The organism is Streptomyces sp. NPDC058683 (genome assembly GCF_042716195.1).
Classification (GTDB): domain Bacteria; phylum Actinomycetota; class Actinomycetes; order Streptomycetales; family Streptomycetaceae; genus Streptomyces.
The window spans coordinates 57,672-145,571 of the sequence record NZ_JBHXSK010000031.1 but is presented as its reverse complement, the minus strand read 5'-3'; the positions used below and the strand labels follow the sequence as shown (position 1 = coordinate 145,571).

82 protein-coding genes, 7 pseudogenes and 3 CRISPR repeat arrays (1 of these 92 cut by a window edge) are annotated in these 87,900 nt (G+C 68.0%); of the genes and pseudogenes, 47 read left to right on the top strand and 42 right to left on the bottom strand.

Annotated features, from left to right (window positions below):
* Positions 1–206 precede the first annotated feature (206 nt).
* The 10 genes from ACFWXC_RS31285 to ACFWXC_RS31240 all read right to left on the bottom strand — a co-directional run bounded on the left by ACFWXC_RS31285 (position 207) and on the right by ACFWXC_RS31240 (position 17,845).
* The gene (locus ACFWXC_RS31285; protein WP_384483675.1) at positions 207–1,103 is read right to left on the bottom strand and encodes a DUF5655 domain-containing protein; all 897 of its coding nucleotides are present in this window, start codon (positions 1,101–1,103) and stop codon (positions 207–209) included.
* An 845-nt stretch (positions 1,104–1,948) separates the two neighbouring features.
* Positions 1,949–3,746: direct repeats of the CRISPR family, unit length 29 nt; unit sequence GTCCTTCCCGCCGACGCGGGGGTGTTCCG.
* 548 nt (positions 3,747–4,294) lie between these two features.
* Complete coding sequence (gene cas6e, locus ACFWXC_RS31280) at positions 4,295–4,951, bottom strand: type I-E CRISPR-associated protein Cas6/Cse3/CasE (protein WP_384483673.1); 657 nt, start codon at positions 4,949–4,951, stop codon at positions 4,295–4,297.
* 42 nt (positions 4,952–4,993) lie between these two features.
* On the bottom strand, positions 4,994–5,728 hold the full coding sequence (gene cas5e / locus ACFWXC_RS31275; RefSeq protein WP_384483671.1) for a type I-E CRISPR-associated protein Cas5/CasD: 735 nt from the start codon (positions 5,726–5,728) through the stop codon (positions 4,994–4,996).
* 5 nt (positions 5,729–5,733) lie between these two features.
* On the bottom strand, positions 5,734–6,897 hold the full coding sequence (gene cas7e / locus ACFWXC_RS31270; protein ID WP_384483669.1) for a type I-E CRISPR-associated protein Cas7/Cse4/CasC: 1,164 nt from the start codon (positions 6,895–6,897) through the stop codon (positions 5,734–5,736).
* A 14-nt stretch (positions 6,898–6,911) separates the two neighbouring features.
* Positions 6,912–7,544: a type I-E CRISPR-associated protein Cse2/CasB gene (gene casB / locus ACFWXC_RS31265; protein WP_384483667.1), complete on the bottom strand. Its 633-nt coding sequence runs from the start codon at positions 7,542–7,544 to the stop codon at positions 6,912–6,914.
* Positions 7,541–9,202 carry a type I-E CRISPR-associated protein Cse1/CasA gene (gene casA, locus ACFWXC_RS31260; protein ID WP_384483665.1) on the bottom strand — a complete coding sequence of 554 codons (1,662 nt, stop codon included), beginning with the start codon at positions 9,200–9,202 and terminating at the stop codon, positions 7,541–7,543. The genes casB and casA overlap by 4 nt, the downstream gene beginning before the upstream one ends.
* Positions 9,203–9,289: 87 nt before the next feature.
* A complete protein-coding gene (locus tag ACFWXC_RS31255) occupies positions 9,290–9,694 on the bottom strand; it encodes a hypothetical protein (RefSeq protein ID WP_384483663.1) in 405 nt (134 codons plus the stop codon).
* Between the two features lies 1 nt (position 9,695).
* Positions 9,696–12,128: a CRISPR-associated helicase Cas3' gene (gene cas3, locus ACFWXC_RS31250; RefSeq protein WP_384483661.1), complete on the bottom strand. Its 2,433-nt coding sequence runs from the start codon at positions 12,126–12,128 to the stop codon at positions 9,696–9,698.
* A gap of 250 nt (positions 12,129–12,378) precedes the next feature.
* A CRISPR array of direct repeats spans positions 12,379–13,019; the repeat unit is 29 nt; unit sequence GTCCTTCCCGCCGACGCGGGGGTGTTCCG.
* 75 nt (positions 13,020–13,094) lie between these two features.
* Positions 13,095–14,959: direct repeats of the CRISPR family, unit length 24 nt; unit sequence GTCCTTCCCGCCGACGCGGGGGTG.
* Between the two features lie 930 nt (positions 14,960–15,889).
* Complete coding sequence (locus ACFWXC_RS31245; RefSeq protein WP_384483659.1) at positions 15,890–16,255, bottom strand: DUF6308 family protein; 366 nt, start codon at positions 16,253–16,255, stop codon at positions 15,890–15,892.
* Positions 16,256–17,227: 972 nt separating this feature from the next.
* Positions 17,228–17,845 (bottom strand): hypothetical protein, encoded by a 618-nt coding sequence (locus ACFWXC_RS31240; protein ID WP_384483657.1) that lies wholly within the window; start codon positions 17,843–17,845, stop codon positions 17,228–17,230.
* A 177-nt stretch (positions 17,846–18,022) separates the two neighbouring features.
* Between ACFWXC_RS31240 and ACFWXC_RS31235 the strand changes: the two genes are divergently transcribed.
* Positions 18,023–18,322 (top strand): helix-turn-helix domain-containing protein, encoded by a 300-nt coding sequence (locus ACFWXC_RS31235; protein WP_384483689.1) that lies wholly within the window; start codon positions 18,023–18,025, stop codon positions 18,320–18,322.
* Between the two features lie 156 nt (positions 18,323–18,478).
* On the opposite strand, the gene ACFWXC_RS31230 is transcribed toward ACFWXC_RS31235, so the two are convergent.
* Entirely contained in the window at positions 18,479–18,955 is a 477-nt protein-coding gene (locus ACFWXC_RS31230; protein ID WP_384483655.1) for a DUF5994 family protein, read from the bottom strand.
* A gap of 292 nt (positions 18,956–19,247) precedes the next feature.
* Between ACFWXC_RS31230 and ACFWXC_RS31225 the strand changes: the two genes are divergently transcribed.
* From ACFWXC_RS31225 to ACFWXC_RS31205, 5 genes are all read left to right on the top strand, one after another.
* The gene (locus ACFWXC_RS31225; protein WP_384483653.1) at positions 19,248–19,823 is read left to right on the top strand and encodes a DUF5994 family protein; all 576 of its coding nucleotides are present in this window, start codon (positions 19,248–19,250) and stop codon (positions 19,821–19,823) included.
* Positions 19,824–19,828: 5 nt separating this feature from the next.
* On the top strand, positions 19,829–20,014 hold the full coding sequence (locus tag ACFWXC_RS31220; protein WP_384483651.1) for a hypothetical protein: 186 nt from the start codon (positions 19,829–19,831) through the stop codon (positions 20,012–20,014).
* Positions 20,015–20,110: 96 nt separating this feature from the next.
* Positions 20,111–20,377: a hypothetical protein gene (locus ACFWXC_RS31215; protein ID WP_384483649.1), complete on the top strand. Its 267-nt coding sequence runs from the start codon at positions 20,111–20,113 to the stop codon at positions 20,375–20,377.
* Positions 20,378–20,427: 50 nt separating this feature from the next.
* The gene (locus ACFWXC_RS31210) at positions 20,428–20,700 is read left to right on the top strand and encodes a hypothetical protein (protein ID WP_384483647.1); all 273 of its coding nucleotides are present in this window, start codon (positions 20,428–20,430) and stop codon (positions 20,698–20,700) included.
* Positions 20,701–20,816: 116 nt separating this feature from the next.
* Complete coding sequence (locus tag ACFWXC_RS31205) at positions 20,817–21,293, top strand: 4-oxalocrotonate tautomerase family protein (protein WP_384483645.1); 477 nt, start codon at positions 20,817–20,819, stop codon at positions 21,291–21,293.
* A gap of 19 nt (positions 21,294–21,312) precedes the next feature.
* On the opposite strand, the gene ACFWXC_RS31200 is transcribed toward ACFWXC_RS31205, so the two are convergent.
* Positions 21,313–21,903 (bottom strand): TetR/AcrR family transcriptional regulator, encoded by a 591-nt coding sequence (locus tag ACFWXC_RS31200; RefSeq protein WP_384483643.1) that lies wholly within the window; start codon positions 21,901–21,903, stop codon positions 21,313–21,315.
* A 102-nt stretch (positions 21,904–22,005) separates the two neighbouring features.
* Here ACFWXC_RS31200 and ACFWXC_RS31195 point away from each other — a divergent pair, with 102 nt between their 5' ends.
* The 3 genes and pseudogenes from ACFWXC_RS31195 to ACFWXC_RS31185 form a co-directional block, all read left to right on the top strand.
* Positions 22,006–22,437: a 4-oxalocrotonate tautomerase family protein gene (locus ACFWXC_RS31195; RefSeq protein WP_384483641.1), complete on the top strand. Its 432-nt coding sequence runs from the start codon at positions 22,006–22,008 to the stop codon at positions 22,435–22,437.
* Positions 22,430–23,440, top strand: coding sequence for a zinc-binding dehydrogenase (locus tag ACFWXC_RS31190; RefSeq protein ID WP_384483639.1), 1,011 nt, complete (start codon positions 22,430–22,432; stop codon positions 23,438–23,440). Before ACFWXC_RS31195 ends, ACFWXC_RS31190 begins: the two co-directional genes overlap by 8 nt.
* A gap of 45 nt (positions 23,441–23,485) precedes the next feature.
* Positions 23,486–24,037, top strand: a pseudogene (locus ACFWXC_RS31185) (PaaI family thioesterase); the annotation flags it as partial.
* A gap of 97 nt (positions 24,038–24,134) precedes the next feature.
* Here the strand turns inward: ACFWXC_RS31185 and ACFWXC_RS31180 are convergent.
* The gene (locus tag ACFWXC_RS31180) at positions 24,135–25,061 is read right to left on the bottom strand and encodes a LacI family DNA-binding transcriptional regulator (RefSeq protein WP_384483637.1); all 927 of its coding nucleotides are present in this window, start codon (positions 25,059–25,061) and stop codon (positions 24,135–24,137) included.
* Here ACFWXC_RS31180 and ACFWXC_RS31175 point away from each other — a divergent pair.
* Positions 24,944–25,606, top strand: coding sequence for an IS5 family transposase (locus ACFWXC_RS31175; RefSeq protein ID WP_384483635.1), 663 nt, complete (start codon positions 24,944–24,946; stop codon positions 25,604–25,606). The genes ACFWXC_RS31180 and ACFWXC_RS31175 overlap by 118 nt on opposite strands.
* 110 nt (positions 25,607–25,716) lie before the next feature.
* The gene (locus ACFWXC_RS31170; protein ID WP_384483633.1) at positions 25,717–26,439 is read left to right on the top strand and encodes an SMI1/KNR4 family protein; all 723 of its coding nucleotides are present in this window, start codon (positions 25,717–25,719) and stop codon (positions 26,437–26,439) included.
* Between the two features lie 52 nt (positions 26,440–26,491).
* On the opposite strand, the gene ACFWXC_RS31165 is transcribed toward ACFWXC_RS31170, so the two are convergent.
* Positions 26,492–27,001, bottom strand: coding sequence for a transposase (locus tag ACFWXC_RS31165; RefSeq protein ID WP_384483631.1), 510 nt, complete (start codon positions 26,999–27,001; stop codon positions 26,492–26,494).
* A gap of 145 nt (positions 27,002–27,146) precedes the next feature.
* On the opposite strand from ACFWXC_RS31165, the pseudogene ACFWXC_RS31160 reads away from it, so the two are divergent.
* Positions 27,147–27,590: pseudogene (locus tag ACFWXC_RS31160) on the top strand (IS5 family transposase); the annotation flags it as partial.
* A gap of 11 nt (positions 27,591–27,601) precedes the next feature.
* Here ACFWXC_RS31160 and ACFWXC_RS31155 read toward each other — a convergent pair.
* A complete protein-coding gene (locus ACFWXC_RS31155; protein WP_384483629.1) occupies positions 27,602–28,018 on the bottom strand; it encodes a hypothetical protein in 417 nt (138 codons plus the stop codon).
* 237 nt (positions 28,019–28,255) lie between these two features.
* On the opposite strand from ACFWXC_RS31155, the gene ACFWXC_RS31150 reads away from it, so the two are divergent.
* Together ACFWXC_RS31150 and ACFWXC_RS31145 are read left to right on the top strand one after the other, a co-directional pair.
* Positions 28,256–28,810: a helix-turn-helix domain-containing protein gene (locus tag ACFWXC_RS31150; RefSeq protein WP_384483627.1), complete on the top strand. Its 555-nt coding sequence runs from the start codon at positions 28,256–28,258 to the stop codon at positions 28,808–28,810.
* Positions 28,807–29,334 (top strand): transposase, encoded by a 528-nt coding sequence (locus ACFWXC_RS31145; RefSeq protein ID WP_384483625.1) that lies wholly within the window; start codon positions 28,807–28,809, stop codon positions 29,332–29,334. Before ACFWXC_RS31150 ends, ACFWXC_RS31145 begins: the two co-directional genes overlap by 4 nt.
* A 670-nt stretch (positions 29,335–30,004) precedes the next feature.
* On the opposite strand, the gene ACFWXC_RS31140 is transcribed toward ACFWXC_RS31145, so the two are convergent.
* From ACFWXC_RS31140 to ACFWXC_RS31105, 8 genes are all read right to left on the bottom strand, one after another.
* On the bottom strand, positions 30,005–31,045 hold the full coding sequence (locus tag ACFWXC_RS31140) for a chorismate-binding protein (protein ID WP_384483623.1): 1,041 nt from the start codon (positions 31,043–31,045) through the stop codon (positions 30,005–30,007).
* A gap of 130 nt (positions 31,046–31,175) precedes the next feature.
* Positions 31,176–32,039: a bifunctional 5,10-methylenetetrahydrofolate dehydrogenase/5,10-methenyltetrahydrofolate cyclohydrolase gene (locus tag ACFWXC_RS31135; protein ID WP_384483621.1), complete on the bottom strand. Its 864-nt coding sequence runs from the start codon at positions 32,037–32,039 to the stop codon at positions 31,176–31,178.
* A 208-nt stretch (positions 32,040–32,247) separates the two neighbouring features.
* A complete protein-coding gene (gene purU / locus ACFWXC_RS31130) occupies positions 32,248–33,153 on the bottom strand; it encodes a formyltetrahydrofolate deformylase (RefSeq protein ID WP_384483619.1) in 906 nt (301 codons plus the stop codon).
* Positions 33,150–34,022, bottom strand: a complete 873-nt coding sequence (locus tag ACFWXC_RS31125; protein ID WP_384483617.1) for a methylenetetrahydrofolate reductase — start codon at positions 34,020–34,022, stop codon at positions 33,150–33,152. Before ACFWXC_RS31125 ends, purU begins: the two co-directional genes overlap by 4 nt.
* 140 nt (positions 34,023–34,162) lie before the next feature.
* Entirely contained in the window at positions 34,163–35,506 is a 1,344-nt protein-coding gene (locus tag ACFWXC_RS31120) for an aminomethyl transferase family protein (RefSeq protein ID WP_384483615.1), read from the bottom strand.
* A gap of 168 nt (positions 35,507–35,674) precedes the next feature.
* A complete protein-coding gene (gene folP, locus ACFWXC_RS31115) occupies positions 35,675–36,559 on the bottom strand; it encodes a dihydropteroate synthase (RefSeq protein WP_384483687.1) in 885 nt (294 codons plus the stop codon).
* A gap of 90 nt (positions 36,560–36,649) precedes the next feature.
* Positions 36,650–37,198: an NAD-binding protein gene (locus tag ACFWXC_RS31110; RefSeq protein ID WP_384483685.1), complete on the bottom strand. Its 549-nt coding sequence runs from the start codon at positions 37,196–37,198 to the stop codon at positions 36,650–36,652.
* 71 nt (positions 37,199–37,269) lie between these two features.
* Positions 37,270–37,611, bottom strand: coding sequence for a substrate-binding domain-containing protein (locus tag ACFWXC_RS31105; RefSeq protein ID WP_384483613.1), 342 nt, complete (start codon positions 37,609–37,611; stop codon positions 37,270–37,272).
* Positions 37,612–37,742: 131 nt separating this feature from the next.
* Here ACFWXC_RS31105 and ACFWXC_RS31100 point away from each other — a divergent pair, with 131 nt between their 5' ends.
* Positions 37,743–37,907, top strand: coding sequence for a hypothetical protein (locus ACFWXC_RS31100; RefSeq protein ID WP_384483611.1), 165 nt, complete (start codon positions 37,743–37,745; stop codon positions 37,905–37,907).
* 418 nt (positions 37,908–38,325) lie between these two features.
* Entirely contained in the window at positions 38,326–39,390 is a 1,065-nt protein-coding gene (locus ACFWXC_RS31095) for an MBL fold metallo-hydrolase (RefSeq protein ID WP_384483609.1), read from the top strand.
* Positions 39,391–39,754: 364 nt separating this feature from the next.
* Here the strand turns inward: ACFWXC_RS31095 and ACFWXC_RS31090 are convergent, their stop codons facing one another.
* Positions 39,755–40,786, bottom strand: a complete 1,032-nt coding sequence (locus ACFWXC_RS31090; protein ID WP_384483607.1) for a LacI family DNA-binding transcriptional regulator — start codon at positions 40,784–40,786, stop codon at positions 39,755–39,757.
* A 319-nt stretch (positions 40,787–41,105) separates the two neighbouring features.
* Between ACFWXC_RS31090 and ACFWXC_RS31085 the strand changes: the two genes are divergently transcribed.
* The 14 genes and pseudogenes from ACFWXC_RS31085 to ACFWXC_RS31020 all read left to right on the top strand — a co-directional run bounded on the left by ACFWXC_RS31085 (position 41,106) and on the right by ACFWXC_RS31020 (position 52,177).
* On the top strand, positions 41,106–42,125 hold the full coding sequence (locus ACFWXC_RS31085) for a sugar ABC transporter substrate-binding protein (RefSeq protein WP_384483605.1): 1,020 nt from the start codon (positions 41,106–41,108) through the stop codon (positions 42,123–42,125).
* On the top strand, positions 42,125–43,201 hold the full coding sequence (locus ACFWXC_RS31080) for an ABC transporter permease (RefSeq protein ID WP_384483603.1): 1,077 nt from the start codon (positions 42,125–42,127) through the stop codon (positions 43,199–43,201). The genes ACFWXC_RS31085 and ACFWXC_RS31080 overlap by 1 nt, the downstream gene beginning before the upstream one ends.
* A 5-nt stretch (positions 43,202–43,206) precedes the next feature.
* On the top strand, positions 43,207–44,094 hold the full coding sequence (locus ACFWXC_RS31075) for an ATP-binding cassette domain-containing protein (protein WP_384483601.1): 888 nt from the start codon (positions 43,207–43,209) through the stop codon (positions 44,092–44,094).
* An 89-nt stretch (positions 44,095–44,183) separates the two neighbouring features.
* Positions 44,184–45,041, top strand: a complete 858-nt coding sequence (locus ACFWXC_RS31070) for a sugar phosphate isomerase/epimerase family protein (RefSeq protein WP_384483599.1) — start codon at positions 44,184–44,186, stop codon at positions 45,039–45,041.
* Between the two features lie 208 nt (positions 45,042–45,249).
* Positions 45,250–45,492 (top strand): annotated as a pseudogene (locus tag ACFWXC_RS31065) (aldolase); the annotation flags it as partial.
* Positions 45,393–45,734, top strand: a pseudogene (locus tag ACFWXC_RS31060) (5-deoxy-glucuronate isomerase); the annotation flags it as partial. The pseudogenes ACFWXC_RS31065 and ACFWXC_RS31060, both read left to right, overlap by 100 nt.
* A gap of 232 nt (positions 45,735–45,966) precedes the next feature.
* Positions 45,967–46,287: pseudogene (locus ACFWXC_RS31055) on the top strand (aldehyde dehydrogenase family protein); the annotation flags it as partial.
* A 23-nt stretch (positions 46,288–46,310) separates the two neighbouring features.
* Entirely contained in the window at positions 46,311–47,507 is a 1,197-nt protein-coding gene (locus ACFWXC_RS31050) for a Gfo/Idh/MocA family protein (RefSeq protein ID WP_384483683.1), read from the top strand.
* A 29-nt stretch (positions 47,508–47,536) separates the two neighbouring features.
* Positions 47,537–48,535, top strand: a complete 999-nt coding sequence (locus tag ACFWXC_RS31045; RefSeq protein WP_384483597.1) for a sugar phosphate isomerase/epimerase family protein — start codon at positions 47,537–47,539, stop codon at positions 48,533–48,535.
* Between the two features lie 380 nt (positions 48,536–48,915).
* On the top strand, positions 48,916–49,152 hold the full coding sequence (locus tag ACFWXC_RS31040) for a TetR family transcriptional regulator (protein WP_384483681.1): 237 nt from the start codon (positions 48,916–48,918) through the stop codon (positions 49,150–49,152).
* 709 nt (positions 49,153–49,861) lie between these two features.
* Positions 49,862–50,365, top strand: coding sequence for a GNAT family N-acetyltransferase (locus ACFWXC_RS31035; RefSeq protein WP_075026644.1), 504 nt, complete (start codon positions 49,862–49,864; stop codon positions 50,363–50,365).
* A gap of 242 nt (positions 50,366–50,607) precedes the next feature.
* A complete protein-coding gene (locus ACFWXC_RS31030; protein ID WP_384483595.1) occupies positions 50,608–51,153 on the top strand; it encodes a transposase in 546 nt (181 codons plus the stop codon).
* Positions 51,154–51,354: 201 nt separating this feature from the next.
* Entirely contained in the window at positions 51,355–51,708 is a 354-nt protein-coding gene (locus tag ACFWXC_RS31025) for a hypothetical protein (RefSeq protein WP_384483593.1), read from the top strand.
* Positions 51,709–51,748: 40 nt separating this feature from the next.
* Entirely contained in the window at positions 51,749–52,177 is a 429-nt protein-coding gene (locus tag ACFWXC_RS31020) for a hypothetical protein (protein ID WP_384483591.1), read from the top strand.
* A 23-nt stretch (positions 52,178–52,200) separates the two neighbouring features.
* Here ACFWXC_RS31020 and ACFWXC_RS31015 read toward each other — a convergent pair whose 3' ends face one another.
* The 3 genes from ACFWXC_RS31015 to ACFWXC_RS31005 form a co-directional block, all read right to left on the bottom strand.
* Positions 52,201–52,413 carry a hypothetical protein gene (locus tag ACFWXC_RS31015; protein WP_217554672.1) on the bottom strand — a complete coding sequence of 71 codons (213 nt, stop codon included), beginning with the start codon at positions 52,411–52,413 and terminating at the stop codon, positions 52,201–52,203.
* 174 nt (positions 52,414–52,587) lie between these two features.
* On the bottom strand, positions 52,588–52,935 hold the full coding sequence (locus tag ACFWXC_RS31010) for a DUF5133 domain-containing protein (protein ID WP_384483589.1): 348 nt from the start codon (positions 52,933–52,935) through the stop codon (positions 52,588–52,590).
* Positions 52,889–53,128: an Hsp20/alpha crystallin family protein gene (locus ACFWXC_RS31005; RefSeq protein ID WP_384483587.1), complete on the bottom strand. Its 240-nt coding sequence runs from the start codon at positions 53,126–53,128 to the stop codon at positions 52,889–52,891. The genes ACFWXC_RS31010 and ACFWXC_RS31005 overlap by 47 nt, the downstream gene beginning before the upstream one ends.
* Positions 53,129–53,601: 473 nt before the next feature.
* On the opposite strand from ACFWXC_RS31005, the gene ACFWXC_RS31000 reads away from it, so the two are divergent.
* A complete protein-coding gene (locus ACFWXC_RS31000; RefSeq protein ID WP_384483679.1) occupies positions 53,602–54,441 on the top strand; it encodes a VOC family protein in 840 nt (279 codons plus the stop codon).
* Positions 54,442–54,747: 306 nt separating this feature from the next.
* Here ACFWXC_RS31000 and ACFWXC_RS30995 read toward each other — a convergent pair whose 3' ends face one another.
* A complete protein-coding gene (locus tag ACFWXC_RS30995) occupies positions 54,748–54,927 on the bottom strand; it encodes a hypothetical protein (RefSeq protein WP_384483585.1) in 180 nt (59 codons plus the stop codon).
* Between the two features lie 1,022 nt (positions 54,928–55,949).
* Entirely contained in the window at positions 55,950–57,302 is a 1,353-nt protein-coding gene (locus ACFWXC_RS30990; RefSeq protein WP_384483583.1) for a serine hydrolase domain-containing protein, read from the bottom strand.
* Positions 57,303–57,461: 159 nt separating this feature from the next.
* On the opposite strand from ACFWXC_RS30990, the gene ACFWXC_RS30985 reads away from it, so the two are divergent.
* Complete coding sequence (locus ACFWXC_RS30985) at positions 57,462–58,145, top strand: TetR/AcrR family transcriptional regulator (RefSeq protein WP_384483581.1); 684 nt, start codon at positions 57,462–57,464, stop codon at positions 58,143–58,145.
* 199 nt (positions 58,146–58,344) lie between these two features.
* The gene (locus tag ACFWXC_RS30980) at positions 58,345–58,929 is read left to right on the top strand and encodes a GNAT family N-acetyltransferase (protein WP_384483579.1); all 585 of its coding nucleotides are present in this window, start codon (positions 58,345–58,347) and stop codon (positions 58,927–58,929) included.
* Here ACFWXC_RS30980 and ACFWXC_RS30975 read toward each other — a convergent pair.
* The 3 genes from ACFWXC_RS30975 to ACFWXC_RS30965 form a co-directional block, all read right to left on the bottom strand.
* Positions 58,884–59,759, bottom strand: coding sequence for an IS5 family transposase (locus ACFWXC_RS30975; protein ID WP_384483577.1), 876 nt, complete (start codon positions 59,757–59,759; stop codon positions 58,884–58,886). The genes ACFWXC_RS30980 and ACFWXC_RS30975 overlap by 46 nt on opposite strands.
* A gap of 176 nt (positions 59,760–59,935) precedes the next feature.
* Positions 59,936–60,517, bottom strand: a complete 582-nt coding sequence (locus ACFWXC_RS30970) for a transposase family protein (protein WP_384483575.1) — start codon at positions 60,515–60,517, stop codon at positions 59,936–59,938.
* Complete coding sequence (locus ACFWXC_RS30965) at positions 60,411–60,800, bottom strand: transposase family protein (RefSeq protein ID WP_384483573.1); 390 nt, start codon at positions 60,798–60,800, stop codon at positions 60,411–60,413. Before ACFWXC_RS30965 ends, ACFWXC_RS30970 begins: the two co-directional genes overlap by 107 nt.
* A 53-nt stretch (positions 60,801–60,853) precedes the next feature.
* On the opposite strand from ACFWXC_RS30965, the pseudogene ACFWXC_RS30960 reads away from it, so the two are divergent.
* A pseudogene (locus ACFWXC_RS30960) lies at positions 60,854–60,973 on the top strand (transposase); the annotation flags it as partial.
* Between the two features lie 48 nt (positions 60,974–61,021).
* Here ACFWXC_RS30960 and ACFWXC_RS30955 read toward each other — a convergent pair.
* From ACFWXC_RS30955 to ACFWXC_RS30940, 4 genes and pseudogenes are all read right to left on the bottom strand, one after another.
* A pseudogene (locus ACFWXC_RS30955) lies at positions 61,022–61,255 on the bottom strand (LLM class flavin-dependent oxidoreductase); the annotation flags it as partial.
* 353 nt (positions 61,256–61,608) lie between these two features.
* Positions 61,609–62,160, bottom strand: coding sequence for an OsmC family protein (locus tag ACFWXC_RS30950; RefSeq protein ID WP_384483571.1), 552 nt, complete (start codon positions 62,158–62,160; stop codon positions 61,609–61,611).
* A 145-nt stretch (positions 62,161–62,305) separates the two neighbouring features.
* Positions 62,306–62,653 carry a carboxymuconolactone decarboxylase family protein gene (locus tag ACFWXC_RS30945; protein ID WP_384483569.1) on the bottom strand — a complete coding sequence of 116 codons (348 nt, stop codon included), beginning with the start codon at positions 62,651–62,653 and terminating at the stop codon, positions 62,306–62,308.
* 88 nt (positions 62,654–62,741) lie between these two features.
* A complete protein-coding gene (locus ACFWXC_RS30940; protein WP_384483568.1) occupies positions 62,742–63,530 on the bottom strand; it encodes an SDR family NAD(P)-dependent oxidoreductase in 789 nt (262 codons plus the stop codon).
* 352 nt (positions 63,531–63,882) lie between these two features.
* On the opposite strand from ACFWXC_RS30940, the gene ACFWXC_RS30935 reads away from it, so the two are divergent.
* Entirely contained in the window at positions 63,883–64,794 is a 912-nt protein-coding gene (locus tag ACFWXC_RS30935) for a LysR family transcriptional regulator (RefSeq protein ID WP_384483567.1), read from the top strand.
* A gap of 616 nt (positions 64,795–65,410) precedes the next feature.
* On the opposite strand, the gene ACFWXC_RS30930 is transcribed toward ACFWXC_RS30935, so the two are convergent.
* Entirely contained in the window at positions 65,411–65,884 is a 474-nt protein-coding gene (locus ACFWXC_RS30930; protein WP_384483566.1) for a VOC family protein, read from the bottom strand.
* A gap of 508 nt (positions 65,885–66,392) precedes the next feature.
* Here ACFWXC_RS30930 and ACFWXC_RS30925 point away from each other — a divergent pair.
* The 4 genes from ACFWXC_RS30925 to ACFWXC_RS30910 all read left to right on the top strand — a co-directional run bounded on the left by ACFWXC_RS30925 (position 66,393) and on the right by ACFWXC_RS30910 (position 72,322).
* Positions 66,393–67,163 carry a transposase family protein gene (locus ACFWXC_RS30925; RefSeq protein WP_384483565.1) on the top strand — a complete coding sequence of 257 codons (771 nt, stop codon included), beginning with the start codon at positions 66,393–66,395 and terminating at the stop codon, positions 67,161–67,163.
* Positions 67,164–68,095: 932 nt separating this feature from the next.
* Entirely contained in the window at positions 68,096–70,036 is a 1,941-nt protein-coding gene (locus ACFWXC_RS30920) for an ATP-binding cassette domain-containing protein (protein ID WP_384483564.1), read from the top strand.
* A gap of 114 nt (positions 70,037–70,150) precedes the next feature.
* Positions 70,151–71,233, top strand: coding sequence for an NUDIX domain-containing protein (locus ACFWXC_RS30915; protein ID WP_384483563.1), 1,083 nt, complete (start codon positions 70,151–70,153; stop codon positions 71,231–71,233).
* 57 nt (positions 71,234–71,290) lie between these two features.
* On the top strand, positions 71,291–72,322 hold the full coding sequence (locus ACFWXC_RS30910; RefSeq protein WP_384483562.1) for an NUDIX domain-containing protein: 1,032 nt from the start codon (positions 71,291–71,293) through the stop codon (positions 72,320–72,322).
* Here the strand turns inward: ACFWXC_RS30910 and ACFWXC_RS30905 are convergent.
* From ACFWXC_RS30905 to ACFWXC_RS30895, 3 genes are all read right to left on the bottom strand, one after another.
* Complete coding sequence (locus ACFWXC_RS30905; RefSeq protein ID WP_384483561.1) at positions 72,300–73,664, bottom strand: glutamate decarboxylase; 1,365 nt, start codon at positions 73,662–73,664, stop codon at positions 72,300–72,302. The two genes, ACFWXC_RS30910 and ACFWXC_RS30905, sit on opposite strands and share 23 nt — an antisense overlap.
* A gap of 8 nt (positions 73,665–73,672) precedes the next feature.
* Positions 73,673–74,023: a ribose-5-phosphate isomerase A gene (locus ACFWXC_RS30900; RefSeq protein WP_384483560.1), complete on the bottom strand. Its 351-nt coding sequence runs from the start codon at positions 74,021–74,023 to the stop codon at positions 73,673–73,675.
* A 210-nt stretch (positions 74,024–74,233) separates the two neighbouring features.
* Positions 74,234–75,037 carry a Cof-type HAD-IIB family hydrolase gene (locus ACFWXC_RS30895; RefSeq protein ID WP_384483559.1) on the bottom strand — a complete coding sequence of 268 codons (804 nt, stop codon included), beginning with the start codon at positions 75,035–75,037 and terminating at the stop codon, positions 74,234–74,236.
* Between the two features lie 303 nt (positions 75,038–75,340).
* Here ACFWXC_RS30895 and ppgK point away from each other — a divergent pair, with 303 nt between their 5' ends.
* From ppgK to ACFWXC_RS30855, 8 genes are all read left to right on the top strand, one after another.
* Complete coding sequence (gene ppgK / locus ACFWXC_RS30890) at positions 75,341–76,114, top strand: polyphosphate--glucose phosphotransferase (protein WP_384483558.1); 774 nt, start codon at positions 75,341–75,343, stop codon at positions 76,112–76,114.
* A gap of 51 nt (positions 76,115–76,165) precedes the next feature.
* The gene (gene tkt, locus ACFWXC_RS30885) at positions 76,166–78,232 is read left to right on the top strand and encodes a transketolase (protein ID WP_384483557.1); all 2,067 of its coding nucleotides are present in this window, start codon (positions 76,166–76,168) and stop codon (positions 78,230–78,232) included.
* Positions 78,229–79,254, top strand: coding sequence for a transaldolase (tal, locus tag ACFWXC_RS30880; RefSeq protein ID WP_384483556.1), 1,026 nt, complete (start codon positions 78,229–78,231; stop codon positions 79,252–79,254). The genes tkt and tal overlap by 4 nt, the downstream gene beginning before the upstream one ends.
* A gap of 93 nt (positions 79,255–79,347) precedes the next feature.
* Positions 79,348–80,976, top strand: coding sequence for a glucose-6-phosphate isomerase (gene pgi, locus ACFWXC_RS30875; RefSeq protein WP_384483555.1), 1,629 nt, complete (start codon positions 79,348–79,350; stop codon positions 80,974–80,976).
* A gap of 10 nt (positions 80,977–80,986) precedes the next feature.
* Positions 80,987–82,018 (top strand): phosphogluconate dehydrogenase (NAD(+)-dependent, decarboxylating), encoded by a 1,032-nt coding sequence (gnd, locus tag ACFWXC_RS30870; RefSeq protein WP_384483554.1) that lies wholly within the window; start codon positions 80,987–80,989, stop codon positions 82,016–82,018.
* 5 nt (positions 82,019–82,023) lie between these two features.
* The gene (locus ACFWXC_RS30865; RefSeq protein ID WP_384483553.1) at positions 82,024–82,410 is read left to right on the top strand and encodes a 6-phosphogluconolactonase; all 387 of its coding nucleotides are present in this window, start codon (positions 82,024–82,026) and stop codon (positions 82,408–82,410) included.
* Between the two features lie 18 nt (positions 82,411–82,428).
* Complete coding sequence (gene zwf / locus ACFWXC_RS30860; RefSeq protein ID WP_384483552.1) at positions 82,429–83,868, top strand: glucose-6-phosphate dehydrogenase; 1,440 nt, start codon at positions 82,429–82,431, stop codon at positions 83,866–83,868.
* A 277-nt stretch (positions 83,869–84,145) separates the two neighbouring features.
* On the top strand, positions 84,146–85,738 hold the full coding sequence (locus ACFWXC_RS30855; RefSeq protein WP_384483551.1) for an ISAs1 family transposase: 1,593 nt from the start codon (positions 84,146–84,148) through the stop codon (positions 85,736–85,738).
* A gap of 917 nt (positions 85,739–86,655) precedes the next feature.
* Here the strand turns inward: ACFWXC_RS30855 and ACFWXC_RS30850 are convergent.
* Together ACFWXC_RS30850 and ACFWXC_RS30845 are read right to left on the bottom strand one after the other, a co-directional pair.
* Positions 86,656–86,985: a DUF5132 domain-containing protein gene (locus ACFWXC_RS30850; protein ID WP_384483550.1), complete on the bottom strand. Its 330-nt coding sequence runs from the start codon at positions 86,983–86,985 to the stop codon at positions 86,656–86,658.
* Positions 86,986–87,091: 106 nt separating this feature from the next.
* Positions 87,092–87,900, bottom strand: the 3' portion of a protein-coding gene (locus ACFWXC_RS30845; protein WP_384483549.1) for an alpha/beta fold hydrolase. Its footprint extends 334 nt past the window's final position; the window shows 809 of its 1,143 coding nt (coding positions 335–1,143); the start codon falls outside the window, past its right edge; it ends in the stop codon at positions 87,092–87,094.

Here is an 87,900-nt window from a genome sequence, read left to right as displayed (position 1 = left end):
CCGGCCGCCCAGCCAGCCGTACACGCTGATCACCGACCCACGCGAGCGGGGCAACACAGCGCGGGATCGCCGGTTGGCCAAACCGGCGATCCCCCGCACCATGGACAGTCCACCGCCACCCCCTGCCCGACCATCGAAAGGCCCCCGCCCACGACCGCAGACACAGCACGAAGCACCGCCCGCCGGTGACAGGCGGCGGCATCGATTCACGCTGCCGCGTAGCTCGCCCGGAACAGATCCTGCGCCCGATCCACGTCCCTCGGCGTACGGAGCTGGACCTCCAGGTCGCCCGTTCCGTGGTGACCGAGCCCGGACACGTCCCGGGTGAAGCCCGGAACGAGGTCGACGTCCTTCGGGTTGACCTTGAGGTAGACCAGCAGCTTGCTGCGCTGCGGCGGGCACAGGCAGGCGAAATTCCGCAGCCGCTGATACGCCCGGTAGGTCTTGCGCTCAACCCGGTTCACACCGTCACCGAGCCCGAGCAGAACCTCGTCGACCGCGCCCGCCAACTCCGTCATCACCGCACCCTGGACGTCGGCCGCCGCCCGGGCAACCGGCTGGCGCCGTCCCCGGCGGGCCACCTGCGTGCCGCCGCTCACGGAAGCCACGGTCTCAAGCCCGACCAGGTCACTGCCGAAGAGCCGGTAGCGGACCAGATCGATCGAGCGCCGGTGCTCACGCACGGCATGCACGTCGTAGCGGGTGAAGTCGCCGGCGACGCAGATCAGACGCGGACCGCTCCACAGGACCTGGGACGCGGCCGTCACCCCGAGCCGGTCGCGGACCAGGTGCTCGAACTCGGCACGGTGATCCACCAGCCAGGCCAGATAGAACAGACCCTGGTTGATGACGCCGGCGTCGACACCACGCTTGTACTCCACGATGACCGGCGAGCCGTTCTCATCCAACCCGAGCGAGTCGATCCGGCCACCGTGCACCGGCCCGGTGCTGTACTCGCTCGCCAGGAACCGGACGCCCAGCAGCGTCTCCATGTGCGCCTCGACTAGACAGTGCACTTCGGCCTCGACCTCAGCAAGACGCGGCATGACCTCGGTCACGCCGCTTTTCGTTGTGTCCGTACGAAACAACTTCAAGTTGACCACCCCCCGCCATCGCGTAGGAGATCAACAACGTCGAGCGGGTCAAGATTTGTTTCCGCAACGGTCGCCAACCCTGTGAACAACGTGTGCCGAACGGTTAGGCGGCGGGTCAGTGCACCGCCATGCGGGGACGCAGCCCCTGCATGCCAGCGTGCCGCATAGGCATCCACACGAATCCAGCACCCATCCAGCACGGTAAAAGTTAAGGGGTCTGACCCCGAAGAGTCAGACCCCTTTTGACCTGTGTGTTTGCTAGATCAGCGACGTGATGCCACGTGACCGGCTAGATATTGAACCGGAACTCGCTCACATGCCCAGCCCCGCACCATGGGCTGGTCGGCCTCCATGCGAGCCTTCTCATCAGCGAGACAAACCCTCTGGCGCGACCGCTCGCAGTGGCCGAGCCGATGGTTGGTCGCATGACCAACGCGTGACCAACAGCGTTCAGGAACAGCCAGAAACACCCAGATGAGGCCCGATCCAGGCGGTAGACGGAGCCCTGCACTGGGACAGCAAAGTGCCTGTTCAGAGGCACATTGGAGCTCGATCCGGCCAGGGGTGGCGGCCCCCGCCAGTTTGCCCCGAGCGGGACGTCGCAAAGTGCGGATGACTCCCGCGTCGGCGGGAAGCACTGGGCTATGAGGTCCGCAGACAGACCCTTTTTCGGATCACCCCCGCGTCGGCGGGAAGCACGTGGCCGTGCCCGGGGCCGACGTCACCTTCGTCGGATCACCCCCGCGTCGGCGGGAAGCACCTGCCCTTGAAGATGTCGTTGACGTACACCGCCGGATCACCCCCGCGTCGGCGGGAAGCACTGCATCCGTCGCACATCCAGCATGCAGCACAGCGTCCTTCCCGCCGACGCGGGGGTGTTCCGTCCGTCACGATCACCACCAACCGGGTCACCAAGTCCTTCCCGCCGACGCGGGGGTGTTCCGCTCGCCGGCGAGGTGGAGGCGGCCACATGACGGTCCTTCCCGCCGACGCGGGGGTGTTCCGCAGTTCGACAAGCTCTACACCGAGCGAACCGGGTCCTTCCCGCCGACGCGGGGGTGTTCCGTGGGCGGGGAGTTGATGCCGGATGAGCCAGAGGTCCTTCCCGCCGACGCGGGGGTGTTCCGTCGTCAACGGGCGTGTACTGGTAGGTGTTGCCGTCCTTCCCGCCGACGCGGGGGTGTTCCGGTGTCCATCGACCAGTCCTGGCCGTTGGCTTCGTGTCCTTCCCGCCGACGCGGGGGTGTTCCGCTCATCTGGACGGGCAGGGAGACGATGCCGCAGTCCTTCCTGCCGACGCGGGGGTGTTCCGGTGGTGGTAGGGACGGCTTCCACCCGCACACGGTCCTTCCCGCCGACGCGGGGGTGTTCCGCCGTCGCCGTTGAGCCACTGCCCGATTTTGATGTCCTTCCCGCCGACGCGGGGGTGTTCCGATGATCGGCCCGATCACTACCGACCTGTTCGCGTCCTTCCCGCCGACGCGGGGGTGTTCCGTGCGAGGTGTACCCGTGCACGTGCGGCGAGCCGTCCTTCCCGCCGACGCGGGGGTGTTCCGCGACGCACGGCGGGTGGATCTGCCCGGCCCCGGTCCTTCCCGCCGACGCGGGGGTGTTCCGTCGACGATCGGCTCAACCCCGTCCAGTGACACGTCCTTCCCGCCGACGCGGAGGTGTTCCGTTGATGCCGAACTCGGTGAGCGGCCCGAGGACGTCCTTCCCGCCGACGCGGGGGTGTTCCGTGCTGGAGCAGCCATCCGGCGGCCCCGGCGTGGTCCTTCCCGCCGACGCGGGGGTGTTCCGTACCGGTCCTGGCCGACCCGGTCGCCGAACAGGTCCTTCCCGCCGACGCGGGGGTGTTCCGTCGGTGTCGGCCATGGCGGTCGTCTCGACGACGTCCTTCCCGCCGACGCGGGGGCGTCCCGTCCTCGTACTCCAGGCCCGTGTGGTGGGCAAGGTCCTTCCCGCCGACGTGGGGGGTGTTCCGTCCACCACGATTCCGTCCACGCCTCTGGCGGCGTCCTTCCCGCCGACGCGGGGGTGTTCCGGTGTCGGAGGCGCCCTTCACGCGGGCGCAGAAGTCCTTCCCGCCGACGCGGGGTGTTCCGCCCTGGACGATGCGCTTACCGGCGTTGATGCCGTGGTCCCCGACCACGCGGGGGTGTTCCGGTGTGGTCGAAGTCGGCCGGAACGGGCGTACGGTGCTCCCCGCCGACGCGGGGGTGTTCCGTCGGCGGCGCGATGGAGCCCGTCCCGGTGCACGTCCTTCCCGCCGACGCGGGGGTGTTCCGTTCGCCGAGCTGCTGCTGAAACTGGCGCTCCCGTCCTTCCCGCCGACGCGGGGGTGTTCCGTACTCGGCGGCGGCCGGAGCGGACCTCGGGGTGTCCTTCCCGCCGACGCGAGGGTGTTCCGGTCTGGTAGACGCCGAGGGGCTGCCCGCACAGGCCATTCCCGCCGACGCGGAGGTGTTCCGTCCTTCCGAACGATGACGTTGGTCCGGGGCGCGTCCTTCCCCCCGACGCGGGGGTTCCGGCGGCGGGGTGCCCGGTGCTCGGCCCTTCGCCGTCCTTCCCGCCGACGCGGGGGTGTTCCGTCCTCCTGGGTCACCGGCCGCGCGCGGCCCTCGTGGTCCTCGCCGATGCGGCGGTGCTCCTGCCACGTAGAGTTCAGCGCTGCGCCGGTCGGCGTCGTCCCCACCGACGTGCGGGTGTCCCGTCGACGACCGGGTGCCACAGCTGGCGGCTCAGGCCGTCCCCACCGATGTGGGGGTGTTCCGACCACAAAGGGCGCGTCTTGCAACCAGCGGGCCCTCGGGATTAATCGTGCCTATTGGCACCTCTTCGACGCATGAAGCCAGGGGCCATAGCACGGGTTCGCCGGTTAGCGAAACCGGCGGTCCTGGTCCTGCAGTGGGCGGAGTACACGGTGGCGCCTGGCGGGCCACCGGACGTGGAGCGACGGTTGGCGCGAGCGCTACTCGATACTCAGCCATGGCGTTGCTCACCGGCCCAGTATCCCGACGCGACGCGGTTCCCCGCTGCGTGGTTTTTCGGCATGACGCCTGACGCACTCACCAGCAGAACTATGACCTCACCACTTGATCGCGGCCGTCATTCGATAGGAACCGCACCCTTCCGAGTATCAACGCCGGTTGCATAGTGTCGATGCTCGCATGACCCCGACGATATTCCCATAATTACCCTTATTGGGCTGGCCTTGCGGGGGCGAGACTGAGTAGTCCGCAGCCGTAGGCTTTACCCCTGCCAATCCCTTCCGCCATTCGCTGGCGCAGCAGGTCGGGGTCTTCGATGAGAGCGTTTCCTTCGAATCGGGTTCGGGGGTTATGGACGCGCTCTTTGTTCTGGGCTTTGAGTCCTGATACAGGGTCCATGCGGGTGGCGTGGGTCGTGTTCAGTTTGAGGCCGGCTTGTTCGGCTTGGCGTTCCCACCATTCGATGGCCGCGGGGCCGGTGAGTGCCACGATGGGCTTGAGGTTGTACAGCTGCTGCATTGATTTGCGGGGTTTGCGTACGGCGCTGGCATCGATGCGGTAACGGACGGGGAGTCCGGGGCGGAGCGCATCAAGGAGAGCATCCAACGGTCGGCTATCTGCGCTTCCGTATGCGGCGGGAAGCGCGTCGAGGTTGGGGCGGGTGCGGCTCTGGAGAAGGAGGTAGGTGCCCTGGGGGGTGGTTTCTGCCCGGAAGAGGATGCCGAGTTGTTTGCGTGCTTCGTCGCCGATGTTGTCCGGGAAGAGTTTCATGATGCTGTAGTGGAGGTCGACGGCGTTGCGGAAGTCGCGTCGGGCCTGCTGGTTTTGGGGGTTGGGGATGATGCGGGTGAGCCAGAGGGGGGTCATGGTCTGTTCCGGGTTGGTTTCTCGGCGGGGTGGACTGTGCGCTCAGGCGGCTGGGTCGCTGATCATTTCGGGTGTGAGGGGGACGTGGCTGATCTGTACGGCCCGGGGCGCGTAGGTGCGTTGTTGGGGGCGGAAGGAAAGTGGGTGGTCGTGGCGTAGTTCGACGTCGAGGGCGAAGGGGTCGGCGTCGGTGATGGTGCGCAGCCACATCGCGGCCGGCTCATCAGGGACGGGGCGGTAGCGTGCGCGGGTGTGGGGCTGGTTCTCCAGCCACGGGTGGAGGGTCAGCGCCTCCTCGATGGGCCGCTCGGTGATGGCCTGGTGCTCGCCGGGCACACCACGGCTGGGGATGGGCCGGGCTGGCACGAAGGCTTTGCGTCCGAAGTAGAGCGGCCAGTGCGGCCGGTGGAGAGCGTCTTCAAGACGCTGGAGGAGTGCGGCGTCGTCGGACTCCAAGGCGACGAGGAAGAGGGCGTCGGCCAGGTAGAAGCGTTTGGTGACGGCGGTGCGGTGGTTTTTGCCTTCGGTGTTGGGCACGTTCTGGACGGTGTGGAAGTCGCTTTCGACGACGCCTTCCCGGTCGACGCGTACGCCCATGCGCAGGGTGGCCAGGTGCTGGATGTCCTCGTCGGCGTCCTGGGGGATGCCGAGGGCGGCGGCGAGGAGGCCGATGACACCGGATTTGGTGGGTTCGGTGGCGGTGTCGCGGCTGTTGAACTGGGATCTGATGCCCCAGGACTGTAGGGGGGCGTCGAAGCACATCAGCAAGGTGGGCATGGCGGTCAGTTCTTGGTCGCGGTCAGCAGCCGGGCGGTGAAGGTGTCGAGGGTGGGAGCGATCTCGTCGTCGGGCACGCCGGTGACGGGGGATCCGATAGAGGCGATGCTGGTGTGGCGCAGCTGGGTGTCGCCGTAGAAGCCGCGCAGTTGCTGGAAGTGGTCGACGAGGCGCTGGGCGGATGCGGCCATGAGGTCGGGGACGTCGGTGACGGGGCTGAGGAAGGCGTTGGCCAGGTTCCAGGCGCCGGTTTCGCGGACGACGCCGAGGAGGGCCTGGGGCATGGTGCGTGCGGCCATGGAGTTCTGCTTGCCGCCGGGCACGGCGTGGATGAAGGAGTACAGCCAGGCGCGGGCCGCGCGGGCGACGAGGTCGGGGTCGGCGGGCAGGTTGGTGGCGAGCTGGTCCAGGTCGAGGTTGGCGTAGCGGTAGAAGCAGGCGGTGTTGAAGTCGACGGTGCCGATCATGTCCGCAGCGGGTTCGGCGTCGGGCCTGAGGTCGTCGAGGGCGGTGTAGTAGTCGAATTCGTTGACGACGGCGTGGGTGGACAGGGCGTGGGCGACCTGTGAGGCGGCGTTGACGTTGAAGTCGGTGTTGTCGGCGATCATGCGTCCGAACAGGGCGATGTCGGCGGCCCGGGTGCCGTCCAGGATGCGCTGGGTGTGTTCCTGGGCCTGCTTGGTGGGTTTGGCCGCGGCCGTCTTCGCGGTCTTCTTCTGCGGCGTTTTCTCGGTCTTCTCCTTGCGCTGTTTCGCGTCGGCCACGGTCTTGGCGAGGGTGTCCCACCGTTCGTCGCAGTAGTCGGCGAGGTGTTCCTGGGCGGGCTGACCGACGTAGAGGAGGTATTTGGTCAGGCCGGTCGCGGGGTGTGCGGCGAAGCCGATCTCCTCCAGGCCGGCCTGGCAGACGCCCAGGGCTTCGTCCCTGTTCCGGCCGCGGTCGGCCAGGATGCTGGCTGCGGCGTCGCGGAGGCGTTTGGTGCGTACGCCGAGCTCGGAGGTGTCCAAGCCGTGCTGGGCGAGGAGTTGGCGTGCGGCGCGTTTGAGGGACTGGCTGGAGATGCGGGCGCGGGTGTGGCCGCCGAAGCGGGCGGTTTTGGGCTGGCCGAGGTCGTCCCGGTTGAGGTTGCTGACGGGGAAGGACTGCAGGAGGTGGAGCTCGATGAGCATGGCGGGTCTCCGGGTCAGGCGGTGGTGTCGGCGGGGGCTGGGGCTGGCTCGGCCGTGGCGGCGGGGGTGGGGCGGCTGGCGCGGTGGTAGTCGCGGGCCCAGGTCAGGCGGATGCGTTGGCGGCGTTCCGCGTTGCGTCCGTTGGGGTCGTCGGTTAGGAGGTCGACGAGTTCGTTGAGGAGGCGGTAGTAGTCGACCGGGATGTCGGCGGTCGCCAGGAGCTGTACGCATTGGCGCAGGTAGTGGGGCAGGGCTGCGGTTTCGACGGAGACCAGCTGGGTGAAGCGTCGTTGTACGGAGTCACCGCGGTCCTGGGCGAGTTGGCCCATGGCGGTGCCGATGGAGGGTTTGCTGCGCTCGCCGTGGTGGGGCTGGGGGTGAAGGGCGAACAGGCCCGCGGCCAGCAGCCAGATGTGCTGTTCGGATTCGGGCGGGTCGAAGTCGAAGACGGTGGTGTAGGCGTCGGCTTCCTGGCGGGGGCCGGCGAAGCAGCGGCGCAGGCGTGCCATGGCGCGACGGGCGTCTCCGGCGGCGTGCCGGTTGTCAGAGGACATCGATCGCTGCAGGCCGTAGAGGTGGGTGACGAAGTCGCCGCGACGCTGCTGGACGCCGTCCGGTTGAGGGGCCGGGGGCCGGGGGGCGGTCATGCGTCCTCCAGGGGTGGCGCGCTGTAGCGGGCGAGGCCGCCGCGGAAAATGTTCTGCAGCTTGTGGCGGGCGAGTTGGAAGTCGTCGAAGTGGGCGCTCGCGGTCAGCAGCAAGCGGTCGCGGCGCGGGGCCCCGTGCAGCCACTGCCAGGCGGTTTTGTCGGCGAGGTCGGAGACGGCCTGGCCCCAGCGTTCAGCAGGCTCGGTCTCGCTGGTGCCGTGCAGGAGGGCCTGGCTCAGCTCACGCAGGAACGCGGCGAACGGCTGCGCCAGCCGCGGCCAGTACAGGATCTCCAGCTCGCTGGACTTCTTCTCCTGCTCCTTGCTCAGTTCCCGGTGGAAGTCGGCCGCGTACTGGCGTTCCATCAGCTTCAGCTGCTCACCGAGGTCGTTGGCCAGGGACACCGCGTACCCGATGATGTAGCCGATGCGGGCGCTGTCGGCCCGCATCAGTGCCACCGGCGCGGGAACGGCTTCCTCGTACCAGGCGTAGGTGTCCCCGCCCTGATCACCGAGCTGCTGGCCGAAGACACGCAGGGTGTAGACGGTGTCCTCGGGGATGTAGCCGTCCTCGACGAGTTCGGCGATGTGATCCAGCGCAGCCGGACGCCGCCGCTCCGGCTCCTGGGCAGGCAGCGGCCCCTTGGCGTAGCGACTGGCACGCCAGCTGTTCCACCAGCGCTTGTCCGACGACAGCAGCAGCTCCTGGCTGTGGCGCCACACACCGCGCAGTTCGTTCAGGGTGACCGCCCTCAGATCGCCCTGCTTGCCGCCTTTGAGCCATGGGCGCCGGTAGGCCGCCATGGCCTCCCATTCGACGAGGTCACCCTCCAGCCGCGTCCCCGGGGTGAGCACCACCCCGTCCACCTCGGTGGTCCCGGAGGAGGTCGTGCTGGACAACAGGATGCGCCTCGACGGCCAGGTGAGCAGGTCCGTCCATCCCAGCGGAACACGCGCGTCAGGCTCGGGATCGGGAGGTTGCTCGGCTTCCCACACCGGCCGGTCCCGTCCCGTGGTGCGCGCGGGCAGTTCGTCATCCGGCTGGTAGCGCTGCATGTTCAGCAGCAGCGTCTCGTGCAGACTCCCGCCCTCGACCAGCACGCAGCCGAAGCGGTTGCCCAGACCGCCCTCTGCGGTGCGCTCCCGCCGGTAGGGCTGTTTCGTGCCTGAGGTGTCGTACGCCTGGACCGTCACCAGCCAGCGGGCCGCCTGCGCCGCCGAAAGGACCGGGCGCTGGTCGGCCGTGGTGTGATCGAACAGGGTCCGGTTGCTGCCCGTGGCCCAGCCAGCGACGAGTTTCGCTGTGCTGCCCGGAGTGTTGTCCAGGGCCGGGCACTGGAAGAACGGCATGTCCGGATCGAACAGATCGAAGCGGGACAGCCATCTCTCCTGGTAGGCGGCCAGTTCGGCCCCGGGCAGTCCACCGTCGGTCTGGGCCTGCCACAGCTGTGCCCACCGGGCGGCGTCCAGCGGCTGGTACACCCGGTGCGCGACAGCCAGCAGCAGGCGGTGCAGGGCCGCGGTCATGGTCGGTGTCGATCCCGCCAGCCGCCGGTAGGCGGCCGCGTCACGCAGCGCCTGGGCCAGGCTGATCTCCTGCCGGGCGCCGTCCATGCGCACCGCCGGCAGCCATGGCTCGGTCAGCAGATTGAAGCCCACAGCGTGTCGTTCCTCCCCCAACTGTCGTGCAGGAGGCGAGTCTTGCAAACGCCACTGACAATCGCGGCGGGTTCACGCGGGAATAGATCACCCGCCGGTCATATCGGCTGAATCCATTCGCAAGCCGAGGCCGGTGCGGTATACGACACGGACGCTACCCAGCCGCGTGCCCTCCTCCTCCAGGACGAGGGCACGGCAGCGCCGCAGCCACGGACTGGTACGAAACAGCGGCGGCACCGGCATCCCGCACAGCGCCTCCACCACCTCCACGGGTACGTCCTCGTCCGCGGTCAGGAACAGCGAGGAGCCCAGCAGGCTCTGCAGCGTCTCGTTGTCGATCGCCGGCTCGTGCGCCTGCAGATCGACCGGGGCGTGGCCAGCGAGCGGGAGGACTAGCGGCGATCGGGGAACCGGGCGCAGCAGTACAACCCGCACCGTTGGGCCCCCATCCTCACCGGCAGCCGCAACGGTCTCCTCGTCATCGGGCCTCATGTCACTGCCCCCCGCCCTCGCGCCGGTAGCTGTCCTGGCGGGTACGGTTCGCCCTGGTCGCCCGCGCGGTCAGCTCCCACAGCTGCACATCATCCCGGGGCTGCGGCAGCCGCACGGCCTCGGCCTTGTCCTCCCGGCCGGCGATGGTGCGCTCCAGCTGCGCGGCCGCCCGCTCCCACTGCTTCTCCCACCCCGGAGGGCAGGCGAGCGCCTCCTGCGGCCCGTAGACCAGATCCACCAGCTGCTGCACCTCATCCGGACAGCGCACCTGCGTACGCTCCCGCAGCACCGCCCACGTCCGCAGCAGCACCGCCTCCGCATACACGTTCCTCGTGTACAGGGGGAAGCTGACCTTCTTCTCTTCCTCCTCGACCCCGGTCAGGGCCAGCAACAGGCCGGGCCTGTCGCCGTCGCGCTGGTGGCGCTGGATGCGGCCCATCCGCTGAATCAGGCTGTCGATGGGCGCCACGGAGCTGATCATCACGTCGAAGTCCACGTCCAGGCCCTCCTCCAGCAGCTTCGTGCCCACCACGATCGCCCGCGCCGGCCGAACCTGTTCCCCGCGGTCGTCCGGGCGGCCGAACCGCTTCAGAATGTCGGCCTCAGCCTGGGCCCGCTCCGCCTCCATCAGCTGCCCGTGCAGCAAAAACACCTCAGGTCGCCCATCCTCCGGCAACTCCTCGACGAGCTGGAGGATCTCCTCGTACGCCTCGACGGCATGCCGGACCAGGTTCTGCACCACGGCCACGCACCACCCCTCACCGGCCTGCTGGAGCGCCCACCGGGCACGCGCCGCGAAGTCGACGTGCACCAGTTCCACCACCCGGTCACTGTTCAACGCCGAGGCCGGCACGTCCACCACCTGCACACCGTCGCCGCCGGCATCCGCCCACACCACCCGCGGATACCCACCCGACAGCACCACCGCCTCCTGCTGACTGGGTTTGCGTCCCTCCGCGCCGGCCCTCCAGCTCTCCACCAGAGCGTGCTGGCAGCCGGACGGCAACGTCGCCGACAGCAGCACGACCGGCACCCGCATCCGGCCCAGCCACCACAGCAGCCGGTCCATCAGCGTCGACATGTGAACGTCATAACCGTGCACCTCGTCGAACACGACGACCTTGCCCGACAACCCCGTCAGACGGACGAAGACGTGGCTGGAGCGCAGCGCCGCCATCAGCGCCTGATCGACCGTCCCCACCCCCACCGGCGCCAGCAGACCACGCTTGTGAGCGAACCACTCGGCGGCCTCCCCATCCCCGTCACCCACACCGTCCACGTCAACACCGACCGGTCGCAGTGCAGCGGCCGGATCCACCGCCCCGGCACGGCCCTTCAGGTACTCGGCTGCAGCGGAGTGCAGCAACCGCACCGGCACAGCCTCCCCTGCCCCCTCCACCAGCTCCCTCACAGCTTCGAATGCTTGATTGCTCGTCACGCGCGACGGCATCGCCACATAAAAACCACGCAGACCGAACCTGCGCACCATCGTCGCCGTCGCCTGCAACGCCGCCTTCGTCTTCCCCTCCCCGGTCGGCGCCGCGACCACCACGATCCCCGGCCCCCGCATCCCGGTCACCACCGCCTCGACCGCCACCTGCACCGGATGCGGCCGCTCCTCATCCGGGAAAAGCGCCGAGAACCCGGTGTCACCGGGCGACTGCCACGGCCGCCACGCCAACTTCTCGATCTTGCACGCCTCGTTCACGCGCGCCTGTCCGAGGTAGGCGGCCAGATCGACGTCCAGGCCCGCGTAGGTCTTCTCCGGCCGCGCAGAAGCGATCCAGTCACTCACCGACGTCAGCCCGGCCAGCGCCACCACCGCTTCAGGACTCAACCGCACCTCACCCCACCGCAGTTCCCCCGGCTGCGGCAGCCCCCGCAGGGAAACAACCCGGCCGACCAACTCGTCACACGCCGCTGCCCACCACGGCCCCCCGTTGTCCCCCACAGCCTCCCGCGCCTGCTGCACCGACGCGGCCGACGGAATCACCCCGTGATGACCACCCAACGCCCACGCAATGGACCGCGCCGTAGCAGGCGCCGCACCCCACGACCGCAACAACCGCGCCATATGCACCGCCGTCAGCAAACCGTGATGACAGTCAGTACGCGCCCCGGACTCCCTCCACCGGGTCAACCGCCGGATGGCAGCAGCGCCCACCGGACCCATGGCCGACACCGCCGCATCCTCCCGCAACCCCTGAAACGTCGGCGACAACTTCCCCAGATCATGCAGACCACACAGAACAGCCACCCAACCGACCGCATCCCCCAACGGACCAAAAGCCCGGTCCAACTCCACACGACAGTGCGGCCCCACCAGCACATCCACCAGACTCTCAGCCACCACCGCCGTATCCAACGCATGGCAGATCAAAGGATGCGGAACAACACCACCCCCCAACTTCCCCCACGCCCCGCGAACATCCACACCAACTCCCAATCCCACAACCCACCCCTAAGCGTCAAGGTCGCACAGCCACACATAAACAAGGCCCACCAAAGACCAGTAACCTGGTAACCCGCGAGCCCCGCACCGCATGCACCTTGACACCAGATAGCACAAACTCCCAGCCGGGCGGAGACGGTTCGGTTGGACATCCCGACTACGCACCTTCGGCAGGTTTCTGCCGATGTGGGGGTGTTCTGGGCTACGGCAAGCACTACGCCTCCGGCCCCGGGCGGTCCCCGCCTACGCAGGGGTGTTCCACTCAGCGCCACCGGGGACACGGCGGTGCCGGTCGTAGTCCCCGCCGGCGCGGGGGTGCTCCCCAGCTCGTGCAGGCGATCTTCGCGGCCGACATGTAGTCCCCGACGGCGCGGGGGTGGTTCGGCTACCGTTCGCGCAGTACACACGGTTCTCCTGTGGTCCCCCGCCGACGCGGGGGTATTCCGGTGGTCTGCGCGTCGTCCATCGCCGACATCAAATGGTCTCCGCCAACGCGGGGGTGTTCCGGGCCTGGGGGACGACGACCTGGACGCGATGCGGTCCTTCCCGCCGACGCAGGGGTGTTCCGCAGCAGGCGCAAGCGCCGGCCCGGCCGGTCCTGTCCTTCCCGCCGACGCGGAGGTGTTCCGGCGAAGACGGCCCAGACCGTGCCGTCGATGGCGTCCTTCCCGCCGACGCGGGGGTGTTCCGCCGGCCGCCGTGGTCACCCTGCCCGACGGGCAGTCCTTCCCGCCGACGCGGGGGTGTTCCGGTCGTCTCGCTCTACTTCCACCGGCACCGCAGGTCCTTCCCGCCGACGCGGGGGTGTTCCGTACTCGGCGGTGGCCGGAGCGGACCTCGGGGTGTCCTTCCCGCCGACGCAGGGGTGTTCCGACCGGGCCCCTGCCGAACTGGGGCTGGGGAGGGGCCCAACTGGCAAATCGGCCACTGATGCGCAGGTCAGTAAGTGTCCTTCCCGCCGACGCGGGGGTGTTCCGTCGCTCACGATCCAGAAGGGCGTGCCGCTCACGTCCTTCCCGCCGACGCGGGGGTGTTCCGACCGGGCCCCTGCCGAACTGGGGCTGGGGAGGGTCCTTCCCAGCCGACGCGGGGGTGTTCCGCACGCCTCCTGGGAGACCGTCCTCGGACTGGAGTCCTTCCCACCGATACGGGGGCGTTCCGACGGCATCGCTGAGCTGGTCACCACCGTCGACGTCCTTCCCACCGACGCGGGGGTGTTCCGTCCACGCCTCCGTAGCATCCGTCTACGATCCGGTCCTTCCCGCCGACGCGGGGGTGTTCCGGTGTTGGTGGTGTGCAGGCGGGCGGATCCGTCGTCCTTCCCGCCGACGCGGGGGTGTTCCGCAGCCCGTGCGCGTACCGAGCGGCGGTCAGTAGTCCTTCCCGCCAACGCGGGGGTGTTCCCAGCTCGTTGGGGATCTCGCTGTAGAGCGCGAGGTCCTTCCCGCCGACGCGGGGGTGTTCCGCCTTGTGCGGGGTGGGGGTACGGGCGTTCGTTGTCCTTCCCGCCGACGCGGGGGTGTTCCGCCCGTTGGGTCTGACGGTGGCGCCGACCTCGCGTCCTTCCCGCCGACGCGGGGGTGTTCCGTTCGAGGATGTGGACTTCGCGTGGGACGAGCTGTCCTTCCCGCCGACGCGGGGGTGTTCCGAACAGTTCGGCGTTCTTACCGGTGCAGGCGCCGTCCTTCCCACCAACGCGGGGGTGTTCCGCAGTGTCCGGCCAGGCGCGGCAGCCTGCGGCCGTCCTTCCCGCCGACGCGGGGGTGTTCCGTCAGTGTGGGTGCCCGGGTCCAGGGCGCCGATGTCCTTTCCGCCGACGCGGGGGTGTTTCTCTGCCAGCCTCATTGAACGACTGAAGGACAACGTCCTTCCCGCCGACGCGGGGGTGTTCCAGAGTCCATGATCTACAAGGCGCTGTTCGGGGAGTCCTTCCCGCCGACGCGGGGGTGTTCCATTCTCGATCGCCGTCAACCCGCGGGTCCTGGAGTCCTTCCCGCCGACGCGGGGGTGTTCCGTCGGTGCACTCGCCATCGCAGCGCTCGCACAGGTCCTTCCCGCCGACACGGGGGTGTTCCGTTCCTGCGCGTCCGCGCCACGTTCGGCGGCGCGTCCTTCCCCCCGACGCGGGGGTGTTCCGCCGCACACCTCGTACTTATCGAATGCTCGGGCGTCCTTCCCGCCGACGCGGGGATGTTCCGCAGCCTGCCTACATTTCTGCTCAGGTTTCCGGGTCCTTCCCGCCGACGCGGGGGTGTTCCGGCGCATCACCGGGTCTCCAAGGGTCTGAAGAGGTCCTTCCCGCCGACGCGGGGATATTCCGTAGCGGCAGATCTCGTCGAGGGCGATCTCGATGTCCTTCCTGCCGACGCGGGGGTGTTCCGTCGATTCTTGGCACCTACGGCTGGGGCGCTACGTCCTTCCCGTCGACGCGGGGATGTTCCGGAACCCCGACCTGCCATGCCCTACCCGCTACCGTCATTCCCGCCGACGCGGGGGTGTTCCGCACGCGGTCATCAAGCGCGAGGGCCAGCTCGCGTCCTTCCCGCCGACGCGGGGGTGCTCCGGCTCCGCTGGACGAGCGGGTCTACATCGACGTGTCCTTCCCGCCGACGCGGGGGTGTTCCGGCCTGCGCCGAGGTCGACGCCGCCCGCGGCCGCGACGCGTCCTTCCCGCCGACGCGGGCGTGTTCCGCAGCCCAACGGTCAGACGATGTTCCAGGTGAGGTCCTTCCCGCCGACGCGGGGGTGTTCCGACCTGGTCGCCGGTGTCGAGATCGCCGTCCGGGTCCTTCCCGCCGGCGCGCGGTTGCTCCGATGACGATGCCGCCCTCGTCGTGGTCCGTGGCGCTGCACCTGCCATGAACCAGCTTCATCCGCAGGTGATGGAAAGGCGCGCAAAATGGATGTCAGCAGCTGCCGGCGGCCTCCGTGCCACTCCTAGACCGCAACCGCCTGTGATCCTCGGACCCACCGGAGCAGCTTCTCTGGCACGCCCCACCGACCCCACTCGGGGCCATTCCCTGGGGAGAATCTGGGGAGTATGAGCGGTCCTGGGGAGCGCGTGGGGAGAATCGACTGCGTAACCGGGCACCAGCGTGAAAGGTCCAGAAAAACGGGTCGGCACAGGCCAGAGACGTTCCTAGCAGGATCGCCGCAGGTCAGCGCCGTCAGGTAGACGACTTCAAGAAGATCTCTTCGTCCTCGCGGCTTCGAGCATCACGCCCCGTCTTGAGCGAGGCCCTCTCCCGCTCCGGCTTCGCCCAGTTCACGACCAAGATCCGGACCATACGCGGGCCAGAGCCCGCCATCCCCGCTTCAAAGCTCGCATTCGTGCTCGTCAGAGCCATGTACGGCGTATACCACCAGCAGACGAAGAACCTGCTGGGCGCTCCGCTCATGTGGCTGAGCATGACTGCTTGGCACCACGAAATTCCCGGCGCCCCTGCCTCACGGCCTTAGCCATCTGACCGCCTGACCAGCCACGGAACACACCTGACGCTCCATCAGAACGAGCGTCAAATGAGCGTCACGAGCGTCATTTCAGCGTCAAGATATCGCCCGTAACGCCCACACCGCACATAATGCGCACGCGCAAAACCGCAGGTCAGGACCCCTTCGCGACCGGTTCAAGGATCGCCACGCACTCCACATGATGCGTCATCGGAATCACATCAAATTGGAGGACAGTGGTTCGGATTGTCAGCCTTGGTGCCCCCCCATGCACCTCCCCTCCATGCTCCACCTCACAGCTCAGCTCGTTGCGACCTGGCCCTGTGGCCTTGCTGCATCCAGGCGACGACGTCGAACACACGCAGGACGCCAATGCCCTCACCGATACCCGCCTTGTCGCGGAGACGGACCAACTGATCGCGGAAGGCTCCCTTGTCCGCCCGCAGGGCCGCAGCCTGCGCGGCCCAGAAGGAGTTGTCCGTCTTCGGTCGCTCGAAGAGCTGCTTTATGCGGATGTCATACATGGGGATGAGGTGGGGACGCTTGCGAGCCAGCAATTTGCCCGCGGCAACCCGGCCGCTGCCATCGGGCCTGCTGGGGTGCTGCTTGCTGCCGGCCAGGCGTTCCCACATCTCCCACGCGGGTCTGCCCTTCTCCATGAGCGCATCGCTTCCAGGAGGCAGTTACGGTGCCGAACTGGACAGGTATTTCCTGCTGGAGAAAGCTGCAGGAAACGGGCCCAGGCTGCAACAGTCGGTCCACACGAGTGGACGCATATCGGTCCAGCCAGCTTCGAAGTGGATCAACATAGCACGGGATCGCCGGTTAGCCAAACCGGCAATTCCGCGGATCATCGATGGTCCACCGCCCCTAGCTGCCCCTACGTCGAAAGGAATCGCCACGACGGCTGCCAATTGAAAGCGTCGCGCATCTGTCTGCGCTCTGCGCTGCCGCAGATCTCCTGCGGAACAGGTGCCGTGAGCGCTCAAGGTCCCGTAAGGCGCATAGCAGCATCTCCGCCTCGCCCGCACCGTAGGGGGTCGGCTATCGCATCCCCGAGTGCACCCGGAGACGGAGTCGACCTACACCGGGGTGGCTATCGGCATAAGCCTCAGCGCGCAATACGAGTGACCTTACTTACGTCACTTATTGTTTTGATCAATTTCCGGGTCGACACCGTGATCCACAGCCGCACCGTCTTAACAACTGGAGAATCTGAATTGCACGGACAGACCAACGAGGTGCACGGCACCCGTTACAGCCCTGCGCACATCCGCGCCACCTGGGACGGAACGGGGAGCGTGGAAGACGCCTCCAGGGCGTTGGGGTTCTCTCGGGCGAAGGGCTACAACCTGGTGCGTCGCGGGGAGTTCCCGTGCCGCGTGCTACGCATCGGCCGTACGACACGTGTCGTCACCGCATCCTTGCTCCGCGTCCTGGAAAGCGGAGAGCCGGAGTACAACGGTGCCCTCGCCGGACACTGCACGCTGTCATAGCCCGCCGCGCGCAGACGCCCCGCCGAGCCTTCCGGCGGGCTTCGTCGTCTCACAGGCGGCAGCAGTGCGCCCGGCCGGCCGATGCGCTGGCCGGGCGCTTCGCTTCTGCCATTGAACGGGGGCCGCCGCGCCATCTCACTCAGAGGCAAGGCACGCAACCGGTACGCCTCGTTCACCAAGCAGTGTCCTGAGCGACCTGACCGGCTCCGGTGTGGCGGTGATGGCGGTGACCTCCGCATCGCTGATCCGGATAGTCGGGAGCCAGTCGTGCACGGACGGCAGCAGATCCGCCAGCGCGTCCCTGAAGGCGCGTTGCCGATGGCGCCCACCCTCGCCAGGGAACAACGGCGGCTTTGGCTTGCCGAAGCCGCCGCCGGGTTCACGCCCCGTCATAGCCTTCGAGCGAGCCAACCATCGAGAAGCGTCGAAGCCGAGCTTCACGCCTGCCGGGTAGCACTCCAGCGTCAGAGCGCGAGCCGCGGTGAAGTGCTGCTTCTCGTCAACCTCCAAGATCTGCTGCTGCCCGTACTCGTAGGTCAGCAGAACGTCCAGGCTCCGCCGCTCACGAGAAGGGGCCTGCTCCGGCAGGACCAGCCCGGTGACCGCGCCGTAGATCGCCGCGACCGTCTCCCACATGCCAGCGCACTCGACCTTCCCTGGCCGCCGCAACCAGGTCGGACAGCTCTCTGGTTCGATCTCCGCCTTGACCGCGTCAGGCAGTAGGCGGGTTATGCAATCCTGCAACTCCTTCACACCGACTCCCTCTCACCTGATAGACCATCCGAGTATCAGCGACGCCTCTGACACCAGCTCACTCTCGTTGGCTGGCCCCCGGCCTTCCAGCACGGCTGGGCAGCTCCGCCCGTACGTCCACTAGCTTCCGCGCGAGCGTGGTCGAATGCCGATCGAGGGTCCAGCCCAGCCAGTGGGCTGGCGAGTCCTGCACGTCATCGAGCAGGGCATCGACGCCTCCACCACAGCGCAACACAGAACGGGCAGTTCAGCCCCGCACACATCCGAGCCACCTGGAACGGAACAGCGAGCGTCGAAGACGCAGCCCATGCGTTGGGACTGTCCAGGTCGAAAAGCTATGACCTCGTACGCCGAGGCGAGTTCCCCTGCCGCGTGTTCCGGATCGGCCGCGCCACCCGGGTTGTCACCGCATCACTGCTCCGAGTCTTGGAAAGCGGCGAACCGGAATACAACGCCGTAGACACCACGACAACTTAAGCAGCGGCTTCCCCGCGGCAGCTGTCGGCGCTACTGTCATCCGACCTCTGTCTAACCGTCGAACGACAGAATCGGGCCCCCGTCCAGGTACCGCTTCACGGCAACCAAGGTGGTATGCGTGAAAGGCTGCGGCCGGTCCCAGTTCAACGACCTGGCCTACTCGGGTTCGGGCGTGGTGGCGATGAGGATCTGTGCGGCCTGGGTGATGTTGTCGGCGCGGACGGCGCGGGCCATCGCTTCGCGGGCGGCGTCGGCTGTGGCGTCCGGGGGAACCACCAGCAGGGCGAAGTGGTCATTGTCGCCACGGGTGATGAGGACGGTGTCGTCGCCGACCGGGTCGGAGTCGAGGTGCACGACCTGGTCGTCGATGACCAGGCGGGTCGGGAGCCCGTTCCAGGCGGACGCGTCCACGCCCACCCTGGTGATCGGCCCGAGATGCCCGGTCAACACGCTGATCAGCGCGGGCAGCTCGGTCTCGATGTCGCGCGTACGCGGCCACCACGCGCCATCCAGGAGCCCCTCCCGGGACCGCGTGGTCTCCAGCCGCAGCAAGGCCGTACCCGGTTTGACCGCCTGGTGGATCGCATCCGGCAGCAGCAGTCGGGGCGGGTGGGGAAGGTCGGTGTCAGCCATGTGGGTCCGCCCGTCTACGGGGTGCGGCCGTGCGTCGTCGCAGTTCGCGGCCAATGCCCACGCCAGTGCCCGGTCGGCGACGTGCACGAGCCCGCCGTCGTTTCACGATACTCCCGCCGCCCTATCCAGCGTCCGCCGGAAAATACCTGGTCACGACGGTCATAGCCCGCCGAACAGGCGTACAGTGAAAGCACCGGAGGTACTTCGCACACCGGCCTTTAACGCGGGTGTCATTTCCGGCGAACACGAAAAACCGGGCTGCCGCAGGGCAGCCCGGGGGCAGGTCCGCACCATGACCACGACCCTCGCCCGGACCGCCCCCCGCGACCTCGCCGCAGACCTTCCGGCACGCTTGTCCCTCACCCCCACGACCACGCTCGCCGGCCAGCTGGACGGCGCCTGGTGGCCCTACTCCCGCGACCTCGAAGCCGAGCTCCCACCGCTCGCCGCCGCCCTGGAGGAACCCTGGGGGCGCATCACGCGCGCAACCGTGAACCCCACCCGCTGGCCCGTCGTCCCGCACACGGTTGCCGTGGACGGGCGCATGCTGCACGTGGGCTGGTTCACAGAACAGGACCCCGACAAGCTCATCCTGCTCTCCTACACCGTCGGGCGCTGGGACCTCCTCGTCATCCCGCCCGAGACCGCACCCGCAGCTGCGGCCCGCCTGATGGCCGCCGCAGCGATCCCGGGCAGCGTCCTCACCGCGGGCGTCCTGATGACCAACGAAGCCGTCATCGAGCGCGGCATCCGTGACACCGTGCGCCGGGAAGCCACCTGGGAGAGCGAAGGCGGGGCCTGCATGTCCCCCTTCGGGAGCCCGATGAGGCGAAGCGCCCTCCCGCTGCCCGGAAACGGCTGGAGGTGAGTTCCGTGGAGACCCTCGTCGTCATCGCAGTGATCGTCCTCGCCATCGGCATCGGGATGCGCTGGATCCACCTGCTCAATGCCCAGCACGGCGCACGGATCGCGGCCCACCACTTCAGCGACCCCCTGCCGAGACCTCCCGGCCTGCCGGACGACACCAGTCGTCGAACCCACCGCACGGATGACCGGTGAGGAACGGACCTTCCTCCGACCGGGGGCAGCGGGTGGGGGCGCCACGGCACCCCCACCCCGTCGGCTTCTCGCCCACCCCGAAGGGAACACGCCCACATGAAGTACATCGAGACCCAGCCACTGGCCTCGCTCGGGCACGCCAAGGTACGGATCATCGCGCACACGCCCGAAGCCGCCCGAGCGGTCGCGCAGGCGCTTCGCCACTGCTTCGCCGGAGCGGAACAGCGCAGCTATCCCGGCCTCCACGGCGACACCCGCCTCCACCTCACCGTGGACACTGCAACACCCGCCGGTCCCGCCCGCTCCTGGCTGGCCGCCAGCCGGAGCCCCGTCAGCACCGGCGCCCACTCCGACGAGACCTAAGAGCCCTCACGGGCCCCGGAACCCACCCCCGCACACGGAAGGACGCGGTCATGGCCACACTGAGCGAACGCAAGACCTACCGCGAACAGGTGCTCCGGGTCCTGTACCAAGCCGTCGAAGGCAACCGCCTCCTCGGCATCACCGGAGCACAACTGCGACGCGACCTCCACATACCGGAACAAGACCTCGCCGCCGCCTGCACCTACCTGGCGGGCGAAAGCCTGATCACCGTCGACTGGGAACCGGGCAACACCCCCGCGATGGTCACCCTCACCCACGAGGGAATCCGACGCATGGAGTCCGAGGAAGAAGAGCGCAGCTGAATCCCCTGGGCACATGGGTGGCCAGCGCCTCAGTTCCGCCTCCCCAATGCAGCCACAAGGCTCCACAACGTCTAACCGACGGGCCTCGTATATAACGATTGTTATAGGAGGCAGCCGTGACCGTCATCACCGTGAACACCCCAAAGGGACGCCTGAGCCTTGTGGAGCGCCGCGCGCTGGCCGAGACGCTGACGGACGCGATGCTCGTCCCCGAGATTGGTCAGTTCGCACCGGCCGCGCGGGGCGGGTTCCAGGTGCACTTCATGGAGCACGAGCCGGACATGATGGCCATCGGCGGCCGTGCACTGGCGGACACCGGTCCGGGGCTCGACGTCATGGTGATCGACGTGGCGGTCATGGACGGGGACTGGCGCCGGGAAGTCCGGGCCGAGGTCATCGAGCGCGTCCTGGCCGCGCCGGCCGAAGCCTGCGGACTGCCGGAGCCCTCACCGGCCTGGTGGGTCAATTTCCGGGTCATCGACGAGGGCAGCTGGGGCTCCAGCGGCGGCACACTCTCCATCATCTCCCTCCTCGAAAGTGGCGTATTCACCGAGGAGAGGGCCAAGGCCGTCCGCGCGGCGATCGACGGCTGAACCCTGAAACCCTCCATCGTCAAGCCGGACGGTCGATCGCGCCGACGATCAGCGCTTCGAGCTGCTGCGCGACCTGATCCAGGGGCTGCGCGCTGCCCTTGGCGCGGCACATGGCGGTGGCACCCTCGACCGATGCCACGATGAGGGCCGCGAGACCCTCGGCCCGGTCGCGGGCCACCCCGCGCTCCCCCAGCGACTCGGCAAGCAGCCGCTCCCAGCCCCCGAACGCCTCAGCGGCGGCGGTGAGCGCCGGCGAAACCTCGTCGACCGGCGGTTCCTCGACGGAGACGGCCAGCACGGGACAGCCGGCACGAAAATCGCTCTCGACGACGACGCCGCGCCACAGGCCCAGAAAGGCCCGCAGGCCAGCAACCGGGCCCGCACCCAGCTCAGCGCGCAGAATGCGGGCAACCGCTCCCCCTGCATACCGCACCGCCTCGGTGACCAGCTGCTGCTTGCCCTCGGGGAAGTAGTGGTACGTCGAGCCGAGCGGCGCCTTGGCGTGTTTGGCCAGGTCCCGGATGCTCGTGGCGCTCAGACCGCGCCTGCTGATCATGTCGGCCGCACCGGCCACGATGCGCTCACGCGACGGCGCGCTGGATTTGGCCAAGACCGCACTCCCATCTGGATATAACGCTCGTCATAGCCTAGCGTGATCTCCGGTTATAACGATCGTCATAGGCCGTGCGCCCACCGAAGGGAAGACTTCCTCATGCCGATGGTCCGGCTCACCGTCCCGCCCGCTTCGCTGACCCAGGAGGGTCGCAAGACCATCCAGCACGACCTGGCCGCCGTACTGCTGCGCTGGGAGGGAGCAGCCGACACAGCGTTCTTCCGGGCCCAGGCATGGAGCTACCTGGTCGAGTTGCCCGAAGGAGCGCAGACCACCGCCGAGGACGACGAGCCCCGCTTCCTCGTGGACGTCACCGTCCCGCAGGGTGCGCTGTCCGAGCGCCGCAAGGCGGGCCTGGTCGAGGACGCGACGAAGGCCGTGCTGGCCGCCGCCGGACTTGCCCCGGACGATGCGCTGCGGGTATGGGTGCTGGTGCACGAGCAGCCTGACGGCACTTGGGGTGCCGGTGGCTCGGTCATCCGTTACGCCGACCTGGTGGCACTGACGAAGGGGCAGCGCGCCGATGCGTGAACTGACCTACGTCGCGAAACGCACCGTCGAGTGGCGCGAGGCACCCGACCCGAAGCTCCGGTCGGATCAGGAGGCTATCGTCGCCCCGGTTGCGGCCACCTCCTGCGATGTGGACTCGGCGATCCTGGCCGGGCACGGTTTCATCGACCCGCCGTTCGCCCTCGGCCACGAATGCGTGGCCCGGGTCGTCGAGACGGGCGACGCCGTGACCGCCGTAGCCCCGGGGGATCTGGTGGTCGTCCCCTGGTCCATCAACTGCGGCACCTGCGACAACTGCCGCTCCGGACTCACCGCCCACTGCACGGCCGTACCGCACATGGCCATGTACGGCGCACCGATAGGCGGCAGTTGGGGCGGCCTGTTCTCCGACCTGATCCGCGTGCCATTCGCGGACGCCATGCTCGTACCCCTGCCCACGGGCCTCGACCCGGTCGCCATGGCCTCGGCCAGCGACAACTGGTCCCTGTCCTGGCGCCTGGTCGCACCCCATCTGAAGAACAGGCCGGGGGCCCGGGTCCTGGTCGTCGCCCGCGGCAGCATCGGCCTGTACGTGTGCGACATCGCCCGCGCACTCGGCGCCTCCGTCGTCCTGTACGTCGACCCCGACCCCGAGCACCGCGAGATCGCCCGAAGCTACGGTGCCGCCACCGCCGAGACACTCGAACCGGTCCGGCACGGCTTCGACATCGCCGTCGAGGCCACCGGCCGCGTCGACCAACTCGCCCTCGCCGTCGAATCCCTTGCCCCGGAAGGCATCTGCGAGTCCGCCGGCAACCACTTCCGCCCCGGCGAACTGCCCCTCCTCGACATGTACCTCACCGGCGTCACCCTCCGCATCGCCCGCGACAACGTCCGCAACCACATCCCCGACGCCCTCGCCCTGGCCGGCACCGACGAGGTCGACCCGGCACGGGTCGTCTCCCACGTCTTCGACTGGGAGCAGCTCCCCGATGCCTTGCCCGAGAAGCACCTCAAGCCCGTCTTCGTCCGCGCCGACGGCTGACAGCGTCGCGGCCACGACCCACTACGCCCCGACCGAGAAAGCCTGATGAAGGTAGTACCGACCGAATCCCCAGCGACGAACCCTTACCCCGCACGACCGGCAGGAGAGGAACTGGACCACCAACGAGCGGCGATCACCGGTCTCGGCCACGAACTGCGGGCCCTGGTGGACGCCACCGTGCGCACCGCGGCCTCGGCCGAAGTCCTGCACCGCGTGACGGACGGCGTGTGCCGGCTCACCGGGCAGTTGACCGGACGCCGACGCGTACGAGCGGAGATCCCGGCCGGGGACAAGTTCCCCGGAGGGGTACGCATGTACAGCCCCGTCACCGGAGCCGGCAGCCCCCTCGCTCCGACCATGCAGGTGACCCCGGACAGTGGTGGTGTCGTCGGCCACTGCACCCTCGGTACCGCCCACGAAGGCCCGGCCGGCTACGGGCACGGCGGCATGAGCGCCATGCCGCCGGACGAACTCATGGGCTGGGCCTGCGCCGCCGCCGGAATGCCCGGCATGACGGTCCCCCTCCAGGTGCGCTACCACCGACCCGTCCCCTCAAAGACACCCCTGCGGGTCCACGCCCGGGTCACGGGCACCGGGCGGCGTCGGCAACGAGCGCATCGCAGCCCAGGAATTCTGTTGCGCATCGGGGCCCCAGCCGCCGCCAGGTGCGCCTGTTCGTGGCAGGCCGCTACGTTCACGCCGACGCGCGGACCACGATCCGGCCGGGCACGGGGGCCAGGCCCTCCGTGTCGATACCAAGGGCGCCTCGGGCGGCGAGCCGTCCGAGGACTTCAGCGTCGATGTGGACGGTTGTGAGCGCGGGTGTGGACAGGGAGCCGTACTCGGTCTCGTCGAAGCCCATCACCGCGATGTCCTCGGGTACTCGCACGCCGAGATCGTGCAGGGCGGTCAGGCTACGCAGGGCGATGTCGTCATCGAAGGCGGCCAGGGCGGTTACGTCCGGGTGTGCTGCCAGAAACGTCTCGACGGCGGCCGCGCCGGCCTCTCGTGGCCGTGGCACGACGAGGCGTTCCAGGGGTGGAAGTCCCAGACGCCGGGCGGTCTCCCGGGCGAATCCGAGGCGAGCCTCGGTGAGCGGGAAGTCATGGTCGGGCATGGCCATCGCGATCCGGAGGTGCCCCCTTTCGGCGAGATAGTCGATCTGCAGGGCGGCGTTGGCGGCGAACCCGTTTTCCCAGTCCTCTTCGATGGGCCCGTGGCCCTGCATGTAGACCTCGCCGAGTCTGAACACCGCCCGAGGCGCGATAGCGTCGAGGATCTTCTGCGTGGCCTCGGGCGCGGCGTGTCCGTGCCGGACGAGAAGGACGTGGTCGTGCTGGGTCAATTCCTCGTCCAGGCCCCGGACGTAGCTGCGGGAGAAGTTGCCCTCAAGGCTCCAGTCCACGTTGAGCACCACGATGCGCGACGACCCTTCGCGCAACGCGCGGGCGATCCCATGCGGGACGTAGCCCAGGTCGTGGGCCGCTTCCAGGACCCGTTCCCGTGTCGCGCCGGAGATCGTCTGCCGTGGGTCGTCGTTCAGGACGAAGCTCACCGTCGCCCGCGACACGCCGGACACCTTGGCCACGTCACTCAACGTCACCCGGCCGGAACGGCCCATATCGGCATACTCCCTCTCCATTGGACGGGGCGCGCCCAGTCCACGAGCGGCGTCACCAAAAGTGGTGTCCGACCGCTAGAACGATTAAGTTTCAGGGGTTAGCCTACGCGACTAGGCAGTTTCGTTTGGATCAGCCGGTCGTTGGTCCGAGTGTGCCGTTGACTGACGCGCAGTGGGCGCGGATCGAGCCATCGCTCCCGGACCGGACGCCGAAACGGGGTGGCCGGTGGAGGGATCACCGCGAGGTGATCGACGGGATCGCCTTCAAGTTCCAGACCGGGACGCAGTGGGTTCACTTGCCGGAGAAGTACGGGAACTGGCGGGGCGTTTACAACCGGCTGCGGATGTGGGCTGTCGACGGCACGTGGGAGAGAGTGTTCACCGCGCTGATGGCCCAGGCTGATGCGGACGAGAACCTGAGCTGGGCGGTCTCGGTGGACTCCACGATCGTCCGGGCCCACCAGCATGCGGCTGGGGCCCGCAAAGAGGGGCCCCAGCTGGCGAGCCGGGCGACCACGCCATCGGCGGGTCCCGCGGCGGGCTGACCACGAAGACATCTCATGTCGCTGGCGGGTCAAGTTGAGCTGTCGGCTACTGGGAGGCTGGACCTCTTGTGGCTCGCCGCACGGTTGAAGAAGGCGGTAGCGTCCTCGGCGTGCTGGACGGTCCTGATGTGGCGGTGACTCTGCGAGGTGGACTGCGTGCTCGCTCCCATGCCTGGGAGTTCGTGCGTTGGTTCGCCGACGCATGGCTGGGCCGTCCGGTGGAGCCGGAAGACGGCTGCACCGCTGATGAGCTGGCGGCAGTTGAGGCCGACCTGGGCTTCGAGCTGCCGGCTGCTTTGCGTGAGGGATATGCGCTCATCGGCCGCCGGGACGACCTGACCCGGCAGCAGGACCCACTGGTCAGGCCACCTGGCCTTCATGTCGATGACGCCCTGGGCGGCGTCCTGGTCTTCCGTCGGGAGAATCAGGATTGCGCCTTCTGGGGAATCCCCCTGAGCCAGATCGAGCAGGACGATCCACCGGTGGTGGTGGAGTCGCATCAGGGCTGGATTCCCTTTCTCGATCGGATGTCCCTGGCGTGGGTCGAGGTGGTGCTGAGCGAGTCGCTCTTCGCCGCGGACAGCCTCTATGACGCCTGCGAGCTGCCCGACGCGCTGATGCCGGATCTCCATGCCCGGTATGTCCGGGTCGGCCTGCCCGACCATCCGATGTGGGCGAGCGAGGACGACTCACCGGTCCGCTGGTACGCGGCTCCCAGTCGACTGGTCCGCCGGGATGGTCTTCAGGACCAGTCCTGGATCCACGTGCGCGGGCGCACGATCTCCGATCTTGAGGCCATCCGTGAAGAGCTCCCAGGCCCCTGGGTCGGCTGAAGCCACATTCGCCATCAGCATCGGCATGTTCGTTATGGGAACGGGCAGACGATCATGCAGCGTGCGCGACGACGGGCGCGAAAGCGAGCGCGGGATCGTAGAGGGTGCGCGCTTGCAGGCAGTGGTAGAGGCAGCCGAGGAGCTTGTTGAACAGGTTCCGCAGGGCAGCGGTGTGCCGTTCGCCGCTGGCGCGGCGGCCGTCGTAGTGCTCACGGGGTTCGGGTGAGCGCAGGGCGGCGAAGGCCCACATGTATCCGGCGGAGGCCAGCCGTTGGTTCTTGACGGCTCTGGCGACCACGACGCGGCTGCGGCCGGAGGCGCGGGCCACCGGGGCGGCGCCGGCGTATGCCTTCAAGGCCCGGGCGTCGGCGAACCGCTTCCTGTCGTCGCCGACCTCGGCCAGAACACGGGCGCCGGACGTCACCGACAGTCCGGGGAAGCTGATGATGGTCTCTGCGTCGGAGTGAGCGAGGAACGCTTCCTCGGTGGCCGTCGCGAGGTCGTCGACGCTCCGGCAGGTGGCGTCGAGCTGCTGGATGAGTGCTTGGGCCTGCCTGCCCATGGCCTGCTCGGCCTTCGGCAGCTGGTGCAGGCAGTCCCTGCGGAAGATCTCCCGGAGCCGTTCGGCCTCGGTATCGATCCCGCGGCGGAGTCGTCCGGCACGGTTGAGCAGGGCACGCAGCTGGCTGCGGGTGAGCCGCTATTAGATCCACCTCGCAGCCGATGGCCGCTGTCGGCCGCTCGCCTTCGTTCTCACCGCCGGACAGGCCGGCGACGCGCCCGCATTCATCGATGTCACGGCCAGGCTGCGTGTTCCCCGACGCCGTGGACGGCCCCGGACGAGGCCGGACGTGGTCCTGGCGGACAAAGCGTATTCCTCACGCGCGATCCGCGAGTACTTGCGCAAGCGCGGCATTCGAGCCGTGATCCCCGTCCCGGCCGACCAGCAAGGTCACCGGCTGCGTCGTGGCAGCCGTGGCGGCAGGCCACCGGTCTTCGACCGGGAGACCTACAGGCAGCGCAACACCGTCGAGCGTTGCATCAACCGACTCAAGCAATGGCGAGGCATCGCCACCCGCTATGAGAAGACCGCCACCATCTACCTGGCCGGACTCCACATCGCAGGCATCTTCCTCTGGTCCGCCCACTGATCCAATGGGGACTACGATCTGGCGATTTCTTGCCGGAGCTGGTGGGTGAAGCGACGCAGGAGGTCCAACGTCTCTCGGAACTCGGCCCGGCGGTCGTCCCTGCCGTCGGTGGGCCGGGTGCTCCAGACCCGACGCGCGAGAGCATCGGCGAGATCGACGGTGTCGCTGGCACAGAGCAGGTAGAGGGCTGAGCGTGCTTCCTGCATCTGGTTCGCCAACTCGTTGGCTCCGGCACCGTCGTCACTCAGCTGTGTTTCCTTCAGGTAGTCCAGCAGCTGAACTACGGCCGTGTCGAAGCCGATCCCGGCTTTGAGCTTCTGCTCGCGGAGCCACATGCGGTCCTGTCGGCGCGCGGTGAACCACGAACCGAACACCGCCCCTATGAGGCCGATAGCGGCCCCGATGGCCACGGACAGGATGTTCTCCACGGTCAGCTCCCCCCGACGTACAGCACCGCCAGGCTACAGAGACCGCCGGAGGCGCCGCACTCGACGAGCGCCCTCACATGCCAAGGGATCGGTGATCCGAACGAAACGGCCTAGTGCTGGATTTCTCTTTCGCTGGGTATATGTCCTGGTGACGGGGTGGTTCGGCTGTTCGGGGGCGGGTGCTGGACGGTGGCGTTACGGGCACGGCCGAGCCGTGACGAGAACGAGGAACGGATCGTGCACCGGCTGGCGCGGGCGCACAAGGCGCCGCGTGATCTGGTGTTGCGGGCCCGGATGGTCGAGCTGAGCTGGGCCGGACAGCGGGTGCCTGCCATCGCGGATGAGTTGAGGTGCAATCCCAAGACAGTGCGCCGGTGGCTGCACCGTTTCGACCGCTTCGGCCTGGACGGACTCGAGGACCTGGGCGGGCAGGGCCGGAAGCGGCGGATCACCGAAGCGGAACGCTCAAGAATCATTGGCCTGGTCAAACAGCCGCCCCCAGGCCGGCTGACCGTGCAGGCAGACGGCGAGCTGGCCGCGGCGGATGAGTCCGGGCCGCCAGAGTGGACCCCTGACGCACCGGCCGCCGAGGCCGGACGGATGGGCATTGAGGTCGGTCGCAGCCAGGTCCGCCGGATCCTGTTGGCTGAGGGGGTGCGCTGGCGCCGCACCCGGTCCTGGACCCGGTCGAGAGACGCGGACTTCGAGGGAAAAGGACACGGATCATCGAGCTCTAGACCTGCCCGCCCGAAGGTGCGACGGTCGTCTGCGCCGACGAGCTCGGACCGGTGATCCCCCGCACGTTCCCGCCGGCGCCGGGCTGGTCGCCGGACGGCCACCGCATCAAGTCCGAGGTCGACTACGGGCGTGGGCCGGAGAAGACCTGGGTCTACGGCGCTCTGCGGGTCCGGGACGGACACGAAATCACGATGACCGCCTCGTCCCGCAACAGTGCCTTCTACCAGCAGTTTCTTCAAAGGGTCGAGGGGGCCAATCCGGCTGGCGACATCTACGTGGTCACCGACAACCTGTCCTCGCACAACAGCCTGTCCACCCGAACCTGGCTTGAGGATCACCCCAGAATCCGGCACGTCTTCATCCCCGTCGGAGCCTGCTGGCTCAACCTCCAGGAAGGCTGGTGGCGCATCTTCCGCAAGGCCGCCCTCGCGGGCCAGTCCTTCGCCGGACCACCCGAGATCGACCAAGCCACTCGCCTGGCAACAGCCCAGCTCAATACCCGCGCCCGGCCCTGGGTATGGGGAAGACCCACACCTTCAACACGCGTCCTACGCCGCCGATACGTGTACTCCATTTGAGGAATCCAGCACTAGGTATCGTTTCAGTTCCTCTGAATCGTTTCCTGCGGAAGCCTGCCCCCGAGCCGTCGTTGCCGGAGAGCATCGAGGCCGACTTCGCCGGGCGGCGCCGAGAACAGAATGCTGGGCGCTCGACCGTGGCCTTCGAGGATCTACGGCCGGTCGATTTCCTTCCGGCATGACTCCATCGGACGGAACTCCCTGCGAAGGCAAAGGATGAGGTCACGCGCACGCGGGTGACGCTGGTCTTCGATGACGAGAACACTCGTACGGGCATTGGGGAGCGGCGAGGATCCGACTATGTGCACAGCTACGCCCGCACCCACGCCGAGTTGCCCTCCGGCGAGCCGGCGCCGGCGACACCCTCCAGGCCGATCCGCACGACCACGTGGGCGTCCTTCTGCCGCTCGCCTTGGCCGACAGCGAATACGCGGCACCGGGAACCGAGATGTCCAGGGTCTGGGGCCTGCACTCTGCACTGGGTGCCCCCGGCCGACGCCGACCTCGGTTTCCCCCGGGTCCGGGCGACCGTGCATCCGGACCCGGACGATGATCACGCCCCGCTGACGGTACTGCCGCAACGTCGAAGCCACGGCCAACCCCCAACGCGCGGCCCGCGCGCTGCGTCCCCTCAGCGCACAGGCCGCGCCTCGCCAAGCAGTCCCATTCGTCAGGCATCGCAGCGAGCTCCGGAGACGTCCGCTGACGCGATGGCCAGCAGTCGGCGCGCCTTCAGTTCGGTTTCCTGCCACTCGCGCTCCGGCTCCGAGCCCCAGGTGATGCCGGCTCCGGTGCCGAACCTCAGAAGGCCCTCGGCCCGGTCGATCCAGAACGTGCGGATGCCAACCGCCAGTTCGCCGCGACCGCGGTCGGCATCGACCCAGCCGATTCCTCCGCAGTAGGGACCACGGGGGGATGTCTCCAGCGTACCGATGATCCGCAGGGCGCTCTCCTTCGGCGCACCCGTGACGGAACCGGGCGGGAAGGTCGCCGCGAGCAGCTCGGGCCAGCCCGTGCCTTCGCACAGCCGCCCTCGGACCGTGGACACGAGGTGGACAAGCCCCGGGTGCTTCTCGACGGCGCACAGGTCCGGCACGGTCACGGAACCAGGAACACAGACACGGCCGAGGTCGTTGCGGACCAGGTCGACAATCATCACGTTCTCCGCGTGGTCCTTCTCCAGCAGGTCGGCCTCGCTGCGGCCGGTTCCCTTGATGGGACCCGAGGCGACGTCCCTGCCTTCGCGACGGAGGAAGAGCTCCGGGGAGGCGGTGGCCACCTCCACACCATGGCGGGGAACGCGAATGACACCGGCGTACGGCGCCGGGTTGTGGCGTGCCAGCAGTCCGGCCAGTGCCTCGACGTCGGCGCCCGCGCCGACGTGAGCGGACAGGACCCGGCACAGGTTCACCTGGTAGACCTCACCGGCGGCGATGCGCTCGCGGATGCGTGTTACACCGTTCATGTAGGCGTCGCGCTCAAGCGAAGTGGTCCATGCGCCGGCGCGCGGTCCGTGCCACGGCGCCGTAGGGCCATGGCCGTCCTCGATCCGCCGTACGTCGCGGAAGCGAGCGCAGGTCAGTCGGCCCTCGAAGTCGGCTGTCACAGCCCAGAAGCCCTCGGCGTCCAGCGCCGAGGGATCGCTGGTGACGTCGACAAGACCGGTTGCGAGCTGTCCGCCGAGCAAGGCCATGGGAGGGAGTTGGTCCATTCCGCGCCTCCTGTGTGATGCGCTGCCGCGCCCCTGGGCGAGGCTCGGCCCGCCCAGGGGCGCGGAATCACTGAAATCCGGTGCGAAACCGGGCTGTTGAGCAACAAACCGAGCTGATTTCGCGGATTGCCTATGCCGCGACAGCCTCGCGTTCGGCGCCCCACTGGGCGGCGCGCAGGGTGTTGACCATGAGCATGGCGATGGTCATAGGACCCACGCCGCCGGGAACGGGGGTGATGCGGTCGGCGATGCCGTCGAGTTCGGCAGAGCGGACGTCGCCGGTCAGACCGGAGGGTGTGCGGTGTATGCCGACGTCGATGACGACGGCGCCGGGGCTGACGTGTTCGGGACCGATGAGCCCGCGGACTCCGGTGGCGACCACGACGATGTGGGCAGGCCGGGTGACAGCCGCGAGGTCGGTGGTGAATTCGTGCGCGACGGACACGGTCGCTCCGCGCTGTAGCAGGAGCTGGGTCAGCGGCCGTCCGACCAGTTCGCCCCAGCCGACCACGGCGACGTGGGCGCTCTTGAGCCGAACGCCCTCGGCGTCCAGAAGTTCGATGACTCCGCTGGGCGTGCACGGGCGCAATCCGCGTTCTCCACGAGCGAGGAGGCCGGCGCTGGCGGTGGTGAGGCCGTCGACGTCCTTGGTGACGGGGATACGGTCGATCAGCGCAGCCGCGTCCAGCTGCCGAGGCAGCGGGAGTTGGAGCAGGATGCCGGAGACGTGCGGGTCGGCGGCGAGCTCGTCGATCACCGAGGCCACGTCGTTCTGGGTGGCGTGCGGAGGCAGGTGGCGGTGGAAGTCGCGCATGCCGGCTTCCCCGATAGCGCGTCGTTTGGCGGCGACGTACACGGCACTGGCCGGATCGTCGCCGACGAGGATGGTCGCGAGTCCGGGGATTCCGCCCGGACCTGTGGCTGCTGCGACCTCCTCGGCGACCTGTGCGCGGATCCGCTGGGCGATCATGGTGCCGTCGATCATGGTGGTCATGGTGGCGAACCGCTTTCTTGTCGTGAGGAACGATTCGCCCAGGTGAGAGGAGTGTGTTGCGTGCGGTCGGCGTGACCGCGGCTGTACGGCGCCGTGACCGGACCGGCCGCCGGTCGTCGCGGCCGGACGGCTCGGTCACAGGGATGGCGCACGACAAGACCGTTTGTCCCTGCACCGGGCGGTTCTGCGTGCCGGAGAACGTCCTCCGTCAGGCGAAGACGATGGTGTGGTTGCCGTCGCGGATGACCCGGTCCTCGGCGTGCCACAGCACGGCGCGGGAGAGGACCGCGCGTTCCACGTCGGCGCCGCGGCGGGTGAGGTCGGCGGCGGTGTGCGCGTGGGTGACGCGTACGACGTCCTGCTCGATGATCGGGCCCTCGTCGAGATCCTCGGTGACGTAGTGGGCGGTGGCCCCGACCAGCTTCACGCCCCGCTCCTTGGCCTTGGCATACGGCCCGGCGCCGATGAAGGCCGGCAGGAAGGAGTGGTGGATGTTGATGACCGGGACGCCGACGTTCTCGATGAAGCCTCCGGAGAGGATCTGCATGTAGCGGGCCAGAACGACGAAGTCGACGTTGCCCTTCAGCAACCGCAGGTGTTCCGCCTCGGCGGCGGACTTGTCCGCGCCCTGGCAGGGGACGTGGAAGAACGGGATGCCGAAGCTGCGCACCTCCTCCGCCACGTCGGGGTGATTGGAGATCACCATGGAAACGGTGACGGGCAGTTGCCCCTGCCGGTGGCGCCAGAGCAGGTCAAGCAGACAGTGGTCGGACTTGGACGCGAAGATCGCAACGCGCTTGGGCACCGACATGTCCCGAAGCGTGTAGCTCAGCCCGAACCCCTCCACCAGGCGCTTGTCGAGTTCGGCCCGCAGCGCGGGCATCGCGGCCTGGAGACTGTCCAGGCCGAACACGGTGCGCTGGAAGAAGGCGCCGCCCTGTGGGTTGTCCGAGTACTGGTCGAGGGAGACGATGTTCGCGCCGTATCCGCTGAGGACCGACGTCACGGCCGCGACGATGCCCGTGGCGTCGGCACCCTGCACGATCAGCGACGACTGCTGGGCCGGAAGCTTGCCTGCGGCTGCGCGGGCCGGGGCGTCTTGCGTGAGGGTCATGCGAGGCTTTCCTTCCGGAAACGGGCGGCCCAGTCGGAGGTGGCCTTGAGCCCGCCGAACGTATAGAAGTGGATCTTCAGGTCGCCGTGGCGGGCCGGCTCGTAGGCCGCGGCGAGGTCACGCAGGAAGCGGTCCGGTCCCGCAGTGCCCATGAGGTTGGTCAGTGAGAACCCGTACTTCTTGACCACGGAGGCGCTGGTACCGACACCGAATCGGGCCGCGTACGACATGAGCCGGCGCACTCCGGCGGGCCCGGGCACACCGATCCTGATCGGGAGTCCGATGCCCCGGCTGCGGACCTCTTCCACCCAGGTGAGCACCGGGTCGACGTCGAACCCGAACTGCGTGATGACACCGCCCTCCAGAGGCTGGACGGCGAGCGCTCTGTGCTTGTCCTGCAGTGCGGACCAGAGCGAGTCGCCGTCGATCGCCGGGTGGCCTTCCGGGTATCCGGCGATGCCGACATGCCGAACGCCGTACTCCTGCAGCAGTCCCGTGTCGATCAGGGACAGGGAGTCCGCATAAGAGCCCTCGGGATGTGCCGGGTCTCCGCCGACGAGGAACACGTTGTCGGACGTACCGTCGGCCTGCAGACCGGCCAGGAACTGCTCGAAGTCGGCACGCGAGCCGAGGCGCCGGGCGGATATGTGCGCCACGGGTACGAAGCCGAGCCGCTTGACCGCGCGGGCCGCCTCCAGGCGCATCGGCAGATCCTCGTTGCCGAGGAAGGTGACATTGATGCGGGTGCCCTGGGGGATGGTGTCGCGGGCTTCTTCCAGTTTGGGGATGTCCTTCCCGGTCATCTCCAGGGAGAAGTCCTCAAGGAGTGATGCGCCGACCGCTGTTCGTGCCGTGCTCACGGGATTCACCGTCTTTCCTCTCACTTTCTCGTCTGCGGGGCCGCGCCCACCGGGCCCCCGTCGGACCGCCGAGGCGGTGCGACGGGCCGGCGACGCGGGGTCGCGTCGCACGGCACGTGGGGCGGAGCGGTGCCAGGCAGGTGGTCGCGTCAGCGGTCGCGGCGGTAGAAGGTGCGCGCGTGCTCGTTGAACGGGGAAGGCTGGACAGTGGCACGGATGCGAGGGAGCCCGAGGTCGGCGTCAGGGGCGGTGCCGGAACCGGGGTGCTCGCCCCACACCACCGACACCCCAGTGCCCGCGGCGGCGTACTCGGAGTCGATCAGAGTCTGCGCCAGAACGCTGCCCACCGGGTCGATCGACGCGCTCTGCATGGTGACGCCGACCAGACCGGCGGCGCTCTCCACGCGGTGGCGGGCGTAGGTGAGCACGAAGCCGGGGTCCTGCCCCTCGCCGATCACCGTGCGCACGTCGTCGGGGTCGAGGACGAGGGTGACCTTGGTGCGGCGTACCTCACCCTTGGCCTTCTCCAGGGCGTCCCGGCCCACGAAGTCGTGGTTGAAGGAGATCATCTTCCCGTAGCCCAGCTCGTACGGGGAGACGTAGTAGTCCTCGATGTCCTCGGAGAAATAGCTGCCGTTCAGCGGACGCTTGCCCTCGATGCCGAACAGGGCCAGGTACCTGCGGTACTCCAGCAGGTCCGGGTCGGTGTAGATACCGGGCACCGGCGAGGGAATCCAGCCGCTCTCCACGCTGGGCGTGGTGTAGGCCAGGGCGCCGACCTGGATCAGGCCGAGCGGCTCACCGACCTTCAGGAACGTCTCGTGGACGTACCCCGCGTGCTCCCACGGACCGATGAACTCGAAGCCGGCCTGGCCCGCCATGCCGTGGCGCAGGGCGCGGAGCGGGCGCCCGTCCAGAGTGACCGCGCTGGAGTGGAAGAACTTGGTCTCCGGCAGCGGTCCGCCGAAGGCACGCTCGACGAGTTCTGCGGCCAGCGGGCCCTGGATCTGGTAGCGGAACAGCTTCGGGTCACCGCCGCCGGGCCGGAAGGCGGACGAGGGGTCAGTGACGAAACCGACGTCATAGCCGCCCTTCTCCGCGTGGTACTGCACCCAGTGCTGAGCTGCGGGAACGCCACTGAGCAGGTACTTGTCCTGGCCCTCACGGGCGAGGATTCCGTCGGTGACGATGTGGCCGCTGCGGGTGACTGGCACGTACTGCTTGGCCTGGCCGACAGCGAATTTCTCGAAGTTGTTGGCACCGTGGTCGGCAAGCACCCGGGTCGCATCCGGGCCCTCGATCCACATGTCGTACATGTGGTGCGAGAGATTGAGCAGCGCCACACCCTCGTGCCACGCTGCCTGCTCCTGACGCCAGCCCGTGTACTCGCGCTCGACAACCTCCGGGGTCCACGGCTTGGCGTTCGGCTGCCACAGCAGCTTCATCGGCGAACCGGCCGTCTCGATGCCGTCCTGGAGGGAGGGGGTTGCCATAACGGCTCCTCTTTCGTCGTTGCTGTCTGTCCCGTGAGAGCTAAATCGATCTAGCGCTGGCCAGCGGCAGGCCATCGGCCCTGATCTGTCGATGGATTGGCACACTAAAACGATCTAGCGAAGCTAGCAGAGCGGTCTCGCTCGGGCGAGACGTTGGTTTCGCATTCATTACGTGCGATCGACGCGCTCGACATAGGCGGCGGCCATGTGTACCGCGTCGAGACTCGCGCGGACATCGTGCACGCGCACGCAGAACGCGCCTCCGACTGCCGCGAGCGCCGAGACGGCGGCCGTCGCCACGTCACGCCCTGCGGGCGGTACTTCACCGGCGCCCCCCTCCGCGAGGGCCGCGCCGATGAAGCGCTTCCTCGACGCACCGACCAGTAGGGGGAATCCCAGCGTTTGCAGCCTCTCCAGGCCGGCCAGGAGCGCCCAGTCGTGCTCGGGGTGCTTGGAGAAGCCGAGCCCCGGATCGAGGACGATACGGGCCGGGTCGACTCCTCCCTCCGCCAATCGCCAAAGGCGCGCGTCGAGTTCGGCCATGACGTCGGCCACGACGTCGCCATAGTGCGCGTGACGATCCATCTCGCGACTGGGCGCGCGCCAGTGCATGGCGACGTAGGGAACGTCGGCCGCGGCGACGGTCCGCGCCATGGCCGGGTCGGCCAGGCCGCCGCTGACGTCGTTGACCAGGCGAGCCCCCGCCCCGACCGCGGCGCGGACCACGGGTGCGTGCATGGTGTCAACGCTCACGCACACTCCGGCACGGGCGAGTTCGCGTACCACCGGCACGGTCCGGGCCAGTTCCTCGTCGAGGCACACGGGCCGCGCTCCCGGCCGGGTGGACTCGCCGCCCACGTCCACGATGTCCGCGCCCTGAGCGGCGAGATCCAGCCCGCGGTCGATCGCGTGCCGCGTGTCTGCGTACACACCGCCGTCGGAGAAGGAGTCGGGCGTCACATTCAAGATCCCCATCACCAGGCAGCGGCCGGGCCGGGGCAACCCTTCCGGTGGCCCGTGGTGTCTCGGCCGCCCGAGGGCGACACCTTCCATGGTTGACATCAGCGGCAACCTCTCTGATCTGGCATCCCTCGGTGGGAAGGAAGTACTAAATCGATTTTGTCCGGATGATAGAGGGTGACGCTAAAACGTTCTAGCCACTGCGTGCGACCCCATTCTCGGCATCCGCGACTCGGCGTCCGAGAGCCTCGCGGGTGGATGCGTGCAGCGCTCCTGTGCCGACAGCACGCTGCGGACGAACGTGCCGTCGGAGCTCCACAGATAGACGTGTTCCTCGTGGGCGACCACACCCGTGACCAGCTCTCCCAGGAGGCGGGAGACGACGTAGGCGGCCGCCATGCCGGTGACGTCTCTGATGGTCCCCATGGGAAGCAGGGAGCGGGTCTCGGCGATGGCCTCGTGTTCGCCTGCCCTGATGAGCACACGGATGCGGTCCGCGACCCCGTGCGCGGCGATGGCGACAGCGATGTTGTCGAGGTCGTCGGAACCGACCGCGGCGAGAGCACGTGCGTGCCGCAGACGCAGCCGCTCCAGTATGTGGCGGTCGCCGCCGTTCCCGGTCATGACGGGCACACCCAGCCTGCGCGCCAGTCGCGCGGCGGACGCCCGCGGGTCGCGTTCGACCCCGACGACGGGGACACCCAGGTGTCGCAGCTCGACGCAGAGCCGCATGCCCACCTGCCCCATGCCGACCACGATGACGTGCCCGGAGCGCGGCAGAGTCCGTGGACCGACGAGGCCGATCAGCCTGGGGCCGAGCATCCGCTCCACCACACCGGCGGGACCAGCGCCCGGGCCGGGGTAGCCGTTGTCGGGGCGGCTGTCGATGCGGCGCAGCAGTTGCTCCGCGGCGAGCTCTCCGCGGTCGCGGGCTCCGCTGTCGACAACGGTGACGGCGGGTGCCAGTACGGAAACCAGGGCGCCTCCTCGTGGCACATGAGAGAGAGCTGCTCGGGCACTCGGACCCCGAGCTGCACCAGGGCTCCGAGCGCCCCGAACGTCGCTTCGTGGTTGACGCTCCGCAGCGCGGTGGGCCGGTTGTCCGCGGCCGTCAGCCGCATGGCCGCCTCCGCACCGAACGGCACGGTGAACGGACCACGCGGGCACAGCGCGGGGTCGGGTTCGAGCTCGGTGGTGGCCAGGGCCGCGGCTCGGACGCGGACTGGCGATCTAGGACCCCACGGCCACCCGCACTGTCCGCAGCACCGGCCTGCACATGGCCACGGACTACACGCCGTACGAGGGCATGCCGGTCACCGGCTGGCCGGAGACCGTCGTGGTGGGCGGCCGTCCCGTCGTCGAGGCCGGCCGTCTGACGGACACCGAACGTCGACGGCGCCACCTGCGCTCGGGGCCACTGAGGCGGTCCTTGGTCTGCTGATCGCGCAGTTCACGGGCGGTCAGGGCCTGCGACGTCCTCTACTTGTCGCTCTCCCTCGTGGATTTGTAAGGGCGCGGATCTGAGTACGGACTGGCATACCGCAGCGTGATTCCTTCGGAACAGGCACCCGTTGATCACCATGCGATGGCCGTTCCACCAGCCGGACGCACTCCGCGTTCGTCGGACCGCCTTGCCCCAGCTACCCCGGCATCCCGCCTACGCGGGCGGTCGTTCGCGGTACGCAATCTCATGGTGCGCGGCGCGAAGACCGAGTTCTCAACGGGAGGTGGACAGCAACTCCGGTCCTGGTGAGGGTGGCACCGCGTACCAGGAGCTGTGAAGGAGTGATTACCTCATGTGTGAGCCTTCGACCGAGTGCACAGGAGCGTCAGCGTCCCGTAGAACCCTGCTCGGCGCGGTGGCCGCATCCGCAGCCGCCGTCGCCGTACCGATGTTGAGCAGCGAGGCGGCCGCGGCCCCAGCAGCCTCCTCCGACACGGGCCTGTCCCTCACCCTTCTCGGCACCAACTCCGGGCCACCGCCGCTCGCGACCCGGTATGGAATCTCCCAGGCGCTGGTGGTCAACGGTCGGACGTATGTGGTCGACTGCGGCCGGGGAGCGGTGAGTCAGTTCATGCGCGCCGGACTGTCGATGCCCTCACTGACGAGCATCTTCCTCACCCACCTCCACGCCGACCATGTCGTCGACTACTACGCCTTCCCCCTGCTCGCGGCCGGCGCGTCGGGCGCACAGGGCTTCCAGAGTCCCATCGACGTGTACGGACCCGGCCCTGCAGGCATCGCATCCACCGTCGCCGGAGCTCCCGGCCCCATTCCCGGCACCGTCGAGATGACCAGGCTGGCGGGACAGGCATACGCCGCAGCACCCACCTTCTTCATGACCGAGCACATCGGCATCGACCCGGCCACCTTGCTACGGGTCCACGACGTGCTTCCGCCGACGGGCACCGGCGCCTCCGCCACGAACACCGCCCCCGCCATGGCGCCTTTCACGGTCATGGAGAACGACGACGTCAGGGTCACCGCCGTGCTCGTCCCGCACGGCGCGGTCTACCCCGCCTACGCCTACCGTTTCGACACGGACCACGGCAGCGTCGTCTTCTCCGGCGACACGACCCCGACGCCGAACGTCACCAGCCTCGCCCGACAGGCCGACGTCCTGGTGCACGAAGCTCTCTACCCCGAGGGGCTGGCGGCCCTCGGCCTGCCGCAGTCCCTCATAGACCACATCCTCGCCACGCACACCAACGTGTCCGAACTCGGGCGGATCGCGGCCGAGGCAGGGGTGAGGACGCTGGTCGCCACCCACCTCAGCCCCGGAAACCCGGCCGCCACCACGGACGCCACCTGGCGCCGACTCCTGCGTGACAGCGCGCGCCGTGCCACCTTCGGCGGTCGGATGGTCCTGGGCCAGGATCTGATGCACATACCAGTGAGCCGAAGGAGCGTCGGCAGCCGCTGAGCCGTCGCGGATGGCCCGGCGTGTCGGCTGCAACGTCGCCGACACGCCGGGTATCTCGACCGTGCGCGATCGCTGGTGTGCAGCTACCGAAGGCGGGACCCGGCTGGCACCGCGGTCTTCAACACCGCGTATGCCTACGACAACCCGGCCTGCCTGCACCGCTCAAGTGGACGGTGTGTGCCCGAACGTCAACCCGTAGTCACGCCGGAACTCGACGGCAGGAACCCGTCCTCCAGCTGCCGCACTCTCGATGTACGGTCCCACACCAAAATCCACCGCGCCCCGCCGCCTTGGGAGCACTGCGCCAGTCCCGTTGCACCGGTTTCCTAAAACGGTGTCGGATGCGATCACGGCACGGCCCCCGTCAGCGCGGCTTGGCTATGGTGCGGCGTACCACGAGATGCGGAGCCAGGACCACCTCTCGGGGCTCGGTGCGACCCTGGTCGAGGCGTTCCACTGCCGCGGCCACCGCGTACCGCGCCTGCTCCTCGGCACCCTGACTGACCGTGGTCAGGTCGAAGCAGCTCAGGCGGGAGAGTCTGTCGTCGTCGTATCCCGCGACGGACACCTCGCCGGGGACGGACACACCGGCGCGGGCAAGAGCGGCCAGGACGCCGATCGCGCTCTGGTCATTGAACGCGACCACGGCGGTGGGCAGTTGGCCCGAGTCGAGGAGGTGGCGGGCGGCGCGCTCGCCGGCCGCCTCGGTGTTGTCACCGCGCAGCACGCTGATGTGCGCGTCCAGACCGTGGCGCCGCATGGCAGTCCGATAACCGCGGCGTCGGTCGGTGGCGATCACTCCCTTCCCGCCGTCGACGTACGTGATCTCACTATGCCCGAGCACCACCAGACGGTCGACGATCTTCCCCACGCCGTCGTCGTCCGCGGTGCGCACGACGTCCAGTTCCCCATCCTCGATACGACGGCCCACGACGACGACGGGGGCCTTGCCGTCGAGTGCGGCGAGCGTGTCGACAGGGGCGGTCGGGCCGAGCAGGATCAGCGCCTCGCTACGGAAGGCCAGTAGCGTCTCGATGGCGGTGCGCTCGTCGCGTGTGCGGGTCTGGGTGCTCAGGACGAGGTCGTAGCCGACCTCCTCGGCGGCCGAGTGCAGGTGTTCGACCAGATCGGCGTGGAAGGGACTGTGGACGTCGACCATGACGCCGAGCATCCGGGTGCGCCTGCTGGCCAGCAGGCTGGCCGTGCGGTCCACCTGGTAGCCGAGGTCGGCGGCCGCCTTCAGGACGCGCTGCCGGGTGCGTTCGCTGGGGCCCGGCACGCCGCGCAGCACGAGGGAGACGGACGCGGTGGAGACACCCACGCGTGCGGCTACGTCTTCCAGCCGCGGGCGCCTCTTCCCGCCTGCCCGGCGGCGTTCCGCCCCGGCGTCCTCCACTTGTGCCTCCCGGCCGCAATCTTCTCGCGCAACGCCCTTGACACGCTCTCGAAACGAGTCGATAGTACCAGGAATTAAAGCGCTTTAAATTGTCCTGATGTTCCAACGAAGGTCTTGGCGATTCGCCCGTGATCGGCGGCGATACGCGCTCACCGTCGACGCTGCCCATAAGGCGGACAAGCGGTCGCTGGCGGTACGTCCGGCCACCACAGCTCCATGTGAGCCCACTCCGGTCCTTCAGCCCGACCCCGGCCCATCAAGCAGTCGCGGACCCACCGCACTGCTAGCTCTTTCAGTCGCACAGCGAGGTGCACGAACCATGAGCCGTACATCCCTTCCCCGCTCCCGCAGAATCGCCCCCGTCGTGGCCGTCGCCGCCACGGCCGCCCTCACCCTCGCAGGCTGCTCCAGCAGCTCCGGTGGCAAGAAGTCCGACGAGTCCGCGGGCAACGTCTCCGCGGGCAAGGCGACCACACCCCGTATGACGATCGCGATGGTCACCCACGCACCCTCCGGCGACACCTTCTGGGACACCATCCGCAAGGGCGCCGAGGCCGCCGCGGCCAAGGACAACGTCAACCTCATCTACTCCAACGACGAGACCGCCGCCGACCAGGCCAACCTGGTGCAGAACGCGATCGACCAGAAGGTCGACGGCATCGCGGTCACCCTCGCCAAGCCCGACGCCATGAAGGCCGTCGTCGCCAAGGCCGAGCAGGCCGGCATCCCGGTTGTGGGCTTCAACGCCGGGCTGAGCGACTGGAAGAAGCAGAGCCTGCTGTCCTTCTTCGGGCAGGACGAGTCCGTCTCCGGGCAGGCGCTGGGCACCAAGCTCAACTCCACCGGCGCCAAGCACGCGTTGTGTGTCATCCAGGCCCAGGGCGACGTCAACCTCGAACAGCGCTGCGCCGGCGTGAAGAAGGCCTTCAGCGGCAAGACCGACATCCTCTACGTCAACGGCACGGACATGCCGTCGGTGAAGTCGACGATCACCGCCAAGCTCACCCAGGACAAGTCCATCGACGAGGTGGTCACTCTCGGGGCACCCTTCGCGCTGACGGCGGTGCAGTCGCTGTCCGACGCGGGGAGCAAGGCGAAGGTCGCCACCTTCGACCTCAACAAGGACCTCATCTCCGCGATCGAAAAGGGCAGCATCCAGTTCGCCGTCGACCAACAGCCCTATCTCCAGGGCTACTTGGCGGTCGACTCCCTGTGGCTCTACAAGACGAACGGCAACTACAGCGGCGGCGGGGAGCAGCCCGTCCTGACCGGCCCGGCCTTCGTTGACAAGACCAACGTCGACGCGGTCGCGAAGTTCGCCGCGAAGGGCACTCGGTGATGAGTACGACCCAACAGGCTGAGCCGGCGGTGACCTCACCGCCGGGCCCCGACCCCAAGGCAACCGACGGCCGGACCGCCGAACGGCCTTTGGTGGTACAGCTGTTGGCGCGTCCCGAGGTAGGTGTCTTCCTCGGCGCGGCTGCCGTGTACGCGTTCTTCCTGATCGCCGCTCCGCCGGTGCGTGAAGGCGCCTCGATGGCGAACATCCTCTACGGATCGTCGACGATCGGGATCATGGCCCTGCCGGTCGCCCTTCTGATGATCGGCGGGGAGTTCGACCTGTCCGCCGGTGTCGCCGTCATCACCTCCGCGCTGACGGCGGCCATGCTCAGCTACCAGCTCACCATGAACGTATGGGTCGGTGTGATCGTCGCTCTGGCGGTGTCACTGGGGATCGGATTCCTCAACGGCTGGCTGGTGGTCACGACCGGTCTGCCGAGCTTCCTGGTCACCCTGGGTAGCTTCCTGATCCTTCAGGGCGTCAACCTGGCCGTCACCAAGCTGGTGACCGGGAACGTGGCCACCGACGACATCAGCAACATGGACGGCTTCGACCAAGCCAAGAAGGTCTTCGCGTCGTCGTTCGACGTTGGCGGCGTCCAGGTGAAGATCACGATCGTGTGGTGGCTGGTGTTCGCTGCCGTCGCGACCTGGGTGCTGCTGCGCGCGAAGTACGGCAACTGGATCTTCGCGGTCGGCGGCAACAAGGACAGTGCGCGGGCCGTCGGCGTGCCCGTGGCGTTCACGAAGATCTCACTGTTCATGCTGGTCGGCTTCGGTGCCTGGTTCGTCGGCATGCACCAGTTGTTCTCCTTCAACACCGTGCAGTCCGGCGAGGGCGTCGGCCAGGAACTCATCTACATCTCCGCGGCCGTCATCGGCGGCTGTCTACTCACCGGCGGCGCCGGCTCCGCGATCGGCCCGGTGTTCGGGGCGTTCATGTTCGGCATGGTCCAGCAGGGCATCGTCTACGCCGGCTGGAATCCCGACTGGTTCAAGGCGTTCCTGGGCGTGATGCTGCTCGGCGCCGTCCTCATCAATCTGTGGGTCCAGCGCACCGCGACCCGGAGGTGAACCCAGTGATCACCACTCACCCGACCACTTTCGCCGACACTGCAACGGACAACAGTGTCCCGGTAGTTGAGCTGCAGAACACGGGCAAGTCCTACGGCAACGTCCGTGCCCTGCACGGCGTCGACCTCGCCGTCCGCCCGGGCCAGGTCACCTGCGTTCTCGGCGACAACGGCGCGGGCAAGTCCACGCTGATCAAAATCATCTCCGGGCTGCACCAGCACACCGAGGGCGAGTTTCTCGTCGACGGCGAACCGGTGCACTTCACCACCCCCCGCCAGGCACTCGACCGCGGTATCGCGACCGTCTACCAGGACCTGGCCGTCGTGCCGTTGATGCCGGTGTGGCGCAACTTCTTCCTCGGCTCCGAGATGACCAAGGGCCCCTGGCTCGCGCGCCGGCTCGACATCGAGAAGATGAAGAAGACCGCCGACGAGGAACTCCGCAACATGGGCATCGTCCTGGACGATCTCGACCAGCCCATCGTCACCCTCTCCGGCGGCCAGCGCCAGTGCGTCGCCATCGCCCGCGCCGTCTACTTCGGCGCCCGCGTCCTGATCCTGGACGAGCCGACCGCCGCCCTGGGCGTCAAGCAGTCCGGCATCGTCCTCAAGTACGTAGCCGCGGCCCGTGACCGCGGCCTGGGCGTCATCTTCATCACCCACAACCCACACCACGCCTACATGGTCGGCGACCACTTCAGCGTGCTGCGGCTGGGCACGATGGAACTCTCCGCCGAGCGCAGCGAGATCACCCTCGAAGAGCTCACCAACCACATGGCGGGCGGTACCGAACTCGCGGCACTCAAGCACGAGTTGTCCCAGGTCCGCGGCGTCGACGTCAACGAGCTGCTCGAGGCCGAGGACATCACGCCCTCGGCCGAAACCGCCGGCTGACGGCGACAGCAGGACAACAGCTGTACCCCGTGCGGGCGGACAGCGGCATCAGACGCACCCTCGCTCCCCTATACCGAAGGCATTCCCTCATGAAAATCGCCCTCGACCCGTACATGATCCGTCATGTCCCGCTGCTCGACCTGCCCGGTGTGGTAGCCGAGTTGGGCTACGAGTGGATCGAGCTCTCACCCCGAGAGGATTTCATCCCCTTCTTCCGGCACCCCCGGGTGGACGACGCCACCGTACGCAAATTCCGCAAGGCGCTGAAGGTGGCCGGCGTCAGGATCTCCTCCCTGCTCCCGCTGTTCCGCTGGTCGGGTCCCGACGAGGACGCCCGGCAGGCCGCCGTACGCTACTGGAAGCGCTCGATCCGGATCGCCGCCGAGCTGGGCGTGGACAGCATGATCTCGGAGTTCAACGGCCGGCCCGAGGAAGCGGACCGCAGCGAGGCCCAGTTCTGGAAGTCGATGGACGAACTCCTCCCCCTCTTCGAACAGGAGGGCATCCGGCTGGCCCTGGAACCGCACCCGGACGACTTCATCGAGGACGGCCACCAGGCGGTCGATTTCATCAGGGGCATCAACCACCCGAGCGTCAGCTTCCTCTACTGCGCCCCGCACACCTTCCACGTCGGTGACGACGCCCCCGGCATCATCCGGCACGCGGGCGATCTGCTCACCCATGTCCACCTGGCCGACGCGTTCGACCACACCGCGTCCTCCGGCAATCGCTACATCCTCAACCCGCCCGGCACCACCGCCCGGATCCACCAGCATCTCGACATGGGCGACGGCGAGGTCGATTTCGGCGAACTGTTCCAAGCCCTACGGGAGAACGACTTCGACGGCACCCTGACCGCATGCGTCTTCGCCTGGGAGGAACGGGCCAAGGAGTCCTCGCTGTTCATGCGCGCGAAGATCGACGAGTACCTCGCCGCATCGTCGTAACAAACCATTGACATGACATCTCAGCGCAGGGGCAGTACTCCGCCGTAAGCGCTTTTAAAGCGCTTTAAGTCGATCGCCCCGGGCGCCCCGGAGAGAAGGGAATCGCGAAATGCCTTTGGAATCGTTCACCATGGGCCGTGTGGGAGTGGACGCGTATCCGCTCCAGACCGGCGTGGGCCTGGCCGAGGTCACCTCGTTCGGCAAGTACCTGGGCGACCGTCACCTCATCGCCATGGTCGAGCCGTTCCTCTCCACCTGGCAGGACGGGAGGATACGCAACGACCTCACGACGGACGCCGTCGCCAAGTCATTCCCCATCGCCTCGGGCCTGGGCCACCGCACCGCCTACACGTGGCTGAAGCCGCCCGTCGTGGACGGCATGGAACGCGTGCCAGCCGCCTCGACCCTCCCGGCGCTGCTGTTGGGCAGCGAGGTCAAGGACGCCGAGGCGGTCAGCACAGCGGTGAACCGGCTGTGAGCGACGCAAGCAAGTACCACCTGTCGAAGGGCGGTGCGCCCGACGCCCCCTGCGACCTCCTGGTCGGTCCCGAGTCGGCGGGCCGGGGATACTCCGGCTTCAGGATCCTGACCCTGAAGTCGGGCGAGGTACACGTCCTGTCCACCGGAGACTCAGAGTTCCTGGTCCTGCCGCTGACGGGCTCCTGCGCCGTCACCTCGGACGGCTGGGCCTTCGAACTCACCGGCCGGACAAGCGTGTTCGCCTCGGCCACCGACTTCGCGTATCTGCCTAGCGTCGGAGGCCCTTGTCAGCAGTGCGAACGGTGGGACGTTCGCACTGCCCTCCGCCCGTACCGAGCGGAGCTCACTCTCCGCTCGGTACGGGCCCAAGGAGAACGTGCCCGTCGAGCTGCGCGGCGCCGGAGCAGATTCCCGGCAGGTCAACAACTACTGTCTGCCGGGCACCGTCGACACGTTCGACGAGGCCATCGCCGTGATCAACGCCAACCCGTACGGCAACGGAACCGCCCTGTTCACCGCCTCCGGCGAGGCCGCGCGCCGATTCCAGCGCAACGTCAAGGTCGGGATGATCGGCGTCAACATACCGGTGCCCGTGCCGATGTCGTACTACTCCCTCTGCAGCTGGAAGGACTCCCTGGTCGGCGACTCCCCCGTCCACGGCCCCGAGGGTATCCGCTTCTACACCCGGTCCAAGGTCGTCACCACCCGCTGGCCACAGCCCGCCCAGCAGCACACGGCCGCCTTCGACTTCCCCGCCCCCAGCTGACCTCACTTCTCAAGGGACACCTCATGACCTCGTCCGCCAAGCCCTTGTCCGTCGCGGTGATCGGAGCCGGTATGGCCGGCCGCAGCCATGCCACCGGATACCGCAACGTCAACACCGTCTTCGGCCCGGGTCTCCCGCCGGTACGACTGGCCGCGGTAGCCGACGCCAACACCGCGCTCGCCGAAGACGCCGCCCGCCGCTACGGCTTCGAGAAGGCACTGCCGAGCTGGGAGGCCGTCGCCGAGGACCCGACGATCGACGCCGTCAGCATCGTCGTGGGAAACTCGCTGCACCGGCCGATTGCCGAGGCGCTAGTCGCCGCCGGGAAGCATGTGCTGTGCGAGAAGCCGCTGGCCGGTTCGCTCGAAGACGCCCGTGCGTTGGCCGAGTTGGAGCGGTCCGCCGATGTCGTCACCGCCGTCGGATACACCTTCCGCCGCGCCCCCGGCATCGCCGCGATCCGCGACCATGTGCGGCGCGGCGAACTGGGTGACCTCACCCTGTTCAGCGGACGCTACTGGTGCGACTACGCCACCGACCCCAAGGGCCCACTGAGCTGGCGTTTCAAGGGGGGTGCCGGCTCCGGCGCCCTCGGGGACGTCGGCTCGCACGTCATCGACGCCGCCGAGTACGTCGCCGGACCCATCACCTCGGTCTCTGGTGCCGCGCTGTCCACCCAGATCCCCAAGCGACCGCTGCCGCTGGGCGCGGTCGTCGGGCACAACGCCGTTCCCGTCTCCGACGAGTTCGGCGAGGTGGAGAACGAGGACACCGCCTCCTTCACGGCCCGTTTCGAGTCCGGGCTCGTCGGTTCCTTCTCCGTCACCCGCACCGGCTTCGGCCTGCCCAACGGGCTCGCGTTCGATGTCCTCGGAGTCGGCGGACGGGCCGCGTTCGACCAGCACCGGCCGGCCGAGTACCTCTTCGACGACGCCCAGCCCGAGGCCCGTACCCGCGGTGCCCGACAGATCATCGCCGGACCCCAACTGCCGTACTTCGCGGGCGGGGTGCCGATGGAGGCGCCGGGTGTGGGCGCGAGCAACGCCGACAACTTCACCTACCAGGCTCGTGCGTTCCTGGACCAGGTCGCGGGGGTCGCCAAACCACTGCCGACCTGCGCCACGTTCGCCGAGGGACTGCGGACCATGGAAATCATCCGCGCGATCGTCGAGTCCTCGCGGGCTGGCGGCGCCGCCGTCACGGTCCCGCCCGCCGTCTGACCACCCGCACACATCCAAGGAGCACCCGCATGTCCCTCAAGCTCGGTGCCTACACCGCCTGCCTGCACGACCGCCCCCTCGCCGAGGCCCTCGACATGCTCAAGGAGAATGGCCTGAACTCCGTCGAGGTCAACACCGGCGGGTTCATCCCCTCCCCGCACTGCCCGGTCGACCTGCTGCTGTCCTCGGCGACCGCACGCGAGGAGTACCTGGCGACATTCGCCGACCGCGGGATGGAACTAACCGGCCTCAACTGCAACGGCAATCCCCTCAACCCACTCCCCGGGGTCGGCCCCAAGCACGCCGACGACCTGCGCCGCACCATCCGCCTCGCGGGACTGCTCGGCGTGCGGCACGTGGTCACCATGTCCGGCACACCGGGCTCCGACCCGGACGCCAAGTACCCCTCCTGGGTGGTGAATCCGTGGGACGGCGTCTACATGGACGTCCTGGACTACCAGTGGGGTGTGGCGGTCGAGTTCTGGAAGGAGATCGACGCGCTGGCCCGGCAGAACGACGTCCGCGTCGCCATCGAGATGCACCCCCACAACCTCGTCTTCTCCCCCATCACCCTGAAGCGGCTCGTCGACGCGACCGGCGCGACCAACATCGGTGCGGAGATGGACCCTTCGCACCTCATGTGGCAGGGCATGGACATCGTCGCCTCGATCAAGTGGCTGGGCCCGCTGGTGTTCCACGCCGCCGCCAAGGACGCGACGCTCTGCCCCGGCGCCGACATCCGCGGTGTGCTGGACACGTCGTTCACCCGCGTGCCCGCCGAGGCATCCGACAAGGTGCTCACCGGCTACGGCTTCTGGTGCAACTCCTGGCCCGAGAACCCGGCGTGGAAGTTCGTCGCCGTCGGTGTCGGTCACGATATCGCGTACTGGACCGAGTTCCTGCGCGCCCTCACCGAGGTCGACCCGGACATGGCCGTGAACATCGAGCACGAGGACGCCGCGTACTCCCAGACCGAGGGGCTCGCCCTGGCAGCGAAGAACCTGCACGCTGCCGCAGCCGCCGTCTAGCGCGAACGCCCCGGCATCGCAACGGGACCGACCCGGCCGGGTCGGTCCACCGTCCGCGACCAACTCGACAAGGTCGACACCGAAGACCGAAGAGGGATCTCGTCTTCTGCTCGGCGCTCACGCACCAACGCGTGGCCCTGTTCCACGGTCCAACCGCCGCTCACCACCGGACGGTTGTTCAGGTCCTGGAGTGAACGGCCAGAGGACCGAGTGGCCACTGGCGAGCGTCCGTCGTCTAACCCACGGCCTCTCGGCCCTCTGGTGAACACCGCCGCCATGCAAACGGGGAGTCGACCATGTGCAGAGGCACACAGCGCAACCGCGGGCAACTCATCAAACCCGCCATCGAGTTGTTCTAGAACTCATCGACCCCGGTCAGCCTGACCGAGATCGCCAAGCACGCCGAGGTATCCACCGCGACGGCCTACCGGCACTTCTCTTCCGCCGAGGACGTCCTGCACGCCTTCCGCGTCCAAGTCAGCTTCACGCTAAGGGACTTCAGCGCCACGCGGACCACCGTGGCATGCAGCGCCTCGAAGCAGTGTCCCGACACCGGGTGTCGCTCGTCAAACATGGCGGAGCGATGGTGCAGATGCGCTCGCACCACGGCTACCTAGTGCCGCATCAGGCAACGTTCGCCCTGTCGTGGGCTGGCGGTGTCAGCGCCTTCCGAAGAACATCCGAACAGCCCGCCACATCAGCACAGGGCAAAGGTGGCGAGGTTTGTTCGTGCTGGTCAGCGCGCTGTCCCGCGTCGTACGCGGCCGCTCATTCCAGTACGACGGGGGCCCTGCGGACGGTTGTGAACGGGTCCAGATGGCTCTGAATGAGACGGAAGCTGAGACGGATCCGCGGCGGGCGCTGTCGTAAATGATCAACCCGCACCTTGTTGTGCTGAGGGCTTGCCAAGTGTGCAGTCTCCGACTGACACCACTCTTGGGGCGGAACTGGCTCGCCAAGAGTGGGCGGTGATCCATGATTGGAGTGTGGCTAGGGGGATGGGTGGGCGCCGCGATCGGCGTGTGTGGCTGTGGACAGGTGCGGCCGGGTTCTTCGCGATCGGCCTCAGCCTGTTCTTTGTGGGGCGGACACTGGTCGGCGGCGAGCCCCACTCCCCCTCAGACGTAGCAACCCTGCTAGGGCTCCCGGCGACTGTGGTCGGACTCTTCCTGAGAAGCCGTTGCCATACCGATCATGGAGTCTGTCGATCGAACGGGAGTCTCGATCGGGTGATCGCGGGCACTGCCCGGCATGAGAGCAGGGCCTGGCGGTATACGGGGGAAATCCAGGGGAGCGGAGGGCCGCGCGCTGCTACGGTCGGGCGCTATGAGCTGGCTCCCCGATGACTTCGTCCATCCCGTCCTGGTACCGCTGCCGGGCAGTGGTCATCACCTGCGGCCGATCCGGGAGGCGGACACCCCGCTCGACTATCCGGCTGTGATGGGTTCGCGCGAGCGGCTGTGGACCATCTTCGGCCCAGCCTGGGGCTGGCCCGCGGCCACCATGACCTACGAGGCCGACCAGGCCGACCTGTTGCGGCACGAGAAGGAGATCGCCGCACACCAGTCTTTCAACTACGCGCTGTTCGACGCGGCGGAGACAGCTCTGCTCGGCTGCGTCTACATCGACCCACCGGAGAGGGCCGGCGCGGACGGCGAGATCTCCTGGTGGGTGGTGGACGAGCTGGTGGGCAGCAAGGTCGAGCAGGCCCTCGACGAGCTGGTGCCGCAGTGGATCGCCGCCGACTGGCCGTTCGAGCAGCCGCGCTTCCTCGGCCGCGAGATCTCCTGGTCGGACTGGCTCGCCCTGCCGGAGCACCCCGACGCGTAAGTAGCTTTTGTCGTAATGCTCTGGGGACTTGGTGCTCGAACGGCCGTCTCGACTGGGTGGTCGTCGGGTGCTCGGCGCATGCGAGGAGGGCCTCCTGAACAGCTCGCTGGTGTCGAATCACCGAGCATCAGGAGGCCCTGGTGTCGCAGTCTTGCGTGGGTACTCGGGAGTGTGACTGTCTGGCTCACCGGTTCGGAAACGCTGCCGACAATCGCCTGCGAGAGCGTCGGTATCCGAGCGACATGACGGACGCAGAGTGGGTGGTGGTGCGGCCGCTGCTGCCGGTGCCGGGTTGGATGCAGGGCCAGGGCGGGCAGCCGGAAGCGTACTGCCACCGGGCGATGCTGGACGCGATCGGCTATCTCGTGGACAACGGCATCCAGTGGCGGGCGATGCCGGCCGACTTCCCGCCGTGGGACCGGGTCTATGCGTTCTTCCGCCGCTGGCGCGATCGCGGCCTGGTCCGGGAGTTCCATGACCGGGTGCGCGGGCAGGTCCGTGAGAGGGCAGGGCACGATGCCCTGCCGACGGCTGGGGTGATTGATTCGCAATCGGTCAAGGCGGATGCCGTGGTCGGCGCCGGCACCCGTGGCTTCGACGGCGGCAAGCTGGTCAACGGACGCAAGCGGCACGTCGTGGTCGACACCCTCGGCCTGCTGCTGGGCGTGATGGCACCGCTGCCGATGTGGGTGATCGCGCCGCTGCCCACATCCTGCTGGAACAGGTGGCTGCCGCTCACCATCGCCTGGCCCTGGTCTGGGCCGACGGCGGCTACACCGGCAGTCTGATCGAGCACTGCCTGGCCGCGTTCGCCCTGGTCCTGGCGATCGTCAAGCGCAGCGAGAACATGAGAGGAACGACGAGGTCCGCGGCACCGATTGCGCCTGAGTGGCGATCGCGGTGCGACGGAGAATCCCCTGTGGTGTCGGCAGGGGCTGGATCGCCGGTGTGCCCTGTACTGCACCGTGCGCGGCAGACGTCCCCATGAAATGGCCGAATCCGGTCCCGGCGGTACCGACGGTGTGGCGGGCGGCAAATCGCGGTTCGATGACATCTACGACCGTCCTGACCCCCGCGCGTACTTCCAGCGGCTCGCCCTGCTTGAGTACGAGATCCCGCACCATGCCCAGCCGGTCTTCCGGCAGGTGGCAACCGACCGGGCCGCGATCGACGACGGCCACCCCGGCAGGCTGGCGATGCTGGACGTGTGCTGCTCGTACGGGATCAATGCCGCGCTGCTCAACCACGACGTCACGCTGGCGGAGATGTACGAGCGGTACACCTCCCCTGCTTGCCAGACGAAGTCGAGGTCAGAGCTCGCCGCATGGGACAAGGAGTTCTGACGCAGTCCCTGTCTTCGGCCTGGACGTCGCGGCACCCGCCGTGCAGTACGCACTCGAGGTGGGACTGCTGGACGCCGCCTTCACCGATGACCTGGAACAGAGCCCACCCAGCCCCGGTCTGAGGCGCGCGCTCGCCGAGGGCGGCCTCATCACGCTGACAGACGGCGGCAGCTATATCACCGCTCGCACATTCAGGGCACTGCTGGACAGGGCCAGAAGGCCGGTGTGGGTCAGCGCGTTCGTTCTGCGGACCGTGTCGTACCACCCGATCGTCCGGGCACTGGCCGTGCACGGTCTGAGCACCGCCGTCGATGTCTCCCACACCTATCCGCAGCGTCTCTTCACCGACGAGCGGGAACAGCGGTATGCGATCGAGGCGGTACGGGCGCTGGGAGGCGATCCCGCAGGGCGCGAGAAGGACGGTCGTTTCCACAGCCTGCACTACGAGTCCCGGCCCCATACGCGGTGACAGTCAGGCGACCCAGGAGAGGCTCACTGCGCGCAGCCGACGTCCAGTACTTCGATCACCTCTCCGTGGACCGTGTAGACGAGCCAGCACCACTCACCGAACGCTGCCGCCAGGTCCGGGGCCCGCATCTTCGCGTCCTCGGTGACCGCGTCGATGAGCGCCATGATCTCCGCGTGCATCTCGTCCGGCACATCGAAGAGCACGCTGGCGGCGGGTTGAACCAGTTCGACTCGCATGACGCCCCCGCAGACGGGCAAGCAGGACACCAAGTGAAGCGGCGTACACCGCTCGGCTCGATGACCGAATAAAATCCCTCACGCCCACCATAAATCCACTGCTTGCCGCGCGAGGCGGCACCCGCGGGTACTGCCTGGGTGCCGACGGAACGAGCGGTCGGCCGCGGTGCGGCGTCAACGGATGACAGTGCGCGCGTGCCCGCCCCGGCGCCTGCCGTGCCCGGTCGAGGCCCGGGCGAGAAGGCTCTCCGCCTGTGCCACGGCGTCTTCGGCGTTGCGTAGTCCCATGAGGACGCAGAGTGTGTAGGCGGCATCCTCGAGCCGGCGGTAGCTGAGCGAGCTCAGCGGATCCCGCAGCAGACCGTTACGCGCGAAGCGCAGCAGCAGCGGTCCTGACGTGGGGCAACAGCATGCGGTCGCACCACGTACAGGGCCGCACTGACCTCCTCCGCCTTGGCACGATGGGCAGCAGGGTCTAGTACTCGAAACGGCCGGCGCGGCGGGTGGTTCGACGCACGACACCTACACACTCCCGCTCCTTGTACTCCCCGCTGATGCGCAGCTCCCGCTCGCTCATCTCGATGTCGTCCCGCCTGATCCCGGGCAATTCCGCCTCGAGAACATACGCGTCGCCGGTCTCTGGCATGTCCACCGCAGGAGACCAGGCCAGTGCGGCGGCAGGTACGGCGGCGGCGCCCTGCAGTAGCCGGTTCATGCGCTCGACCAGCTCCTCGAACTCGGCGGCGATCGGTCTCACCCCGGCCGAAGCCGGCGAAGGACCTGTCCAGCAGGCTGCCGGGCCGGTACCGTACGGGCGACGTCATCACGGTTCACCTCCGGAGAGTGGGCCATACGGGTCGCCCTCCACGGTGCGCGTCTCCGCAGAAGCGGGCGACTCGACCCCGTTCACACCGTCCTCATCGCCGGCAATGCCCAGGCGCCCCATGAACGCGGGCTCGCTGCGCGCCAGGACACGCTGGAGCTGCACCCGCAACTCCGTGTACTGCACACCCATGCCATATCGCTGTGCTGCCACGGCAGAACCAACGAATTGCGCCTGGGGAGCGAAGTAGGCCGGACGGGTGGAGCCGCGCACGCGCCGCAACAGACATGCAGGACCACAACTCTGGTCGGACACTGGGGGGCAAAGCAGTGGCTGACGGCGTACGAACCCAGGGCGCGATGGCTATGAACCACGGCACCACACACTCCTCCGGTGCGACGGATGCCGTCTCCACACGTTCCGTGTTCGGCGCGCCGTGCTGGGTGAGTCTGAGCAGCCGCGACCTCGAAGCCACGCAGGACTTCTACGGGGCCGTACTGGGCTGGCGGTGGCGCACCGCCAGACTCGGCGACCGTTTCCGGACCGCACTGGCGGACGGGGTACCCGTCGCGGGGGTCACGGAGATGGCTACCGCGTGGCAGATGGCCGTGGCCTGGACGCCGTACTTCGCCGTGGCGAACGCGGACGAGGCGGTCGCCCGCTTCCGGGAGCGCGGCGGGACCGTGGCAGTGGGGCCGATCTCCTTCCCTTCCGGAAGGGCGGCGCTGCTCGCGGACCGCGACGGGGCCCGCTTCGGGGTGTGGCAGGGGAAACTCGTCACCGAGTGGGAGGCGTGGCGGCAGGCAGCGCCGACGTTCATCACCCTGCACACCCGTGACGCCTTCGACGCGGCCATCTTCTACGGCGAGGCCCTCGACTGGGCCTCGGACCTGCCCGGCTGCTGCGAGGTCGAGTACGCGGGAGGCGAAGTACTGCTGCGCAGCCGGGGCGACGTCGTGGCCCGCATCGAGTCAGGCTCGGTGGAGACGCCACCCGACCCTTCGGTCCGGCCGCACTGGCAGGTCCACTTCACCGTTGCCGACGTGGGACCGTGCATCCGGGCGGCGGGGAAGCATGGCGGCAGTGTCTTGGCGGAGGGCCGACGGGAGGCAGCGCTGCGCGACCCCGACGGCGCCCAGTTCACGGTGACCTCACGTCGGCAGTACCGGCAAGGCGGAGCCACCGGATCAAGGGCCTCCCAGTGACCGGGGACAAGGTCGTGATCGGCATGACCAGCGAAGCGGACATGGCCCGTAACGTCACCGATGACCAGCTCGCCGAATTCGTCCAGCGGGTATGACCGTCATCCGACCCGCACCGAGCCCACCACCCGCCACCCGCCACCCGCCACCCGCCACCCGCCACCCGCACGGTCGTATCACCCACCAGGGCGAGAAGGCACAGCGATCCGGGCCAGTCGGCAGTGGCACGTCGAGCGCACGCACGACACCGGGCTATGGGTTCCTCCCGAGCGCAGCATCCGGGCCGACTCCGGCTCCCCGGCACGGAGTTCACTGTCTCGCCGGGACGTCGTCCGCCCGCTCGCCCTCCGCTTGAGATGGTTCGGTCCTGGGCACGTCCGGGTGCTGTTCCATGGCGCTGCGCTCGCCCGGCTCGTCGCGCTCCCCCTCGGCCTGCGACGGGGTACGCGCGTATAGCCAGCGGTCGTAGTCCGAGGCTCCGGATTGCATGATGGGCCTCCTCCATCGCTCACTAACCCCATGGTCCACCCTCGGCCGTGACGCGGCGAGAGAAGTGTGAGCAACGGGCAATTACGTGCCCACCGTCATCGTCGCTCGCTACGTTGGGTGGCGACGAGGAAGTGTGAACAGCGGGCGTGGACATGGATTCTGATCACGTCGTTGGACCGGGGACCGTCAGCTATCTCTACAACGTTGCAGTGAGCCGCTTGACCAGCACGTTCGGCGCACAGCTTCAGTGTGCCCCGGAAACCGCTCGTCGGGTGATCCGACTCGGCCGCGTCCGGCCCTCAGCCCTGCGAGGGCCAAGAAAGACAACGCCCGCGCGCCATACAGCAGCCTCCCGAACGAAGATGGGAAGGAGGAGCGGAGCGATGGCGCGAATGTTCGCCGACGGCGATGATTTGGTCGTGCACCTGACATGGCGGGAAAAGGCGGCCGCGCGCCGTGGCGACGTCTGCGTGCCGCTGACGGCGGTGTGCCGGGTGGCGGTCGAACCCGACTGGTGGCGCGCCCTGCGCGGAGTCCCGCAGCGCGGCGTCTCGATTCCAGGGGTCCGGTGCATCGGCACGCGCAGCCACCACGCCGGGCTGGACTTCGTGGCCATCCAGTCCGGCAGACCCGTCGTGTGCGTCGAGCTCCGCCCCTCCGCTCCTTTCCGCCTCCTTGCTGTGTCCCTTCCAACCCGTGCGGACGCGAGGACCACAGCTCAATGGCTCGGCCGAATCGCACCGAAGATCGACACGTCCACGCCTTGGCGGCAGCCGCTTCCGGTACCCGAGGAGAACTCCGCCCCCGCGACGTCGGACAACCCGCCAACACCCCCTCGCACATCTCCTCCGTGCACGCGCGATGCCTGAGTGGGACGAGTGGCCGGCCACTAGGGCGTGTGCCGAAAGTGGATCAAGGTGGTGGTTGAGGAATCGCGGCGGGGAGTAATTGTCAAATGTTGTGTACCCAGGCGAGGCCGGTCACCGGCCTCGCCTGCGGTGCTCTCCGGGGGTACGCAGGTGTCACTCGGCGGGTGTCGGAGCCCGGTTGAAGAGCCGTCCGGCCAGGTCCGCCCCGATGATGGCGCCGTCGGTGTCGCGGGTGAGGAAACCGCGCTGGCCGATCAAGCCGCCGCCGGTGACGATGTACTCGTCGCCGCTTCCGGGGAGCAGACCGAGCCCGGCCGGCGGCAGGTCCGGCGGCAGTTCCCTCTCGGACGCTGTGCGGATCTCCGGCTTGATCCTGCATTCAACCGTCATCGTGTCACCGTCGGTGTCGATGATCAGCGTCATGAATTCGTTCTCGTAGTGCCCGATGATCTCCTGAGCGCGCTGCGGGTCGTACGGGAGCGGCTCGGGGTCGCCCTCGACTATGCCGAGGTAGTGCTCGATTGCCCAGCGGAGCACGGCCTGATTGAACTCCAGCCCGCTGTCGGGCCCGGCGTTGGACACCGCCACGACGGCGAACTCGCGCTCCGGAACCAGCAGCAGATTGGCGAACTGGCCATTGGTCGATCCGCCGTGCCCGACGGTGCGCACACCGTCCACGTCGCGCAGGAACCAGCCGAGGCCGACGGCGTCACCGAGCGTGGAGCCGTGCAGCTCCACCGTCGGCTCCTGCATTCGCCGCGCCAGGTCACCGCCGCCGAGGTGGAACCGGGCCCAGTGCAGCTGGTCCGAGACCGAGGACACCAGGCCGCCGCCCGGGTTGTTGCCGCGCGTGTCCTTCCATGTCCGGGCGACCTTGAGCTCCCCTTCCCTGAGGTTGTGGCCCACGGCGAACCGGCGGGTGATGGCCTGTCCGGCGGTGAAGACGCTGTTGGCCAGGCCCACCTGATCCAGGACGAGTGAGGTGACAGCGGCCTCGTAGGTCTCGCCGGTGACGTTCTCGATGACCCGGCCGAGCAGGTTGTAGCCGAGCTGGCTGTAGGAGGCACGGCCGCCGACCGGGCCGATCAGCGTCACCTCGGCCATCTTGGCCACCTCGCCGGCCAGCGCGTCGTCTCCGTCTCCGCTGTCGAAGACCATCCGGGTGTCCAGCCCGGCGGTGTGGTTGAGCAGGTTCAAGATGGTGATCTGCGCGGCCGCGCCCTCGTCGGGGAGCCGGAGTTCGGGAACGTAGCGGCGGACCGGCGCCTCCAGCTCGACTCGCCCCGTCTCGACCAGGCGCATGATCGCGGTCGCCGTGTAGGTCTTGGTGACCGAGCCCAGCACGAACAGCGTGTCCCGGTCGACGGGCAGCGGGTTGTCGAGGCTCGTCACGCCGTGACAGGCGATCAGCTCCCGTCCGTCCACCCAGACCCCCACCGCTGCGCCTGGGATGTCGAACTCCTTGGCCGTCGCCTCGACGAACTCAGCCAGCGCATCGCGTGACATCTCGTTTCCCCCTCGGTCAGTGTGGTTCGCGCACGTCCCCAGATGTCCACCGGGCGTCGCAGCGACTTGCACTTTGTTCAAGTGAAGGCTAGCGAACCACTTGAACACAGTGCAAGAGATTTCTTGAACGCCGTGCAAGTCGACGGCTATCGTGAGTCCATGCCCCGCAACACGCTGACCCGCGAACAGATCCTCACTGCTGCTATCGCCCTGCTGGACACCGAAGGGCTGGAGGGCCTGAATATGCGGGCACTGGGTCAGCGGCTGGGCTCGGCGGCCACCGCGGTCTACTGGCACGTGGGCAGCAAGGACAACCTCATCGCCCTCGCCGGCGACCAACTGTGGCACGAAATAACGCTGCCCGACCCTGACCTGGTCGACTGGCGCACGGCAGCCACCACCATGGCCACCGACCTGCATGCGATGCTGACCCGCCACCCGTGGCTGCTGCAGGCCTTCGGCTCCTTCCTCATGTTCGGCCCTGGCAAGGCCCGCCACGACGACCACCTCCTGGCCATCTACGAGGCCGCGGGATTCGCCGGCGCCGCAGCCGACCAGGCCGCGGCCGCCGTTTTCACCTTCGTTCTCGGCAACGCCCTCGGCCCAGCCGCAGCAGCCTCACTCACCCGCAAACTGCGGCGCGAAGGCAGCAGCAACGCCGAACAGGTCATTGGCAACGCCAATGCCGAAGCCCGCGAGATTGCCGCACAGTTCCCTCGGCTGCGCGCCCGCCTGGACACCCACAGCGCCGACTACGGCGCGGCGCCCGACAACACCTTCCAGTTCGGCCTCCAGACCATCCTCGACGGGCTGGAAGCGCTGCAACGAGGGCCTGCTCGGTGACCATCACACGATCATTCGGGAAGGTACGCCCTCCGCGTCCCACCCAGGGCTGATCCACAAGCCCTGAGCATTGCTCCGCGGCGGGATGAGGGGATCGCGCCCCGATCTGGCTTACCTGCACCCCATCCGACGTGCCGGGCTCCCGATCTGGCACAAAGTGCCTGATCGCGCAGGGGGTGCGGGTGTTATCGTCCCTGGCATGGCTGAACTGATCGCTCCCACGGGACGGCTGCATTCCTCGTGGCTCACGGCCCGTGACGAGTGGCAGCCTGGTGCTCACCAAGACGGGGCTGGCCTGCGTCTGGTTGGTGACGATGACCTCGACAGCCCGGGAGGGTTCGCCTCATGGGTCGAGCGACTGCGACAGCAATCGGACCGGGCGCTGCCTGTCGGGGAAGGGCGCGTCCACGCTACGCACTGGTGGATCGTCGAGGGCGAGACGTACCTCGGGGCCATCGACCTTCGGCACTATCTGAACGCCTTTTTGTTGGAAGGCGGCGGAAACATCGGCTACAGCGTTCGGCCTTCTGCCAGGAGACGCGGACTGGCCTCATGGGCGCTGGGAGCGGTTCTGCTCAAGGCGCCGGCGTTCGGTCTGGACCGGGTCCTTCTCACCTGTGACGATGGCAACGTCGGCTCGGCGCGCACCATCGAAAGCAACGGCGGCGTCCTCGAAGATGTGCGCAGCACCGAAACCGGGGTCAAGCGCCGCTACTGGATCACTCTCGACCACACGGGTCACAGCCATTCATCGATGGCTGCGACGAGGACGGTCGCCTCGTAGCGGACCGCGAGCTTGTCGTACCTCGTGGCCACGACGCGGTGTCTTTTGAGGCAATTGATGCCGCACTCGACCGCGTGTCTCGCCTTGTAGTCCTCCGGGTCGAACCTCGGCGGACGGCCGCCGAGCGAGCCGCGCTTCTTGCGGTTGCGGGCTTGGTCAACCTTGTCCGGGATGGTGCAGCGGATACCGCGTCGCCACAGGTAGGCGCGGTTCTTCCGGGAGGCGTACGCCTTGTCCGCGCGCACCCGCCTCGGCCGGGTGCGCGGCCTGCCCGACCCGAGGCGGGGCACCCTGATGCGGCCCAGGACGGCCTCGAACTGCGGGGAGTCCCCGCGCTGCCCGACGGTGATCACGATGGACATGGGCTTCTGTCCCTGCTCGACGCCCAGGTGCACCTTGGTGGTCAGCCCGCCGCGCGAGCGTCCGAGCCCGTGGTCGTCCGGCTCGACGGCGACGCCGCCTGGCGGCTCCTTCTGAAGGTCCCCCCCTTTACGCGCCCCGGCGGCGTGCTGGTGGGCCCGCACGATCGTAGAGTCGACGTTGATGTCCCAGGTGATCAGGTCCTTCGCATCCGCCCGGGTCTGGAGGGCGGTGAAGATCTGGTGCCACGTTCCGTCCCGCTGCCAGCGGCGGAACAGGTCGTACACCCGACCCCACGGCCCATACTCGGCGGGCACGTCCCTCCACGGGACGCCGGTGCGGACCCGGAATCGTATGCCGTCGATCAGTTGCCGCCGGGTCCATATCGGCGGTTGGCCGGGCTTCTTGCCCCTCGGCAACAGCAGCTCCAGCATCGCCCATTGTTCGTCCGTCAGATCTCCACGCGCCACGAACCAAGATCATCTCACGGCCGAGATCTACTTTCGGCACACGCCCTAACGACCTCGTGCACGGTTGGCCGTGGCACGTCGAGGTGTGTGGCGTTGTCGGTGTTCACGCTCGCAGGGCGTTGTCGAGGGTGGCGGTTTGCTGGTGTGAGAGCAGCCCGGCGACGGCTTGGATGATGTCACTCATGTGTTCGCGTCGGCCATGGTGGCGGGCCAGAGCCCGCCAGTTTTTCAGGTGGGCGATGCCGTGCTCGACGCGGATGCGTCGTGAGGAGTGCGCCTTGCGCTGGAGTTCGTGGCGTTCCTCGTACCAGGCGGGAGCGTTCTTCTTGAACTTGCGATGGGGGGGGTGTCACCACCCGGCCGCCGGTCTGCGCGCCCATGCCCTGGTAGCCGGCGTCCGCGAGAATCTCCAGGAACGGGCCGTCGGCCAGGAGCTGGGCCAGTCCCAGCTGTCGGGCCTGGGTGATGTCGGCGCAGCTGCCAGGCCGGACCGGACTGCAGAACAGCACCCGCCCGTCCGCATCCGTGAGGACCATGGACTTCACCGCGTTCTGCTTGGTCTTGCCGGAGACGAATTTGTCCCGGTCCTTGCGGCCTGCGGCCGGGCGTCGCACACGGATCTCCGTGCCGTCGATGATCCCGGTCCGACCGTCAACGCCCAGGTACTCGATGACCTCGGCGAGGGTGTGCAGCCGGACGTCCGGGGCGATGGTGCATCCCCGCTGCGCGAACAGGGGGCCGTACCTCGCCAATGGCACGGGTGATGGTGGAGCGGTCCACGCCGAACCAACAGGCAAGCACGTTGTGAGTGGTGCCATGGCGCAGACTCACCAATGTGGCCAGCAGTCGGTCGACGAAGACGAACGTGTGCTTCGCCCCGGCTCCGACAGCCCGTCGCCGCGGCCGAGCCGCCAGGCGTGCCTGATGCTGTTCGTGCCACAACGGCCCTACCTCGGCGACGAGTTCAGCGATCACCGCCGACGACAGCCCGGTGACCCGGTACTCCGAAACGATCAACTCTCGCGCCCCAGCCCCCACCATGCCCAGTCCAACGAGCTACCCGGGCGCCGAGCCACGGCCAACCGTGCACGAGGTCGTTAGCCGATGACAAACGCTGGAAGCAGCTGACGCGCGGGACTCATCGCCACGACCGCTTGCCCGACACCTACCGCGCCATCGCGGACCTCGTCTCCGACCGAAGCGTCATGACCTGAAGCAGGCCGTGAGCAGACAAAACACGCCTCACTCGCTATCACGCACCAACTCGTAAGCGTGATCCGCTCTGTCATGGCCGCGATGTGGGCGAGGAGCGTGGTCGGTGAGGAGGGGATGAAGGGCGGGTTGTGGTGCTCGCCGATGGCGAAGACGTCCAGTCCCACAGCCTCGGCGTGCCTGGCGGTACGTATGACCGAGTCGATGCGTTCCGCTTCGCTGGGGGTGTGGCCGGTGATCGGGTCACGCGTGACGTCGCCGACGCCGAAGATCCCGAATTCCATGCTGTGTGATCTCCCCGAAGGGTGGGGTCTATGGGTTCGGCAGTCCGTACGGTGGGTCACCTCCTGGCTGTGCTGGTGGAGGGGAGTTCCTGCGGCGTACGGGAGGCGCTGCCTTGTGGGCGGGTCGCTCCGACGAGAGCCCCGGCCTGGGCCTGCGGATGAGTCGAGCTGCTGCGATCACCGCTGTCCCGCTCGGCGGCTGCTCTGTCAGCGGTCGGACGTGCGACGGCAGCGGCGCCCAGGTTCGAGGTGGCAGGCGGACGGCAAACCCGTGCGCGGGAGTCAGCCAGGCGCCCTCGCCGAAGTGGCAAGGGCGCAGCCGTCATCGGTGCGGTCGGTCTGGGCCTGCTTGGTCAGGCCAGAGTGGTTACGACGTCGACGGGGTTGGCAAGGGTGTCACGGATGGCCGAGCGCTTTTGGACGAGGGCAATCAGTTCTTCGAGCTGTTCACGGGTGGCGTCGGGGGCGTCGAGGTCGACGCGCACGCGTATCTGCTGCAGTCCGGGACGGACCGAGGGGTCGATCCCCAGGAACCCACGCATGTCGATGTCCGCTTCGAGGTCCAGGCGGATTGCCTTGAGCTCTATGCCCAGCAGGGCGGCGTGAGTGGTGGTGGTGACGGTGTAGCAGCCGGCCAGTGCATGCAGGACGTATTCGGCCGGCGTGGGCGCGGTGTCGGTGCCGAGCGCTGCTGTGGGCTCGTCGCTGGACATCTCGAATTTCGCCACGCGCGTCTCGTCGCGGCTGCCGCCCTGGGTCAGGGCGCCTGTCTGGGTCATGATGCGGTAGCCGCCCTGCCACGAACCGCTGACGGTGAAGGTTGCTCGTGCAAGCCCAGGCTTGGCCCGAAGGGTGTCGGCGCTGTCCTGAAGGGCACGGACGTCGATTTCATTGATGACAGACATCGCTGCTGCTTCTCTCTGAGTGGGGGATGCCGAAGGCGAGCGCCGGCCGTCGTGGCCTGCGGCTGGGATGCGGGGCTCGTGTCCCGGCGCGGCGCTCTCACCGCTGGCCGACGCAGTCGTCGGCTCTCCAAGGTCTCGGATCAGGTCACGCGGCGGCGGTGTCACCCTCTTGTTCGAAGAACTTCATGGCCATGAACCCGTGTGCGTAGCTGCCGCCGGCGCGCAGAGCCGCGGCCGTCATGATGGTCTCCGCGAGTTCCTGCTGGGTTGCGCCGGCGGAGCGCGCCGCCTTGGTGTGCGCTTCGATGCAGTAGGCGCACTGCGTGGTCAGCGCCACGGCCACAGCCATGAGTTCGGTGTACTTGGGCGGGATGACGTTGTTGCTGCCACGCAGGACCTGGTTGTCCCAGGCCACGAACGCCTTGAAGGCGTCAGGGGCGCCGGCACGGATGTGCTTGGCGTACTGATGGTCGGTGTGCTCGTGGTAGGACACGATGCTCCTGTGATCTCGACCGTGCGGGGACGTGCGGGTCCCGTAGCCGGCGGGTGTACGTGGGGGGAGTCGGCAGACGATCGCCGTCTCAGTAGATGTTGCGGCCGGCCCTGACGCCGCCGTCGACGTCCCAGGTGGCGCCAGTGACCCAGTCCGCCTGGTCGGACAGCAGGAAGGCCACGGTGGGAGCGACATCGTCGGGGGTTCCGACCCGCCCGAGAGGGTGGAAGCTGTTGAACCCGTCGAGCGTGGAGTCGATCTCGTCCTTCGGGATGAACGCCTCGTAGATGGGCGTGCGAACCACCGCGGGAGCCACAGTGTTGACCCGGATCCCGTACGGAGCCAGCTCCATGGCGAGGTGCTGAGTGAGGGAGTGCAGGCCCGCCTTGGCCACCGAGTACGCCGAGGACGGGGTCGCGGCCATGGCCTGGTGCGCCAGCATGCCGCCGATGTTGACCACTGCACCCTTGTTACCGCGAACAATCATGGTGCCGGTGACGGTCTGGGTGACGAAGTAGAAGGCGCGGGTGATGGCTTGGTAACGGTCGTAGTCCTCCTGGCTGTGGTCCAGGAATGACTTGGGCTGGAAGACGCCGGCGGCGTTAACGAGCAGGGTCGCGTCGGAATGCTGCTCGGTCAGTTCCTCGCGCAGGCGATCCACGGCGGCGCGGTCGAAGAGGTCGGCGGCCAGACCGACGGCCTTGCCGTAGTCGGCCAGCTCGGCGACGGCCTTGTCTGCGCTGTTCTGGCTCCGACCGGTGACGACGGCGGTGCCGCCGCCTTCGAGTACACGGCGGGCGGAAGCCAGCCCCATGCCGCTGGTGCCGCCGATGACGACGACCTTGCGTCCGGTGAAGTCGAAAGTATTGGTGGACATGCTGGGGCGCTCCTCAGGTGCATCGCGAATCTCGTAGGGTTCGCGAATTGCAAGATGTGTGGATAAAAGGGACTGTGTAGGTGTGGTCCACGCGCGGGGAGTGGCGGACACCCCTCCGGGTGCGGGGTAAACTCCTTGCTTGCGGAATGCAAGTAAAAACTCGGGGACGTCGAGCTGCTGATCCTTATGGAAGGCGCCGGCTCGGCCCTGCGGTCCGGAACCTCGCGGCGCCGGTCCGCCCCTCTGCTTCGGGGGATGCCTCGACTGTAGGGCGCCCTTAGCGGAGGCGGTAGAGGATCAGGGCGAATGCGGATATAGCGGGTGCCTATGCCCTAAGGAGAGAACCGCAGTCGTGAACATCGAGACGTTGCGCTACGCCCAAGCCGTGTCCCGCACGAACTCTTTCAGTGCCGCCGCGCGGGCCTACGGTGTGACGCAGCCATCTCTGTCCAACGGCGTTGCTCGGCTGGAGGAGGAGTTCGGGGTCAAGCTCTTCGACCGCTCGCCGCGAGGAGTCAAGCCCACGCCGCACGGAGCGCAGATTCTGCCGCTGATCGACCGCGTCCTCGATGACCTGGACACCCTCCTCGCCGAGACCCAGCGGCTGGCACGACCAGTCACCGAACCGATTCGCATGGGCGTGTCGCCCCTGATCGGCGCCGAACTGGTCGGACGGGCATACCAGGCGGCACGCACACTCAAGCGTCCGAGCGACCTGATCCTGCGCGAAGCGGACCACGAGCCCCTGACCAACGACCTCCAGGCGGGCCGTCTGGACATCATCCTTGTCCCCGCCGTACCTGGTCTGCCCAGATTCCGGCATCGCGTGATCGCCCATGAACCGGTGGTTGTTGTCGACACGGCCTCCCCGGTACAAGACGGCCCGGTCGAGCTGAAGGAGGTGGCGGACGCTGCCTACATCCTCGGTCCCCGCACCTGCGGCCTGACCACCTTCACCACGGACCTCTTCCACGAAAACAACCTGACATTGCGCACCTACCCCGGTGAAGCCGCCAGTTTCCGGGCCGTGGACGAGTGGGCGGCCCTAGGACTGGGCGCGGCCCTCCTGCCTCGCTCCAAAATCACCTACGAGCACGCGAGCTGCCGCCCACTTCTGCAGGCCGGTTCCCCGGTTGAGCTCGCCTACGAGGCCGTCTGGGACTGCGACACCCCACTGGGAGCCGACCTGGAGGAGCTTGTCGACGCGCTCACCGCACTGGTCGGGCCCGACCCGGTCCTCCGACGGACAGAAGACCAGCGATAGCGCCGCAGTACCCCCGTGGTGTGAGTATCCCCGTCGACCGCCGGAAAGGACTGGCCGGCCACTGGACCGAGTCGGAGGTCACTCTGGCTACCCTGCCGTCATTTGGGAACCACAGGAGCTATCAGTGGGGCATCTCGACCGGCATTCATAAACGAATTCCAGAGAGAGCCGCTAGTGGCGATATAGCGATCCGTATTGCTCGTAGACAGACCTACGGGTGCGCATTAAACGGAGCGAGTCTACTATATCGTTAGCGAGGTTCGATACCCAGAGAGGCCGGTCGCCATGCACTGCTATGACTGCTTTCTCGAAAGTCGCGCTTCGACCGTTCCGTCAAGCCCGTCAATAGCCGCAGCCGCATGCGCCCGGTGCGGGGCCGGCATCTGCGGCAGGCATGCACACGCCACCTGCGAACCGATTCCCGGCTCGCCCACATCCGCTGGGGCGCCAGAAGCCCGGCGGATCACGTGCGACCCCTGCTACCAGGCGGAAACCGCCGCCGCCCGTCGAACGTGAGCGATACACGCGAACGCCGGCAGCGCCGGACTCATCCCGTGCTGCCGGCGAGGTCGTCGCCAACGCGCTGTCAGTGACCCGCTGGCGATGCCCGGAGGCGTTACCGACCGGGCTGCCGCTGCGTGATCTCCTGGAGCACCCACCCGTTTCCGTCTGGGTCGCTGAAGGTGGCGTAGGACGCGTAGGACGTCCGGTCAGGGTTCAGACCCGCGATCCGTTCCTGGCCGGCGCCCCGATGTACGGCATCTCCAGCCTCGTGGCCGTGGTGAAGGAGCCCCCCGGCGTCGTGGAACACGTCACTGACCTTGATGCCGCGGCTGGCGAGCTCCGCACGCGCCTGCTCGACATCCGTGACGATGAGATACAGGCCCTGAGCCGAGCCTGGAGCAGCGTCGATCATGCCCTTGCCGAAGATGATCGAGCATGCGGAACCGGGGGGCGTGAGGTGTACCAACCGGTAGTCTTCACTGAACGTATTGTCAACGTCCATACGGAAACCCGCTGTCTCGTAGAAGCTCTTGGCGCGATCGACGTCGGAGACAGGGAGCACAATAACTTCGAGCTTCAGGTCCATCTTTCTTCACCCTCCCAGGATCGAATTTTGAGGGAATGTGATAAGTAATAGATCGGGACTGTCTCTGATTCCCAAGTATTGCAAGTCGTAGCATCGCTCTCAAAATGTCAGTGAATGATCCCGTACAGTGCTGCCGATCAGGAATTCCGCTGGATTGGCAGAAGCTGCCGATACGCTCCACCATTGTCACTCGCGCGTGGCTTCATCGCATTCTGAAGCGGCAGGGCCGAGCTGCTGTGCTCGTCTCGGAGTTTCTATGGGGCCGCAACGGCATCTTCTTCACCGCGCGAACAGCTTCCGATGCGAGGAACTCACGTCAACTCGGCGTTCCGGGCATGCCCTTGGGGGACCTACAGAATGTGCAAGTCGACGTCGAGCCTTCGCGGGCACGACCGATCGATGCTCCGCTTCCGGTCAAGGGGATGCGAAGCATCAGGCTCAGCCGCTTTCGATTGGCTTCCTAATAAAAGGGTGTTGCACAACCCTCTGAGCTGGGCATCTCCCCTGTATGGCTGGGGTGTTAAGGGCTGATCGGGTGTGGGTGGAGACGTTCACGGGGCTGCGGATGAAGCAGTTCGAGCGGTTGTTGAAGGTGGTGCGGGAGCGGGGTGGCGGCGGGCCGCGCGTCGGGAGGCCGTGGTGTCTGCCGCTTGCCGACCGGGTGCTGCTGGTGGCTGTCTACTACCGCACGAACCTCACCATGCGGCAGCTCGCGCCGCTCTTCGGGGTCTCGCCTGCCACGGTGTGCAGGGTCATCCAGCGGCTGCGGCCCCTCCTGGCACTCAAGCCGGCCACACGGCCCGTCGATGCCGCGGACCGGCTGTGGATCGTGGACGGCACGCTGGTCCCAGTCCGTGACCGCAAGGTCGGCGCCTCGAGCCGCAACTACCGGTTCTCCGCGAACGTGCAGGTCATCATCGATGCGGACACCCGCCTGGTCGTAGCCACCGCCCGCCCGGCTCCGGGCAACAGGGCCGACGCCCATGTATGGCGCGACTCCGGTCTGCCGCAGCAGTGCCAGGGCGTCACCGTGCTCGGCGACGGCGCCTACATCAACACCGGCCTGGCCGTCCCGCACCGCAAACGACCCGGCCGGGCCCTCCTGGCCGGCGAGGAAGCCGACAACGCGGAGCATCGCCGGGTCCGTGCGCGGGTCGAGCATGCGATCGGCCGGCTGAAGAACTACAAGATCCTCCGCGATTGCCGACAGCACGGCGACGGCCTCCACCACGCAGTCCAAGCTGTCGCCCACATGCACAACCTCGCCCTGGCCACGTGATCAGAACAGCCATGATCGCCCTCTGGCCTGCAAAAACACGGCCTTCTGCAACACCCTTTAGGCCAAACACCTCGTTGACCGCAGCCTTCTTTCGCTTCACGGTCTTCGCGGCAGCGGCCGTTCCATCGACCTTCCGACAGAGTGCGTCGAGGCCGCGTCGGAGCACATCGGGATCATCCAACTCACCTACAGGCAGCGAGTGGCGCTGCAGCCAGTCCAAGTGCATGGCCCTGGAGTGGTTCACAGTGCACGAATTGCCACGCGACATCATCGAGTACCCCGAAGCCGGGTTGCGCGGCTATCTGGACAACGCAGGCTCGCTCGCAGAGCACAACTGGGCGTAGCACACCTTTACCCGAAGTTGCTCTTGGACAGCGATGCAAGAAATATCTCAAGGTATATGAGATCACAGATATCTCGTATGCCATCGGATGCCGCTCCTGTGACAGAAACTGATCTCGTGACAACCAATTCCCAGCAATACGGCTCGGCATAACGGCTGACGGCAACGCTGTTTTCCTCTCATCCCCGTCGCCGTATCCGCCCTGAGCACCAGCTCGACAGGCGCTCTAAGCGCGGTGCTCGCGGCGGCGGGACTGGGAGCCGACGTCCTGCTCGCCCACCACCGTGAGGCTCTGATGGGCGCGGCCGCCCACGCCGCGACAGGGCTGCGAAGGCTGCCGCCGATCTCAGCCAGGCGGGGAGCCGACCGAGATGGATCTGCCGCAACGCCCTCAGAGCGGGGCGGTGTCGGCGTTTCGGCCATGTCCGGACCGGAGCCGCCTCAAGCCAGACCAAGGATCTGGGTGGACAGGGTCTCCTCGCACAGGAAACTGCGGGCTCCCCAGCACGACCGAATGACGTGTGTTCGAAATCGCAGCCGGGTCGTTGATTCCCACGACTCCGCCGCAGCGACCGTCCTAGGGGGAACGATGACCTCAGCCATTAAGCAGGATCAGCCGCCACAACCACCGAAGGGCACCTCGCAGGAAGACGAACCGCAGGGGGCCAGTGTTCGAGAGGAGGAATACCTCTACCGCGACGAGTCGCGGCTCCAGGCGGGGTCGCTGCTGACCTCCCGCACGATGGCACGACGACTGCCCTCGCTCGTACGGCGCTCGGTGCAGATGGCCTGGCGGGTGGACCGCGGCGCGACCATCGGACTGCTGGTGTGTCAGATCGGGACGGGTGTCCTCGCGGCCCTTGGTCTCCTAGCCGTCACGGGCACGATCACCGCGCTGATCTCCTCGGGCGACATCACCGAGCGGCTGTGGGATGCTGCCCCGCAGCTGGCAGTCATCGCCGCGGCCACCGGCCTGCGTTCGCTGCTGGGCATCACGGTGGTCTGGCTGACTGGCCGTCTGCGCCCGGTGCTCGGCCGGGCGGCCGAGGTGACGATGGTCGAGGCCGCGCTCGGCGCGGAACTGGCCGCAAACAACAAGCCGGGCTACAACGATGCATACGACATCGCGGACCGCGGCGCCCAGGTCACTCCTGACCTGGTAGAGGAAGCGCAGGACGTGCTCGCTGCGACCGCGACGCTCGCGGCCGGCGCAGCCGTCCTGACCGTCCTGCACCCGCTGCTCCTTCCCCTCCTCTTCCTCGCCTGCTTACCGCAGGCCGCCGCCTACGTCCGCTCCGCACGCGTGATCTACCTCGCCAGCCTGGAGACCTCCGGAAGGCGCCGGATGCTGGGCAAGCTGCGCTGGCACATGGCCTACATGGAGTCCAGCGAGGAGATGCGCGCCTGCCTGGCCGGCCCCTTCTTGATCGGCCGATACCGAAAGCTGGCCGCCTCGGTCAATGCGGCTGAACGCGGGGCCGCGAACACGGGTGCCTGGATGGGGCTTGCCGGAGCTGTCGCCGGCGGAATCGCCTCGACCGCGGTGTGGGCGGCACTGCTGTGGCTCCTGGCCTCCGGCCAGATGAGCCTGGCGGCCGGCGGCGGCGCCGTCTTCGCCCTTCAGACGGCCACCGGCTCGGTGCGCGGCATCATCAACGGCGGGGCCCGCCTGGTGCGCACCGGCTGGTACGTGCAGGACTGGCAGAACTTCCTCGACAACGCCCACGGCCAGGCCATGACCGACTCCCGCGGGACCGCCGCCGTGCCCGCGGTCCCGGAGCGCTTCGAGGTCCGCGACGTCACCTACCGCTACGACGGCGCCCCGAAGGACAGCCTGAGCGGCGTCTCCCTCCACGTGCGGCGCGGCGAGATCGTGGCCCTGGTCGGGGAGAACGGCTCCGGCAAAACAACCCTCTCCCGCCTGCTGTGCGGACTGCTCCTGCCCACCGAAGGCGACGTGGCCTGGGACCACGCCTCCACGGCGGACCTGGATCCCTGGGGGGCATGGGAGCACGTCGCTCTGGTCCCGCAGAAGTTCACGTATCTGCCGCTGACGATGCGCGACAACATCACCTTCGGACAGGGCGACAGCAGCGACACGGCCCTGCTCGCCGCGTGCGAGGCGTCTGGCGCTGCGGAGATGCTGCCCAACCTCCGTTCCGGCCTGAACACCCTCCTGACCAGCGAGTGGTTCGGCGGGCAGCAGCTCTCCGGCGGGCAGTGGCAGCGCCTCGTCCTCACCCGCGCCTTCCACCGGCAGGCGGCGCTCCTGGTGATGGATGAACCCACGGCCGCGCTCGACGCACGGGCCGAGCACCGGATCTTCTCCGGCCTGCGCGAACTGGCCAAGGACCGCGCCGTCCTGCTGATCACGCACCGGCTCACCAATGTAGCCGTCGCCGACCGGATCGTGGTCCTGGACGAGGGACGGATCGTGCAGGAGGGCACCTACGCCCAGCTCACCCAGGAGCCGGGGCTCTTCCAGTCCTTGTGGGAGCTGCAGCGCCGGATGAGCGGCAGCACCGCCTGATCACCGCTCCCCGGTCCGCGCCGTACACCCGCCCACCGTTCTGAAAGGCAGAGCTTCGTGACCTCTCCCGTCTCCCCTTCGGATCACGTTGCACCGCGTGCCGCCCTGTCCGCAGTGCAGTACGCCGCGTCCCGGCACGCGGTGTGGCTCGGCGCCGCCGCGATCGTCACCGACCAGGTCGGCCGCGTCCTGCTGGTGCACCCCACCTACCGCGAAGACGACCGGTGGCTGCTGCCCGGAGGAGTCGTCGAACCCGGCGAACACCCGCACGTCGCCTGTCGGCGCGAGATCACCGAGGAACTGGGCCTGCCGGATCTGCCCCTGTCGGGCGTGCTCGCCGTCCACTCCCTCTCGCCGCGCCACCCCGACATCAGGTCCGGCACGCCCTGCCCCGGAGAGATCCGGTACGTCTTCGACGGCGGAACCCTGACCCTCGACCAGGCGAAGGCGATCCGTCTGCCTCGCGAGGAGCTGTCCGAATTCGCCTTCTTCGAGACCCGGGACGCAGTGCAGCGGCTGCGCCCCGTGGACGGGCAGATCATGCTCGCCGCGTACCGTGCCCGGCTCGGGAACACCGCCACCGCCCACCTCGCCGACGGTCGGCACATCCTCGACATCCCTGCGCTGGACCGGCATGACGTCCACGTCCGCTACCGGCCTCTGTGGGACAGCCCCCTCAACCGCGGTCCCGTTCCCGAGCGGCTCTCCGTGCAGCAAGCCTGGGCGTGGTGCTTCGTTCCCGACGGCCGGGTCGTCCTCGTTGCCGACCCCGGCCCTCGGGGCGCCCTGCCGATGCTGCCCGGCGGCACCGTGGAGAAGACCGACCCGACGCCCGAGGACACCCTCCGCCGCGAAGCCGCAGAGGAAGCCCAGCTCACCCTCACCGATCCGGTGCGACTGGGCTGGGTGCTGGACGAGACCGGCGAGGTCTACGGCGGAGTGGGGCCCAACGCCCGCCTCCGTCTGGCCGTCCGGGTCACCGCCATCGGGCCGGCTGCCGTCGACCCCGCCACCGGCCACCCCTTCGCGCGCCTGCTCGCCACCCCCGCCCAGGCAGCCGCCCTACTGGGATGGGGTCCGCCAGGAGCGCGACAAGCCCAACTCGCCGCCGAAACAGCCCAGGAGCACTGGGGCCTGGCCCTCGCTCGCCCCACCGCAATCGAGGAAGTCCCTGCGGAGGGGATGCGGCTGAGCTGACACGAACAACCACCCCGCCTCAACTCGACCCGCTCCGCGCCCCTCTGAGGTACACCCATGCCGCTGTCGCACAACGACATCCGCACCACCGTCGAGACCTACCTCGCTCGCCACCCTCACGAGCGACCGCAACTCGGCGGCCTCCTGGACGCCCTCGACCGGCCCACCGACATCGCCAGCCGCTCCACCTTCTCCGGACACGTCACCTGCGGCGCCATAGTCGTCGACCAGCTCGGCCGCGTCCTGCACGTGCTGCACCTCGCGAGCGGGAAAGTCCTCGCCCCCGGTGGACATACCGAGCCCGAAGACGAGTCCCTGCCAGAGGCGGCCCTGCGGGAGCTGCACGAGGAGACCGGAATCCCACCCGAGCGCCTGGAGGCCGCCTGCCAGCCCGCCCAGTCGGGGCGCGCCCACCCCCGCGTACGGAACCAGGAAGCCCACCCCGAACATCCCGAGGGCCGCCGTCCACGCGTGCACCCCGAGCACGGTGCCCAGGGTGACCAGCACGGCCGCGGCCGGCAGCACCGCCAGCAGCGTGCGGGCGCGCTCACGCGGCGTGCCCGGGACGAAGGACATTCCGCCGGTGGCGATGGCGCCGAACAGCGCGTAGATCGCCGCGACATCGTTCCCCAGGCCGTAGCGCGCCGCGTAGAACCCCGTGCACGCCACGAGCGTCACCCGCGCGGAACGCCGCACCGCCCGCAGGCCCGGATCACGGGCCCGCAGCCATGCCAGCCCACCGCGAAGGGGCACCCGTGGCCTCCTCGTCGATTCGGTACAGAGGCACGCCCACTTCCCCTTGTTCACGGTAGGGCGGGCGGGTACGCCCGGCCACCGCACCCGGGGCCGGTCGGGCGAGAGGGACCAGGACCAGATACTTCTCGCTCCGCAGGTCCTTGTGCGCGTCCCACAGCCGGAGGACGAGGTCCGGGCGTGGCGCCTTTGGTTCGGGCAGACCATTCGATCTGGTACGTATCCGGCACACGCAGCAGATCTACCCGAGGCAGGTTCGCGGTGGAGACGCCCTCAGAGCCAGCAGGTGTGTGCAGCCGGGGGCAGAGGTGCGTCAGTAGCCGGTGCCGCGCTTGACCCGGGCCCGCTCGATCTCATGGGTCGCACCCTTGTCGTCCAACGTGCGACACGCGTCGGTAATGTCTTGGCTCAGGCGATCGATCTGCTCGCGGCTCAGGGTCTCCTTGACCAGGGCACGCATGATCTTCACCCGCTCCGCGTTGGGCGGGAGCGTGTACGCCGGCACCATCCAGCCGCGCTCGGCCGAGAGTTGCCAGGCGACGTCGGACTCGTCGTAGGCGTGCTTGCCGGCGAGGCGGAAAGCGACGAGCGGCAGCTGCTCGAGGTCGCTCCCGATCACTTCGAAGCGGCCGCTGCTACGCAGGTTGTCCGCCAGCACATGGGCGTTCTCCTGCAACATCTTCATGACGTAGGTGTAGCCCTGGCGACCGAGCCGGACGAAGTTGTAGTACTGCGCGAGCACCATCGACGCGCCGGTAGAGAAGTTCAGCGTGAACGTCGCGTCGGTCTTGCCCAAGTAGTTCTCGTGGAACACGAGGTCCATGGGCAGGTCGGACTCCTCGCGGAAGACCAGCCAGCCGATGCCGGGGTAGACCAGGCCGTACTTGTGTCCCGAGACGTTGATCGAACGGACGTGCTCGAGCCGGAAGTCCCATTTCGAGTCCGGGTAAAGGAAAGGCCACACGAATGCGCCGCTGGCTCCGTCAACGTGGATCGGGATGTCGAGGTCCCGCTCCTTGCGGACGTCCCGCAGGAGCTTGTCGATCCCGACGACGTCGTCCTTGTGGCCGGTGAACGTGGTGCCGAGGACGGCGACGACGCCGATCGTGTTCCCGTCGAGGTGAGGCTCCACGTCCTCCGGGCCGATCGTGTACTTGTCCTCGGCAAGCGGCACGATCCTCGGCTCGACGTCGAAGTAGCGGCAGAACTTCTCCCACACGACGTGGACGTCCCCACCGAAGACCAAGTTAGGTCGGTCGACCGACAGATTGGCCGCCCGGCGGCGCTCCCGCCACTTCCACTTCAGCGACAGCGCCCCGAGCATGATCGCCTCGGACGAGCCCTGGGTCCGACATCCGGTTGTCCTGCCCGGCGCGTTGAAGAGTCCGGCGAGCATGCGCACGCAACGCTGCTCGATCTCGGCGGAAATCGGGTACTCCGCATGGTCGATGAAATTGCGGTGAAGATTCTCGGCGATGATCCGTTGCGCCTCCGGCTCCATCCACGTGGTGACAAACGTGGCGAGGTTACGCTGCGGATCACCCTCCATGGCGAGGTCCACATCCAGCAGCCTCATTGCGTCCGTCGCAGCCATGCCTTCCTCGGGAAAGGCCTCCGAGGGAGCGGGCACGGTCAAGAATCGGTTGCCGAAAAGAGCCGCATCGTCACCCTTGGTCATATGAGGATTCAAACAGCGCCGATGCCTGCCTCGGCGAGGGACACGCCGAGATAGAACAGGCACCGACCAGCCTCCGAAGTTCGTCGGCTCGTCCGACCCCCACACCGACTCACCCAACTCCCATCCCGTCTGCCGTCGACCCACACGTATGTGGAGCGGGCGCGGTGCCGGGCGTCCAGGTGGAGCGCGCCACTCTCCCTGGTGTGTGCGGCGCCGCCGCCCTTGACGAGCCAGCAGTCCGGCGCTACCTGGTCCGCACCGTCAATCGTGACGTCGAAGCGGTCGATGCCGCCGAACGGTTCGACCCGCAGATCGAGTATCAGGGCTGCCTCCCTCGGTCCGCGGCGATGTCGCGACACACCGCAGTGACAGACCGCGGCGAGCCGGCGCAGGCAGGAGGTTGGCGACGGTCGAGCCGGTGCCGAGACCGACGGTCATGCCGTCCTCTGCCAGCTCGGCCGCAGCCTCGGCGGCACGTTGCTTCTCATGCTGGACGCTCACGGTCCTCCTCCTTGACCAGGCCAAGTCTCAGCCTCAGGGCGCCAGGCCCGGGCATGCGATGACGCGGGTCATAGGATGACCCGCTCGACCGCATTCGCGAAGCCCTCTTCCTCGTTGCTCGGTGTAACCCGCCTCGCCGCGCGCTGGACCTCGTGACTGGCGTTGCCCATCGCGATGGACAGTCCCGAGTGGGCGAACATCAGTACGTCGTTGGGCATGTCGCCGATCGTGGCGATCTGTTCGGGGGAAATCCGGAGCTTGGCGGACCAGTACTTGACGACACCCCCCTTGTTGGCCTGCGGATGGGTCACATCGAGGTAGTAGGGCTGCGAGCGCGCGGCCGAGACATGCTCGCCGAACTGCGCGCGAGCTGCGACCGCGGCCGCCTCGACGACCTGGTGGTCATCGCTGACCCCGACGACCTTGGCGGTGCCCTGCTCGAGCCCGTCGAAGCCGGGAACGAGCATGGGCGCGAACTGCACCGTCCAGCTCTCGCGATCCACGTGCGGCCCCTTCATGTCGCGGACGTACCAGTCGCCACCCCGGTAGATCCAGACGCTGAGGCCGAACGACTCCATCAGCGCGACGACCGGTGCCACCGCCTCCTCGGGAATGACCTGCTGCTCGACAACGGTCATATCCGGGTTGACGATGAGACCGCCGTTGAAGGCGGCGAGTTCATTGGCCAGCACCAAGGGCTCGATGATCATGGACATGCCGTGGGGTGGTCCCCCGCTGGTCACCGCGAAGAGGACGCCGGCGTCGTAGAGCTTGTGGACCGCACAGACGGCGCGGTCGGTGAGGACCTTGTCGCTCGTGACCAGAGTGCCGTCGACGTCGGCAAGAAGCAGGCGAATCGGGCAGGCCGGCATCACGCCTCCGTAAGCTCCGGTCGCGGCCGGTCCGGGTGGGGAGAGGCAGCGGCTCATGGATGCGGGGGACCTGTGGGAGGGGTTCCCGGTCGGCTTGGTTTCCGAACAGAGAGAGACCAATGCCCTTGAGGGCGCGCAATTTTTGGCTTTACCCCTTGGGCTTCGATATAACCCTGTCAGAGCGAAGTGGTGAATATAAGGGATATGTGCGAGTGTTAAGGACTATATGGCGAAGCTCTTTCGGGACCTGACGTCCAAAATTCACACAACACATTTTGGGCCGGCCCCTGAGGGGAGCGGGCAGTGGCGCAGGCAAGTCAGGACAAGACGGCCCACGTACTGGGGGTCGACATCGGCGGGACCGGTATCAAGGGAGCGCCGGTCGACCTCGAGCTCGGCAGCCTCATCGGTGAGCGGGTCCGGATCCCGACCCCGCAGCCGGCGACCCCGGGGGCAGTCGCGGACGTGGTCGTGCAGCTGCTCTCCCAGATCGGCGTCCCAGGACCGGTCGGGCTGACGCTCCCGGCAGTCATCCGGAGCGGCAAAGTCCAGACGACGGCCAATATCGACCCGGCCTGGATGGAGACGGACGCGGCCCAGCTCTTCGCACGAGCGACCGGCCGCGACGTGAAGGTGGTGAACGACGCCGACGCGGCCGGGATCGCCGAGATGCGCTTCGGCGCCGGCAAGGGACGCAAGGGCGTCGTCGTGATGGTGACGCTCGGCACCGGTATCGGCAGCGCCGTCTTCTCCGACGGGTACCTGGTGCCCAACAGCGAGCTGGGGCACCTGCCGCTGCACCACGAGGATGCCGAGGACTGGGCTGCGGAGTCGGTGCGCGAGCACGACGACCTGTCCTGGAAGAAATGGGCGCACCGTCTGGAGACGTATCTCGACCTCGTCCAGCGGCTGCTGTGGCCCGACCTGATTGTCATCGGCGGCGGCGTCAGCAAGAAGGCCGACAAGTTCCTGCCGTACATCGAGCTCAGGACCGAGATCGTGCCGGCGCAGCTGTTGAACGATGCGGGCATTGTCGGCGCGGCGCTCTTCGCCCCGGCCGGGAAAGCTCAACGCTAGTCTGCCGCGCTCGATATGAGCGCAGGGGCAGCACCTTCAGGGAGGCTCGCCTTGAGCAGCAACGACCTGGAAACACTTTCCGTCAACACGATCCGCACTCTGTGCATGGACGCCATCCAGGCGGCCGACTCCGGCCATCCGGGGACACCGATGGGAATCGCCCCGGTCGCGTACACGCTCTGGCAACGCTTCCTGCGCTTCGACCCGGCCGACCCGATCTGGCCCAACCGCGACCGCTTCGTGCTGTCGGAAGGACACGCCTCCGCGTTGCTCTGGTCGCTGCTCCACCTCACCGGCGTGCAGGCTGTCGACCCCGACTACGAAGTCCTCGGCCGGCACGCCGTGACCCTCGACGACCTCAGGACGTTCCGCCAGCTCGGCTCGCGCTGCCCCGGGCACCCGGAGTACCGGTGGACCAGCGGCGTGGAGACCACTACCGGCCCGCTCGGCCAGGGCGTTGCGACCTCGGTCGGGATGGCGATCGCCGGGCAGTGGCTCGCCGCCCGGTACAACCGCGACGACTTCACCGCCTTCGACTTCGACGTGTACGCGATGGCCGGCGACGGCTGCATGATGGAGGGGGTCTCCTCGGAGGCTGCCTCGGTCGCGGCCCACCAGCGGCTGTCGAACCTCTGCTGGATCTACGACTCCAACCGGGTGACGATCGAGGGCCACACCGACATCACGTTCACCGAGGATGTGGCGGCCCGGTTCATCGGCTATGGCTGGAACGTCACCACCGTGGCCGACGCCAACGACCTCGACGCCGTGGCCCGCGCGCTGCACACCTTCAAGTCCGAGAGTGAGCGCCCCACGCTCATCGTGGTGCACAGCCACATCGGTTACGGGTCACCGGTCGAGGACACCCCCAAGGCGCACGGCGCGCCGTTCGGCGTGGAGGGCGTCAAGTCGACCAAGCGATTCCTCGGGATGCCGGAAGACAAGGACTTCTTCGTTCCCGACGGCGTCTACGAGCACTTCGCCGCAGGCGTCGGCGCGCGCGGTCGCGAAGCCCGGACGAGCTGGGAGGCTCGATTCGAGGTCTACCGAACCACCCATCCCGACCTCGCCGACGAGCTGGAGCGCATGCAGCGGCGTGACCTGCCGGAGGGCTGGGAGTCGGCGCTGCCGACCTTCCCGGCCGACCCCAAGGGCATCGCCGGCCGTGACTCCAGCGGCCGGGTGCTCAACGCGCTTGCCCAAGCCGTGCCGTGGATGCTTGGCGGGTCGGCGGACCTCTCACCGTCGACCAAGACCAACCTCACGTTCTCCGGCGCCGGCGACTTCCAGGCCGATGACCGCTCGGGGCGCAACCTCCACTTCGGGATCCGCGAGCACGCCGCCACCGCGATCACGAACGGGATGGCGCTGACCAAGCTGCGCTCGTACTGGTCGGGGTTCCTGATCTTCTCGGACTACGCACGCGGCGCGATCCGGCTTTCAGCGCTGATGGAGATCCCGGTCGTGCACATCTTCACCCACGATTCGATCGGGGTCGGCGAGGACGGTCCCACCCATCAGCCGGTCGAGCAGCTCGCGTCGCTGCGCGCGATGCCGGGACTGCTGGTGTTCCGCCCGGCCGACGCGAACGAGGTCGTCGAGACCTGGCGGGTCGTCGCCCCGCTCAGGCACGAGCCGGCGGTGCTGGTCCTTTCCCGTCAGGCACTGCCGACCCTCGACCGCTCCGAGATGGGGGCCGCATCCGGGGTGGCCAGGGGAGCCTATGTCCTGGTCGACGCGGCGGACGGCAAGCCCGACGTCGTCCTGCTCGCCACCGGGTCGGAGGTACAACTCGCGCTCGCGGCCCGTGACGAACTCGCCGCCGAGGGCCTCGCGGCTCGCGTGGTCAGCATGCCTTGCTGGGAATTGTTCGACCGCCAGCCCAAGGAATACCGCGACTCGGTCATCCCGCCCGGGGTCAGGGCCCGGGTCGCCATCGAGCAGGCGGCGACCCTCGGCTGGGACCGTTACGTCGGCGACGGCGGCGCGGTCGTCGGCATGCACACGTTCGGGGCATCGGCTCCGCTCAAGATGCTGCTGACCAAATTCGGCTTCACTCCTGAGAAGGTCACCCAGGTTGCCCGCGAGTGCGTGGCCGCCGGTAGGGAGGAGGCGTGAACGTAACCCAGGCGCTTCATGAGCAGGGCCAGAGCATCTGGCTGGACAACATCACCCGTTCGATGCTCGATGCGGGCCAGATCCAGCAGTACATCGACCAGTACTCGGTGACAGGGCTCACCTCCAACCCCTCGATCTTCGACAAGGCGATCGGCTCCGGTGACTACGACGACGCGATCCGCGCGAAGGCGGCGGGCGGGCGCACGGGCGAGGAGCTGTTCTTCGAGCTGGCCATCGAGGACCTGCAGCGGGCCGCCGACCTGTTCCTGCCCATCCACGAACGCACCGACGGCGTCGACGGCTGGGTCTCGCTGGAGGTCTCGCCGCTGCTCGCCTACGACACGCAGCGAACGGTGGCGGCCGCCAAGGCGCTGCACGCCAGGGCCGACCGGCGCAACCTCTTCATCAAGATCCCCGGCACGCCCGAGGGGCTGCCGGCGATCGAGGAGGCCATCGCCTCGGGCGTTCCGGTGAACGTGACGCTGCTGTTCTCGGCAGACCACTACCGGGCCGCGGCCGACGCCTACCTGCGTGGCGTCGAGCGCCGGGTGCAGGCCGGCCACCACCCCGCTGTCGGCTCGGTCGCGTCGGTGTTCATGTCACGCTGGGACGTGGCGGTCAAGGACACCGCACCGGCCGGCCTCACCGACACCCTCGCGCTCGCCGTCGGCCTCGACGTGTACCGGGCGTACCGCGAAGTGATGGGCTCGCAGCGCTTCCAGCGGCTGGAGAACGCCGGCGCGCGAATGCAGCGGCTGCTCTGGGCCAGCACCAGGACGAAGGACCCGGCCGCCTCCGACACGCTCTACGTCCACGGTCTGGCCGCGCCGTTCACGGTCAACACGATGCCCGACGACACCCTGAAAGCCTTCTTCGACCATGGCGAGATCGGAGAGACGCTGCCGTCGGACGGGGGCGAATCCGCGGCGATGCTGGCCCGCTTCGCGAGCGCGGGCGTCGACATCAAGGCGCTTGCCGCCACGTTGCAGAGCGAAGGCGCCAAGTCCTTTGTCGCGGCCTAGAACGACCTCATGGAGCGAATCGACGTGCAGAGCAAGGCCGTGGCCTGACCCCGGCGCCGAGCGGCAGGACTGAACCCATCGGAGGAGCAAGCCATGCCACCGACCACGCTGCGCGAGCGTCCTGCGTGGAAGGCGCTCGCGGGCCATCACTCCGAGATCGCCGGACGCCACCTGCGCGAGCTGTTCGCCGCCGATCCGGGACGCGGCGAGCGGATGGCGGCCGAGGCCACCGGCCTGTACCTGGACTACTCGAAGAACCGGATCACCGACGAGACCGTGCGGCTGCTGCTCCGGCTCGCCGAGGAATCGGGACTGCGCGAGCACATCGACCAGATGTTCGCCGGCGATCGGATCAACGTCTCGGAGCACCGGCCGGTGCTGCACGTGGCGTTGCGGATGCCGAAGGAGTCCTCGCTCGTCGTCGGCGGAGTGGACGTCGTCGCGCAGGTGCACGAAGTGCTCGACCGGATGGAGGCGTTCGCGGACCAGGTCCGCTCGGGCGCCTGGAGAGGCGCCACCGGCAAGCCGATCCGCAACATCGTCAACGTCGGCATCGGCGGCTCCGACCTGGGGCCGGTCATGGCCTACGAGGCGCTGCGCCGTTACAGCAGGCGCGATCTCACGTTCAGGTTCGTGTCCAACGTCGACTCGACGGATCTCGTCGAGGCGACCCGTGATCTGGCCGCCGAAGAGACGCTGTTCATCATCGCCTCGAAGACGTTCGGGACGCTGGAGACGATGACCAATGCCCGCTCTGCGCGTGACTGGGTCCTGGCGCAGCTCGGTGACGAGGCGGCGGTCGCCCGGCATTTCGTGGCGGTGTCCACGAACGCGCAACGGGTCACCGAGTTCGGCATCGACACCGCGAACATGTTCGGCTTCTGGGACTGGGTCGGCGGGCGCTACTCGATGGACTCCGCGATCGGTCTCTCGACGATGCTCGCTGTCGGCCCCGACAAGTACCGCGATCTCCTCGCCGGATTCCACGCGATGGACACGCACTTCCGCACTGCACCGTTCGAACAGAACCTGCCGGTCCTGATGGGACTGCTCGCCGTCTGGTACGGCGACTTCTTCGGCGCCCAGACCGTCGGCGTGATGCCCTACGACCAGTACCTGAAGCGCTTCCCGGCCTACCTGCAGCAGCTCACCATGGAGTCCAACGGCAAGCACGTGACGCTTGAGGGCGTGCCGGTGGACTACCAGACCGGCGCGGTGTACTGGGGGGAGCCGGGGACCAATGGGCAGCACAGCTTCTACCAGCTGATCCACCAGGGCACCAAGCTGATCCCGGTGGACCTGATCGGCTTCGGCAAGTCGCTCAACCCGCTCGGCAGGCACCACGACATCCTCTCGTCGAACGTCTTCGCCCAGGCCCAGGCGCTCGGCTTCGGCAGGACCGAGGACGAGGTGCGCGCCGAGGGGACGGCTCAGGACGTGGCACCGCACCGGGTGATGGAGGGCAACCGTCCGACGAACGTGCTGCTGGCCGAGGTGCTCACCCCGTACCGGCTCGGCACGCTGGTCGCGCTCTACGAGCACAGCGTGTTCACCCAGGGGACGATCTGGGGGATCGACTCCTTCGACCAGTGGGGCGTAGAGCTAGGCAAGGTGCTTGCTGTCGCGATCATCCCGGAGCTCGAGAGCGCGACCGACCCTGAACTCGGCCACGACTCGTCCACGAACGCGCTGATCCGGCACTACCGCACGCTCAAGGACTAGGAGGCGCCGCATGTCGACAGACAAGCCCATGCAGCTCGGGATGATCGGGCTCGGCCGGATGGGGGCGAACCTGGTGCGTCGGCTGATGCGAGACGGCCACCGTTGCGTCGTGTCCGACGTCAACGCGGCCGCCGTCGCCGAACTGGCCGGCGAAGGCGCGACGGGCGCGGACTCACTCCGGGACTTCGTCGCGAAACTGGACAAGCCACGGGCCCTATGGCTCATGCTTCCGGCTGCGATCGTCGACTCCATCCTCGACCAGCTCGAGCCGTTGCTGGAGCCCGGCGACATCCTCATCGACGGCGGCAATTCCTACTACCGCGACGACATCTCACGCGCCAAGCGTCTTGCCGGCAAGTCGCTGCACTATGTCGACTGCGGGACCAGCGGTGGGGTCTGGGGCCTGGAGCGCGGCTACTGCCTGATGATCGGCGGCGAGGACGAGGTCGTGACCCATCTGGACCCGATCTTCAAGACGATCGCTCCCGGTGAGGGCTGCGCCGAGCCGACGCCGAGCCGGACCCGGACCGACGGCACCGCCCCGCTCGGGTACCTGCACTGCGGGCCGAACGGCGCCGGGCACTTCGTGAAGATGGTCCACAACGGGGTCGAGTACGGGATGATGGCCGCGATCGCCGAGGGCCTCAGCATCATCAAGAGCGCGGACGTCGGCAAAAGCCGGCAAGAGGTCGACGCGGAGACGACGCCCCTGCGCGACGCATGGGCCTACCAGTACGACATCGACGTCGGCGAGGTGGCCGAGGTCTGGCGGCGCGGCTCGGTCGTCGGCTCGTGGCTGGTCGACCTGATCGCCGACGCCTTCGCCGGCTCGCCCTCCCTCGACGGCTTCGCCGGGCGGGTCTCCGACTCCGGGGAAGGCCGCTGGACCGTCCTGGCCGCAGTGGACGAAGGCGTCCCGGCACCGGTCATCACCACCTCGCTCTACGAGCGCTTCGAGTCCAGGGAGTCCGGCGAGTTCACCGACAAGATCCTCTCGGCGATGCGCTCGGAGTTCGGCGGGCACGCCGAAAAGAAGGGCTGAGGGCTGTGCATCACGAACTCCAAGTCGCCGCCGCCTACGGGCGGTCGCTGCCCGGGCGTTTCGACCTCGTTCACCTGGGCCTCGGCCCGGACGGGCGCACCGCCTCGCTGGTGCCACGGGACCCGGTGCTCGAAGTCTCGGACCGGCTGGTGGCCCTGACGGCGCCCTGCATGGGCCATCAGCGCATGACACTCACCTGTCCTGCGCTCCCCCGCGCCCGGCAAGTGCTCTGGCTCATCACCGGGGCGGACAAGCGCGAACCGCTCTCCACGCTCGTTGCGGGAGACCGGTCGATTCCCGCCGGCCGGGTCGAGGCGGCGACGTCGCTCGTCCTCGCGGATGCGGCGGCCGGCCAGGGCCCGGCTCGCGCCGGCCCCCAGTCGCCAGCATGACCATGACGCCCGACCCTGTTGCCGTACCGGCCCCGTGAGGGGGATCAGATGGCTTTGAACTCGTCGAACGTTCCCGCAGACGTGCTGGTCATTTTCGGGATCACTGGCGACCTGGCGCGAAAGATGACGTTCCGCTCGCTCTATCGGCTTGAGCGACGCAAGCTGCTGACCTGCCCGATCGTCGGAGTGGCGCGCGACGGCTGGTCCGACGACGCGCTGCGTGACCACGCCCGCGCGGCGATCAAGGCAACGGGCGAGCCGCTCGACGACAGCGTCTTTGCCCGGTTCGCCGCCCGACTCAGCTATGTGCAGGGCGATTACACCGACGAGGAGACGTTCCATCGCCTCGCCCGGGCGGTCGACGGCAGGCGGCGCCCCGTCTTCTACCTGGAGATCCCGCCGTCACTGTTCGCCCGGGTGGTCGGGGGCCTGGCGGGCGCCGGGCTGACCAAGGGCGCCCGGGTAGTCGTGGAGAAACCATTCGGGCATGACCTCGCGTCGGCGCGCGCCCTCAACGCCGAGTTGCGTCAGCTCCTCGACGAGGATCAGCTGCTGAGGATCGACCACTTCCTCGGCAAAGAGCCGGCGATGGACATCCTGTTCCTGCGGTTCGCCAACTCCGTGTTCGAGCCGGTATGGAACCGCGACCACGTCTCCTGCGTGCAGATCACCATGGCCGAGGACTTCGGGGTCGAGGACCGTGGCCACTTCTACGACCCGGTCGGCGCGCTCCGCGACGTCGTGCAGAACCATCTGCTGCAGCTGCTCGCCCTGGTGGCGTCCGAGCCGCCATCAGCCGCCGATGCGGACGCCTTCCGAGACCGCCGGGTTGATGTGTTCCGGGCGATCCCCGACGCCGACCCGGCCCACTACGTCCGCGGGCAGTACGAGGGGTACCTGCGTGTCCCCGGCGTACGGCCGCGCTCGCATACCGAGACCTTCGTCGGGTTGCGGCTGGAGGTCGAGAACTGGCGCTGGTCCGGGGTGCCGTTCTTCATCCGCGCCGGCAAGTCGCTCCCCGAGCGAGTGACCGAGATCCGGATCGTGTTCAAGCGCCCGCCGCGGCTTGCGTTCGCGGAGCAGTTCGCGCCCGAGCCCGACCAGTGGATCCTGCGGATCGATCCGAGCCCTGGCATGAACTTCCGCATCCAGGCCAAGCAGCCGGGCAAGCAGGACACGCAGCTGGTGGACCTTGACCTCCTCTTCGCGGCCGAGCTGGGTGAGGCACCCGAACCGTACGAGCGCCTGCTCAGTGATGCGATGCAAGGCAACGCGAGCCTGTTCACCCGGGAGGACTCGGTGGAGGAGACGTGGCGAATCGTCCAGCCACTGCTGGAGGCGCCCGGCGACCCCGAGCGCTACCGGCAGGGGACCTGGGGACCGGCGGGCGCGAGCAAGCTCGTCGCCGGATATTCGCGATGGCACGAACCATGGCTGCCGGCGAGATCTCCCGACTGACACAGCCGTACCCCGGACCCGGTGAACCGCCGGTTGCGCCCCTGGAGATGGTGGGTCAACCACCGCAACGGATATCGCCCGCACAAGGTGGGACCCCGGGCGGGCAACAGGGGCGGGGGAACTCCAGGAGAGTCACCAGGTCAAGAGGGTTGTCCACCAGGAGCATTGCGTAGTCGAGATTGATCCGGTTCGCCTGGTTCGTGATTGACGTGGCGTCATATTTGCTGCACAGCAAGGGGATCCGGACAGCTGCGCAGGCACGGCTCTTGGTGATCACGTGGTTGTCGAGACCTCTGAGAACCGAGCGAGACCGTGCCTGCCCGAACATCATCGCCGATCCTCGCCGCGCTGGAGCAACTGGGCTCCCAAGCTGGCCGTTGCAGCGGTTCTGACCGGCGTCCGCTCACTTGTCGCGATCAGCGAATGGATCACGGATGCCCCACAACAGGTACTGGATGTCCTCCGCTTCAGCCTCGACCCGTTCACGGGACTGCGGCCGGTGCCGCACGCTGCCAGGGTGCGGCGGCTGTTGCAACGAGTCGACGGTGACGCGCTGGACGCGGCGATCAGCGCATATCTGCAGGCCAGAGCAGCACCCCCGTCCTTGTCGGAGGGGAAGCGGCCGGTGCGACGAGTCATCGCGGTCGACGGCAAGGTGGTGCGCGGGTCGCGGACCAAGACTGTCACGGTGATCCAACTGCTGGCGGCGTTGGATCACCAGGGCGTGGTCCTGGCCCAGCGGCAGGTCGCCTCCAGAAGCAACGAGATCCCCTCCTTCGTACCTCTGCTGGACGGCCTGGATCTGCAGAACACGGTGGTGACCTCCGATGCCCTGCACACCCAGCACGATCACGGCGCCTATCCGTTCGGCCGCGGCGCTCACTACGTAGCCGTCGTGAAGAAGAACCATCCGGGCCTGTACGCCCAGGTCAGGAAGCTTCCCTGGCGGGACGTCCCGCCAGGGCACCGTACCCGCGACCACGCCCACCACCGCGATGAGATCCGCCGGCTCAAAGTTGCCGCGTTCAGTCACCTGGACTACCCCGGCGCCCGGCAGGCGATCCAAGTCGTGTGGTGGCGGCGCGACTTGAGCACCAGGAAGCTGACCATCGAGCGTATCCACCTGATCACCAGCCTGAGCGTCTTCGATGCTACCTGCACCGAACTCGCCACCTGGATCAGAGGCCACTGGGGCATCGAGAACCTCCCGCACCACGTGCGGGACCGCACATTCCGTGAGGATGACTCCAAGGTCCGCACCGGCACCCCGCCCCGCGCCATGGCTTCCTTGCGCAACCTCGCCATCAGCGCCTTCCGCCAGGACGGCCAGACCAAACGTCGCCTCCGCCCTCCGCCGTACCGGCCGCGACTAACTCCGGCCCCTACGGGCCCTCGGCCTCACGTGACGAACCCGGACAGATCCCGATCAGCAATGACCCTGCCCGCCGCAGCAAGCCGGCGGGGCGTCGTCGTATCAGGTCCCCCATCTACGCAGGACCCCCGCCGGAGCAAGCCGACGGGGTCCTCACGTGTCACACGTGCCACCAACGCCGCAGACGCCCTCACGTCACAAGGCCCTGACCTGCGATTACGCTCTCTCCCCCGGACCAACTGGACGCCCCTGGACGGTTTCTACGACATGTGCCAAGTGGGACCGTCCGGTCAGAGCGCTTGGCCACCGCCTGCGGCCACCGGACATCGCCCTGCGGTAGCAGCGTGCAGGGCAGTGTTGGGTACCGGTGCCACTGCCTGGACGGAAGTACAAGCAGTTGCCGCAGAGCCCGACCGTTGCCTACCGCCAGGTGGCCGCCCCGGGCAAACCAAGATCCGGACCATTCCCGGGCCAACGACGCCGACGAGCTGCCCATAGCCGCTATGTGCGCAGGTCAGCGATACGTTGCCGCTGTACCACCAACAGACGAAGAATCTTCTTATTTCATACAGTCCACAGAAGCTCGGGTTCTTCTAGGACTCAAATCGGTTGACCCTCCAGGCAACCCGCACGCACGACAGATACCTTGCATCGCAATGTCGGCACTCTAAGCGACTACGCAACCTTCAAATGAGTCCCTCCCGGACCATATGCGGGCCAACCCATACCGTCACGGAGCCTCGGTCCGTCCCATCTCGCCGTAGGCACGACGGCGCTTGACACCAGGCCTGGAGGGCTCGCGAGAAGAGCAGGCGCGGAGCGGGCGGTGCAGAACTTCAGCCGTCGGCTCTCACTGCGAATGTCCGAAACGGCTGCCCCTGCCGAAGTATCCCGCCCTTCGGCCTGCCTCCAAGAGATATGCCGTGCACCATTCAGAATAAGGCACCGCGCGATTTGGCCGAGAAATTCCGTCTAAGGGCTGGAGACAAGTGTGCGTTTCTGACTGAAGACACGATCAGTCAGCGTGGGCGCAGCTCGACAACGTGCACCTACGGGGATGGTTCCGATCCCCTCGGCAGCAGTTCGAATCGCAGCCGGCGAGACCGGTGGCGCTGTCGCCTGTGCCGTCGGCGAAAACGCGTGGTGTAGCCCGGACTTCCAGGATTCCTCGCAGGGGGTGCCGTACTGCCGCTCCAATCAGGCGGCCACTGCCACCTCTCCGACAAGCCCGACGGCCCCGTGCTTTCTGGGTGTCCCGGGAGACGGCCCGGTATCCCGCGCCGCGAGCAGCGGCCGCGGAGGTGGTTCATTGTCTCGGGAGTGCGGGTGTCGAAGGTGTGCCGGGCTGCGGGGAGGCGGCAAGTTGGTCGAGGCCGAGGTCGACGGACTTCAGCCAGCCGTGGCACCGTGCGCCCTCACCTCGCCGCCGACTCCACACCACCGGTGCGAGCCGAACTCGCCAGCTTCTCGGCAGCCGCTTGGGCGGTGATGCCCTGGATCTCCTCCCCGGCCTCGATGACTGCACGCTTGACTTCAAGGGCCAGGCCGACCGACGTCTTGATGACGCCTCGCACCAGCGGTTTCGCCACTCTTTTGGCCAGAGGGGCCGTAATCACGCCGACGGCGAAGGGAGCAACTGCAGGGAGCATGTGTGAACCCTCTTCTTGTGTACACAGCACGACTGCCGACGCCGCACGAGCCGATACCGTCTGGCCGACAAAGCCGGGCAGGAATTTCGCCCCCACCAAAAAACACGATAGTCGGACCTCGGCCGATGCGCCCGTAGACGCCGACGCTGTTCATTCGGTCGGGCGGAAGCTCGCCGGAGCGGACCGTGCCTGCGCAACGGGATCAGAGCGGCTTCGGCGGCCCCGGCCCGCACTGGTCCAGCAGCGAGCCCACCACCTGCACAACGAAGTCGGGTACGCGATCCGGGAAATCGTGGCCGGTGCCCTCTGGGGTGTAAACCCTCCGCCCCCTGCTGGAGGCCGCAAGGAACCGTTCTCTCACGGTGAGGAAGAAGTGCCGTACCCGGGCGCTCTCCTCCGGATCGTCGACCGCGTCGAAGATCTCGCCACCGCCCGTCAGATCGCGTGGCGCCACGAGGAGGAGGGGCAGTGAGCCGAGCTCGCCGTCGTGTACGGCCGTCTGCCAGCCGTCTCTGGTGATGCCGTCCGGCGACAGCTCTCGCAGGATCGATGCCGCGGCGCAGTTCGCCTTGGTCCTGAGCTCGATCATGGTGAGAACCTGCGTCGGGTCATCGGAGGTGTGTGTCTCCTTCTTGCCCGCGAGAGGGTGGAGGCCGAAGAGGTGACGCAGCGCGAGGGCGGTCTGGTCCCTCGGGGCACGTCGCAGGGCCGGAAGCGCCGGGCCGAAGGCGACGGCATCGGGCGGGGTGGGATCGAGCAGCACAAGACCGGCCACCAGGTCAGGGCGGCGCCTGGCGGCGTTGGCCATGAGCAGCCCCCCGAACGAATGCCCCACGAAGACGTAGGGCCCCTTTTCACCGGCCCGCTCCAGCGCCGTGAGCAGTTCGACGGCTTCTACCGCCGTCGTGCGCGGGAACGGGCCCGGGTCGCTCCAGCCGGACCCCGGACGGTCCACCAGGACCGAACGCATCTGTTCCCGCGCCAGCGCGTGCAACCGGTACATGGCGTACC

Coding starts and splice junctions, on each gene's coding strand:
- ACFWXC_RS30995 (WP_384483585.1), bottom strand. CDS start 54,927: ATGCAATCCGGAGCCTCGGACTACGACCGCTGGCTATACGCGCGTACC.
- ACFWXC_RS31070 (WP_384483599.1), top strand. CDS start 44,184: ATGAAAATCGCCCTCGACCCGTACATGATCCGTCATGTCCCGCTGCTC.
- ACFWXC_RS30965 (WP_384483573.1), bottom strand. CDS start 60,800: ATGGTGGGGGCTGGGGCGCGAGAGTTGATCGTTTCGGAGTACCGGGTC.
- pgi (WP_384483555.1), top strand. CDS start 79,348: ATGCCACCGACCACGCTGCGCGAGCGTCCTGCGTGGAAGGCGCTCGCG.
- ACFWXC_RS31025 (WP_384483593.1), top strand. CDS start 51,355: ATGGCCGAATCCGGTCCCGGCGGTACCGACGGTGTGGCGGGCGGCAAA.
- ACFWXC_RS31080 (WP_384483603.1), top strand. CDS start 42,125: ATGAGTACGACCCAACAGGCTGAGCCGGCGGTGACCTCACCGCCGGGC.
- ACFWXC_RS30980 (WP_384483579.1), top strand. CDS start 58,345: ATGGCTGAACTGATCGCTCCCACGGGACGGCTGCATTCCTCGTGGCTC.
- ACFWXC_RS30895 (WP_384483559.1), bottom strand. CDS start 75,037: ATGCCGGCCTGCCCGATTCGCCTGCTTCTTGCCGACGTCGACGGCACT.
- ACFWXC_RS31245 (WP_384483659.1), bottom strand. CDS start 16,255: ATGGAGAAGGGCAGACCCGCGTGGGAGATGTGGGAACGCCTGGCCGGC.
- ACFWXC_RS31000 (WP_384483679.1), top strand. CDS start 53,602: ATGAACCACGGCACCACACACTCCTCCGGTGCGACGGATGCCGTCTCC.
- ACFWXC_RS31215 (WP_384483649.1), top strand. CDS start 20,111: ATGAAGTACATCGAGACCCAGCCACTGGCCTCGCTCGGGCACGCCAAG.
- ACFWXC_RS31045 (WP_384483597.1), top strand. CDS start 47,537: ATGTCCCTCAAGCTCGGTGCCTACACCGCCTGCCTGCACGACCGCCCC.
- ACFWXC_RS31180 (WP_384483637.1), bottom strand. CDS start 25,061: ATGGGCCGTTCCGGCCGGGTGACGTTGAGTGACGTGGCCAAGGTGTCC.
- casB (WP_384483667.1), bottom strand. CDS start 7,544: ATGACCGCCCCCCGGCCCCCGGCCCCTCAACCGGACGGCGTCCAGCAG.
- ACFWXC_RS30940 (WP_384483568.1), bottom strand. CDS start 63,530: ATGTCCACCAATACTTTCGACTTCACCGGACGCAAGGTCGTCGTCATC.
- ACFWXC_RS31165 (WP_384483631.1), bottom strand. CDS start 27,001: ATGGGCAGGCAGGCCCAAGCACTCATCCAGCAGCTCGACGCCACCTGC.
- ACFWXC_RS31225 (WP_384483653.1), top strand. CDS start 19,248: ATGACCACGACCCTCGCCCGGACCGCCCCCCGCGACCTCGCCGCAGAC.
- cas6e (WP_384483673.1), bottom strand. CDS start 4,951: ATGACCCCCCTCTGGCTCACCCGCATCATCCCCAACCCCCAAAACCAG.
- ACFWXC_RS30925 (WP_384483565.1), top strand. CDS start 66,393: ATGGCTGGGGTGTTAAGGGCTGATCGGGTGTGGGTGGAGACGTTCACG.
- ACFWXC_RS30950 (WP_384483571.1), bottom strand. CDS start 62,160: ATGTCTGTCATCAATGAAATCGACGTCCGTGCCCTTCAGGACAGCGCC.
- ACFWXC_RS30985 (WP_384483581.1), top strand. CDS start 57,462: ATGCCCCGCAACACGCTGACCCGCGAACAGATCCTCACTGCTGCTATC.
- ACFWXC_RS31050 (WP_384483683.1), top strand. CDS start 46,311: ATGACCTCGTCCGCCAAGCCCTTGTCCGTCGCGGTGATCGGAGCCGGT.
- ACFWXC_RS31035 (WP_075026644.1), top strand. CDS start 49,862: ATGAGCTGGCTCCCCGATGACTTCGTCCATCCCGTCCTGGTACCGCTG.
- ACFWXC_RS30910 (WP_384483562.1), top strand. CDS start 71,291: ATGCCGCTGTCGCACAACGACATCCGCACCACCGTCGAGACCTACCTC.
- ACFWXC_RS31135 (WP_384483621.1), bottom strand. CDS start 32,039: ATGACCACCATGATCGACGGCACCATGATCGCCCAGCGGATCCGCGCA.
- ACFWXC_RS31005 (WP_384483587.1), bottom strand. CDS start 53,128: ATGAACCGGCTACTGCAGGGCGCCGCCGCCGTACCTGCCGCCGCACTG.
- ACFWXC_RS30930 (WP_384483566.1), bottom strand. CDS start 65,884: ATGGACCTGAAGCTCGAAGTTATTGTGCTCCCTGTCTCCGACGTCGAT.
- ACFWXC_RS31100 (WP_384483611.1), top strand. CDS start 37,743: ATGGCCACGGACTACACGCCGTACGAGGGCATGCCGGTCACCGGCTGG.
- ACFWXC_RS30905 (WP_384483561.1), bottom strand. CDS start 73,664: ATGACCAAGGGTGACGATGCGGCTCTTTTCGGCAACCGATTCTTGACC.
- ACFWXC_RS31015 (WP_217554672.1), bottom strand. CDS start 52,413: ATGCGAGTCGAACTGGTTCAACCCGCCGCCAGCGTGCTCTTCGATGTG.
- ACFWXC_RS31120 (WP_384483615.1), bottom strand. CDS start 35,506: ATGGCAACCCCCTCCCTCCAGGACGGCATCGAGACGGCCGGTTCGCCG.
- ACFWXC_RS31195 (WP_384483641.1), top strand. CDS start 22,006: ATGCCGATGGTCCGGCTCACCGTCCCGCCCGCTTCGCTGACCCAGGAG.
- cas7e (WP_384483669.1), bottom strand. CDS start 6,897: ATGCTCATCGAGCTCCACCTCCTGCAGTCCTTCCCCGTCAGCAACCTC.
- folP (WP_384483687.1), bottom strand. CDS start 36,559: ATGGAAGGTGTCGCCCTCGGGCGGCCGAGACACCACGGGCCACCGGAA.
- ACFWXC_RS31110 (WP_384483685.1), bottom strand. CDS start 37,198: ATGCGGCTCTGCGTCGAGCTGCGACACCTGGGTGTCCCCGTCGTCGGG.
- ACFWXC_RS31190 (WP_384483639.1), top strand. CDS start 22,430: ATGCGTGAACTGACCTACGTCGCGAAACGCACCGTCGAGTGGCGCGAG.
- ACFWXC_RS31140 (WP_384483623.1), bottom strand. CDS start 31,045: ATGGACCAACTCCCTCCCATGGCCTTGCTCGGCGGACAGCTCGCAACC.
- purU (WP_384483619.1), bottom strand. CDS start 33,153: ATGACCCTCACGCAAGACGCCCCGGCCCGCGCAGCCGCAGGCAAGCTT.
- ACFWXC_RS31210 (WP_384483647.1), top strand. CDS start 20,428: ATGGCCACACTGAGCGAACGCAAGACCTACCGCGAACAGGTGCTCCGG.
- ACFWXC_RS30990 (WP_384483583.1), bottom strand. CDS start 57,302: ATGTCACGCGATGCGCTGGCTGAGTTCGTCGAGGCGACGGCCAAGGAG.
- gnd (WP_384483554.1), top strand. CDS start 80,987: ATGTCGACAGACAAGCCCATGCAGCTCGGGATGATCGGGCTCGGCCGG.
- ACFWXC_RS31085 (WP_384483605.1), top strand. CDS start 41,106: ATGAGCCGTACATCCCTTCCCCGCTCCCGCAGAATCGCCCCCGTCGTG.
- ACFWXC_RS31255 (WP_384483663.1), bottom strand. CDS start 9,694: ATGAGGCCCGATGACGAGGAGACCGTTGCGGCTGCCGGTGAGGATGGG.
- cas5e (WP_384483671.1), bottom strand. CDS start 5,728: ATGCCCACCTTGCTGATGTGCTTCGACGCCCCCCTACAGTCCTGGGGC.
- ACFWXC_RS30920 (WP_384483564.1), top strand. CDS start 68,096: ATGACCTCAGCCATTAAGCAGGATCAGCCGCCACAACCACCGAAGGGC.
- ACFWXC_RS31030 (WP_384483595.1), top strand. CDS start 50,608: ATGACGGACGCAGAGTGGGTGGTGGTGCGGCCGCTGCTGCCGGTGCCG.
- ACFWXC_RS31230 (WP_384483655.1), bottom strand. CDS start 18,955: ATGGCTGACACCGACCTTCCCCACCCGCCCCGACTGCTGCTGCCGGAT.